We start from the raw sequence: 114662 nt of genomic DNA on the forward strand, positions 1-114662 counted from the left end.
CCGGCCGCGACCCGGCGGGTCATCCCGTCCAGCTGCGCGTAGCTGAGCTCCTTGCCGGTGACGCCGTCGACCATCGCCGGCCGATCGCCGTACTCCTGGGCCCGGCCGAGGACGGCGTCGTGGATGGGTACGTCGAGGACCTCGACGGGTGGGAACTGGCTCGTGATGATCATCGGCGGGGATCCTCTCCTGGCCCGGTGGGTGATCAGACTGTGGCGGACCTCAGTAGGACTTGGGTAGTCCCAGCGAGTGCTGGGCGACGAAGTTCAGGATCATCTCGCGGCTGACCGGCGCGATCCGGGTGGCGCGCGCGGCCGCGACCAGCGAGGCGACGCCGTACTCCACCGTCATGCCGTTTCCGCCGAGCGACTGGACGGCTTGGTCGGTGGCGCGGACCGCGACTTCGCCGGCGGCGTACTTCGCCATGTTCGCGGCCTCGCCTGCGCCCAGGTCATCCCCGGCGTCGTACAGCGCGGCCGCCTTCTGCATCATCAGCCGGGCCAGTTCGAGCTCGATCTTGATCTGCGCGAGCGGATGCGCCAGCCCTTGGTGGGCACCGATCGGGGCCTTCCAGACCTGGCGCTCCTTGACGTACGCGGTCGCCTTGCCGAGCGCGTGCCGAGCGATCCCGACCGCGAACGCGGACGCCATGATGCGCTCCGGATTGAGCCCGGCGAACAGCTGCATCAGGGCCGCGTCCTCGGCGCCGACCAGTGCCTCCCGTGGCAGGTGTACGTCGTCCAGGAACAGTGAGAACTGCTTGTCCGGGCTGATCAGATCCATCTCGATCTGCTGGAACTCCACGCCCGGTGCGTCGACCGGGACGATGAACAGAGCCGGCTTCAGCTTGCCGGTCCGCGCGTCCTCGGTGCGGCCGACCACGAGCACGGCCTGCGCCACGTCCAGGCCGGAGATGAAGACCTTCCGGCCGGACAGCGACCAGCCGTCGTCGGTACGGCGCGCGGTCGTGGTGATCTGGTGCGAGTTCGATCCGGCGTCCGGCTCGGTGATCGCGAACGCCATGATCGTCGTACCGTCGGCCAGGCCGGGCAGCCAGCGCTGCTTCTGCTCGTCGGTGCCGAAGCGGGAGATCACAGTGCCGCAGATCGACGGCGAGACGACCATCATCAGCAGTGGGGACCCGGCCGCGCCGAGTTCCTCCAGCACGATCGACAGGTCGGCCATGCCGCCGCCTCCGCCGCCGTACTCCTCGGGCAGGTTCACCCCGAGGTAGCCGAGTTTGCCGGCCTCAAGCCAGAGCTCGGTCGTGTGGCCGCCGGTCCGTGCCTGCTGGTTGAACCAGGTGTAGCCGTACTTCTTCCCGAGCTCGCCCACCGCCTTGCGCAGCGCCTGGCGTTCCTCGGATTCCACGAAACTCATCGACGTCCTCGCTTCGCTCCGGGCGCCGATGAGGCACCAGACACACTGTGCTTGATGGTGACCTCGCTACGCTCGCTCACTCATCCTCCCCAACGACCGCCAATACGGCGCCGACCTCGACCTGTTGACCTGCTTCGACCCTGAGTTCACTGAGTACGCCGTCGGCCGGCGCGGAGATGGTGTGCTCCATCTTCATCGCCTCCAACCACAGCAGCGGCTGTCCTTGCTTCACCTCGTCACCCACCTGCACGCCGAGGCGGATCACCGTCCCCGGCATCGGCGCCACCAACGACCCCGGTGCCACCTGCTGCGACGGATCCGTGAACCGCTCCACCGGTGTAAGAGCCACCGACCCAAGCGGCGAGTCCACGCACACCAACCCGTCGTACGTGCCTACGTGGAAGACCCGACGTACGCCGTCAACTTCCAGCACCACCCGCTCCGGCGCGGAGTCCACGAGCGCTATGTTGCCGTTGACAACCAACCCGTCCCGGGTCAGCCGATACCCGACCTCAACGGTCGCAGCACCAACGCGATAGGCCTTCCGCTGCGGCTGCGACGGCACATTCCGCCACCCACTCGGCACTCGCACCGGCCCGACCCGCCCGGCGGCCTCCGCCAAAGCAGCAGCCAAGGCCGACGCCTGCAGCACCTCCGCACCGACCGCGACACCAACACCATGCTTCTCGAAGAACGCAGTATCGGTCTCCCCAGCAAGAAACGCCGGGTGCCGCAGAACCCACACCAGCAGATCCCGGTTCGTCTGCACGCCGTGGATCGTGGCCCGGGCCAGCTCCCCCGCCAACCGCCGCGCCACCGTCGTTCGCTCCGGGCCCGATGCAATCACCTTCGCGAGCATCGCGTCGTAGTACGGCGAAACCTCCGAACCGTCCTCAACCCCGGAGTCCACCCGAAGGTCCGGCGACACCTCGAACTTCCGGACCACTCCGGTCTGCGGTTGCCAGTCCTGCGCCGGGTCCTCGGCATACAACCGCACCTCGATCGCATGCCCGACTGTTGGAGGCGGATCCACCGGCAGCCGCTCACCTGACGCGACCGCGAACTGCAGCTCCACCAGGTCCAACCCCGTGGTCTCCTCGGTGACCGGATGTTCGACCTGGAGCCGCGTGTTCATCTCGAGGAAGTAGAACGCGCCACCCTCGTCCGCCAGGAACTCGACGGTCCCCGCGCCGACATACCCGATGGCCGCCGCTGCCTTCCGCGCCGCGTCGAACAGCTCGCCCCGCATCGACGGAATGCTTGAGACCAACGGCGACGGGGCTTCCTCGACGACCTTCTGGTGGCGGCGCTGGATGGAGCATTCGCGTTCGCCGACCGCCCAGATCGTGCCGTGCTGATCGGCCATGATCTGCACCTCGATGTGCCGCCCGGCCGCGAGGTACCGCTCGCAGAACACCGTCCCGTCACCAAACGCAGACAGCGCCTCCGCCGACGCAGCCTCGATCTCAGCCGGCAGATCCGCCAGCCGCGAGACCACCCGCATCCCACGCCCACCACCGCCGGCCGATGCCTTCACCAGCACCGGCAAGTCGCCTTCGGACACCTCGGCCGGGGTCAGCTCGGCGAGCACCGGCACACCGGCGGCCGCCATCAGCTTCTTCGCCTCGATCTTCGAGCCCATCGACGAGATCGCGTCCACCGGCGGCCCGATCCAGGTCAACCCGGCATCGATCACCGCCCGCGCGAACCCGGCGTTCTCCGACAGGAACCCGTACCCCGGATGCACCGCATCCGCCCCCGCCTTCAACGCCGCCTCGATCACCAACTCACCACGGAGGTAGGTGTCAGCAGGCGCGTTCCCCGGCAGATGCACCGCCGCATCCGCCTCACCCACAAACGGCATCCCGGCATCGGCGGTCGAATGCACCGCGACCGTCGACAGACCGAGCGACCGCGCCGTCCGGAAGATCCGCCGCGCGATCTCGCCGCGGTTCGCCACCAGAACACTTGTCAGCATGTGCCCCTCACATCCTGAAGACGCCGAAGGAGGAGGTGCCCTCCACCGGTGCCGAGTGGATCGCGGACAGGCAGATGCCCAGGACTGTTCGGGTGTCGCGCGGGTCGATCACGCCGTCGTCGTACAGCCGGCCGGAGAGGAACATCGGCAGCGACTCCGCCTCGATCTGGCCTTCGACGTAGGCGCGCATCTTGGCGTCGCCGTCCTCGTCGTACGGCTGGTTCTTCGCGGCCGCGGCGGCACGCGCCACGATCGACAGAACACCCGCGAGCTGCTGCGGACCCATCACCGCCGACTTCGCCGACGGCCAGGCGAACAGGAAGCGTGGATCGAAGGCCCGGCCGCACATCCCGTAGTGGCCGGCGCCGTACGACGCGCCCATCAGGATCGAGATGTGCGGGACCTTGGAGTTCGCGACCGCGTTGATCATCTGTGCGCCGTGCTTGATGATCCCGCCCTGCTCGTACTCCTGCCCGACCATGTAGCCGGTGGTGTTGTGCAGGAAGATCAGCGGCGTGTTCGCGCGGTTCGCCAACTGGATGAACTGCGCCGCCTTCTGCGACTCCTCGCTGAACAGTACGCCGCGCGCGTTCGCCAGGATGCCGACCGGATACCCGTGCACCGACGCCCAGCCGGTCGCCAGCGACGACCCGTACAGCGGCTTGAACTCGTCGAACACCGACCCGTCCACCACCCGCGCGATCACGTCCCGCGGATCGAACGGGATCCTCAGATCCCCCGGCACGATCCCGAGCAACTCGTCCTCGTCCAACAGCGGTTCGGCGTACGACGGAGCCGGCGGCGGACCGAGTTTGCGCCAGTTCAACCGGGACACGATCTGGCGGCCGAGCCGGATCGCGTTGTGCTCGTCGACCGCGAAGTAGTCCGCGAGCCCGGACTTCCTGGCGTGCATCGAGGCGCCACCGAGCGACTCGTCGTCGGCGTCCTCGCCGGTCGCCATCTTCACCAGCGGCGGACCGGCCAGGAACACCTTCGCGCCGCCGTCGACCATCACCACGTAGTCGCTCATGCCCGGGATGTACGCGCCGCCGGCGGTCGAGTTGCCGAACACCAGCGCGATCGTCGGAATCCCCTCCGCCGACAACCGAGTCAGATCGCGGAACATCGCGCCGCCCGGGATGAAGATCTCCTTCTGCGTCGGCAGGTCCGCACCACCGGACTCGACCAGGCTGATCACCGGCAACCGGTTCGCCCGCGCGATCTCGTCCGCACGCAGCGCCTTGCGCAGCGTCCACGGGTTGCTGGCACCACCCTTGACCGTCGGATCGTTCGCCGTGATCAAGCACTCGACGCCCTCGACAACTCCGATGCCGGTCACCAGGCTGGCGCCGACGGTGAAGTCCGACCCCCAGCCGGCCAGCGTAGACAACTCGAGGAACGGCGAGTCAGGATCGAGCAGCAACTCGATCCGCTCCCGGGCCAGCAACTTGCCGCGCTTGTGGTGGCGATCGACGTACTTCTCGCCACCTCCCGCCAGCGCCTTGGCGTGCTCGGCCTCCAGCGCCGTCAGCTTCTCCAGCATCGCCTCGCGATTGCTCATGCGGTGAACCCCAGTCGTTTGGAGGCCAGGCCGGTCAGGATCTCGGTGGTGCCGCCGCCGATGGCGAGAATCTTCTGGTCGCGGTACTGGCGTTCGACCTCGGCCTCCCGCATGTAGCCGAGACCGCCGTGCAACTGCAGCGCCTGGTCGCACACCCACTGCCCGGCCTCGACGGCGGTGTTCTTGGCGAAGCACACCTCGGCGATCACGTCCTCACCGGTCTCTGCCCGGCGGGCGACCTCGCGAACGTAGACCCGCGCCACGTCGATCCGGCGAGCCATCTCGGTCAGCGTGTGCTGCACGGTCTGCCGCGAGATCAACGGCCGTCCGAAGGTCTCCCGCACCCGGCACCACTCCACCGTCAGATCGAGCGCCCGCTGCGCTCCGGCGTACGCCTGGGTCGCCAGCGTCAGCCGCTCGGCCACGAAGTTCATCGCGAGCTGGACGAACCCGGTGCCCTGGGCCCCTACCAGGTTGGCCACCGGTACCCGTACTTCGGTGAACGACAACTCGGCCGTGTCCGAGCACAGCCAGCCCAGCTTCTCGAGCTTCCGGGACACCACGAAACCGGGCGTCCCCTTCTCGATCACCAGCAGGCTGATCCCGTGTGCGCCCGGCCCGTCCGTCCGGACCGCAGTGGTCACGAAGTCCGCGCGGCAGCCCGACGTGATGTAGGTCTTCGCACCGTTGACGACAAACTCGTCACCCTCGCGCCGAGCCGTCGTACGGATCGACGCGACATCCGAGCCGCCGTCAGGTTCGGTGATCGCCAACGCGCCGACCAATGCGCCGTCGAGCGTCGGCCGGACCCATCGGTCGATCTGCTCCTGGTTGCCCGCCGCAACGATATGCGGAAGCGCGATCCCGCACGTGAGCAGCGACGCGACCAGTCCGCCGGAGCCGCCGGCGTAGTGCATCTCCTCGACCACCCCGATCGCGTCCAGCAACGACCCGCCACCACCGCCGACCGCCTCCGGGAACCCGACGCCGAGCATCCCGATCTGGCCGGCCTTCTTGTGCAGCTCACGCGGCAACTCGCCGTCCCGCTCCCACCGATCCAGCTGCGGTAGCACCTCGGCGGCCATGAATCGCCGTACGGTCTGCCGGTAGTCGTTCACAGCAGCACCTCCGGTACGTCGATGTATCGCGAGCGCAGCCATTCGCCGACCGCCTTCGCCTGCGGGTCGAACCGTGCCTGCGATGCGACGCCCTCACCGAGCAGTCCCTCGACGACGAAGTTGACCGCCCACAGATTCGGCAGCAGGTACCGCGTCACGGTCAGCGGCTGTGTCTCCGGGAGCAGCTCCTGGAACAACTCGACCGTCAACGTATGTGCGATCCATCGCCACGTCTTCTCGTCCCGCACCCAGACACCGACGTTCGCGTCCCCACCCTTGTCGCCGGACCGCGCGCCGGCGATCCGGCCGAGCGGGACCTCTCGCGTTCGCGGACGCCCACTGGACGCCAGTTGCGGCAACGGGATCGGCAGCTCGATGTCGTCGACCGGGCTCAGGGCCTGCGTCTCCATCGCGGGCTCGACGACCTTCCGCGTCCCGTCCGGCACTACGACGGTGTGCTCGACCTCCTGGATGTCGACGTACCCGGCCCGGAAGACGCCGTACGGCGATCCGTCTCCGGGCGGCGCGGTGACGTGGAAGCCGGGGTAGCTCGCCAGCGCCAGCTCGATCGCGGCGCTGGAGAATGCGCGGCCGACTACCTTCGGATCCGGGTCCTTGACCCCGCACCGGAGGAACACGCTCGCCTCCTCCTCGGACCCCGCGTTCGGCTTCTCCGTCCATGCGAGGGTCCACTTCAGATCAGCCGGGCGTTTGGGCAGCGCCTGCTCGAGCTGCCGCTGAACCAGCTCAGCCTTCTCCTCCAGCTGCAACCCGGTGAGCACGAAGTCCACCTCGTTGCGGAACCCGCCGACGCTGTTCAGCGACACCTTGTACGTCGGAGGCGGCGGCTCACCGTGAATCCCGGAGATCCGGACCCGGTCCGGTCCGTCGGTGTCGAGCTCGATCGTGTCCAGCCGCGTGGTCACGTCCGGACCGGCGTACCGGGCGCCGGTGATCTCGTAGACCAGTTGCGCCTTGACGGTGTCGATCGTGACCGCGCCGCCGGTGTTGTCGTGCTTGGTGATCACGCTGCTGCCGTCGGCGTGGATCTCCGCGATCGGGAACCCGGGCCGGCCGAGGTCGCGGATCTCGCTGAAGAACGAGAAGTTCCCGCCGGTCGCCTGGCAGCCGCACTCGATCACATGGCCGGCGACCACGGCGCCGGCGAGTTCGTCGTACTGCGTCCGCTTCCAGCCGTGGTGGGCGGCGGCGGGGCCGACGATGACCGAAGCATCGGTGACGCGGCCGGTCACGACGACGTCCGCGCCGGCTTGCAGTGCTTCTGCGATGCCCCACGCACCGAGGTAGGCGTTCGCGGTCAGCGGCTCGCCCAGGTCGAGTTCGGCCGCGCGTGACAGGAGGTCGTCGCCTTCGACGTACGCGATCTTGGGGTGCAGACCCAGCCGATCCGCGAGCTCCTGGATCGCTTTGGCGAGACCGGACGGGTTGAGTCCGCCGGCGTTGCTGATGACCTTGACGCCGCGGTCGAGAGCTTCGCCGAGGCCGGTCTCCAGTTGTTTGAGGAACGTGCGCGCGTACCCGAGAGACGGGTCCTTCAGACGGTCCCGCCCGAGGATCAGCATGGTCAGCTCGGCCAGGTAGTCGCCGGTGAGCACGTCGAGCGGTCCGCCGGTGAGCATCTCGTGGACCGCGCTGAAGCGGTCGCCGTAGAACCCGGACGCGTTGCCGATCCTGATGGGTGCGGTCATCCGAACTGCCCTCGCTCGCGGCCCTTCCCCGGCAGCCCCGCGAATGCCTGGATGATGCCGAGCCACTCCTCCGCGTCCGCACCCTCAGCCTGTACGGCGAGGTCGTCGCGATGCCGGCGTTGTGTCGCCAGCAGACAGAAGTCGAGCGCCGGACCGGTCACCCGCTGCGCGGCGTCGTCGGGACCCCAGGTCCAGGTCTGGCCGTCGGGTCCGGTGAGTTCCACGTGGAACGGCTCGGCCGGTGGGGTGCGGTCGTTCAGCAGGTAGGCGAAGTCGCGCGTACGGACGGCGAGGTGCGCGACGTGACGCAGCCGGCTGCTCGGCTGGCGGTGGACACCGAGCGCGTCGACCACGTCCTGGCCGTGCGCCCACGTCTCCATCAACCGTGCCGTCGCCATCGAGGTCGGGCTCATCGGCGGGCCGTACCAGAGCACTCGCTCGCCCGGAGCGACCTTCTTCAGCGCATCAGCGAGCTCGGCGCGGGTCTCTCGCCAGTACGGCAGGAGCTGGTCGGGTGGCAGCGCCGCGGTCTCGGCAGCACCCTCGTCGACGTACCCGGTCGGGTTGGCGGCCGCCTTCTGCAGTGAGGCCCTGAAGCCGTCGGGATCGGTGGCGGCGAGATGTGCGGCCTCGTCGGTCCAGGCGAGGTGGGCGATCTGGTGCGCGATCGTCCAGCCCTCGGCCGGCGTCGGCGTCGCCCATGCCTCGGCGGCGAGTCCACCGACCAGCCGGTCCAGCTCCGCACTCTCGGCCCACAGGTCCGCCAGCACTTCGTCCAGTTGCACGCTGCACTCCCTGGGTGGGGATCGTGCAGCCGAGACTGGCACGCCCCGGAAAAAGAATCAAGTGTGCTTGTTTTCTACTTCGGCAGCTTGGGTGGAGTCCAGTCGGCCCACTTGGCGGTCGCCTCGCGCCACGCCTTCGGTGGGATGAACCGGGCCGCGAGCGTCAGCCCGAAGTGTGCGACCGCGTTCGTGTTGGAGTTCCGCTTGACCGAGTCGCGGGCCTCGGCCGCCATCGGCTGCACCCGCGCGCGACGTTCCCGGTCGTACCGCGGCAGATCGTCGTCGGCCAGCGCCGCGGCGAGCACCACCGCATCCTCGATCGCCTGGCACGCACCCTGCCCGAGATCGGGCGGCATCGCGTGCGCCGCGTCGCCGAGCAGTACGACGCGATCCTTCACGTACGTCGGCACCGGGTCGATGTCGATGATGTCGTTGTGCAGCACCTGGTCCGGTGGCGTCGCCGCGACCAGTGCCGGGATCGGGTCGTGCCAGTCCCCGACCCGATTCAGTACCTCGCGGCGATCGTCGGCGTACAACTGGTTGGGCTGATCGGCGTTCACAGTGACGAACCAGTAGACGCGCTCCCGCGGCAACGGAAGTACGCCGACCTGCACACCACGACCGAGCGTGAGTGACTCCTGGACCGGCCACACCGACTCCGGTGGTGTCACGCCGCGCCAGACCGCCCGGCGCTGGAAGACCGCGTCGCCGGACCACAACGTCCGCCGCGTGATGCTGTTGACGCCGTCGGCGGCGACCACCAGGTCGGCGGTCAACTCCTCGCCCGAGCAGGTCAGCGTGCCGTTGGACGACACCGCGGTCACTTCGGCATCCGTGTGCAACACCGAGTCGGGCAGTTGCTCCCGCAGTACGTCGTGCAGGTCCGCGCGATGGATCGCGAGAACGCCGACGTCCTCCGGGTGGTTGCGCCGTACCCAGCGGCCCTTCGGAGTGAGGATGTTGCCGCGCGAGACGGTCTTGACGGTGCGGTCGGTGACATCCAGCTCGAGTGCTTCGAGCGCACGAACCGCATTCGGCCAGAGCGTCAGGCCGGCGCCCACCTCGGCGATGATCGGCGCCCGCTCCAGGACGCTGACCGACCACCCGATCCGCCGCAACGCCACCGCCGCAGCCAACCCGCCGATCCCCGCCCCGACAACAAGCGCACTCCGCTCACCGATGCCCATGAGCCGGACGTTACTTGCCGCCCAGTCCCCGCACGCACTTGGGCAAGGCACGCTGGTCCACTCGAATGTGGTTCACAGGCCCTTGGCGTTGGCTCGGGGGGTGGGGGTGGTGCGGAGTTCGGTGGTGAAGGCGTAGCGGTCGCCGCGATACATGGCGGAGGTGTACTCGAAGACTCGGTCGCGGCGGTCGAAGCTGACGCCGTGCAGGGCCAAGCACGGCTGGGTGGTGGGGATGCCGAGCCAGGACGCGGTCTTCGCGTCGGGCATGACGGGTTCGAGGCGGGAGGTGCCGCTGACCAGGTCGATGCCGTAGCGGTTGGTGAGCAGGTCGTAGAGGGAGCCGTTCAGGTCCTCGGCTTGGAGACCGGGCACGTATGCCGCGGGCATCGTGGTGCGCTCGACGACCATCGGGAGATCGTCGGCGAGGCGGAGGCGGGTGAACGCGATGATCGGGTCGCCCACCGGGATCCGCAGTCTGCGCGCGGCGGCGCGCTCGGCCTTCTGGTGGCGGAACTCCAGCATCTTGCTGCCCGGGCGCATGCCGCGCCGGCGGATGTCCTCGGAGAAGCCGATCATCCCGAGCCAGCGGGCGACCTTCGGGCGGGTGGTATAGGTGCCGCTACCGTGGCGGCGGACCAGGAGCTCCTCGATCACGAGCTCGTCGACGGCACGGCGCAGCGTCATCCGGGCGACGTTCCAGCGCACCGCCAGTTCGCGCTCCGGCGGAAGTGCGGCACCTTCCGGCAGCGTGTCGATCAGGCTGAGCAGCAACGCCCGGATCTCGGCAGCCTTCCCGGGCAACGAACTGTGCATTGGTCTTGCGTAACACTCCGCAGACCCCACCGTGAACCCTTTCCACCGCCGTCGAAGCCAGATCAACTAGACCAATTACCACCTTCGTCGGGTGGATGTCGCATTCGGCGGCGCGCCGATCGTCATATACATGTGAGCAGACAACCGAGATCGAGAAGCGGAGTGCGCCGTGCCGGATGAGGACAAGAAGCGAGTCGCGCACCTGGCCCTGGTGGATCGCGTGCTGACCGGAGAGGGAACGGCATCGGCCGAGGATCGGGCCCGTGCCTTCGGCAACGCCGACGTACCTGCGCCCTTGCAGGCGCTGATCGGCAAGGTCGCGACGACGCCGTCTCAGGTGACCGACGCGGACTTCGCTGCGGCCAAGGCAGCGGGCTTCAGCGAGGACCAGCTGTTCGAGCTGGTGGTGTGCGCTGCGGTCGGCCAGTCCACCCGGCAGTACGAAGCGGGACTGGCGGCGCTGGCCGAAGGGCAGGTCGGCTGATGCGACTCGAGATCCTGAACAGCGGCTACAAGCCCGGAACCAAGATGCTGTTCGCGATGATCCGGCTGTTCTCGCGTCAGCCGGTGCCGGACGCCGCGAGGCTGGTCTTCTACCGGCCTGACTTCTACGGCAACCCCTCCAAGGCGTTCACTCACGAGGCGATGCGCGGCCCGTCCGAGTGGTCGGTCGGCGACCGGGAGTTGATGGCGGCGTACGTCTCCAAGGTGAACGAGACCGCGTTCTGCATCGGCGCGCACACCGCGACCGCGAGCCAGGCCTATCAGGACGGGCCACGGGTTGCCGCGGTCCTCGACGACCTGGAAACGGCTCCCGTCGAGAGCGGGCTCCGGGCAACGCTGCGGATGCTCGGCAAGCTGACCCGAGAGGGGAAGGTGGGCGCCGAGGACATGCGGGAGGTGCTGGCCGCAGGTGTCTCACCCCAGCAGATCAAGGACGCACTGGCGGTCTGCGCCGCCTTCAACATCACCGACCGCCTCGCCGACGCCTTCGCCTTCCAGCTTTTGAGCTCCGAGGGGTACGACGCAGGAGCCAAGTACCTGCTCAAGCGGGGATACCGATGAGATAGCTGACGGGTCATGGTGATTACTGTCAGTGGGTAGGTGATCACTAGGGTGGGTCGGGTTATGGATCTCAGGACTCCGATCAGCACCGTCGTGCCGTCGCTAGACGGGCCCGTGCTTCAGGTGCTGGCGCGTAGCGACGAGGGGCTGTCGGGACGGCAGATCCAGAAGCTGGCCGGCACGGGCAGTGTGGCGGGCGTGCGGCTCGTGCTGCAGCGGTTGGCGACGACCGGGCTCGTGCATGTGGATGACCTCGGCAACTCGTTGCTCTATCGCCTCAATCGCAGACACCTGGTCGCCCCGGCGGTCGAGTTCCTCGCGGACCTTCGCAGTACGTTGGTCAGCCGGCTCGCGGACGAGATCAGCGCCTGGCGCATCCCGCCGGTGCACGCCAGCCTGTACGGCGCGATCGCCCGCGGCGACGGCGATCTGGACAGCGACGTGGACCTGCTGTTGATCCGCCCGGACCACCTGGACGCCGGCGATGTGCTGTGGGAGGAACAGGCGGGTCGGCTGATGCAGACCGTCGTCGACCTGACCGGCAACCCGGCCCACGTCTTCGAGCTGAGCCGGACCGAGCTGACCGATCACCTCACCACGGAGGAGCCGATCCTCAACGACTGGATGCGTCCCAGCATCCAGCTGACCGGCCGTCCGCTCGCATCCCTGCTCGAAGAAGGCACCACCCAACTGGCGCTCCGTTAGTGCGTGTCTCCCAATCCCACGCCCTAGCGACCGATCAAGGGCGCCATCATACGAGCGATCCGGCTGTCCCGGCCGGTCACGCGTTCCTCGGTGTCGGCGAAGGTCATCGCGCGCAAGCCGGCGTTGATCCCGAGCCAGCGCAGCGGCTCCGGCTCCCACTGCCGCGACCGATGGCCGACCCACGGCAGTCGCACCAGCGCCGTGTCGCGCCCGAGGATCAGATCCGTCAACGTGCGCCCGGCGAGATTGGTCGTACTGACGCCGTCCCCGACGTACCCGCCGGCCCACGCCAGCCTGGACCCGCGATCGAATCCGACCGACGCACACCAGTCCCGGGGGATGCCGAGCGGCCCACCCCAAGCATGCGTGAACCCGACGTCGTCCAGCCCGTCGAACAGATCCCGCAACGTCGCCTGCAACGCCTTGAACACCCGCGGCACCTCGTCGTACGACGCCTTGGTTCGTGAGCGAAAGTGGTACGGCGCCCCGCGACCACCGAACGCGAGTCGCCCGTCGGCCGTGCGCTGCCCGTAGATGATCAGATGCCGGTGATCGCTGAACGTCGGCCGGTCCGCCAGCCCGATCCGCTCCCAGGTCGCGTCGTCGAGCGGCTCGGTTGCAACCATCAACGAGTACACCGGCGCGACCGCGCGCGACTGCCCGTCGAGCCCCGGCGTGAACCCCTCGGTCGCCCGGACCACCACCTCGGCGCGGACAACGCCGTAAGGCGTGATCGCGCGGCCGGACTGGATCGCGGTCACCGGGGTGTTCTCGTGGATCGTCACGCCGAGGCCCTCGACCACGGCGGCCAGTCCACGCACCAGCTTGCCCGGATGGATCGCGGCACAGTGCGGCGTGAAGGTTGCCCCGAGCACCTTTGTGGCCCGAGCGTGTGCCGCAACCTCGTCCGGCTCGAGGAACCGCAGGTCACCAGGCCCCCAGTCGTGCGCCTCGGCCACCTCGGCGCGGGCCCGAGCGAGTTGCGCCTTGGTCCGGGCGAACACGATCGTGCCGCCCTTGTGGTAATCGCAGTTGATGCCCTCGGCAGCGGTCACCAGCCCGACCTCGTTGACCGTCGCCTGCATTGCCCGGTGCAACTCGATCGCCGACTCACGGCTCGCTCCGGGCAGCGCCGCCAGCCGCCGCGACGAGACCGGGAACAACGCGGAACACCAACCCCCGTTGCGACCCGACGCTCCGAACCCAGCAGTCTGAGCCTCGAGTACGACGATGCGCAGTGACGGATCGGCTTTCGCGAGGTAGTACGCGGTCCACAGGCCGGTGTACCCGGCGCCGACGATCGCCACGTCGGCGTGCCGGTCACCCGCGAGCGCCGGGCGTGCGGCCGCGGGCTCGGTCGTTTCGGCCCAGAGGATCAGCGCACACCCCACGAATACGTCTGTTTGACCAGCTTCAGGTAGACGAACGTTTCGGTCGCCTTCACGCCCTCGATCCGCCGGACCCGCTCCGACAGGACCTGCAGCAAGTGCTCGTCGCTCTCGCACAGCACCTCGGCCAAGAGGTCGAACGAGCCGGCCGTGATCACGACGTACTCGACCTCGTCCATCTTCGCGAGTTCGTCGGCGATCGGCTCCAGTGAACCCTCGGCCTTGATCCCGATCATCGCCTGCCGGTCGAAGCCCAGCTCGAGCGGATCGGTGACCGCCACCACCTGCATCACCCCGGCCTCGGTCAGCCGCTGCACCCGCTGTCGCACCGCGGCCTCGGACAGTCCGACCGCCTTGCCGATCGCGGCGTACGAACGGCGCCCGTCCTTCTGGAGTTGCTCGATGATCGCCTTCGAGGTGTCGTCCAGCAGCGCCTGGTTCTTGTCGGAGTTCCCCGTTCGCACAGCCACGCGGAGATCCTTTCAGGGTTACCTGGTGTAAGCAAGTCAGCGCAGCGGAATTCGTTGCAAATCGGGCTATTACCTACGGAATCCCTTGTCTCGATCCATTCTGTTTGACAGTATCGCCCGCGACAGACGCATCCGGGGAGGTGTGCGATGAGTCTTCGTCGACAATCCGTCGTGGGGCGCCGGACGGTTCTTCGCGGAATGTCGCTGTCCGCCCTGGGCGTGGCCGGAGGCTCGCTGCTGACCGGGTGCGGCATCCCGGCCGCGAAACAGAGCGCCGGCGAGTGCGTGAGCACCGACCGGTCCCCGGCGCAGAAGGCACTGATCTTCTCGAACTGGCCGAGCTACATGGACGAGTCCGACGAAAAGGTGAACGGCAAGACCGTCCTGCCGACGCTCGAGGAGTTCCAGACCCAGAGCGGCATCCAGGTCACCTACATCGCCGACGTGAACGACAACGCCGAGTTCTATGCGAAGGTGCGCGACCAACTTGGTAGTTGCCAGCCGTGCGGGCGGGACATCTTCGTGCTGACCGACTGGATGGCGGCGCGGATGGTCTCGCTCGGCTGGATCCAGCAGCTCGACCACAAGGCGATGCCGAACGTCGACGCCCATCTGCTCGCGCAACTGAAGTCGCCGAACTGGGATCCGCATCGCGACTACAGCGTGCCCTGGCAGAGCGGGCTGACCGGGATCGCCTACAACGCGAAGGTCACCAGCGAGGTCGGCAGTTTCGCGGACCTGCTCAGCCGCAGCGACCTCAAGGGCCGGATCACCTTGTTGTCCGAAATGCCCGACACGATGGCGTTCATGCTCAAGCTCGAAGGCGCCGACCCGGGCAAGTTCAACGACGCGGAATGGAGTAGGGCGCTGCAGCACCTCGAGGACGTGGTCGCGTCCGGGCAGGTCCGCCGCTTCACCGGCAACGACTACGTGCAGGACCTCAACGCCGGCAACATCGCCGCCTGCGAGGCCTGGTCCGGCGACGTCCTGGCGATGCAGGCCGACAACGAGGACATCAAGTTCGTCGTCCCCGAGGAGGGCCTCAACCTCTGGTCCGACAACATGCTGGTGCCGAACAAGGCCACCCACAAGGCGAACGCCGAAGCCTTGATGAACTACTACTACGACCCCGAGGTCGCGGCCACGCTGGCGGCCTGGGTGAACTACATCTGCCCGGTCGAGGGCGCCCAGAAGGCGATGGAGGCGATCGATCCCGAGCTGGTCGAGAGTCCGCTGATCTTCCCCGACAAGGACGTGCTCGCCAAGACCACCTCCTTCATGGCGCTGGACACAGCCAAGGCCAAGCTCTACGAAACCGACTTCAATCTCGCGATCGGCGGCTGACCATGACCAGCGATCTCGTCCTCACCGGCATCAGCAAGCGCTTCGGCGCCCAGAACGCGGTCCAGCAGATCGATCTGACCGTGCCGGCCGGCGCCTTCTTCGCGTTGCTCGGCCCGTCCGGCTGCGGCAAGACCACGACCCTGCGGATGATCGCCGGGCTGGAGGAGCCGAGTACCGGCACCATCCGGCTGGGTGAGCAGGAGATCACCGGACTGCGCCCGTACAAGCGGCCGGTCAACACGGTGTTCCAGAACTACGCGCTGTTTCCGCATCTCGACATCTTCGAGAACGTCGCGTTCGGGCTGCGCCGCCGCGGCATCAAGGACTTCAAGCCGAAGGTGACGGAGATGCTCGACCTGGTCGAGCTCGGTGCCTTCGGCAAGCGTCGGCCCTCGCAGCTGTCCGGTGGCCAGCAGCAACGAGTTGCGTTGGCCCGCGCGCTGATCAACCAGCCGCAGGTCCTGCTGCTGGACGAACCGCTCGGCGCGCTCGACCTGAAGCTGCGTCGGCAGATGCAGATCGAGCTGAAGCGGATCCAGACCGAGGTCGGCATCACGTTCGTCCACGTCACCCATGACCAGGAAGAGGCCATGACGATGGCCGACACCATCGCGGTGATGAACGGCGGAGCGATCGAGCAACTGGGTACGCCGGCCGAGTTGTACGACCTGCCCGCGACCACGTTCGTGGCGAACTTCCTCGGCCAGTCGAACTTGCTCCGGGCAACGATCATCGGCCGGGCCGAGCAGAACCTGATCGTCGACGTACAAGGTCGCAAGGTGACTGTGCCGTTGCCTCGCTGCCGGGTCACCGAGGGCGACGTCTGGATGGGGATCAGACCGGAGAAGGTGTTCCTGTCCCGGGCCGGCACCGAGCAGAGCAACGGCGTCAACCAGCTTCGGGGTGCGGTCGTCACCGATGTCAGCTACGTCGGCGTGAGTACGCAGTACCTGGTCAAGCTGCCGTGGGACCAGGAGCTGACGGTGTTCGAGCAGAACACCGGAGCCCGGGGCACGCTCGCCGTCGGGGACCAGGTCGATCTGCACTGGCAGCCCGCGCACACGTTCGTCCTCGATGCCCAGCAGGACGCACTCGCCGGGGTCGAGGACATCGACGACAGCGGTGGTGCCGGATGAGTGCGGTCGGCCAGCTGGGTGCGACCACCGCGACAGCGGCGCCTCCTCCCGAGCCGAAATCCGGCCGGCGGCTGACGGCGTACCTGCTGCTGCTCCCGGGTGGGCTGTTCCTGCTGCTGTTCTTCGTCGTACCGCTGGTGACGCTGCTCGCGGCCAGCCTGTACGACCCGAACGGGTCGATCGAGAACGGCTTCTCGATGACCTGGCACTGGCAGAACTTCATCGACACGATGGCGGACTACGCACGGCCGTTCGGGCGGTCGCTGTGGTACGCGCTGCTCACCACCGCGTTCTGCCTGCTGCTCGGCTACCCGCTCGCCTACGCGATCGCGATCAAATCCGGCCGGTGGAAGAACCTGATGCTGGCGCTGGTGATCGCGCCGTTCTTCACCAGCTTCCTGATCCGGACGCTGTCCTGGAAGCTGCTGCTGAGTGACAACGGGTTTGTGGTCGACGCGCTGAAGTGGCTGCACATCCTCGGGCCGGACGGGCGGCTGCTGGCCACGACGTCCGCGGTCGTCACCGGGCTGACGTACAACTTCCTGCCGTTCATGGTGCTGCCGCTGTACGCCAGTCTGGAGCGGATCGACAAGCGGCTGCTCGAAGCGGGTGGGGACCTGTTCGCGGGGCCTTTCACGACGTTCCGGAAGATCACGCTGCCGCTGTCGATGCCGGGCGTGATCGCGGGCACGCTGCTGACCTTCATCCCGGCGGCCGGCGACTACATCAACGCGCAGCTGCTCGGTACGCCGAAGCAGCGGATGATCGGCAACGACATCCAGCGGCTGTTCGCGGCCGGTGCGTACCCGACGGCAGCGGCGTTGTCGGTGACGCTTATGGCGGCGATCGTCGTACTGGTCCTGATCTACATCCGCCGCGCGGGAACGGAGGACCTGGTATGACCAGGGCCGGGCGGTGGTTCGGGCGGAACCTCGTCATGATGGTCGCGGTCGTCGTGCTGCTGTACCTGTTCGCGCCGATCGTCGTCGTGATGCTGATGTCGTTCAACGCCCCGAAGAGCAAGCTGTCCTACACGTTCGACGGTTTCACCTGGGACAACTGGCAGCATCCGTGCCGGCCGTTCGGGCTGTGCGATGCGGTCAGCACCAGCCTGCGGATCGGCCTGCTCGCGACCGTGATCGCGACCGCGCTCGGCACGCTGATGGCGTTCGCGATGGTGCGGCACCAGTTCCGCGGCCGGTCGGCGACCAACCTGTTCATCTTCCTGCCGATGGCCTCGCCGGAGATCGTGCTCGGCTCCTCACTGCTGGCGCTGTTCGTGTCCGGCGGGTTCGGCGGGCAGCTCGGGTTCTGGACGATCCTGATCGCGCACGTGATGTTCTGCATGTCCTTCGTGGTGGTGACCGTGAAGGCCCGGCTGGCCGGGATGGACACCCGGATCGAACAGGCGGCGATGGACCTGTACGCGAACGAGTGGCAGACGTGGTGGCGAATCACGTTCCCGCTGGTCTTCCCCGGCATCCTGGCCGCCGCGCTGCTGAGCTTCTCGCTGTCGTTCGACGACTTCATCATCACCAACCTGAACGCCGGGACCACCGTGACGTTCCCGATGTACGTCTGGGGCTCGGCCCAGCGCGAGATCCCGCCACAGATCAACGTCGTCGGTACGGCGATGTTCCTGCTGGCCCTCCTGCTCGTCGTGGGTGGCGAGCTCACCCGCCGCCGACGGGCGCGATGAAACTTGCGGCGCTGGCGGATGCAGAACCGCGAGTGTTCTGGCTCGACGACAAGGCCGCGCCGGAACATTCGCCCTCGCTCCTCGGGCCGACCGAGGCCGACCTGGCCGTAGTCGGTGGTGGTTACACCGGCCTGTGGACGGCGTTGCGGGCGAAGGAACGGTACCCGGAGCTGGACGTCGTACTGCTGGAATCGGAGACCTGTGGATCCGCGGCGAGCGGACGGAACGGCGGGTTCTGCGATGCCAGCCTCACTCATGGCTTTGCCAACGGTCTTGCTCGCTGGCCCGAGGAGATCGAGCAGCTCGAGCAGCTCGGCGCGGACAATCTCGCCGCCATCGGTGACACGATCGCCCGCTACGGAATCGATTGCGACTGGCAACGGAGTGGCGGACTCACCGTTGCCACCGAACCGCATCACCTCGACGAACTTGCCGAGGAGGTGGATCAACGTGACGGCGTCACCCTGCTGGACGAGGACGCAGCGCGTGCGGAGGTCAACTCACCGACGTACCTCGGTGCCCTCTCCGACCCCAGTCGCATGGCCCTGGTCGAGCCGGCCCGGCTGGCTTGGGGTCTACGTCATGCCTGTCTGCTGCACGGCGTACGCATCCATGAAATGTCGCAGGTGAACAGGATGCGCGGCAAGACGTTGTCGACAGCAACCGGTTCGGTCCGGGCGGACCGGATCGCCCTCGCCACGAACGCCTTCCCGTCCCTGCTCCGGCGCCTCCGCCGCTACACGGTCCCGGTCTATGACCTGGTCCTCGTCACGGAGCCGTTGTCCGCCGAACAACTCGACTCCATCGGCTGGCGCCACCGCCAAGGTGTCGGCGACGCGTCGAACCTCTTCCACTACTACCGCCTGACCCGGGATGACCGCATCCTGTGGGGCGGCTACCTCCCGCTCTACTACTACGGCAGCCGGATCGATCCGCGGCACGAACTGCGCCACAGCATCCACGAGATGCTCGCCCGCCACTTCTTCACGACGTTTCCCCAACTGGAGGGCCTGCACTTCACCCACCGCTGGGGCGGCGTGATCGACACCAGCACCCGCTTCTGCGCCTTCTTCGGTACGGCGCACGCCGGCCACGTCGGCTACGCCCTCGGCTACACCGGCCTAGGCGTAGGAGCCACCCGCTTCGGCGCCGACGTCATGCTCGACCTCCTGTACGCCGAAGACACCGACCGCACCCGCCTCCGCATGGTCCAAGAACGCCCCGTGCCCTTCCCACCCGAACCCATCCGCTCCGCCGCCATCCACCTGACCCGCTGGTCCATGTCCCGAGCCGACACCCACCAAGGCCACCGAAACCTCTGGCTCCGAACCCTCGACAAACTAGGCCTGGGCTTCGACTTCTGAAGACCTTCCCCAGCGTGCTACGCACGCGCTCCTCCGTCGCAGCCACTACCCGCGCTCCCGCCCACCCGACCTTCCCTGACGGGCTACCGCCCACACCTGCGGCTATCGCCGCCATCCCTGCGCGCTGCCGCGCGCGTCCGCCTGCTCGCGCCGCATGCCAGCGGCCCACCACAGTCGACCGCCGATCGGGGAAATCAGCGAACCTCGTAGATCAACTCGACGGCCTCATGCATGCCGTAGCGATCACGCAGGACTTCGAGAAACGCGTCCACTGACATCGGTGGGTTGTTCAAGCGATGAGTCAGCTCGAGGACTGCCTGCAGAGCCAGTCGGGCGCAACCGAGACTGTATTCGCGGCGAACTCGGCAGGCCCAACGATGTCGATCCCAGGCGGGATCTTGGACAGAGGGAAGTCCTTCGCGTTGCCCGTCACAATGGCCCCAGCGTGACCAGCCACCGCGGCCGCGAGCACGTGCTCATCGTCCAGGTCCGGCAGCCCGAAGGTGCCCTCGTAGGGCTGCCAGTTTCTCCACCTCGGCGTCATCGAAGTGGGTTCGCATCCGTTCGATCAGTCGCGCCGTCCGCGCCTCTGCATCAGCAGCGCCCTGCTTCTTCAGCTTGGCGAGTTCGTGTTCGTGGAGCTCGGCGAGAATCTCGCTGCTCCAGAGCGGTCGGTAGAGATTCTGGACGGCCAGATTGAGCAGGAAGTCCCGCTGCTTGCTTGGCCAGAGGACGCAGGTGTCGAGGAGTGCCGCGAACACTGGTCGATACCGTCAGATGCCCTGGTCCCGGCGCCGCTGCTCGGCGCGCTGCTTTCGGATCTTCTTCAGTTGCTCCTGCACCACGGCCGGGTCCTCTTCTTCATCGACATCCACAGAGGTATCTGCAATCGCTTGGTACTGCCGCTGCCGCCGTGCGTCTCGGTACGCGAGCAGGTCGCTCAGTAGAACCTTCCGGCGATTGCCGATGCGCTCCGAACGAACGACATTGTCGTCCAGGAGCCGGACGACGGTTGGCCTGCTCACGCCGAGCAGATCTGCGGCCTGTTGCGTCGTGAGCTTCTGGCTTGTAGGGGACAGCGTGACCGCTTTGCCGGCCATCAGAGCAGCAACCGCCTGCACGAGGACTCTGTGGATCGCTTCGGGTACCTCAATCTGCTCGTGCTCTTCGGCGCCGATGAGAAAGTAGCGGCGCTCAGGGAGCTCACCACGCTTGCTGTGATGTGCTTCGAGAAAGCTCGCGATGGTAGCCAATTGCTCCTGCTGCTCCGGCAGGTAAGTCTGCGACTCGAGAAGGTCGGCAGTCATGGCATCCTCCATAGACGAAACAAGCGAAATGCATTTCGCAACGTTCGAATAATGGCATGGCTGGATGACCTTCGTCAAGAAACATCACGCCGTCCTACCGGATCACGAGCTGCCGTTCGCTTGAAACGCGGCGCGAGGATGCGGGCACGCGCGCGGCAGCGCGCAGGTGTGGGCGGTCGCCCACCAGGGAACGTCGGGTGGGTGGGAGCGCGCGGAGCGGCTGCGTAGCTCGCGTGGGGCTTTACCCTCAGCCGTCCGGACTACAGCTTGGATTCGGCCTCGGTGAGGACGGAGCGGATGATCTGTTCCATTTCGTCGAAATGCTGCTGGTCGCAGATCAGGGGTGGGGAGAGTTGGATGACGGGGTCTCCTCGGTCGTCGGCTCGGCAGTAGAGGCCGGCGTCGAAGAGGGCTTTGGACAGGAATCCGCGCAGCAGTCGTTCGGATTCGTCGTCGTCGAAGGTCGCCTTGGTCGCCTTGTCTTTGACCAGTTCGATCCCGTAGAAGTACCCCGCACCGCGGACGTCGCCGACCAAGGGCAGATCGAGCAACTTCTCGAGCGACGCCCGGAACTCCCCCTCCCGGGCCCGGACGTGCTCGTTGATTCCTTCGCGCTCGAAGATGTCCAAGTTGGTCAGCGCGACCGCGGCTGATACCGGATGGCCACCGAAGGTGTAGCCATGGGCGAATGTGGTGTCCCCGTGCAGGAACGGCTCGATCAGCCGGTCGGTCGCGATCATCGCGCCGAGCGGTGAGTAGCCGGAGGTGATGCCTTTCGCGCAGGTGATCATGTCGGGCTGGTAGCCGTAGCGTTCGGCGCCGAACATGTGCCCGAGCCGCCCGAACGCACAGATCACCTCGTCGCTGACGAGCAGTACGTCGTACTCGTCGCAGATCTCGCGGACCCGGTCGAAGTAGCCGGGCGGTGGCGGGAAGCAACCGCCGGCGTTCTGCACCGGCTCGAGGAAGACCGCAGCGACCGTCGACGGCCCCTCGTTCTCGATCGCGATCGCGATCTGGTCGGCTGCCCAGCGGCCGAACGCGGCCGGGTCGTGGCCGTGGATCGGGGCGCGGTAGATGTTGGTGTTCGGGACCCGGAACGTCGACGGCACCAGCGGTTCGAACGGCGCCTTGAGATCCGGGAGACCGGTGATGGACAGTGCGCCCTGGGTGGTGCCGTGGTACGCGATCGCACGGCTGATCACCTTGTGCTTGCCGGGTTTGCCGGTGAGCTTGAAGTACTGCTTGGCCAGCTTCCAGGCGGTCTCGACCGCCTCGCCGCCGCCGCTGGTGAAGAAGACCCGGTTCAGGTCGCCCGGTGCGTAGCCGGCGACGCGTTCGGCCAGCTCGATCGACTTGGGATGTGCGTACGACCAGAGCGGGAAGAACGCCAGTTCGGACGCCTGTTTGGCGGCCGCCTCGGCGAGCTCGGTGCGCCCGTGTCCGAGCTGGTTGACAAACAGTCCGGCCAGACCGTCCAGGTACCGCTTGCCGCGGGCGTCGTAGATGTAGGCACCGTCGCCGCGCACGATCACCGGGATGTCGGCCTTCGCGTAGCTGGACATCCGGGTGAAGTGCATCCAGAGGTGGTCGCGCGCCGATTTCTGCAGGGTGGCGAACTCTGCATCGTCGAACGACATGGTCAGATCCTTCGGCTCCGGATGGCTGTGTGTAGTTGGTCATCCTGCCTGGGAAAACGCGTCTAGGCAAGTGATTTCGTGCCCATCCAGCCGATATGGTGTCGATGTCATCGGTTCGCATAGGCTTCTGATGCGAAATCCGTACCACGGGGAGGTTGCCAGGGTGGACACCCTGTTCGTGAACGGATCGATTTTCGACGGCCACCGCCACCGACCGGGCCTGACGGTCGGTGTGCGGGCCGGCCGGATCGCCGTGATCACCGCCGACCCCGCCGGGCTGCGTGGTCCGCACACCGAGGTGGTCGACTTGGAGGGCGGTCTCCTGCTGCCCGGGTTCGTGGACGCCCACATCCACCCGGTGCAGGGCGGCCTCGAACGCGCCCACTGCGACCTCTCACCCGCCCGCGGACTCGCGGCGTACCAGGAGACGATCGCGGTACGTCGCCTCGCACCCGGACGTCCCGTGGATCCTCGGTGCCGGCTGGCACCAGCCCGACTTCCCCGGCGCCGCACCGCTCAAAGCCGACCTCGACGTGGTCACCGGCGACCGTCCGGCGTTCCTGGTGAACGCCGACCACCATGGCGCCTGGGTCAACTCACGAGCACTCACCCAAGCTGGGATCGACGCGACCACACCAGATCCACCGGACGGCCGGATCGAGCGCGCCCGGGACGGTACGCCGACCGGCACCCTGCACGAGGGCGCCATGGATCTCGTCCGCCGCCTGGTCCCACCGACGACCCATGCCGAGATGATCGCCGCCCTCCTCGACGCACAGGCCTACCTCCACTCGCTCGGCGTCACCGGCTGGCAGGACGCCATCCTCGGCGACTACGCGAACATCAGCGACGCGACTGCGGCGTACGCCGAACTCGCGCGCGACGGACGGCTGACCGCACGAGTCGTCGGCGCGCTGTGGTGGCAGCGCGACCGTGGCTCCGAGCAACTCCAGGAACTCATCGAACGTCGGGACGCGGTGAAGTTCGCGCGGTTCCGGGCGGACAGCGTGAAGATCATGCAGGACGGTGTGGCGGAGAACTTCACCGCCGGGATGCTCGAGCCGTACTGTGCACCTTTCGACCCCACCCCACCGCCCCGGTCAGGGGACGGCTGTGGCTGCCGGACCGCCAACGCGGGCCTCTCGTTCGTCGACCCGATCGCGTTGCGGAGCCATGTCACCCAGCTGGACGCCGCCGGATTCCAGGTCCACGTGCATGCCATCGGCGACCGCGCGGTCCGGGAGGCACTGGACGCGTCCAGGCGGCGTTGACGCAGAACGGCGACAGCGACCTGCGGCATCACATCGCGCATCTGCAGGTGATCCACCCTGACGACATCGGCCGGTTCGCTCGTCTCGGCGTCGCCGCGAACCTGCAGGCGTTGTGGGCGGTGTACGAACCACAGATGGTCGAGCTGACCATCCCGTTCCTCGGTCCGGAGCGGACCTCGTGGCAGTACGCCTTCGGCGGCCTCGCCCGCTCAGGTGCCCGGCTCGCGGCCGGTTCCGACTGGCCGGTGTCGAGCCCCGACCCGCTGGCCGCCATCCACGTCGCGGTGAACCGCCGGGCGCCAGGCGATCCCGAAGCCTTCCTTCCCGAACAGGCCCTGGACCTGAGTACTGCGCTGGCGGCGTACACCTCGGGAAGTGCCTGGCTGAACCATGCCGACGACACCGGCCGGATCGAGGGCGGAGCGCTGGCGGATCTCGTCGTACTCGACCGGGACCCGTTCAACGGCCCGACCGACGAGATCGGAGCCGCCCGAGTGCGGGCCACCTATGTCGAGGGCGAGTGCGTCTTCGGCGATCAATCGACGAGATAAGGGACGGACATGGAGCAAACCCTCACCAACCTCGTGGACGGCAAGCCGGTCCCTGCTCAGAGCGGAGCGACGTACGACGTGATCGCGCCGGCCACCGGCGAGACGTACACGCGCGCGCCGCTGTCGGGTCCGGAGGACGTCGATCAGGCGATGACCGCGGCCGCGCGGGCGTTCGAGATCTGGCGCGACACCACGCCGGCCGAGCGGCAGTTGGCCCTGCTCCGGATCGCCGATGCGATGGAGCGGCGCGCTGACGAGTTCATCGCGGTGGAGAGCCGCAACACCGGCAAGCCGCTGGCGATCGCCGCGACCGATGAGGTGCCGCCTTGTGTGGACCAGTTGCGGTTCTTCGCCGGTGCCGCCCGGGTGCTGGAGGGCCGCTCGGCGGGCGAGTACCTGGCCGGCCACACGTCGTGGGTACGCCGCGAACCGATCGGCGTCGTCGGTCAGGTGACGCCGTGGAACTACCCGCTGATGATGGCGGTCTGGAAGATCGCGCCGGCCCTTGCCGCCGGTAACACGATCGTGCTGAAGCCGAGCGACACCACCCCGGCCTCGACCGTGCTGCTCGCCGAACTGTGCAACGAGTTCCTGCCACCGGGTGTCTTCAACGTCGTCTGCGGCGATCGCGACACCGGCCGGGCTCTGGTCGACCACGAGATCCCGCAGTTGGTCGCGATCACCGGCTCGGTCCGGGCCGGGATGGAGGTCGCGTCGTCGGCGGCCCGGCAGCTCAAACGCACCCACCTCGAACTCGGTGGCAAGGCGCCGGTCGTGGTCTTCGACGACGCCGACCTGGAGCAGGCCGCGCAGGCGATCGCCGACGCCGGCTACTACAACGCCGGGCAGGACTGTACCGCCGCGACCCGGGTGCTGGCCGGTCCGCGGATCCACGACGACTTCGTCGACGCGCTGACCGTCCGCGCCAACCGCACCCGTACCGGCCGCCCCGACGACCCTGACGTCGCGTACGGCGCGCTCAACAACGAGGCCCAGTTGCACCGCGTGGACGGCTTCGTCCATCGCCTGCCCGACCACGCGTCGGTGCGAACCGGCGGCGCGGTCGTCGGCGAGCGCGGGTACTTCTACGCGCCGACGGTCGTCTCCGGTCTGCGCCAGGACGACGAGGCGATCCAGCAGGAGATCTTCGGCCCGGTCATCACGGTCCAGCGGTTCACCGACGAGGACGAGGCACTGCGCTGGGCCAACGGCGTCGAGTACGGCCTGGCCTCGTCGGTGTTCACCCGCGACCACGGCCGCGCGATGCGGATGGCCCGCCGCCTCGACTTCGGCTGCGTGTGGATCAACACTCACATCCCGATCGTCGCCGAGATGCCCCACGGCGGCTTCAAGCACTCCGGCCACGGTAAGGACCTGTCCATGTACGGCCTCGAGGACTACACCCGCATCAAGCACGTGATGTCGAACATCGAGGCGTAGGTCCCGTGCAGCTCGACAGGAGGTGTCGCCTCAATTCGTCGACCAGGCAGGCCCGACGAGCGTGATCCGTTCATGCCGCCCGCGACACCTCCTGTTGGCGTGCACCGGCCCACCTAGATCACCTCGAGATAGTCCTTCCCGGGCAACGACGGGAACGGTGCGTGTGGCTCGGTCTGGTACCAGTACGACGTGGACGCCACGTCGTCCTGGAGTTGCAGCAGCCGGCCGTCGCGCCGCCACCCCAGGGCCTGCACGGTGACCCGCAGGTCCTCGGTGAAGCGGATCGTGTCGGCGATGTGCCAGCGGTAGAGCCCGAACCGCTGCTGGTTCTTCATGAACCCGTCCGGCTGCAGAGCCTGCGGCATGCCGAGGTACGGCGTCGTGAACGTCGCGTACTCGCCCTCCGGGTGGATGAACCCCCACGCGCCGCCGAAGTAGTCCTCGGTCCCGGTGCCGCAGATGGTCGGGTACTCGTCGTCGCCGTCGAGGTAGAACTTGACCTCGCCCTCACCCCACCATCCCGAGTTGTTGCAGCCCCACGCGAGGTAGGTGCCGACGTACTGCCCCTGCCCGCGGACGCCGTCCAGCAGCGTGTGCACCTCGCCGTACGGGATCGGGTTGCTGCGCCGCCACTGCGCGTGCAGGTACGCGGTGTCCTCCGGGACCTCGGTCTTGACGAAGTCGACCTGGTAGAAGAGCTCCGGGACCTCTGTCTCCAGGAGGTTCTCGATCGTCAGCTTGGCGCGGCCGCGGAACGGCATCTGCCAGTAGCTGTTGAAACCGCCGGACGGGTTCACCGCGATCGGCACCGAGCTGACCTGGCAGTGCTGACCCCAGCCGTTGCAGAAGAAGTCGCCCAGCGGTACTTCGATCGACGGCGTCGCCTCGTCGTCCCAGTACGCGCGCAGCACCAGTGACCGCCACAGCTTCGAGTCGACCGTGATCCACACGTGCGTGATCGCGCCCGGTCCCTCGATGTCCGCGATCGTCGTGGTCGACCCCGGTGCGAGTGGGATGCACGGCGCCATCTTCCAGCCCGGGCCGAGCTCGCGGGCCTGCCGTGAGTACGCGCCCTCGGTCGCCCGGGCACCGCCCGCCTTCGCGCCGTCCGGATTCTCCGCACTGATCGAGTAGGTCCGTGCCGCCGACAACCGCGCCACGTTGCCGAGATGGACGTCGAGCCCGTTGAAGTCACCCATGGCGAACGACCCTAGAGGTCGCGACCGGTCAGCAGGCGTTCACCGGCGGACTGGGTGAGACCTGAGCGTCCCGGAAGCCCGGAGTGGTCTACTCAAGGTGCTTTACCCGGCCGGGCGGAGTCGGCGACAGTGAACCGGTGACCGCATCAGCGCCCGTCGCCGTCATCGGACCACCCGGCCCGGCGGCCACGCTCACCGCTGCCCTGGATCGGGCCGGGCTCCCGCACGTCCGGTACGACGCCCAGCCCGCCGAGCTCACCGGTCATCGCGCGGTGTTCGTCCTCGCCGGCCGCTATCCGGACCCCGACCACTTCGACACCGGCGCGCTCGCGCAGTACGTCGCCTCAGGCGGATCGGCGTACGTCGAGTTTGCCCTCGACGAGACCGGATTCCTCCCGGCGGGCGACGTACGGGAGGCGCAGATCGAGCGGATCTTCACCACGGCGGCGCTGCCGGGGCTGGAGCCGCTCAGCATCCTGGACGAGCACCTGTCCCGCACTCAGGAAGTAGTTGCCCCGAGCAACGCGGTCGAGTTGCTCAGCTACGGCACGGTCGCCGGCACGCACAAGGCGGTCTTCGGCCCACCCGAACACACCTTCCCAGCCCTGCTCGACATCCCGGTCGGCGACGGCCGGTTGCTCTACGCGACGACCGCACTCACACACCACGTCAAGGGCCGCTACAAGCCGGTACGCCGCTGGCAGCGCCTGATGCAGGTGATCGTCGCCGAGGTCACCGGCACCGAGATCCCACCGGACCTCGAGGTCTTCACCGAGCCACGCGTCTGGGTCGCCTCCGGCGAATCGGTCCGCCTGGTCGCGCGGTCCACGTCCAAGCCGTCGTCCTCCGACCTCGACCTGATCGAGACCGCGACCGGGACGTTCGAGTCCGAGCCGCAGTACCTGGACGACGGCGAACACACCTTCACCGTCGGCGACCAGCAGACGACCGTCACGGTTGGCCCGCGGGCCGAGCGGTATCGCCGGATGGTCGACAAAGGGATCGCGTGGTTCGACCGGGCCGGCATGTTCTACGACCGGCCGGACGGGTCCAAGGGCGTCGCGGAAGGCTTCTCCAACGAGGTCGACCTCGACGGCAGACTCCCGTTCCGAGCGGTACCACGGGGAGACTGCTTCACCCAGACCGCGCACGCGTTCCGGATGTACGCCGACCTGGCGGACTTCCCGCGCGGTCGTACGATTGCCGACAATCTGATGCGCCTGGTTGTCGACGAGGAACAGCTCACCGACCGCAACCACCTGTTCGGCGCCTGGGAGCCACGCGGCGCCCGAACCGATCTGACCGCGACGAACAACCTGTTCGCCGACGACAACGGGTGGATCTCCCTGTTCGCGCTGATCTCCGGTGCGACCGAGGCCGGCCTGCGCGGCGTCGAGTCGCTGATCCGGACCGCGAACGACGAACTCGGCCTGCAGGTCGACCCGTGGCGAACCCCGTCGACGATCCTGGTGAAGGGCTGGGAGGAGATCGCCCGGACCCCGATCGAGGACGGCCTCGACCTGACCTCGCACTGGCAGAGCTCGGCCCAGTGCGCCTACCTGTACGCGTACGGCCTGACCGGCGAGCAGCGGTACCTCGACATCGCCACCCGCGGACTGGACCACATGGCGAGCCACCACCCGCGCGCCCGCCTCGAGACCAGCCGGACCTGTGAGGCCGGCCGCTTCCTCCTGCCGTTGGTCGGCGCCTACCACTACACCCGCAAGCCCCTCTATCTGGAGACGCTCCGCTCGCTGGCGACGTACCTGAAGAGCCGGCAGGGTCCGGACGGCGGATTCGCGGAGTGGGACGGGAAGTGCCCGCCCAGCAACGAGGCGTACGGCGTCGACGAGGCGTCCATCTTCCAGGCCAACGGCGATCCGATCACCGACCAGCTGTACGGCACCCCGTTCGCCGCCTGGGCACTTCCGCTCGCGTACCAGGTCACCGGCGAGAAGGTGTTCGAGGAGCTGGCGCACGGCGTACTCGACTATTTGAGCCGGATCCAGATCGACGACCCGGACGACGAGCAACTCGACGGGACCTGGCAGCGGGCGTTCGACTTCGAGGCATGGGAGTACTTCGGTTCGAACGCCGACATCGGCTGGGGACCGTACTGCGTCGAGACCGGCTGGTCTGTGGCGCCCGCGCTGATCGGAGCGATGCTCTACCTGACCGGCGACCCCTTCTTCCCGCCTGAACCCAGCACCGAGCACAGCGTCACTGTGGCCAAGGTCCAGGGTGCGTTCGACGCGATCCTCGCCGGACAGCCGGCGCCGGTCAGTTTCGTACGGCGTGACGACGGCCGCATCGTCCGTACCCAGGACGGCGTCCAAGCGGTACTCGGCGACCTGATCGCCGCCGGTGAACCGGTCTGGGCGCGCAACGAGCCGGCCCGATCGACCGAGATCTACGTACGCGGCGCGGACGGCCACCTCCACCACACCTACCTCGACGACCGCGTTGGTCAGGGCCGGTGGCAACAGCTCGGCAAGCTGGAGCTCGCCGACGACCCAGTGGTCGCGTTCAACCCCGGCGCCGACGCGGTCGAGGTGTACGTACTCGGCGCGGACCGCCGGATCCACCACTGCTCGATGATCGACGTGCGTGGCGGCCACACCCCGTGGGAACCTGTCGGCACCTTGCACTTCACCGGTTCACCCGCCGTGATGTACGACGAGACGCTCGGAACCGTCCGCCTGGTCGCCAACGACATCGCCGGACAGGACCGCCGGACCCGCAAGGTGAACCGTTGGCACCTGCCGTGGCAGGACTACTCGCACTGGATCACCGCATGACTCACCTCGCCATCGACGGCGGTCAGTCCGCCCTCCGACTCCGAGCCCTCCCGTCCCGGCGGACCGGCACAGGCCCCGGGTACACGCACGGCCCGGACGCGCTCCGACGCATGCTGACCGCTGTCGGCTCGGCCGCGGCCGAGGCGGGTGTGAGCGGACCGGTCGGGGTGGTCGCGCTCGGCCTGACGGGCTACCCGCCCGCGCCGGGAGCGGCAGAAGAGTTCGCGGCGGACGTGGGCGAGTTGCTGGACGCCGACGAGGTGCGGCTGACGCAGGACATGGTGACCGCGCATGCCGGTGCGCTGCCCGACGGGTACGGCGTAGTGGTTGCCGCAGGCACCGGTCTCGTGTGCCTCGCGGTGGACCGCGACGGCAGCTGGCACAAGCTCGACGGGCACGGGTATCTGTTCGGCGACGCGGGCAGTGCCTTCGCGATCGGTCGTGCCGGTCTGGTTGCCGTCCAGCGCGCCCGCGACGGCCGCGGCCCGGTGACCAAACTCGCGGACACCCCGCTCGATCCAGTCACGCTCTATCGGTCGCCGACACTCGTCGACGACGTTGCCCGCTTCGCGCCCGACGTACTGCGTTGTGCCGCTGAAGGCGACCCGGTTGCCGCGGATCTCGTCGTACGGGCGGCCGGTGACATCGGGGAGACGATCAACGCGGCCGTTGCGCAGTTGGCCGGCGAAGGACCGGTGCCGGTCGCGTGTGTCGGTGGGCTGTTCCGCGGTGCCGGCGATCAGTTATTGGAGCCGGTCGGCGCGGCGCTGTCCGCCCGCGCACGGCTGACCCCCGCCGTCGGCAACTCGCTCGACGGTGCCGAGCGGCTGGCGACCGGATCGCTGCAGCCGTACGCAGACCTCACCGTGATCCACCGAAGACGACAAAGCAGGGAATGATGAGAGTTCTTGCCCACGGCACCCTCGTGGTGTCCTGCCAGGCCGGTCCCGGCAACCCGTTCTACTCGCCCGAGGCGATGGCGCTGATGGCCCGCGCGGCCGAGGCGGGAGGCGCCGGGGCGATCCGGGCGAACGGGGCGCTCGACGTGGCCGCGATCCGGGCAGTGACCGACCTGCCGATCATCGGGCTGAACAAACTGGGCGACCCGGCCGGCGTCTTCATCACCCCGACGTACGACTCGGCGGTCGGGGTGGCCCAAGCCGGAGCGGACCTGATCGCGCTGGACGGCACGATGCGGCCGCGACCGGACGGGCAGCGGCTGGACCAGCAGATCGCCCGGATCCACGAGGAGCTCGGCGTACAGGTACTGGCCGATGTGGACAGCGTTGACGCGGGTCTCGCGGCCCGCGCGGCGGGCGCCGACCTGGTCGCGACCACGCTGTCCGGGTATACCAATGGCACGCCGCCGACCGGACCAGACGTCGAGCTGGTCCGGCAGCTGGCGGCGAAGCTGGACTGCCCGATCGTTGCCGAAGGCAGGATTCGTACGCCCGAACACGTCCGCGCTGTGTGCGATGCGGGCGCGTACGCCGTCGTGGTCGGTCACGCGATCACGAATCCGATGGACATCACGGCCCGATTGGTCCAGGCGATCCCGGGTACATAGGCCATCCGAGTGGTCTAGCCCACCTTGTCGACGAGGGTCGAATCCTCTTCCGCGCGAGTGCCGGGCGGCGTATCCATGACGCAACTCAACCCTGGGAGAGGACGCGACACATGAGCACTGCCGGCAAGGTCGACCGCCGTACCCTCCTCCGCGTGGCGCTGGCCGCGCCCGCCGTGGCGGCGCTCGCATCGTGTGCGAAGCCGGTCGCCGACAAGTCCGCCCCGGCCGCGAGCACCGGCGCCTCGGTGGACGGCTCGAAGCCGCTGGAGTTCTTCAACTTCGACGGCGGCTACGGCAAGGAATGGACCACGATGCCGCTGGACCTCTACCGCAAGGAGTTCCCGCAGGCGGAGGTGAAGCTGACCAGCGGTCAGCAGCTCCAGCAGCAGCTCCAGCCCCGGTTCATCCAGGGCAACCCGCCGGACCTGATCGAGAACGTCGGCCTCGACGGCGCCACCCTGGCCAGCAAGAAGCAGGTCATGGACATCGGTGCGCTGCTCGAGATGGACGCGTACGACGAGCCCGGCAAGAAGGTCAAGGACACCCTGCTGCCGGGCGTCGCCGAGGCCGGCCGGTACGACGGCGTGAAGTACGAGATGCCGTACGTGTTCGGCGTCGGCGGGATCTGGTACAGCAGGCCGCTGATGGACAAGCACGGCTGGACCTACCCCAAGCACTGGGACGAGATGCTCGCACTCTGCGAGGAGATCAAGAAGACCGGGATCGCACCGTGGACCTATCAGGGCAAGTTCCCCGGCTACCTGACCAACCCGATGCTGATGACGGCGTACAAGGCCGCCGGTCCCGACCTGAAGAAGAAGGTCGACAACCTGGAGCCGAACGCCTGGCGTGACCCGGCGCTGATCCAGGCCGCCGAGGGCTACCAGGAGCTGGCCGCGAAGGGCTATCTGCTGGAGGGTTCGCAGGCGCTGTCGCACACGCAGTCGCAGACCTACTGGGCGCAGGGCAAGGCCGTGTTCATCCCGTGCGGTGGCTGGCTGGAGAACGAGCTGGGTGCCATCGCACCCAAGGACCTGGGCATGACGATGGTGCCGGTCCCGGGCTGGTCGAAGGACGACAAGGCGCCGTTCGAGACGGTGACCGGCGGCCCGGGTGGTGCGCTGATCGTCCCGGCCAAGGCGAAGAACCCGCAGGGCGGCCTGGAACTGCTGCGGATCATCCTGTCCAAGCAGTGCATGAAGAACTTCACCCAGGTGACCAAGTCACTGACCGTGGTGCAGGGCGCGTCCGACGGCGTCGAGCTGTCGTCCGCGAACAAGTCGATGCAGGACGTGATCACCGCGGCCGGCACAAACATGTTCGCCGACTGGTCGTTCCGGCTCTGGTACAAGAAGCTGCTCGACAACTCGGACAAGGCGATGGCAGCGCTGATGAACCGCGAGGTGACACCGGACGAGTGGAGCAAGCAGATGCAGAAGTACGCCGACGAGACCGCCAAGGACTCGTCGATCAAGAAGTTCCACGTCTGACATGCATCACGGCAAGTACCGGTTCGTTCTCAGCCTGCTACTCGTCCCGCTCGGCTTGTACGCCGTGTTCGTGGTCTCGCCGTACGTGCAGGCCTTCCCGATCGCGTTCACCGATTGGGAGGGTCTGTCGGCGGACTACCGCTACATCGGCTTCGACAACTTCGTCACGCTGTTCCACGACTCGGTGTTCTGGGTCGCGCTGCGGCACAACCTGTTCCTGCTGGTCAGCCTGCCGGTGATCATCGTCACGCTGTCGCTGTTCTTCTCCGCGATGCTGAACTACCGCGGCGGCGTACCGGGTGCGAAGTTCTACAAGGTCGTGTACTTCTTCCCCAGCGTGCTGTCGATCGCCGTCGTCGGTGTGCTGTGGCAGTTCGTCTTCGAGCCGCGCAACGGACTGCTCAACGGGTTCCTGCGGGCGATCGGGCTGGATGGGTTGGCCCAGCTGTGGCTGGGTGACGGGAAGACAGCGCTCGGCTCGATCATGGCCGTAGTCGTCTGGGGTGGCGTCGGCTTCTACGTCGTACTGTTCACCGCGGCGATGGCGGCGATCCCGCGGGAGCTCTACGAGGCGGCGCTGCTCGACGGTGCCGGCGCGTTCCAGTCGTTCTGGCGGCTCACGCTGCCGCTGATCTGGAACACCGTCCAGGTCGCGCTCGCGTTCCAGGTGATCGGCGCGCTGGACCTGTTCGCGCTGGTGAAGATCCTGTCGGTCGGGCCGGGTGGACCGGACGACGCGACCCAGGTGATCTCGCTGTACATGTACACGAACGCCTTCACCTACGGGAAGTTCGGTTACGCCTCGGCGATCGGGGTAACGCTGTTCGCCATCAACATGATCCTGACCCTGCTGACGTTCCGGCTGACCCGCCGCGAACGGGTCGAGTACTGAGGGAGCACAGGTGGCCACTCTGATGGATCCGGCCCGGATCGACGCCGCCCAGGCGCCCGCCGTACCGGACCCGCCGACCGGGCGGACCGTGGGATCACGGGTGCTCGGCGGCACCTCCCAGGGATTCGTGCTCGTCTGGGGCGCGATGGTGGTGTTCCCGTTGCTCTGGGCGGTGCTCAGCTCGTTCAAGTCCGACGCGGACATCTTCAAGAGTCCGTGGAGCCTGCCGTCGGTGTGGCACTGGGACAACTTCTCCCGGGCCTGGAACGAGTCCCACATCGGCACGTACTTCTTCAACAGCCTGATCGTCGTCTGCGGCGGCGTACTGCTGACGCTGCTGCTGTCGTCCGCGGTCGCGTACGTGCTGGCACGCTTCGAGTTCCCGGGCAGCCGGGTGCTGTACTACGTCTTCGTTGGCGGCATGGTGTTCCCTGGGTTCATGGCCCTCGTGCCGTTGTTCTTCGTCGTGCAGAACCTGGATCTGCTCAACACGTACCTCGGCCTGATCCTGGTGTACGCGACCCACGGCATGTCGTTCTCGGTGTTCTTCCTGACCGCGTTCTTCCGGACCCAGTCCAAGGAACTCGCCGAGGCGGCGCTCGTCGACGGCTGCTCACACTGGGGTGTGCTGTTCCGGATCATGCTGCCGCTGGCCCGCCCCGGTCTGGTCAGCATCGGCATCTTCCAGTTCCTCGGGATGTGGAACGAGTACCTGCTCCCGCTGGTGCTGAACACCGACGAGAGCCGCTACCTGGTCACCCAGGGACTGGCCAACATCGCGGTGACCCAGGGGTACCACAGCGACTTCTCCGGCCTGTTCGCCGGACTGACCATTTCGATCCTCCCCGTGCTGGCGGTCTATCTTGCCTTCCATCGACAGATCAGCACGGGTATGACGGCTGGAGCCCTGAAGTGACCGATCTCCTGCTCGCCGCGACGTCGCTCGACGTCACCCCGCCGCCCGGGCACCGCCTGGACGGGTACGCGGCCCGGACCGCTCCCGCGACCGGCGCCGCGGACCCGTTGCGAGCCACCATCATCTGGCTCGGTACGGCGGACGACCCCGGGGTGCTGTGGCTGACCCTGGACGCGATTGCTGTGGGCAAGCAACTGACCACGGAACTGGCCGCGGCCGCCGCCAAGGTGGCCGGGATCCCGCCGGCGAACGTGGTGGTGTCCGCGTCGCACACGCACTCCGCGCCGTCCGGCTGGACCGGCCAGATCCATCCGGTCATCCCGGCCGAGCGTGAGCCGGTCCTGTACGAGGCGCTGAGCGCCTCGATCGCCAATGCAACGTTGGAGCGCCGTCCGGTGACGGCGTCCTGGCGATCGATCGAGGTGGTCGGGGTCGGCACCAACCGGCACCGGCAGAACGGTCCGCACGACAACACCGCCGGCATCCTCGCGCTCCACTCCCTCGACGGCTCGTTGGAGGCGATCCTGCTGGACTTCGCCTGCCACCCGACAACCCACGGCCCGGAGAACCTGCAGTACTCCGCCGACTGGCCAGGCGCCGCCCGTGCCGCCCTGGCACCGGCGGTGGTCGGCTACCTCCAAGGCGCTGCCGGCGACGTCAGTCCACGCTTCACCCGTCAGGGCCGGGGTGCCGTCGAGGTCGCACGCCTGGGCGGTCTGCTCGCGTCCCGGGTCCGCGAGGCCTTGGCCGGCCCGGGCCTCGAGCTACCCCAGTCCGCCCCGGTCATTCGCCGTACGACGATCAGGCTGCCGGTCCGCGATCTCCCGTCGGCCGACGATCGTGCCTCGGCCGTTGCGACAGCGGAGCGATCGTTGCGTGGCGGTGTCGACGACCCGTCGGCCCGGATCGCGCAGACCCGGCTCGATGGCGCCCGCGGGCAGGCGCTGATGGCGGCTGCATCGTTGCCGGAGACACTGGATCTACCTGTCAGCGTGGTGACAATGGGCGACGTGTGCTGGGTCAACCTGCCGGTTGAACTGTTCGCCCTGCACGGCGCCTGCCTGCAGGCGGACAGTACGCACCCGATCACCCGCGTCGTCGGCTACACAGACGGCTACTACGGCTACATCGTCGACCCGTCCGCCGCCGAATCCGGCGCCTACGAAGCCCTCATCACCTTCTTCGACCAACCCACCACCAACCGCCTCCTGTCCGAAACCGCAGCCTTCGTGAACAGCTAGCCCGGACCGGACCTGGGCCTCGGACCGGATCCGGGGCAGGAAAAATACTTCCAGAGATGATGTAACGCTCCGTGTTCCCACACCGATGTCACACCCGGAAGCTCCTCCCGGTCTAGTCCGGCAGGACACCACCACGGGGCGCTGGCGATCGGTTGCCAGGTGCAACGTCCGGGTTTCGATGCCCGGCGTCCCACGATCCGGCCACGGGGCCGGACACCTGGAGGGGGAATCACGATGCACAAGCACACTGGCCGCGCTGCGGTACTGGGGGTGGCGGCGATCGTCGCCACGGTGGGGCTGACTGGGGGTGCGTCCGCGAGTCCTGCAGTACCGCGTGCGGCTACGGCCGTCGTCCCGGGGCCGAACACCGTCGGCACCGCGCAGCTGAAGAACCAGGCGGTGACCGCCGCGAAGATCGGCCCGTCGGCGGTGTGGGGTTCGATGATCCACACCAACACCATCCCGCTGGACCGGATGGGCTGGGACTTCCGGCAGGCCATCGCGGCGGCCGACGTCAGCAAGGCCGACGCAATCAAGAGCAGCACCCAGATCAAGGCAGGCACGATCGCTGAATCGGACCTGGACGCGGCCCTGCGGGCGAAGATCGACGGCCCGGGCGGACCGGCGTACCTGAAGAACTGGGGCGAGATCTTCCGCAACACGATCGGCAACGCGCGGGCCGAGCTGGGTCAGTCCTCGTCCGGCGAGGGCCTGAACTTCAACGTCCCGACCGGCCAGGACGCCGTCATGTGGGGCAACGAGGCCGACTTCGCGGGCAAGCCGGTCGCGCTGAGCGCGGTCAAGTACGAGGTCTTCCAGACCGGTGAGAACTCGGCGATTGCCGGCAACATGCCGTCGATCAAGTTCGAGATCTCGAACCCGGCGACCGGCGCGACCTACACCACGCTGGTGTACTCGCCGGACAACTCCACGTCCAACGCCTGGACGAAGATCGACGCGGCGGCCGACACCGGCAACCACTGGGGTTTCACGGGGACCTACTTCAACTCCGGCACTGACAAGTGCGGGATCAACGGTTCGCGGTGCACCCTGACCGAGGCGCTCAGCAAGCTCGGCGACTCGGCGAAGTTCATCTCCGCCGGCGTCGGCAAGGGCCGGGACAACGCCTGGCACGGCGCGGTCCGGTCGCTCACCATCGGCGGCACCACCTACAACTTCACCGCCAGCGGCGTCGTCGCCACCAACTGACACCCGTCCGCGGCGGTCCGCGCCGGTCCGCGGCGGTCCGCGCCGCACTTTGAGCACCGCTCGGCCGTTTTCGGGCCGCCGAGATGACTGAGCGGTGCTCAAAGTCGGGGGTGGGGTGGCGTTAGAGGGCGAGTTCTGGTTGGAGTTTCTTGGCCGGCCAGACGCGTTGGTTGCGGGCGGCGAGGGTTGAGGCCGCGAGAGCCACGGCGAACCAGGCTGCGAGGGCGAGGAGGTCGCGGCCGAGGGAGGTGCCGGGGCCGCCGTACATGAGGTGACGGACGCCGTCGATCGCGTAGCTCATCGGTAGCGCGTGATGGAAGAAGTACAGCGGGGTTGGGATCGTCTGCCACGGGAAGGTGCCGCCGGCGCTGACCAGCTGGATCACCATCAGCACCAGGCCGAGGAACTTGCCGACGGCACCGAACCAGGCGGACAACGCGTGCAGGATCGCGACGAACGTGAACGACGTCAGGATCAGGAAGCCGGCGGTCAGCCACGGATGGGCGGCGTGGATGCCGAGGCCAAGGGTCACCGCGGTGAACACCAGCGTGGCCTGAATCGCGCCGAAGAGGGCCGGGGGCAACCATCCACCGAGCGCGACCCGGAACGGCGACTGCAAGGCAGCCAACGCTCGCGGTGACAACGGCCGGACCAGCAGGAAGAGAACGTACGCGCCGATCCAGCAGGCGAGGCTAAGGAAGAACGGTGCCAGGCCGGCGCCGTAGCTGTCCGCGGTCGCCTGTGAGACGTTCTGCAGCGTGACGGGTGCGCCGAGGGTCTCGGCGACCGCCTTGCGCTGGTCGGCGGACGGGTTGGGGATCTGCTTGACGCCCTTCGCCAGCCCGGTGTTGAGCTGGGTCGCGCCCGTCTTCAACTGGGTGACTCCACCGGCCAGGCTGTTCACACCGGTGAGCAGTTGGCCCTGGCCGGTCACCGCCTGCTTCTCACCGGCCGCGAGTTGTTGAGCGCCGGTCTGCAGACTCGTCAGTCCGGTCTTGAGTTGGCCCGCCCCGGTGTCGAGTTGCTTGGCGCCGTTGGCCGCCGTACTGATGCCGTTCGTCAGTGCCGGCGTTGCCTTGGAGAGGGCGGCGGCGCCGTTCGAGACCTTGCGGGCGCCGCTCGCGAGTTGGTTGAGCTGCTTGGAGGTCGACTGGATCTTGGTGTTCGCGGTGACGACCGGGCCGCGCAGCTTGGCGGTCTCGGCGAGCACCTGGTTGATCTGCGCCTGGGTGAAGCCACGGGCCTTCAGCCGCTGCGCGAGAGTGCCGTCTACGGTGCTCAGATCCTTGACCAGGGTGCTGGACGCGGTCGCGACCTGGCGTCCGACGGTAGCGACCTTCTCGTTGCCGTCGGCCACTTGATCGGCGCCATTGGCAAGCGTCTTGGTCTGCTTCGGCAGGGTTGCAGTCTTGCGCTTGAGCGTGCCGAGGCCGGAGTCCAGCTTGCTAGCGCCCGATGCGAGCTCGGTCGCGCCTTGCGACGCCTGGGCAGTCCCGGTCGCCAGCTTGGTCGCGCCGGCCGAGAGTTGCTTCTGTGCGGTGTTGAGCTGGGTCGCCCCGGTCTGGAGCTTGGTGACACCGGACGCGGCGCTGGTAAGACCAGTCTGGAGTTGCGCGGCACCGGAGGCTGCCTGGCTGACCTGCGTGTGGATGGTGTTGTAGCCGGCCAGCAGTTTGCTCGTCGCGGTCTCGCTGACCTGCGATGCGACGGTCTTGGTGACCTGCGCGACGACCTGGTTCGCGATCGTGTGGGCGAGGTAGTTGTTGGCGTCGTTGGTGAGCAGCTCGAGATTCGCCTGCCGGGGCGCGAACTCCGCACTCGATGCCAGGTCACCCGAGAACGACTTCGGCAGCACCAGAGCGAACTCGTACTTCCCGTCCGACACCCCGTCCGTGGCGGAGGCCCGGTTCACCTGGTGCCAGTCGAAGCTCTTCGACTTCACCAGTTCGTCCGCGACCTCCGGCCCGACGTTCAGCTTCTCGCCGGTGGACAGCGTTGTACCTGCGTCCTCGACGACGACGGCGGTGGGGATCTTGTCGAGGCGGCTGTACGGATCGTGGTTGGCGTAGAGGTAGAGGCCGCCGTAGAGGACCGGGACGAGCAGCAGCGCGACCACCGCCAGCTTCAGCAATCGTCCCGCGGTCAGCCGCCGCAACTCACTCAACGCCATCCGCAGCGCGGTCACGCCTTCAGCTCCTCATCAATGGCAGTCACGGGTTCCACCGGCGCGACGGGCGCGACCTGGATCGGCTCGGGCTGATCGACAGAACCGAGCTGTGCGGCCGGCACACCCAGGAGTCGTGCCGACGCATCAGCACAGGTGATGACCACGCCGTATCCGCGGGACGCCAGGCGCCGGCCGAGGGCGTACCACTCATGCGGATCGCCACCATGGCGGTCCGGCATCGTCAGAATGACGACCTGTACCTCGAGTCGCGCCACTGTGAGCTCGGCCAGCAACTCGGTCCGCTCGGCGACCGGCAGGTGCTCGAAGCGTTTGCCCGCGTGCTGTGCGGCGCCATGCTCGTCGAGCCACTCCAGCACTGCCTTCCGGCCGGCCCTGCGTCCGGCGATCGCCAGTTCCTCGCCGACCACGGTCTGCACGGGCAGCGCGTCATCCGGCGCGGTGATGCCGGGTGCGTCGACCACAGCGACCCGGCGCCGAAGCAGAGCGGCGTCAGTCGCGCCGTCCAGCCGCACCCGGCCGGTGTCAGGTCGCAAGCGACCGGACAGCCCGAGCGCTGCCGCGACATGTCCCGGGCCTGGGTAGCCCGCCAGCAGCACGACCTGATGGTCGGCGACGTGCACCGATGTCGTGTCGAGCATTGGTGCGTGTGGGCCGCGCACGCTGATCCGGCTGGCCTCGAGCAGCATCCCGTTCCCCGTTCAATACGGTTGTGTATTCAATACAGAACTGTATCCTACTGCTATGGATGCACCCAAACGCCGCCGCTCCGCCACTCGGGCCCGCCTCCTCGACGGTGCCCTCGAGGTGTTCGCCGAGCGCGGGTTCAACGGCGCGTCGGTGGAGGACATCTGCGAGCGGGCCGGGTTCACCCGCGGCGCCTTCTACTCGAACTTCGGGTCGAAGGACGAGCTCGTGCTGGCGTTGTTCCAGGCGACCACCGACCGCCTGCTCGAACAGATCGGCGCGCTGCTGCCGGACCTTGCGAATCAGCCCGGCACGCTGCTGGACGCCGTACTCGGGCTGCTCGACGAGGCGGCGGGGGACCAGCGGCAGTGGCATCTGATCTCCACCGAGTTCACCCTGCACGCGCTGCGGAATCCGGAGGCGGCGCGGGCGCTCAATCGGCAACGGGCGATGTTCCGGTCCAGCCTGACCAAGCTGGTCGAGGAGATCTCCGAGACCAGCGGGATGCGGATGAGTGTCCCGGCGGAGCAGTTCGTCCGGCTCGTCATCGCCGTACACGAAGGTGCGCGGTCACAAAGCCTGCTGGAGCCCCGCAAGGTCCCCGCCGGATCGCTCGAACGCACCTTCCTGCCAATGGTCCTGACCGCGGTGACCGCCTAGTTGACCTTCACGCTCACGGTGTGGAGGCCGGTCGCGCCGTTCGGTGCGGGTGGGGCCGAGGACTCGACCTGGGGGTTGCCCTTGGCATCGAACGCGCGGGACTGCAGCATGTGCATGCCGTGCGGGGCGTTGTCCCACGTCCAGTGCCACTGCCGCCAGGTGTCGATCGACGCGTCCGTCGCCAGCGTCGCCTCGTGCCACGGACCGCCGTCCACCCGGACCTCGACCTTGGACACCCCGACGTGCTGGTCCCACGCGACCCCGGCCACCGTGACCTGACCCGCCGGCACCTCCTTGCCGCCCGGTACGTCGATCCGCGACGACAACTTGATCGGGCCGAGCGCCGACCAGCCGCGCGGCGTCCAGTACGCCTCGAACTGGTCGAACCGGGTCACCTCGATGTCGGTGAGCCACTTCGTCGCGGACACATACCCATACAGCCCGGGTACGACGATCCGCACCGGGAACCCGTGCTCGACCGGCAACGGCTGCCCGTTCATCGCGTACGCCAGCATCGCCTGGCGATCGTCGAGCAGCGTGCTGAGCGGCGTACCCGCGGTGAAGCCGTCCTTCGACGTGGACTGGATCGCGTCGGCGTCCGCGGACGGGCCGGCTTCCTGCAGCAGGTCCTTGAGCAGTACTCCGGACCACATCGCGTTCCCGATCAGGTCGCCACCGACCTCGTTGCTCACGCAGGTCAGCGTCACCCACTTGTGCAGGACCGGGCGCTTCAGCAGGTCGTCGAAGCTCAGCTCGATCTCGCGGTCGACCATGCCGTGGATGCGCAGCTTCCAGTCCGACGGCAGGATCTGCGGCACCGACAGCGCCGTGTCGATCCGGTAGAAGTCGTCGTTCGGGGTGACCCACGGCACCGCGCCCTCGGCCTGCGCACCCGCCGGCGCGTCGAGGCTCGGCGGCTTCGGCAGGTTGAGCGCCTTCCGTGCGTCTGCGACGGCGGCACGGTTCCCTGAGACGACCCGGCCGAGCAGGCCAACGGCCGCTGCGCCGATCGCGACTCCGGCCGACAACTGCAGGAACCCGCGCCGGCCCACACCGTCGTCGAGTCCTTGGAGGAGCGGCTCGAGCCGCCTGCTGAAGAGCCGCAGAATGATCAGGGCCGTGATCCCGGCGACCGCTGACGGCAGGAACCCGGTCTGTCCGGCGTCTGCCCGCGTCGCCGCCGCAATCACGGCTGCCCCAGTCAGTACGACGATGATCAGTGCGCCGGCCCAGTAGCGCCGTACCGCGAGAATGCCGCCGAGCGCGGCCAGGGCGAGCAGGACGATCACGATGCCGACCCGCAGCGCGGTCTTGTCGTTGGTGCCGAACCAGGAGATCGCCAGGTCTTTGAGCCACGGCGGGACCCGGTCGATGAACGCCGACCCGATCGCCACCACGGGTGTCTGTGAGGTGCCCAGGAGGCCGGCGGCCACGCTCCCGGCCGCCAGTCCGGACAGAGCGGCGAGGATGCCACCCAGGGCACCACGCCAGCGGATCCCGTTCCTGCCCTCGGGATGACGTTCGGACGCCCGCGGCTGGTCGACGAGTTGCTGGTTCACCTCTCAACCATTACGCGGCGGGGCGCCCGACACCAGCCGGGCGCCCCATCCGTTAGTCGCGGGTAATACAAATAGCGAGTTTTGTCCCGGATACTGCGTCGGATCCGGGTCAGATTCTCTCGGGAGAGATCGGACCCAAGGCCGGCCGGCCGTTCGGCCAGCGGCGGGCGTTGTCGCGGACCCGGCGCAACTTGCCGAGCACGACCTCCCGCTCGTCGGACAGTTGGGACATCCAGAGGCTGTCGATCTCCAGGAGGTGATCCGGCAGTGCTTCGCGCAACCGCCGCTTCCCCTCCTCGGTGAGAACCGCGAACGAACCGCGGGCATCGTCGGGACAGGGTTCCCGGCGTACCAGACCGAGGTTCTCGGCGCGGTCGACCAGCCGGGTGATGCCGCCGGTGGTGACGGTCAGCTCCCGGGCTAGAGAGGTGAGACGCTGCTTCTCCCCGTGACTGCGGGCCAGCCGCAGCAACAGTTCGAACATTGCCATTTGCAGACCACTGCGCTTGAGGGAGTGACGCATCACATGATCGAGTTCGGCCGCTGCTTCTCGCAGCAGACCGTACGCGGTGAGGACGTCGCTTTCCCATGGTTCCGCGGCGCGGGTGGGTTCTGCATCGGCGAGCGCTAGGGGCGAGCAAAGCGAAGGCGCGATGGTCATGCGCGGACTCTATTAGCTGACTAGGTCACTTCGCTACACGGGGTGACCCTTCGGCTACAGATCGACCCCGAACCGACAAGCTTCTGAGCGTAACCCGGCCACCGCTGAGCGCCATCGGCGGGATCCGGTCTAGCGCGGTGCGGACGGCGTACTGCCACTCGGACCCCTCCTCTCGCGACGTGGTTCGCGGGATCCGCCGGCCGGGGACAGCGGACCGAAGGACGTGGTCGGAGTGGTCGATCCGCCGCCCTGCTCACCGGCCGAGTGCGCCGCGGCACCGGCCACACCGCCGGCCACCTTCCGCGAGCCGTTCACCACCGCGCCGGCCGCGACGACGCCGGGATGCGACCCGACTCCGACCGCGCCCGACGCACCACGGCCCGAGGATCCGCCACCGGACGCGCCCGATCCGCCTCGGCCCGATCCGCCGCCGAACGCCGAGCGGCCGACACCGACGGCGCCGGTCGCCATGCCGCCCGGATCGGCCACTGCGCTGCCCATCCCCGAGCCGCCGCCGGCCACCGCGGCAGTGACCGGGACCAGGAAGCGGAGCAGGGCCGGTAGCGCGAAGATCGCGAGGAACAACATCATCAGGCCGGTGGTGGTCTGCACGAAGCTGTTGCCGGACTGCCCGATGCCGGTCTCGTTCATCTTCAGCGCGGCCGCGTAGATCAGCGCGGCGGCCGGCTTGTAGGCGATGAACGCCAGCGACCAGCCGCAGTACTTGCGGAACCAGGCCCGGCCGATCTCGGTGTTGGTCGCGGCCGCGGCGAGCGGGAACGTGCCCGCCAGCAGGATCAGCATCGCCGACCGGATCACCATCAGCACGACCTGGATCAGGGCCGCCAGAATGACGGCGACGCCGGCGAACATCATGATCAGCGTGGCCGGACTGGTTCCCGTCACCGTGCCCAGGCTGCCTTGCAGCATCACGTTCGCGAGTTCGGTGGCCAGGGTCGTGTCGTCGGGATGGGCGGAGTGGATGATCGCCGCCGCGAGTTTGTCCGACCACTCGGCCAGCAGTTGCAGTGTCGCCGACCCGGCCGCACCGACGGCGACGAACACCATTGTTGCCTTGAGCAACTCTTGGAGCGGCCGGGCGCGTTGCTCCCAGGCCAGCCGCATCCCGGCGACCAGCACCGCGACGGTGAAGACGGCCGCCGACACCCACAGCACATTGCCCTGGAGGAAGTCGACGATCGCGCTGTTGCGCGGAGTCGAGGTCTCCGCGCCGACCGAGAGTGCCGGGCTCGGCTGGTCGATCCAGAAGGTCGCGATCGCCTGGATGCCCTCGTACGCCGCCTGCCCGATGCTCTTCGCGATCTGCTCCAGTGCGTTGCCGGCGATGCCGTACAGACTTCTGGTGATGTGGCACTCGATCTGCGTCGGCCCACACATCAGACACCGCTCCACGGCACGAAGTCGCTCAGGTCCCGGTGCTGGGAGATCGGATCTCCGACCGCCTCACCGGGGGGTGGTGACTGAAGGCGCCAGTCGCCGTCGTACCAGCGCATGGTCAGCGTGATGCTCGCGTACGCCGACTCGACCGGAAGGGCGAGCATGATCGTGGCTCTGTCGCCGCCGGCGTCGAGCACGCGGAAGCCGGCCACCTGCGAGGCCCCCGAGCCGGACGGCTCCGACTCGCTCTGCGCACGCGTCAGGGCGTCGGCGTCCGGGCCCGGGACCACGAGTTTCTTGATCGTGGCGAGCGCCTGCTCCTGGTCGGCGAAGGCGGCGACCACGTTGTAGGCGGCGAACACGGCGCCGGTCGGTGAGTGGGCGAAGCAGTGCCGGAAGCCGTCGGGATCGGTCCGGGCCGGTCCGGCGGCGCTTGACCGCGGGACGACGACGCGACGGCTGACCTCCCAGGAGTCCACGGCCGGCGGCTTCGTCGGGATCGTCTGATCACCCTCGGGCAGACCGCAACGGCCATCGCCGGCTGCGGCAGGCTCGGTGTCGGGGGTCGTGGACGCCGCGGCTGGTGGTGCGGTCTGCGCTGCCGCTTGTTGGTCGTCGTCCGAGGTCAGAGTGCTGACCAGCAGCAGTACGCCGCACAGCAGCACCACGCTGACGACCACGCAGGCGGTGACGAACCCGCGTCCGAACGGTGACTTGTTCTCGTGCTCCGGCCTCATGGATCAAGGCTGGCAAAGATCGGCCGATCGCCGCGGAAGTTATCCACAGGCCTTGGCGGCACCTTGGTCAGCACCGGGAAAACCGGTGTCGGTGCGGTGCGGCAGGCTGGAACCATGACGGACATGGGGCTGGAGCGGATCGCGCTGATCTCGGACGTGCACGGGAACCTGACCGCGTTGGAGGCGGTGCTCGCGGACATCGAGCGGCGGGGGATCAGGCGGATCTTCAACCTCGGTGACTACGTCGGGAAGGGTCCGCGAGGGCAGGCGGTGGTGGACCGGTGCCGGGAGGTCTGCGAGGTGAACATCCTCGGCAACTGGGACGACTCGCTGCCCGACCCGGAGCGGGAGTTCGACAGCGAGGGCATGCGCTGGTGGCAGAAGGAACTGCGCGAGGACCAGGGGACCTGGCTGCGGGGGCTCCCGTTCTGCCACGACTTCCTGCTCAGCGGCCGGCAGATCCGGCTGTTCCACGCGTCCTCGACGAGTGTTCACAAGCGCGTCCGGTTCGACCACGACGAGGCGGAGTACCGGCTGATGTTCGAGAACACCGAGGCCACCGGCGACGGCCCGATCCCGACGATGGTCGGGTACGCCGACACCCACGACCCGTTCTACGAGGTCGACCTCGGCCGGACGCTGTTCAACATCGGCTCGGTCGGCAACAGCCTGGACGATCCGACCCCGGTCTACACGATCCTCGAAGGTGTGCCGGACTCACCCGATCCGGCGACGTTCTCGATCCAGTTCGTCCGCGTCCCGTACGACGCGCACGCCGAGCTCGAGATCGCCCGCGAACTCGGCATGCCCGAACTCGACGGCTACGAGGCGGAGATCATCCGGGGTCTGTACCGCGGCAACTTCTACGCCGGCGAACCGCACACCTACCACCGCCGGATCCGCACTGCCTGAGGACGTTGTCCCCAACGTTGTCCACAGGTGTGGATTAGGTGCCCGGAGCAACGGTCCGACCATCGGATGTTCACCCGGCCGTCACTTGACCAGCAGAGCTTCCGAACCTACAGGCCGGTAGCCGGCCGCGAAGAACGTGCGCATCGATGCGGCATTGCCCGGTGTGACCTGCGCCCAAACGTGTGCATTCGCAGGAATCAAGGCCCGCGCGGCCCGCGCCAGCCGGCGCCCGTGTCTCTTGCCGCGGGCGTCTTCCGGTACTTCGATCGCACACTCGATGCGGTCCGCGAGTCCACGTCCGGTCAGCACGAAACCGCCGTACTCGTCGAGATAGACGCGGACGTCGTCGCGGGTGTGCAAGGCGTTCTCGACCCGGGGGTGCTGGTGGTCGGTCACTTCGCTGAGACCGGCGGTCGCCGCGGCGCGCTCCGCCAGGTCGGTGATTGCTGGTGCGAGCAGCATCGCGTCGAGGGAGGCCACGTGGCGTCCGGTCGCCGCCTCGAGAGCCGACAGGAACGGTGGGTTCGTCGGTGCGCAGAGGTCGCCTGGTGGCAGTCGCTCCGCGACCCAGGCGGCGTCGACATCGGCGGCGATGACGATGTGGGCGGTGAACGCGAGCAGGCACGACGCTCGGTCCGCGGGCGGGGGCACGACAGTGATGCCGAGGTCCGGGGGCGGGAACGCGCCGCGTTCGACGCCACGCAGAATGTCAGCAAGAGTGTTCATCACGACCATTGTCGGCGGTACGGAGGGCAAGAACATGCGGAAGCCGCAGGTGGAGCGGGCCGACGGACTGCCCGGCCGGGTCACGATCTACGAGGTCGGACCGCGCGACGGACTGCAGAACGAGTCGGCGATCGTCGACGTCGCGGTCAAGGCGGAGTTCATCCAGCGGCTGGTGGACGCCGGGCTGACGACCATCGAGACGACCAGCTTCGTGCACCCGAAGTGGGTGCCGCAGCTCGCCGACGCCGCGGAGTTGCTCGAGCGGCTTGAGTTGCCGGAAGGCGTCCGGGCGCCGGTCCTGGTCCCGAACGAGCGCGGCCTCGACCGGGCGCTGGCCGCGAACGTGCGGGAGATCGCGATCTTCGCCAGCGCGACCGAGACCTTCGCCGCGAAGAACCTGAACTCCACGCTGGACGACCAGTTCGCGATGTTCACGCCGACGATCCAGCGCGCGTTGGCCGAAGGGCTGACGGTCCGCGGCTACGTGTCGATGTGTTACGGCGACCCGTGGGAGGGCGACGTACCGATCGACCAGGTCGTGAAGGTCGGCGCGCGGCTGGTCGAGCTCGGGTGCCACGAGCTGTCCCTCGGCGACACGATCGGGGTGGCGACGCCCGGTCAGGTGACCGCGCTGATCGCGGCGTTCGATGCGGCCGGGGTGGGCGTCGACAAGCTGGCTGTGCACTTCCACGACACGTACGGCCAGGCACTCGCCAACACGCTGACCGCGCTCCGCGCCGGCGTCACCACGGTCGACAGCTCGGCGGGTGGCCTTGGTGGATGCCCGTACGCCGAGAGCGCGACCGGCAACCTGGCCACCGAGGATCTGCTCTGGCAGCTCGACGGCCTCGGCATCGAGACCGGTGTCGACCTGGAGAAGCTGGTCGCCACCAGCGTCTGGATGGCCGGTCAGCTGGGGAAGCCGTCCCCGAGCCGGGTGGTGCAGGCGCTCGCCGGATAAATCGTTCGGAAACTGTCGGTGGATGCGGTCAGGATGGGCGGGTGACTGATCGCCGGACCGAGCTCGGGGACTTCCTGAAGGCGCGGCGCGCCCGGGTGTCCCCCGAGGACGTCGGTCTGCCCGCCGGCGGTCGGCGTCGTACGCCCGGACTGCGCCGTGAGGAGCTCGCCCAGCTCGCCGGGGTCGGCGTGACTTGGTACACCTGGCTCGAGCAGGGCCGGCCGATCAACGCCAGCGGGCAGGTCCTCGATGCGGTCGCCGGGACGCTGCGACTGAGCTCGATCGAGCGTGAACACCTCTATCGTCTGGCCGAGGCGACTCCGGCGCGGCCACCGAGCACGAGCCTGTGCGCGGACGAGCAGGTGTTCGTCGAGATCCTCGGCGCGCTCGACCCGTTGCCCGCAGTGATCACCAACACTCGGTTCGACATCGTCCGGACCAACGCGGCGTACGTCGATCTGTTCCACGACTGGCACGCACTGCCCTGCATCCACAAGAACCTGCTCTGGTGCATCCTCACGGAGCCGACCTCGCGGCAGCAGTTGCTCAACTACGACACCGAGGTCCCGTACCTGGTCGGCCGGCTGCGGTCGGCGTACGGCGAACATGTCGGCGATCCCGACTGGGAGACGGACCTGGAGCGGCTGCAGAAGCTGAGCCCGGAGTTCGCTCAGCTCTGGTCCCGGCACGAGGTCGCCGCGTGCAGTCCCCGTCCGCGCCACCTCCTGCACCCGGTGGCCGGCGAGCTGCATTTCACCGTTACCGAGCTGGCCGTGCCCGCGCATCCTGACCTGGTGTTGTTCGTCGAGACTCCGGCCGACGAGGAGACGCGCAGCCGGCTCCCGATGACCCGCCGCTCGGTGGAGTCGGCTGGGGTCTGACGGTCAGCGGGACTTGGCTGGACCGCTCGGCGTACGCCAGGTGGTCAGGCAGAACGGGTGTCCGGCCGGGTCGAGGAAGACCCGGAACACCGATGGCTCAGGCTGGAGCGCGGTCGGGATCGCGCCCGCCTCGACGACGCGAGCCTGCTCCGCGTCCAGGTCCGCCGCCATGAAGTCGAGGTGGCACTGCTGCGGCACGCGCGGATCCGGCCAGGTCGGCGCCCGGTAGTTCAGGTCGCGCTGGAAGCCGATGCTGTACGTCTCGAACCTCAACTCCACGAACGCCTCGTGGACGACGGCGAGGTCGCCACCCGCGACGCGCTGGTAGAACTCGCCCAGCTCCAGCGGATCCGGACAGTCGAGCGTCGGTCCCCAGAACGGCGCGACCACGCTCGTCAGGGCTCGATCGGCCGCCGGATCCGCCGGATCAGGCTCTTGTCGGCGTACTGACCGATCCGGTACGTCGCGAAGCCGTCGACGGTGGCACCGACCGCACCACCGAGCAGCGGGATCCGGCGGGTGACGGTGAGCGCCATCCGCTTGCCGCTGATCCGGGCGATCAGCTCCGCGACGACCTCACCGGACACCAGCCGGTCCAGCTCGGGGTCGAACACGGGTGCGGTCGCGATCCCGAGCGGCGACGTCGGCAGGCTCGACTTCTTCAGCCGGTCGGTGACGCCGTCCTCGCCGAGCATGCAGGTGATGACCGCGGTGCGAACGCGCGGGTCGTCCAGGTCGTAGCCGCGGATGTGGGCGATCGCGGCGATCATCCGGGCCTGGACGATGGCGATGCCGGTCATGTTCGCGGGCAGGGCGACCGGGAACGTGACGAGGCCGCCGATGCTGGTGACGAAGCCCTGGACGCCGGCCAGCCGGATGTGCTGGTCGATCACTGCGTCGATCGCGAGCTGCGGGTCATTCCCGACCCTCGCCAGCTTGGCCTCGGCGACCTGCTCCGCACCGGGGAATCGCTGGTAGCCGTCGATCGCGACCTCGAGAATCTGGCGCAGGACACCCGCCGCGGCCTGCGGTGCGAACCGCTGCGCGGCGGGCGCGAGACTGCTGGCGACGAACTTGGCTACTCCGGCCACGGTGCTCCTTCCGGCCCTCCCCGCGACGGAGTCGGGGCGTGCTTCAACTCTACGTGGCTCCCGGAGCGCCGCCACTCGGGAGAAACCCTTGGTGTCCCCTAGGTGGCCGGCGCCACCGCGCCGCTCGCCGCTTGGTCGCTTGGTGATCGAGCTGCCGGGTGAGCAGGCCGCCGGGTGGCCGGGCGGGGTCGATGCGGCGTGGTCCAGGATGGAGGGGTGCCTGTCGAGCCTGCTGGGTCTGTCTGGGAGTTTCCGCCGGTCGCGGTCGCCGGGGCGAGTGACGTCGTCGCGGGAGGCGCGGATCTGGCTCCGGGGACGGTCCTGGCGGCGTACCGGGCGGGGCTGTTCCCGATGCCCGACCACCGGGGTTCGGTGCTGTGGTGGTCACCGGTCGACCGGGGCGTGATCGAGGTGGCCGGGTACCGGCCGTCGCGGACGGTACGGCGGGCCCGGAGCAAGTTCGAGATCCGGGTGAACACCGCGTTCGACCAGGTCATCCGGGCCTGCGCCGATCCGCGCCGGCCAGGCTCGTGGATCGACCGGGACATCATCGCGTCGTACACCGAATTGCACCGGCTCGGCTGGGTGCACTCGGTCGAGGCCTGGGACGGTGACGAGCTCGCGGGCGGCCTGTACGGCGTCGCGATCGGCGGGCTGTTCGCCGGGGAGTCGATGTTCCACCACAAGACCGACGGGTCGAAAGCGGCGGTGGCCGGGCTGATCGAGCTGCTGGACGACGAGTACGCCGCCGACCGGGTCCTCGACATCCAGTGGGTGACGGACCATCTGGCGACGCTCGGCGCGGTCTCGATCCCGCGGGAGGCTTATGTACGACGGGTCGCGCAGGCCGTCACCTTGCCGCTACCCAAGGCCTTCAGCTGAGGCCGATGAACTTGGCCATCTGCCGGGTGGCCGCGTCGTAGAAGTCATCGGCTGGATCCATCGTCCCGACCAGCTGACCGAACAGCTCGAAGCTGATCATCCCGAACAGCTGCGTCCACGCGATCACCACCCGCAGCAGGATCCGGTGCGGTACGCCGGGAGCGATCTCGGCAATCACGTCGAGCTGTTCGGGCAGCTTGCCGGTGGGCTCTGGCGCGTCATCGAGCAGCTTGAGCCAGCCCTCCGCGTGGGCCCGGCTCACGATGCGCAGCAGGACGATCGGCGTCCGGGCGGCGGGCTCGACCGTCGCCTGCGGTGCCTGGTAGCCGCTGATCGGTGAGCCGTAGATCAGGGCGTACTCGTGCGGGTTGGCCCGCGCCCACTCGCGGAGGGCGGCGCACACCGCGAGCCAGGCCTGGATCGGGTGCTCGTAGTCCTTCGCCGCTGCCGACTCGGCCGCCGTACCGAGAGCGTCGTACGCGTCGATGATCAGGGCGGTGAGTAGGTCGTCGCGGCTCGGGAAGTATCGGTAGAGGGCCGACGACACCATGCCGAGCTCGCGGGAGATCGCGCGCAGCGACAGCGACTCGGCTCCTTCGGTTGCGAGCTGCCGGCGGGCGGCTGCCTTGATCTCCTCGGTCAGCTCGGCGCGGGCTCTCTCACGTGCGGTGCGTCCGGCGTTCATAGAGGCAGTGTGCCACAAAACCGAGAGCAGTGCTCTTGACAGGGAGCGCTGCTCCGGTGTTCACTGATCACAACAGAGAGCACCGCTCTCGCAGACTTGGAGGGGCACCACGATGCCGGAGTACAAGCAGACCTACGACGCCAACCGCGTGATCACCGCTGCCGACGGCAGCATGCGGATCTTCAACCGGATCGTCGCCCGCTTCACCAAGCTCGGGATCAGCCTGATGGGCAGCCGGGTCCTGTCGGTCCGCGGCCGCAAGACCGGCGACTGGAGGAGCACCCCCGTCAACCTCTTGGTCCTCGACGGTCAGCGCTACCTGGTTGCGCCGCGCGGCTACACCCAGTGGGTCAAGAACCTCCGCGCCAGCAACGAGGGCCGGCTCCAACTGGGCCGCAAGATCGAGACCTTCCGCGCCGAGGAGGTCCCCAACGCCGACAAGCTTCCGGTTCTCCGCCTCTACCTGAAGAAGTGGGCCTGGGAGGTCGGGACCTTCTTCTCCGGCGACGTCACCAAGAACTCCCCCGAGGAAACCCTCCTCCACATCGCCCCCGGCGTCCCCGTCTTCAAGATCCACTCCGTCTGAAGGGCATCAGTGGTAGGCGGCGGCCTGGATCCGGTACAGCTCGGCGTAGTGGCCATTGCGCGCCATGAGCTCGTCGTGTGTTCCCGTCTCGACCAGCCGGGCACCGTCCAGGACCACGATCAGATCAGCCATCCGCACCGTCGAGAAGCGGTGTGAGACCAGAATCGTGATCCGTCCGTCCGTGCTGTTCCTGGCCGCTGCCGCATACCGCTCGAACAGCGCATGTTCGGTCTCGGCATCCAGCGCGGCGGTCGGTTCGTCGAGCACCAGAAGCAGCGGCCGGTCCCGCATGAAGCCCCGAGCCAGCGCCAGCTTCTGCCACTGCCCGAAGCTGATCTCCGCTCCACCCGGCCAGGTGGACCCGAGCTGAGTGTTCAGCCCGGCCTCAAGACGCTCCACGACATCCTCGGCACCGGCCCGTCCGACGGCAGAGGTGACGGCCGCTTCGTCGTCCAGCCTCGGCAGATCCCCGAGGCCGACACTGTGGTCGGCCCGGAACTCGAACCGGAAGAAGTCCTGGAAGGCGCCGGCGATCTTCAGCCGCCACGCCTCGGCCGGCATCCGGTCCAGTGGCTGGCCGTCGACCAGGACGCGTCCGTCGGTCGGCTCATACATCTTGCAGATCAGCTTCACCAGGGTCGACTTGCCGGCGCCGTTCTCCCCGACGACGGCGATCACCTTGCCCGCCGGCAGTCGCAGCTCGACGTCGTCCAGTGCAGGTTGGTCGGATCCGGCGTAGGAGAACGAGACGTGCTCCAGCCGGATGCCGTCGGTCAGCTGGTCGGGCGCCGGCAGATCCGCGGTGGTGTCGAACGAGGCCGCGTAGTTCTCCAGCCAGACCAGCCGCCGGGATCCGTCCAGCCAGATCCCGCGCAGGAAGCCGATCTCGCCGACGGTCGCACCGATGTACGACGACAACCGCGCGCCGGCCGCGAGGATCAGCAACACCTGACCGACCGAGCCGTTCAGTCCGGACGCGACGAACAGGACGGCACCGACATACGCCGCACCGAACACGGCCCAGGCGGCGGCATGCCAGGCGGCGCTGGTCCAGCGGGCCGCGGCCATCGGCGCGTACCACCGCTCCCACTCACTACGACGGCCCACCACGAGATCCCGGCCGATGCCGAGAACGCGGACCTCCTTGCCGGGAGCGGGCGTGGTCGCGGTCTTGAACAGGTGCTCGGCCAAGCGGCTGTTGGCGGCGTACCGCTCCTCGACCGCGCGCTCGACGCCCGGCCGCCAGCTCGAGCTGAGGACGGTGGGCAGCGCGAACACCAGCAGGAGCACCAGCGCCGGATGGATCGACATCAGCAGAGCGACAGTCACCCCGAGCCGCAGGATCCAGCCGCAGGTGGAGAACAGCGACATGTACATGTGGTCGAGCACGAATACCTGTTTGCGCAGGACCGACAGGCGGTCCAGGAAGTCGCGGTGCTCGTGGTGCTCGACGGTGGCGACGGACGCCTGCAGGCGGGCCACGTGAGCCTCGAGCATGATCGTGACGCGGTCCCGGAATCGCCGGGAGACTCGGGCCGACAGCGTCCGCAGGAACCAGGTCGCCGTGACCGACAGCGCGAGCCCGCTCACCGCCAGCAGAACGGCCCGCCGGTCGTCCTGCAGAACACCTTCAGCGAGCACCGCGAGCCACAGCGCGAGCAACGCGTCCGGCAGCGCGGCCAGCAGAGTCATCCCGAAGGCGAAGACCAGGAGCCGCGGCTCATGCTGATAGCCCAGTCGGCAGAGCCGCCACATCGCCGGCACGGCTTTGGGCAGATCGTCGATATCAGAGCGTGTCATAGCTCATCCCCTGTTCGTCGACCTCCGCGGTGAAGCGTTGGGCCTGCAGGTCGAACATCGTCCGGTACCGCCGACCGAGGTCCATCAACTCCTCGTGGCTGCCGAGCTCGACGACCCGGCCGGCTTCGAGGACACAGATCCGATCGGCATGCCGGACGGTCGAGAACCGGTGCGAGATCAGGATCGTGGTCACATCGCGCGTCGCCGTCAGAATGCGATCGAAGATCGCCGCCTCGCCCCGGACATCCAGTTGGGCTGTCGGCTCATCGAGCAGCACCAGTCCAGCGCCCTGCCGTACGGCGCACAGCGCCCGCGCCAACGCGATCCGTTGCCACTGACCTCCGGACAGGTCGATGCCGTCGCCGTAGCCCGTGGCCAGCCGGGTGTCGAGGGCGGCCAGGTCACCGGCACCGGCGTCCGCGAGTGCGGCCAGGATGTCCGCCTCCGGTGCACCGGCCGGTGCGACGTTGTCCCGCACCGGGAGCTCGAGCCGCAGGAAGTCCTGGAAGACCGCGGTGACGCGGGTCCGCCAGCCGTCGGTGTCGAGGTCGCGGAGGTCGTCCCCGTCGACCTCGATCGATCCGGCGTCCGGGTCGTACAACCTGCACAGCAGCTTGGCCAGCGTGGTCTTGCCGGCGCCGTTCTGGCCGACGACGGCCAGCGACGAGCCGGCCGGCACGGTCAGATCGAGTCCGTCGAAGACCGGCTGGGCCGCGTGTGGATACCGGAAACTCAGGCCACGGATGTCGATCGCGACCGCACCCCGGCGTACAGGCGCAGCAGCAGCGGCAGGCCGCCGGGTGGGTGCTAGTGCACCGGCCGGCGCCATCGCCGGCTCCAGACGCTGTACGGCGACCACGGGCGCCGCCGCTCCGTCGAGGACCCAGTTCAGCCCACCGAACGCGATCATGCTGACCCCGATCGCGACCTGGGCGAAGACCACCAGCCGGTCGAGGTCCAGCCGGCCGTCGATCGCGGCAACGCCGAGCGCCCAGAAGACGAGGCCGTTGGCCACCGTGACAATCAGCAGACACCAGATCATCGGGCGTTCCCGCAGCCGCGTCGCCGCGTGCTGCAACTCGAACAGCCGCCGGCGCCGATCGGTGAACCGCTGCACGGTCCAGTCGGCCAAGCCGAACAGCCGCACCTCCTTCGCCGCGTCCGGCTCGACGGCCAGCCGATAGGCGTAGTCGGCGTGCCGCTGCGCCGATCGAACCTCGGTCGTGTTCCGGTCCCGCCAGACACCACTCTCCCGGAGCAGCCAGTGCGTCGACGACCAGGCGCCGACGAGCAGCAACGGCGCCCACCAGTTGAACCCGAACAGCACCACCGCGGAGGCGACCCCGCCGGCGAGCTCGACCAGGCCGCCCGCGGCGAAGTCGACGTTCATGTACATCGGTGGACCGGTCTGGCCGCGGTCGAACTCCCGCGCCACGGTCAGGTCCTCGGCGAGCTCCGGGTCTTCGAGGTGGCCGATCCCCGGCGGTCCCACGCAGGCCTCCGCGAGCGCGTCGTTGAGCCAGGCGGCGACCCGGCTGCCGAGATTGGCACTGACGGCCTGGTGTACGGGCGTGAGCACTTGGAGCAGGACGAACGTCGTACCCATGAAGGTCAGTGGAGCGGCCAGAGCAGACCCGTGCTGGACCGCACCGACCATCGACCCCATGGCGATCGCGAATACCGCGGGCAGTGCGCCGCGGGCCAGCAGGAGCACCCACCAGACCGTGGCCAGCACCGGATCAGCCTTGGGCAGGACCGCGAAGAACTGCCATTCCGGGCGGCGACGCAGGCGGCTGATCATTTCCTCACCATGGCACGCCGCACCGACGGAAATCTTGAACATTTGCCGGATGCCCCGCTGCTGGCACCATGGCGGCATGATTACTCCGGAGCAGTTGAGCGCGGCACCGAAGGTTCTTCTGCATGACCACCTGGATGGTGGGTTGCGGCCGGAGACGGTGTTGGAGCTGGCGAACGAGATCGGGCATGTGCTGCCGCGGTCCGATGCCGGGGAGCTCGGGGAGTGGTTCGTCGAGTCGGCGGACTCGGGATCGCTGGAACGGTACCTGGAGACGTTCGACCACACCGTCGCGGTGATGCAGAACGCCGAGGCGATCAAGCGGGTCTCCAGTGAGTGCGTGCAGGATCTCGCGGCCGACGGCGTGGTGTACGCCGAGGTCCGGTACGCGCCGGAGCAGCACCTGAACGGCGGACTCTCGCTGGAGGGGGTGGTCGACGCGGTCCGCGAGGGCTTCGAGCACGGGATGGCGACTGCGGAGCGGCCGATCGTCGCGCGCCAGTTGTTGACCGCGATGCGGCACAAGGCCCGCTCAATGGAGATCGCCCAGCTCGCGGTCGCGTATCGCGATGCGGGCGTGGTCGGGTTCGACATCGCGGGCGCCGAGGCCGGCTACCCGCCCACCCGTCACCTGGATGCGTTCGAGTATCTGCAGCGGGAGAACGCGCACTTCACCATCCACGCCGGCGAGGCGTTCGGCCTGCCGTCGATCTGGCAGGCGATCCAGTGGTGCGGCGCCGACCGGCTCGGCCATGGCGTCCGGATCATCGACGACATCAACTACGACCCGGACACCGGCAAGGCCGACCTCGGCCTGCTGGCGGCGTACGTGCGGGACCGGCGGATCCCGCTGGAGATGTGCCCGAGCTCGAACCTGCAGACCGGTGCGGCCGAGTCGATCGCCGACCACCCGATAGGCCTGCTCGCCAAACTCCGGTTCCGGGTCACGGTCAACACCGACAACCGCCTGATGAGCGGTACGTCGATGAGCCGCGAACTGACCCTGCTCGCGGAGGCGTTCGACTACGGTCTGGCCGACTTCCGCTGGTTCGCCATCAACGCGATGAAGTCCGCGTTCCTCCCCTTCGACGAACGTCTCGCGATCATCGACCAGGTCATCAAGCCCTGGTACGCCGAAGCCCTAGCCGAGGCGAAGTAGGACCTTGCCCGGGGTGGATCCGGCCGCAGGGATCGCCGCGGGAGCGTCGTCCAGGTCGACCGTACCTGCGATGAGCGGTGACAGGTCAATGCCCTTGGCAAGCAACTCGACGGCCTCGGTGATCTCGTCGACGAAGCGGTAGGAGCCGGTCCAGGTGATCTCGCGTGTGACGAGATCGGCCAGCACCGCCGGCGTCGGGACGATCGGGAGATTGCCGACCTGCACGACGGTCCCCCCGCGGGAGGTGGCGTGCAGGACGGCGCCGAGTGCGGCAGGCACCCCGGATGCCTCGACCACCAACTCGACATCCGACGGAAGCGTCTGGTCGGCACCGAGATCTACTACGTCGTCTGCGCCCAGCGAACGCGCCTGGTCCAGTGCCGCCGCGTTCACATCGGCCGCGACCACCCGCCCCGCGCCACGCGCCTTCGCGGCCGCAACCACCAGGCACCCGATGGACCCGGCGCCGTTCACCAGCACCTCACGGTCATCCAACGGACCAAGCCGCCCGACCGCGTGTAACGCGACAGCCAGCGGCTCCGCCAGCGCACCGAGCTGAGTACTGACGCCAGAAGGAAGCGCCCGCAACTGCGAGGCCCGGAACACCTTGTACGTCGAGAACCCGCCATCGACATGCGGATCGAACGCGGCCGACCCCAGGTACCGGACCTCGCGGTGCAAGTTCGTCCGCCCCATCAACCGCGCCGGCAGCGGCTCGTCCGACGGCGTCGCCGGATGCACGGTCACCGCATCACCAACGGCGTACGACGTCACTCCCTCACCCAGTACGGCGACCCGCCCGGCGACCTCATGCCCGAGCACCAATGGATGCCGCAGTACGGCGGTCCCGGACGCACCGTGCAACGCGTACGAGATGTCGCTCCCGCACACCCCGCCCCACTCCATCGCCACCAGGACGTCACCAGGACCGGGCGACGGGTCGGGCCGTTCTTCGACCCGCACGTCACCCGGTCCGTGGACCACGACTGCTCTCATGCACCGATCATGCTCACACCGAGCGCTGGTAGGTGCGGAATGCGCGCGTCGACAGCCAGCCGACGAAGAGCGTGAAAGCGAGCAGCAAACCGGAGTGGCGCAGTACCGACGACCAGTCGGGGTCGGCCGCCAGGGCCTGACGAGCGGCGATCGCAGCCCAGTCCACCGGATTGAAGCGAGCCGCGACGTTCACCCAGTGCGGCGCCACCGACGGGTCGATCATGATCGACGACATGAACGTCAGCGGCAGCGAGACGAACTGCGAGATCCCGATCAGCGCCTCCTGCTGCCGGGTCAGCAGCGCCACCGCGTTGGACAGCGAGCCGAATCCGATCCCGACCAGCATCGACACCCCGATCGTGACCAGATAGCCGGCCGCACCGCCGTCGTACCGGGCGCCAGCGGCCATGCCGATCGCGAACACCAGAATGGTCTGAATCAGAGTCGTCGTCGCGTTGCTGATCAACTGACCGGCCATCAGGCCGCCACGGCTGACCGGAGAGGCCAGCATCCGGTCCATCACACCGCGCTCCATGTCCGCGATGAACGTCGTACCGCTCCAGCCGCTCGTCATCAGCGCGGTCATCATCACGATCCCGGGCGTCAGGAACGCGATGTACGACGAATCGCTGAAGCCCGGGATGTTGACGACACCCTTGAACAGCTGGCCGAACAGCAGCAGCCAGATCGCCGGCTGGACCAGGGTGAACGCGATCAGAGCAGGCTGCCGGTACTGCGCCCGCAGCCAGCGGCCGGTGATGAAGCGAGTGTGTGAGGTGAATCCCGGAGCTGCGGTCGACATCACGCCGCCTCCTCTTCCACCGCACGGAACGAGCGTCCCGTGTACTGGAGGTACACGTCGTCGAGCGACGGCCGGGACACGGTCACCGCGGTGACCGGAATCGCCTTGTCCTCAAGGGCTCCCAGTACGGCGGGAACCGCGGTCGCACCGCGATCGACGCGGGCGCGCAATGCGTTGCCCTCAACAACGATCTCGCCGACACCGGCCAGCCCGCTGAGCAGGGCGCGGACGGTGCCGTCGAGGTCCGGGTCAACCAGCTCGACGTATACGGAGTCTCCGCGCAGCTCCGCCTTCAGCGCCTCCGGGGTGCCCTCGGCAACGATCTTGCCGTGATCGACGATGGCGAGCTGACCGGCCAGCCGGTCCGCCTCTTCCAGGTAGTGCGTGGTGAGCAGCACGGTCAGACCCTCGTCACCAGACAACCGGCCGACCTCGTTCCACAGTTCGGCGCGGGCCTCCGGATCGAGACCGGTGGTCGGCTCGTCCAGGAACAGCACCTGCGGCCTGTGCACCAGCCCGAGCGCGACGTCCAGCTTGCGCTGCATGCCGCCGGAGTACGTCTTGACCTGACGATCGCCGAACTCGGTCAGCCCGAACCGTTCGAGCAGTTCCGCGGCCCGGCGTACGGCGTCCGCGTGGGACAGGCCGTAGATCCGGCCGCTGAGGACGAGGTTCTCGACACCGGTGGCCATCGGGTCCGAGCTGGACTTCTGCGGTACGTACCCGATCGCGTGACGGACCTGGTCCTGCTCGCGGACGACGTCGTACCCGGCGACTCGCGCCGTACCGGAGTCGGCGCGGGACAAGGTGGTGAGGATCTTGACGGTGGTGGACTTGCCGGCGCCGTTCGGCCCGAGGAGGCCGAGGACGACGCCTTCCGGGACGCTGAACGTCAGCCCGTCCAGTGCGCGCAGCGGGGGCTTCTTGCGGCCGGCCGGGTACGTCTTGACCAGGTCGACTGCCTCGAGGGCGTGCGTATCCATGATGTGGTGGCTCCCTTGTGGGTGATGGGAGCCGGTCCGCTGCTGGCTATCCTGATGGTTGCGCCTTGGGTGCCAGGTCTTCGGACCGACTCGAGGAACTGCGGCCCTTGACCCGGGTGTTGCCGCACCGTGGGTCGGGGGCCGTCTCGTACTGTTACTGCGCTTCCGGTGGCATCGCCCGCATCCACTCGAATTCGGTCCCGAAGTACTTGACCGGGTCCTTGAGTTGCTCGGCCGGGGTGATGCCCTTCTCCTCGAAGAGCTTCCAGGCCTTGCGCCAGAAGGAGGAGCCGCCCAGGGTGTCGGCGCGAATCTCCTCGGCGAGTTGGTGCACGTACTCCGACTCGGCCTTGAGCAGGGCGAGCCGGAACTCCGACTCGACCCAGAAGATCCGCGGGAAGTCCATCGACGCCATCTGCTCGTGCAGTGCGGTCGTCTTCTCGATGTCCGCGTCGATCGACTTGGCGCGCTGCTCGAGCAGTTCGGCCGCGCGGTCGGGTCGCAGGGCCGGCAGGTACGCCAGGCCGGCCTCGAGGGGATGGAACTCGCGGGTGGTCGTGCCGACCAGTTCGGTCAGCCAGTCGTCGAACTCGGCCTGCCCGGTGCCGGTGATCTGGTACACCGTGCGCTCCGGGCGATTGCCGTCCCGGACCGTCTCGAGCGCCTCGATGAAGCCGTTCTTCTCCAGCGCCGCGACGACCGAGTAGAGCGAGCCGTAGTTCAGCTTGATGCTCTGGTCCTTGCCACGGGCCCGGAGCAGCGTGGAGATCTCGTACGGGTGCATCGGCCGCTCGCCCAGACTCCCGAGCACGGCGAACGCCAGGGGATTCCCGACCTTCCGCTTGGCCATCAGCCCCTCCTCGATCTCGACTACTCGAAATCGAGTATTAGCTGGAGGGTATCCGATGTCAAGTATTCAGCTGGCGGTCTGGAAGGTGCGCCGGTAGTCCTGCGGAGGTACGCCGACGACGCGGCGGAAGTGGTGGCGGAGTAGGGCTGCTGTGCCGAAGCCCGATTCGGCGGCGATCTGCTCGATCCCCATCCGGGTCTGCTCGAGGAGGGTGCGGGCGCGGAGGACGCGCTGGGTGGTGACCCACTTGAGCGGCGTGGTGCCGGTCTCGGCGACGAAGCGGCGAGCGAAGGTGCGCTCGGACATCTGGGCGCGCCGGGCCAGTGCGGGCACGGTGTGCTCGATGGTCAGGTTGTCGACCATCCAGTCGAGCACCGGCTGCAGGCTCTCACTCGACGACTCCGGGACCGGGACGTCCACGTACTGGCGCTGGCCGCCGTCGCGCTGGGGCGGGACGACCATCCGCCGGGCGATCCGGGTCGCGACCGCACTGCCGAGCTCGCGGCGGACCAGGTGCAGGCAGGCGTCGATCCCGGCCGCGGTGCCGGCGCTGGTGATGATGTTGCCGTCGTCGACGAACAGTACGTCCGCGTCCAGCTTCGCCAGCGGGAACTGCTCCTGGAACTTCTTCTCGTAGCGCCAGTGCGTCGTACATGGACGCCCGTCCAGCAGACCCGCCTTGCCGAGCACGAACGCGCCCGAGCAGACCGTCAGCAGGATCGCCCCACGGGCCTCGGCCCGCCGCAGCGCGTCGAGAATGCGCTCGTCGTACTCCTCCCGCCAGGTCGTCGCCGGCAGCGCGACCAGGTCGGCGTCCTCGAGCTCCTCCAGCCCGTACGGCGCGATCACCGCGGAGTGACTGCTGCTCCGCAGTGGCTGGCCGGGCGTGGTCGAACACACTTTGAAGTCGAACGCGGGCACACCGTCATCGGTCCGGTCGAGGCCGAACACCTCCGACACCACCCCGAACTCGAACATGGCGACGTCCTCCATCAGGACGACCGCGATCTTTTCCAGCATGGAGCCAGTATGGCAGTAATTTGTGGAACTATGTCAATAGTGCCAGTGGTGGCGGGATCTAGTTGGTAGCATGATTACTGCCATGACCGGATACATCGTTTTCGTAGTACTCGTGCTGGCCGTGATCGCGGCTCTGGAGTTCAGCAACAGGCGCCACTCGACCGGTCTGTCCACCGGTCCGGACGGCTCCTGGGTCGCTGACGACCGCGACGTGGCCCGGACCAAGCTCGACCTGCTCGCCCTCGGCGGCAAGGCCGAACCCTTCAACCACAAGCCCGTGACGACCACCGGCTCCGTGCACACGATCCGCCGGGCCCGTCTCACCACGCCTCACGGCCGCCACGCGGCCTGACCGATACACCGGAAAGGCCCGCCAGGGGACTCCCCTGGCGGGCCTTCTGTTTGATCAAACCCCACCTGCTTTGATCAAACCCTGCTGAGCCGGCGCCGCCACGTCGGTGCGGTGGCGTTGGTGATCGCCCGCAGTACGCCTTCCACGGGTCCGTAGCCGAAACGGTTCAGCCAGAGGTGGCTCAGCACCACCTGTCCGGCGAAGATCGCGACCGCGATGCCCAGCGTCGCAAGCGGAGACACCTGCCCGACCAGGCCGAGTCCGACGCCGGTGAAAATCAGCACCATCGCTACCGACTGACCCAGGTAGTTGGACAGTGCCATCCGCCCGGCCGGTGCCAGCACTCGGCGGACGTCCTGGCCGCGGTCGGAGTGCATGACCCTGAGCAGCGTTGCGACGTACGCGGCGGTGAGGAACGGTGCGGTCAGCACGCTGGCCAGTACGGCGCCAGTGTCGCCGTTGCCGCCCGCGGATGCGTAGATGATCCCGCCGGTGATGCCGATCGTGAAGCCGAGCCCTTGGATGAGCCGGAGTACTGCCTCGGTGCCGGTGATGTTCGCGAGCATCCGTCGGCGGCCGAGCACCATGCCGATCAGGAACGCAGCCAGAGTCGTCGGACCTTGCACGGTCAGCAGCGACAGCCCGTACGTCGGCATGGCCCGGACATGTTCGCCGATGACGTCGCCGAATGATCCCGCCAGGTCGGCCGCGGTCTGCTGTGCCGCGGCGACAGCGGTGGTCGGGTCGAGGACTGCCGACGTGTCCATGAACAGCGCCGCCGCACCCAGCGTGATGAACAGGTAGGCATAGATGGAGCCGGCCACGATCAGCGCCGTCCGGTCCGACACCCGCCGCATGCCCAGCAGGACCAGGCCGATCAGCGCGTAGACGCTGAGGATGTCACCGGTGATCAGGAAGATCCCGTGCAGTGCCCCGATCACGAACAGGCCGCCGAGCCGCCGCAGCATCCGCGGCTTGAACGCGGCGCCGGCCTTCTGCGCCGCCTCCATCTGCAACTGGAAGCTGTACCCGAACAGGAACGAGAACAGCAGGTAGAACTTCATGTCCACGAACGTCGCCGACAACCAGTGCACCGTCTGGTCCAGCCACGACTGGTACGCCGGATCCTCGGCCAGGTGGATCGGGAAGCCCGAGGCGGCGAAGGTGATGTTGACGATCAAGATGCCCAGCAGGGCGAAACCACGCAGCGCGTCGATGTCCTGGATCCGCGTCCGATCGAGTCCCTGGCTCATGTGCTCCAGCACACCAACACCAGCGCCTGGACACACTCACCCTGCCCCCTCCCCTAGGGGTGGACTTTCACCTACCTCGCGATAAACCCGTGGGATCGCCTGGCTCGGTTGTGCGACAGTACGGCGCGTGACCGACTACCGGGATGTGAATCGGGCGAACTGGGATGAGCGGGTGCCGGCGCATGTGGCGTCGCCCAGCTACCACGTGGCCGAGTTCGAGAAGGATCCGGCGTACCTCAGTGAGGTGGTGCGGTTCGATCTGCCGCGGCTCGGTGACGTGTCCGGGCTGCGGGCTGTGCACCTGCAGTGTCATATCGGCACCGACACGGTGTCGCTGGCCCGGCTGGGCGCGCGGATGAGCGGGCTGGACTTCTCCCAGCCGGCGATCGAGCAGGCGCAATCGCTGGCCGACCGGCTCGGGCTGCCGGTCGACTTCCATGTGGCTGACGTGTACGACGCGGTCGAGGTGCTGGGCGCGGCGTCGTACGACCTCGTCTTCACCGGGATCGGCGCGCTGGGCTGGCTGCCGGACATCCAGCGCTGGGCCGACACGGTGGCCGGGCTGCTGAAGCCGGGCGGACGGCTGTTCATCCGCGAGGGCCACCCGATGCTGTGGGCGCTGGACTCAGGCCCGGAAGATGCCGTGCTGAAGTGGCCCTACTTCGAGACCACCGAGCCGATCGTGTGGGACGAGGGCGGGACGTACGTCGAGACCGACGTCGAGTTCGCCACCACCGTCACGCACGAGTGGAACCACGGACTGTCCGAAATCATCACGGCGCTTCAGCGGGCCGGGCTGATCTTCGACTCACTCGCCGAGCACGACAGCGCGCCCTGGAACGCCCTCCCCGGCCTGATGACCGAGGACGAGGCCGGAGAGTGGCGCCTGACGGAGAACCCGCACCGGCTCCCCGCCACCTACACCCTCCAGGCCCACCGCGACCGGTGACCGTCAGTGCGCGCGGCGCTGCTGCACCTTCTGGAACGCTTCCTTGATCTTCCGCTGGTTCTCCGGCTTGCTCAGCTCACGCTGCGCGATCTGGGCCAGCTTGGCGACGACGGCACCCTTCACCAACGTCTTCACAAACCCCATGAGGGCCTCCCTATCCTGTTGCCACCGACGGTAGCGGCCCGGAACAACTGTCTCCAATAGGTGATTCACCGGAGAAACCCGGAACCTGACCGGGGCGGCGGGGTGGGAAGAGCGGAGACACTGTCCCTGGCTTCGGGCACACTGGGACGGTGCCAGAGTTGCCGGAGGTGGAGTCGCTGGCGGTGTTCCTGCGGGAGCGAGCCGTCGGCCGGGCGTTCGTGCGTGCGGACATCACCGCGATCAGTGCGTTGAAGACGTACGATCCGCCGATCTCGTCGCTGGTCGGGCTGCTGATCGACGACGTCCAGCGGCACGGGAAGTTCCTGGACATCGAGGCTCAGGGTGTGCACCTGGTGATCCACCTGGCGCGGGCCGGCTGGCTGCGGTGGCGGGAGGAGCAGTCGACCGGGCTGATCCGGCCGGGGAAGGGCCCGATCGCGCTGCGGACCGTGCTGGACGACGGGTCCGGGTTCGACCTGACCGAGGCCGGCACGCAGAAGAAGCTCGCGGTGTACGTCGTCCGCGACCCGGCCGAGGTCCCAGGGATCGCGCGGCTCGGGCCGGATCCGTTCACGCTGTCGCTGGACGACTTCAGCGACATCCTCAAACGCCAGGGCCGGGTCCAGCTGAAGGGCGTCCTGCGGAACCAGTCGGTCATCGCCGGGATCGGCAACGCCTACTCCGACGAGATCCTGCACGTCGCGAAGATGAGCCCGTTCAAGCCCGCCTCGAATCTGTCCGAGGACGAGCTGAAGACCCTGTACGACGCGATGCGCGAAACCCTCCAGGACGCCGTCGACCGGTCCGCCGGGCTCGCCGTCCAGGACCTGAAGTCGGAGAAGAAGTCCGGCCTGCGGGTGCACGGCCGCAAGGGCCAGAAGTGCCCGATCTGCGGTGACATCGTCCGCGAGGTGAGCTTCGCTGACTCCTCGCTGCAGTACTGCGCCACCTGCCAGACAGGCGGCAAGCCGCTCGCCGACCGCCGCCTGTCCAAGCTGCTCAAGTAGCTACGTCGTCATCAGGTCGAACATCGTCTTCACGTCGGCCGAGTTCGGTGTCGACAGCAACGTCGGCGTACCGCTCGTCGTCCGGAGTTCAACCCATCACAGGTGAATCGAATACGGAGACGAGGCCGAGCGGCGCCCGGCGTCCAGCCGGGCTTCGAGGACGTACACGCCCGGCCGTCCGTTGATCGCGGCGGTCCAACCCGTCGACCCGCCGGGCTCCAGCTCTTCGAAGGTCCAGCGGCAGATCCCGGTGGGCAGCGCCAGCTCGACCTCCCCCTGAGCGACCGTGCGGCCGAAGTTGGTGACGCGGACAACCAGTTCGCCGGCCGAACCGCAGGCATGGATCGACGCCAGCACGGTACCGACCGGCGCGACGAGCACCCGCCGTACTCCGGGCGGAAGTGTCAGTGGAACCACGAGGCCGGCCGGCACCTGGAAGGGACCGATGGTGCGCCCGAGGTGATGGATGGGCAGCGATTGGTTAGCGAGTTCGATCTCGCCGGTCGCCTCGCCGAAGACGCGTACGGCGACGTCCGCGGAGCGGCGGGCGACGAGGTGGGCCGTCGTACCGGCCGGCGTGAGGTCCCAGACGCCGTCCGCGTTGGCGGTGACCGTGTCCGGCGGGACGATCCGCAGCTTGCCCTCCAGCGAGACCCGGACGACGGCGCGCTCGGTGGACTCGGGCAGGCGGACGAGCAGGTCGTCGCCGTCGTGCCGCCACGTCAGCGCCCTGCCGGTGCCGTCCTCGACCACGTGCCGCGGCGTGGTCGCCAGGCCCGGTAGCCGGACCTCGTGGTTCGGGGGACGGCGGGTGATCCGGAGCAGCAGGAGCTCGCCGTTCCGCAGGATCGCCTCGCCCCACGGCTGCGGCCCGAACTCGCCGGGGATGCCCTGAATCAGTGCCAACGCCGCCGCCTCCTGCGATCTACGTTCCGCAATCGGGTCTGCCGGTGTCAACGCGATTTCCACCCCTCGACCCGCCATGGCCGGATCGCGTCACCGGCGTCTGGAATGATCGGAGGCATGTTCCAGAATCAGCAGATCCCCTCGGTCGTGGTGGCCGAACTCGACGACACCTTGCTGGCGGAGGCGTTCGTGCTCGACGTCCGCGAGCCGGACGAGTGGGACCGCGGGCACATCGAGGGCGCCGTGCACATCCCGCTCGGCGACCTGCAGCAGCGGGTCGGCGAGGTGCCGGCGGACCAGAAGGTGCTCTGCGTCTGTGCGGTCGGCGGCCGGTCCGGGATGGCCACCCAGTTCCTGAACTCGATCGGCCGCGAGGCGATCAACCTGGACGGTGGCATGCACGCGTGGCAGGTGTCGGGGCGCCCGGTCAGCACCAACTGATCCGATCAGTAGAGAAGAAAACCTTCCGGTCAGCCGCTGGAGACGTTACTTTGTCACCGGTCGGTTGACCGGCGTACACCTGTGCCTCAGGTGGCGGTAGAGCGCACCGCGTCGGATGGCCGCGTCCGTCCACGTTGGGGAGGCTCCCGTGTCGCTCTTCCGTCCCTTGACCACAGCAATCGGCGTGGGTGGCCTGCTGGCCGGTGTCATGGTCAGCCCGTCCCACGCGCAGACAACAGACGGCCCGATCCCGGATGCCGGGATCGCCGGTGACGGCGTACTGACGACGCGGGAGGACAGCCCGGTCGCGCCCGGCGTGAACTACACGTCGTTCGAGCGCCTGGACCCCAAGGGCTGGCAGCGCGGCGACATCCTCACCACCGACCTGGACAAGCACGGGGTGACGGTCGACTACGTCAACACCGGCAAGGTCTCCGGCGGTACGCCGCTCAGCCGGCAACTGGCGAGCCGAGGTGCGATCGCCGGCGTCAACGGCGACTTCTTCGACATCAACGACACCACCGCGCCGCTCGGGGTCGGCATCCAGCGCGACGGCCGGCTGATCAACGCGCCGGCCGCCGGCCACAACGACACCGCGGTGATCGGCAAGGACGGCCTGGGTCAGATCGCACAGCTCTTCCTGCAGGGCAGCGCGACCGACGACGACGCGACCAAGCTCGAGCTGACCAACCTGAACTCGCCGGCCGTCAACTCCGGCGGCATCGGCCTCTACACGCCGGAGTGGGGTGACGCGGCCCGGACCCGGACCGTCGACGGCCTGCCGACCGTACGCGAGGTGATCCTTCGCGACGGCGTGGTCGTCTCCTCAGCCGCCACTCCGGGCACCACCCCGCTGGCCGCGAACGAGCAGGCGCTGATCGGCCGGGAGGCCGGAGCCGACGCCCTGACCGCCTTCGAGGTCGGCGACAAGGTCGACGTCGAGTACGGCCTGCGCCCGGATGCCGCGAACGTTGCGGTTGGCATCAGCGGCAACTACCAGCTGGCTAAGGACGGTGTGGTCCCCGCCGACGTACCGGACGCCGACCTGGCACCGCGGACGGCGGTCGGCTTCGACAAGGACGGCAGCCGGATGTTCCTGCTGACCGTCGACGGCCGGGCGACCGGGTCCCGTGGGCTGTCGCTCAAGGAGATGGGCGTGCTGATGATCGGCCTCGGTGCCGACGACGCGCTCAACCTCGACGGCGGCGGCTCGTCCACGATGCTGGCCCGCTCGCCCGGTGAGGCCGGCCCGCACGTCGTGAACGACCCGTCCGACGGTGGCGAGCGCCTGATCCCGAACGGTCTCGGACTCCTTCCGGTGAAGGGCTCCGGCAAGCTCAAGGGCTATCAGGTCGAGGCTCTGGGTACGGCGGCCGATGGCCCGGACGCCGATCTGTCGCGCAGCTCCCGCGTCCTCACCGGCCTCAGTCGCGTCCTCACCGCCACCGGCCACGACGAGACCTACGCTCCCGCGACAGGTACGCCGTACTGGTTCGCCGGAAGCAATGTCCGCGTCGACCAGCAGGGTGTGGTGACGGGCCGACGGGCAGGCGACGTGGTGGTCACGGCGGCTCGCGGTTCGGCGAACGGGAGGTTCCCCATGACGGTCCTCGGTACGCCGACCCGCCTGGCACCGTCGACGCGGCAGGTGTCGTTGGCGGACTCTGCCGCGAAGGGAATCTTCGAGGTCGACGGGTACGACGCCGACGGGTTCTCCACCTGGATCGAGCCGCGGGACGTCACATTGACCTACGACCCGGCCGTCGTCAAGGTGGTTGCCAAGGGCAATGGGTTCGAAGTCAACGTGCTCAGCGACGATGCGGTCTCGACGGTGGTCACGGCCGAGGTCGGTGACCTGACCACGCAGCTCAGTGTCACCGCCGGTCTGACCAGCACGGTCGTGGACGAGGTCGACGACCTGACCAAGTGGGCCGCGAACGCCGTACCGGTCGGTGCTGCGACGGCCTCGCGGTCGGCGGCTGAGGGCCACGACGGCGGCCAGGCGATCGCGCTCGACTACTCGCTGACGGGCAGTACGGCGACGCGAGCGGCGTACCTCTCGCAGACGCCGCAGCAGACGCTGCCTGGGCAGCCGCAGAAGCTTGGCGCCTGGGTCTACGGCGACGGCAAGGGTGCATGGCTGCGGGCGAACGCGTACGACGCTGCCGGTGGCACCGCGCAGACGCTGAACCTCGCGGCCACCGTGGACTGGACAGGCTGGAAGTACGTCGAGGCGGACATCCCACCCGGTCTCGCCATGCCGCTGCGGTTCTGGCGAATCTACGTCGTGGAGACCGTGCCGACCCGGCAGTACTCGGGCCGGATCATCATCGACGACCTGACCGTGCGCAGCGCGCCTCCGGTGACCGTGCAGCCGCCGGCGAAGGTGATCGACCCGATGGTCGTCACGGACGGCACGGTGACAGGCGCCGGCCGCTGGCGGTTCGCGGTCATGTCGGACGCGCAGTTCACCTCCGACGACCCGAACTCCGACTACGTGAAGCAGGCTCGGCGGACGATCCGCGAGGCACTCGCGCAGCACCCGGACTTCCTGGTGATCAACGGCGACTTCGTCGACCGGGCCTTCCCGAACGACATCGCGCTGGCCAAGCAGATCATCGACGAGGAGGTGGCCGGCACGGTGCCGGTGCACTATGTGCCCGGCAACCACGAGAGTTACGGACCGGGTGACCTGTCCGAGTGGAGCAAGGTGTTCGGGTCGCCGACCAGCACCTTCGACCACAAGGGCACGCGGTTCATCCTGCGCGACTCGTCGCTCGGTTCGCTGCGGGCCGGTGGGTTCGACCAGATCCGCGACCTGCGCGCCCAACTCGACGACGCGGCACGGAACAAGTCGATCCGGAACGTCGTGGTGATGGCGCACCACCCGATCGACGACCCGTCCCCGACGGCCAACTCGCAGCTCGGCGACCGCAAGGAGGCCGCGATGCTGGTGAAGTGGCTGGCCGACTTCCGCGCGCAGACCGGCAAGGGAGCGGCGTACATGGCGGCGCATGCCGGGACGTTCGCCGCGACCCGGACTGACGGCGTACTGCTGCCGCTGACCGGCAACTCGGGCAAGAGCCCGGCCGCTGCGCCGGACGCGGGTGGCTTCACCGGCTGGGCGCTGGTCGGGATCGACCCGAAGGCCACGGCGGCTCCGGCCGGCGAGCGGAAGTGGTCGGCGCCCGAGCGGTCCTGGTTCCAGGTCGAACTGCGGCCGCACGTGGACTCGCTCGAGCTCGCGGCGCCTGCGACGCTGCACCGAGGTGAGACGGGCACGGTGGCCGCGACCGTGGTGCAGGACGAACGCCGGGTGCCGGTCGCGTTCCCGGTGTCGTCCGACTGGTTCGGCTCGGCGCTCCTCCACATCGGTCCGGCCAACACCGCACCGTTCTGGGCTGTCGCGTCGTACGACCCGGCGACCGGCAAGGTGACCGGCATCCGCCCGGGCACGATCCAGCTGGGTGTCACCGTCAACGGCGTCTCCAAGAGCAGCACGATCGAGGTCACTTGGTAGCGTTCCGCGCGTGACTGACGTGAGGGTGCCCGCACAGCTGCAGGCTGGGGACCGGGTGGCTGTGGTTGCGCCATCCGGTCGGGTCGAGGCGGAGCGGCTGGAGATCGGGACCGGGCACCTCAAGGCATGGGGCCTCGAGGTCGAGGTGATGCCGTCGGTGCTGGCCGGGCATGAGCGGCTGACCTACCTGGCCGCCGACGACAAGGCCCGGGCCGAGGACCTGCGGACGGCGTGGCTGGACTCACGCTTCGCCGCCGTGTTCTGCGCCCGCGGTGGGTACGGCGTTCAGCGGATGCTCGAGTACGTCGACTTCGACGAGCTGGTCGCCGTACCGAAGTGGTTCATCGGGTTCAGCGACATCACCGCGTTGCACGAGCCGCTGAACGCGCGCGGACTGGTCACCATCCACGGACCGATGGCAGCGGCCGTCGAGCAGTTGGGCGCAGCGGACGGCCGGGAGCGGCTGCGCGAGCTGCTGTTCGAGCCTGAGAGGGTGACCGACCTCCTGGCGCCCGCAGGCGCCCGGACTGTGGTCGGCGGCGTCGCCGAAGGACTGCTGCGCGGCGGCAACCTGGCGATGCTCGCGGCAAGCATCGGTACGCCGACCTACGCGCCGCCGACCGGGATCGTCGTGCTGGAGGACGTGAGCGAGGACGCCTACCGTGTGGACCGGCTGCTGACCCAGCTGCTCCGCTCGGGTTGGTTCGCGGGCGTCACCGGGCTGGTGATCGGCGACTTCAGCGGGGCGGACGACTCCGACCTGGTGAACGCAGTGATGCGCGATCGGCTGGAGCCGCTCGGTCTGCCGATGGTCGAGGGTGCCGCGATCGGGCATGAGGACCTGAACCTCGCCGTACCGCTCGGACTGGCGGCGCGGCTGGACGCTACCGCCGGGACGCTCGCACCGCTGTTCAGCTGACCAGGTGATCCCGTAGGAACGTCAACGCCTTCGGATACGCGTCGAGCTTGTTCTTTAGCTTCGCCAGGCCGTGGCCCTCGTCGTCGTACACCAGGACCTGACAGGGCACGCCGCGCTTCGTCAGCGCGTCGCTGACCTGCTCGGTCTCCGACAGCGGCACCCGCGGGTCGTTGGCGCCATGGATGACGAACAGCGGCGCCCGGATGTCGTCGACCCGGTTCAACGGGCTCGCGGACTCCAGGAACTCCCGGTCGGTGGCGAGGTAGCCGTACTCGCGCTCACGCATCGCGCGTCGGTAGTCCGAGGTGTTCTCCAGGAACGTGACCAGCGAGGCGATCCCGACGATGTCCACACCGGCGGCCCACAGCTCCGGCTGGAACGCGAGCCCGGCCAGCACCATGTAGCCGCCGTACGAGCCGCCCCACAGCGCGGACCGCTTCGGGTCGGAGCCGATCGTCGGCAGCCACGCGTGGATCGCGGCCAGGTCCTTCACCGAGTCCAGCCGCAGCTCCCGGTCGTCCAGCGAGTACCACCGCTTCCCGTACCCCGCCGACCCGCGCACGTTCGGTACGACGACCGTGTGGCCATCGGCGGCGAGGGCGGAGACGACCGGAACCCAGTTGCGCATCGCCGCGCCCTCCGGACCGCCGTGCACGTGGACGATGGTGGTCCCCAGGTCCGGGCCGGTCGGCCGGAACACGAACACCGGCACTTGCTCACCGTCGAACGACGGCACCAGCAGGCTCTCCGGATGCGTGAGCTGCGCCGGCGGCTCCGGCATCTCCGGTGGCCGCACCGCCAGCAGCTCCCCTGACGCCGGGACGTAGCGGAACACGGTCGGAGGACAGACCGGCGAGCTGTACGTGATCGCCGCGAACGAGCCGTCCGGGGACCAGTGCGGATCAGGCGTCAGCATCAGCAGCCCGGCGCAACCACCCGGGGGCAGACCGACCGGAGCGACCTCGGAGCCGTCGTCGAGCCGATGCAGGGCCAGCGACACCTCGCCGTCGTGCAGTACGCCGACCAGCAGGTCCTCGCCGTTGGGAGAGGCCCAGCCGGCCAGATCGCGGGAGTCGTCCACGAGTACGTCGTTCCACGCCCGGTCACCAAGGTCGTACCGACGCAGGGCCATCCGGTCCCGGTCCGCGTTCGTCGACACCAGGAACCCGGTCGAGTCCGGCAGCCAGGACACCGCCGCCTGGTCGTTGTGCGCGTCGTACGGCGTGAGCTCGGTGACGGACCGGGTGCCGGTGTCGACCAGGAGAAGCTGGATGGAGTTCGCCGGGGCGCTGGCCAGGGACAGCACCACCCACTTGTCGTCCGGGGAGGGCGCCACCCCCATCACCCAGCCGCCACCGTCGTACAGGGCCATGTCCCTGTCGCTGCCCAGGTCGTGGGCGACCAGGTCGAAGTCAGTGCCGTTGCGCCGGTTCGTGGTGAACAGGACGCGGCCGGGCTTGGCATCGACCAGGTGGTGGACGTACTCCGGGTCGTGGACGAGCGGGGTCAGAGTGGGGAGCCCGGGCTCGTCGAGGTCGAGCAGTGAGAGCTGACCGAGCTCACTGCCGCCGTCGTCGTGCTCGACGACGACCTTGCTGCTCTCGGGGACGAACCGTGCACCGCGGACGGTGTCGTCCAGCGCGGTCAACGCCCGCCAGGTCCCGTCCGGTGCCACGTGGTGCACCTGCCGGGTGCCGCTGCCGTCGTACAGCACGAGCAGTGCACCCTCGTCGTTCACATCGAGCGCGGTCGTGGACGGGAGTGAGAACAGCGTTGTCAGCACAGGTTCATCCTCACACGCGACAGGTCCGGGGGCAGGCCCAACGGCCTGCCCCCGGAGCCTGGCCTCAGCGATCGCCGTGCCAGGAGTGCCAGAGCGCCGCATAGGGGCCCTGGGCATCGACCAGTTCGTCGTGGCCGCCGAGCTCGACGATCTTGCCGTCCTCGACGACCGCGATCACGTCCGCGTCGTGCGCGGTGTGCAGCCGGTGCGCGATCGCCACCACGGTCCGGCCTTCCAGTACGCCGGCCAGCGACCGCTCCAGGTGTCGCGCTGCCCGCGGGTCCATCAACGAGGTCGCCTCGTCCAGAACCAGCGTGTGCGGGTCGGCCAGCACCAGCCGGGCCAGTGCGACCTGCTGCGCCTGCGCCGGCGTCAGCGAGATCCCACCGGAACCCACCTCGGTGTCCAGCCCGTTGTCGAACCCGGCGACCCAGCCGTCGGCGTCGACCGAGCGCAGCGCCGCCCAGAGGTCAGCGTCGGACGACTCCGGCCGAGCCAGCCGCAGGTTGTCCCGGACGCTGCCCACGAACACGTGGTGCTCCTGGTTGACCAGCGCCACATGACTCCGAACCTGCTCGGCCGACATCTTGTCGAGAGCAGCACCGCCCAAGGTGATGTCACCGAGCCGCGGCGAGTAGATGCCGGCCAGCAACCGGCCCAAAGTCGACTTCCCTGCACCGGAAGGTCCCACGAGCGCAACCCGAGCGCCTGGCTCGACCGTGAGCGTCACGCCGTGCAGGACGTCGCGACCCTCCAGATAGCCGAACCGCACCTCGTCGGCGAGCACCCGTCGGCCCTCGGGCTCGGCCTGCTCGTCGGCCGCGGCCGCCTCGATCTCACGGACCCCGACCAGCCGGGCCACGGACACCTGCGCGACCTGGAGCTCGTCGTACCAGCGGATCATCATGTTGACCGGCTCGACCAGCATCTGGATGTACAGCGCACCCGTGGTGAGGGCGCCGACGGTGAGCCAGCCCTGGATGGCGAAGCCGCCACCGATCACCAGCACCGCGGCCAGCGCCACCGTGTGGGTCATGTTGATCACCGGGAACAGGATCATCCGCAGGTACAGCGTGTACCGCTCCCACGCCACCCACTGACCGATCCGGGTGTCGCCAAGGTTGATCCGCCGGTCGCCGAGCCGGTGCGACTCGACAGTCCGGCCGGCGTCGACGGTCTCAGCGAGGCCTGAGGCCACCGCGGCGTACCCAGCGGCCTCCGACCGGTACGCCGAAGGCGCACGGCGGAAGTACCAGCGAGCGCCGATGATCAGGATCGGCATCGCGATCACAACGGCGACGGCCAGCGGCGGCGCGGTGATGATCAACGCACCGATCAGCAGCCCCGCCCAGATCACAGCGATGGTCAGCTGCGGTACGGCGTCCCGCATCGCGTGCGAGAGCCGGTCGATGTCCGTGGTGATCCGGGACAGCAGGTCACCGGTCCCGGCCCGCTCCAGGACTCCCGGCGGCAGCCCGACCGCGCGGACCAGGAAGTCCTCGCGCAGGTCGGCGAGCATCTCCTCGCCGAGCACCGCACCACGCAACCGGGTCAGCCTGACGAACACCGTCTGCACCAGCAGCGCGCAGAGGAAGCCGACCACGACGTACGGCAGGTCGACGTCGGTCTTGCCCTGCGACAGCTTCTCCACCACGTTGCCGAGCAGCCAGGGCCCGACCATCCCGCTCAGCGCCGCCACTGTGTTGACCAGCGTCAGCCAGGCGAACGCACGGCGGTGCCGTCGGAACAGGATCTTCAGATAGGCGCGCACCGTCGCGCTGCCTGCCACCGGCAGCCGCGCCGCTTCCTGCGGCTCCGCCGGGTCGTACTCGGGGCGTGTGAACGAGCGAAGCGAGTTCACCATCAGGCTCCTCACGCGGACTCCTCCTCGAAGGTTGGCTCGTCTTCACGGGTGACCACCGCGCGGTAGCGCGGGTTGGTGTGCACCAGCTCGTGGTGCGTCCCGACCGCCTCGACGCGGCCCTCCGGCACGAACACGACGCGCTCTGCGCGGTCCAGCATCAGCGGGCTGGAGGAGAACACCACAGTGGTCCGGCCGCCCCGCAGCAGTCGCAGACCGTCGGCGATCCGGGCCTCGGTGTGCGCGTCCACCGCACTGGTCGGCTCGTCCAGCACCAGCACCTGCGGGTCGACGTACAGCGAACGGGCCAGTGCCACTCGCTGCCGCTGCCCGCCGGACAGGGACCGTCCGCGCTCGGTGAGCACAGCCTGCATTGGGTCCGAGACACCAGCCGGCAGCGTCTGCCGCAGTACGTCGAGAATGTCCTCGCACTGCGCGGCGTCGAGTGCCGTCTCCGGTGAGACATCTCCACTGGACGGTACGTCGAACAGCTCACGCACCGTCCCGGACAGCAACACCGGGTCCTTGTCCTGCACGAGTACGACGGTCCGGGCGGACTCCAACGGGATGTCGTCCAGCGGTACGCCGTCCAGCAGCACGGACGCCTGGATCTCCTCGGCACCCGGGCTGTGACCGCCCAGGCGATCAGCCAGCCGACCGCCCGCGTCCGGGTCACCGCAGACGACCGCGGTGAAGCTCCCGGCCGGCACGTGCAGGCCGGTCACCGGGTCCAGCAGGTCGCCCTCGGGCAGCTGGGCCTCGGCGGTGCCCATGGTCTCGTCGGTCCGCTGCAGCGCCAGCACGCGCGCGGCCCGGCGAGCCGACACCTTCGAGAAGATGAAGGCGCTCGCCGTCTCCTCGAACGTGTGCAGCGGCACCAGCATGAACGTGATGAACCCGTACGTCGTGACGAGCTCGCCGACCGTGATCCGGCCGGACGTCACCAGCCGGACACCCATCCAGACGACCATCACCAGGAACAGTCCGAACAGCAGCACCTGGAAAGCCGCGATCAGCGACCACATCCGGGCACTGCGGACCGCACTGGCGCGGTAGTCCTGCGAGGCGTCGCGGTAGCGATCCAGGAACAGCTGCTCGCCACCGATGCCACGCAGTACGCGCAGACCGGCCACGGTGTCCGCGGCCAGCTCGGTCGCGCGGCCGCCCTTGGCCCGCTGCACGTCGGCGCGACGCTCGGCCGGCCCCATCAGCGGGACGATCGAGAACGCCAGCACCGGAACGGCGATGGCGACCACCAGGCCGAGCTGCGGCTCGTAGAACAGCAGCCCGATCACCACGGCGAAGCACGTCAGCAGTGCGGCCGCGAACTGGCCGAGCACCTCGACGAACCAGCCGATCTTCTCGACGTCGCCGCTGCTCACGGCGACCACCTCACCGGCAGCGATCCGGCGGGTGAGCAGCGAACCCAGCTCCGCGGCCTTGCGGAACAGCAGTTGCTGCAGGCGTGCCGCCGTACTGATCCAGTTGGTCACCACGGCGCGGTGGAAGAACGAGTCGGCGCCGGCCTTGGCCGCACCGAACACGAGCAGCAGTACCCCGGCCAGGATCAGCTTGGGCCAGGACAGGTCGATGACCGCCTGTACGGCGAGACCGACGGCGACCGGAGCGGCGGCGATACCGCCGAAATAGAGCAGCCCCCAGAACACGGCGAGGGCTTGCCCGCGCAGCTGCTGGTGCTCCAGCCAGATGATGAGTCGGAGACCGGACCGGGTGTCCGGCACACCCGGGTCGGCGAACGGAATGAGGCGCAGGGACATGACGTCTCACAAAGAGGCATAGAAGGATGGAGAAGGCACCTGACCAGGCGAATGGATCAAGCCTAGGCGGGGCCGCCGACAGTCCGCCAACCGTTTTCGGCCCGGGCCGATCCCGGGGGCTGAGCCACTGGAAATCGCGGCCGGCCGGGCGGTTGTACAGTCTTCAAGTAGATGGTGTCGGAGGGAGCCGGGTGGAGGAACTGACGCGCAGGCGGCGGTTGCTGATCCTCGGCATCTGCTGCTCCAGCCTCTTCATCGTCGGCCTGGACTCCACCATCGTGAACCTGGCCCTGCCGGCGATCCGGTCCGAGCTGGGCGCCTCGGTGTCCGAGCTGCAGTGGACCATCGACGCGTACACGCTGGTGCTGGCCAGCCTGCTGATGGTCTCCGGCTCGACCGCGGACCGGGTCGGCCGGCGACGGACGTTCCAGGCCGGGCTGGTGGTGTTCGGGCTCGGGTCGCTGCTGTGCGGAATCGCGCCGACCATCGGCTTGCTGATCGGGTTCCGGATGCTGCAGGCGATCGGCGGCTCGATGCTCAACCCGGTGGCGATGTCGATCATCACCAACACCTTCACCGACCCCCGCGAGCGGGCCCAGGCGATCGGGGTCTGGGGTGGCGTGGTCGGGCTCAGCATGGCCGTCGGGCCGGTGGTCGGTGGAGCGCTCGTCGACGCGGCGGGCTGGCGGTTCATCTTCTGGATCAACGTTCCGGTGACGCTGTTCGCCGTACTCATGACGGCGCGGTTCGTGCCGGAGTCGCGGGCCGCGGTGCCGCGGCGGATGGATCCGGTCGGGCAGATTCTGGTGGTGCTGCTGCTCAGCACGCTGACGTACGGGATCATCGAGGGCCGGTCGGCCGGGTGGACCTCGCCGCTGATCATCGGGTGCTTCGTGGTGACGGTCGGGTCCCTGGTGTCCCTGGTGTTCTACGAGCGGCGACGCGAGCAGCCGTTGCTGGAGCCGCGGTTCTTCCGGAGTGCGCCGTTCTCGGGTGCGACGCTGATCGCGGTCGCGGGGTTCTCGGCGCTGTCCGGGTTCCTGTTCCTGAACTCGCTCTATCTGCAGTCGGTGCGCGGGTTCTCGGCGCTGCATGCCGGGTTGCTGACACTGCCGATGGCGGCGATGACTGTGGTGTTCGCGCCGATCTCCGGTTGGCTCGTCGGGCACCGCGGTCCGCGGCTGCCGCTGGTCGTTGCCGGGAGCATGCTTACTGTCTCCGGGCTGGTGCTGTCGCGGTTGAGTCTGACCACGTCGACCGCGATGCTGCTGGTCGGCTACCTGATCTTCGGCTTGGGCTTCGGGATGCTGAACGCCCCGATCACCAACGCCGCGGTGTCCGGGATGCCGCGCTCCCAGGCCGGCGTCGCCGCGGCGATCGCGTCGACCAGCCGCCAGGTCGGCGCCTCGCTGGGCGTGGCGATCGCGGGCACGATCCTCACCGCCAGTCTGGTCGGCACGTTGGAGACCGGCTTCGTCGAGGCGGCCAAGCTCTGCTGGTTCGTCATCGCCGGCTGCGGCGTACTGGTCGTCGTGCTCGGTCTCATCACCACCGGCGCCTGGGCCCGTCGTACCGCCGAGGCCGTCGCGGAGGACCTGGTCAGGACTCGGTGATCCCGGCCCGGGTGAGTGCTTTGAGGCGGCCGCGGAGGATCTTCTGGCGGCGTTCCTCGTCCGGGAACAGGTCGACGTACGCCATGCCTTTCGCGGCCAGCAAGTCGTCGTCGAGTCGGCGGACCGTTCCGGCCGGGAAGCGGTGGGTCATCGCGGCCTGGACCGCGGAGCTGTCGATGCCGGTCAGGAGTTCGGTGAGCTGCTCCTCGGTGGTGACGCCGAGCCGGGCCAGGATGCCGAGGATCCACGTGTAGTGGTTGGTCTTGGCGTGCGGCGCGTCCGGGTAGCGGCGGGTCAGGTACGTCGTCAACGTCGCCGTGGTCAGGTCACGCGGAGTCTTGTCCGGTTCGGCCGCCGCGAGCTCGCGGTAGAGCCGGTCGATCTCGGTGAACTCGTTGTCCACCAGCTCCATCAGTGCCGCCGCCAGCAGGAACCGCCGGTCGAACTCCGGCTTGCGGTCCGGCGGGATGTCCAGCTTGTACCGGATGTCGTGCTCGAACTCGGCCCACGCGTGCTGGACCGCGGTCCGCACCTGGATCTCCATCACCAGGTTCTTCAGTACGGCGTACTCCGGCAGCTCGCGGCGCGTCACGTTCAGCCGGACCAGGTAGTGCTTGCTGGCGTACCCGAACACGCCCTGCGCCCGGGTGTGCGCACCCATGTCGGTGTGCTCGACGATCTCGAACTCGGCCTCGATCACTTCGCAGACCCGGTCCACCGCCTCGGCCAGGAACGTGATCACCCGGGCCGCGACCAGGTCGGTGATCTGGTTCAGCGGGTCGTCGTACTTCGGTCGCGTCGGGTCGTCGGGGCGCGGCTTCGACGCCTTGTCCAGGAACGACTCCGGATCCTTCGCCCGAGCGGTCGCGCTGAGGTAGTTGATGCCCTCCTCGTCACCGATCAGCTCGTCGATGAGCGCCTCGAGCTTGCGGGCACCACCGACGTACTGCTGATGCATCCGCTCGTACAGGGCTCCCGCCTGCCGAGCCCACTCCACCCGCCCAACCATGACAGGACGATAGTGCTCGCGTGGGCCCAGCCGCCTGCAAGACTCCCCACATGCGCGACTTCACCGACTGGGCGCCGTACATCGCCTTCACCACCGGCAGTCCGCCCCGCCCACTGCACCAGGCCGCACTCGCCTGCTTCGCCGAGCCCGGTACGGCGGTCGACCTCGGCTGCGGCGCCGGCAACGAGACCCTCGACCTTCTCGATCGCGGCTGGCAGGTCCACGCCGTCGACTCGAGTGCGGCTGCTCTCGCGGAGGTCTCACGCCGAGCAGGCGACAGGCCAGGTCTGACGCTGGAACGCAGCGACCTGTGGGATGCGCAGCCTCCGGTCGCCGACCTTGTCTATGCGGGCTTCAGTCTGTTCTTCGCACCGCCGGAACACTTTGCGGAGACCTGGGTGGTGGTGACGCGGGCAATGCGGCCGGGTGGGGTGTTCGCCGGGCAGTTGCTCGGGGTGCGGGACGACTGGGCTTCGGATCCGGAGATCTCCGCGCAGGACGACGCGGAGGTCCAGGAGTTGCTGGAGGGGTGGAGTGTGGAGCGGCTCGACGAGGTGGAGTACGACGGGCGCGCGATGAGCGGGCCCAAGCACTGGCACGTGTACGACGTGCTGGCTAGGCGGGTCTAGGAGTTTCTAGCGGAATTGCTAGAAAGCTGTAGACACCGCTCGCGACACGCTCTGGGCGTTGCTAGCGAAATCTAAGGAAAACGCTAGACGCGCTCATACAGTGAAAGCATGGATCCGATCCGGAATCCCTATGCGCCCGGCGCCGGTCAGCGGCCGCCTGAGCTGGCCGGACGCGACATCGAGGTGCGGCAGTTCGAGGTGGTCCTCGAGCGGGTCGCGGCAGGCAGGCCGGAGCGGAGTCTCGTGCTGAGTGGACTCCGTGGCGTCGGTAAGACCGTGTTGCTGAACACCTTGCGCAGCCAGGCGATCAAGCGCGCCTGGGGTACCGGGAAGATCGAGGCCCGGCCGGACCAGAGCATCCGGCTCCCGATCGCGCAGGCGTTGCACACCGCGATGCGCGAGCTGGGACACCGGCACCGTGACGACGAGCGGGTCGACAGTTTCAGCGCCGTACTGAAGGCGTTCGCGCTGCGCACCGCCGCCAACGACCGCAAGGGCATCCGCTGGCATCCGCCGGTCGACGTGGCCGCTGCGAAGGGCCGCGCGGACTCCGGTGACCTCGAGATGGACCTGATCGAGTTGTTCACCGACGCGGCGGACCTGGCCGGCGATCTGTCTGTCGGCGTCGGGCTGTTCATCGACGAGATGCAGGACATCAGTCCCGACGACCTGTCCGCGCTGTGCGCCGCCTGTCACGAGATCTCCCAGCAGAGCGCGCCGCTGGTCGTCGTCGGCGCCGGCCTCCCGCATCTGCCCGCCGTACTGTCCGCCAGCAAGTCGTACTCCGAGCGGCTGTTCCGCTACATCCGCGTCGATCGCCTCGCCCGCGACGCCTGCGACCGCGCGCTGATGATCCCGGCGGAGAGCGAGGGCGTCCAGTACGACGACGAGGCGCTGGACGAGTTGTACGCCCAGACCGACGGCTATCCGTACTTCGTCCAGGCCTTCGCGCACGCCACCTGGGACCACGCACCGACCTCACCGATCACGATCAAGGACGTCGCCGTCGCGGGCCCGGAGGCCTCCGCCGAACTCACCGTCGGCTTCTTCGGCTCCCGCTACGAACGCGCCACCCCGGCCGAACGCGAGTACATGCGCGCGATGGCCGAGCTCGGCATCGGCGTCGACGACGGCTCGGTCCCTACCGCCGAGGTCGCCAGCACCCTCAACCGCAAACCCCAGTCCCTCTCCCCGGCCCGCGACGGCCTGATCAAGAAGGGCCTCGTCTTCTCCGCCGAACGCGGCACCGTAGCCTTCACCGTCCCCCACTTCGGCAAGTTCCTCCGCACGCGTACCGCTTGAGGTACGCCGCACAGTAGTGCGGACGCTACTTGGACGTCTCCGGAGACGCTCGCGCGCACAGCAGCGGGTTACCGACCTGAGACGGGCTGTTCGTCGACCTCTGATCGGCCACCGGGCCTTCGGATCATTGGTGTTGCAAGTCATGAATCTGCCCTTTCGTGGAGTGGTGCTGGCTCTGTAGGGTGAATCGTCATGACCACCGGGCGGACTGGCCAGCAGGCGGACGCGCGCGTCCGCAAGCGCGGTGGCCGTCACACCCGGAAGAAATCGCACAAGGCGCAGTGGTTCTCAGTGACCGCGTTGGCCGTGCTCGGGACCGTGGTGGTCATGCACCCAGACGCCGCCGGTCGGCGGAGCCTCGCGGCCGAGGTCGTTGCCGGCACCAGCGCCCCGGTCGCCTCGACTCCGGTGGCGACTCCCGCACGCGCCCCGATCGCCACACCGACGCAGAAGTTCACCACTCCGTTGCGCCCGGCACCGAGTCTGACCCGGAAGCCGAAGAGCTCGAAGCCGAACGTCACCGTCTCCACCGGCCGGCTCGCGGTCGTGCCCGGGTTCGCCAAGGCCAGCGGCGTGAAGGACAAGCTGACCTATCGCGTCGAGATCGAGCAGGGCGTGACGCTGAACGGCGCCGCGGTCGCCGCGATCATCCACCAGACGCTGACCGATCCGCGCGGCTGGCAGGCGCTCCACCCGGTCAACTTCGAGCGCACCGACAAGGTCGACGCCGACCTCCGGATCATCCTGGCCACGCCGACCCTGACCGACAAGCTGTGCCTGCCGCTCGACACCGGCGGCGAGGTGTCCTGCCGGGTCGACGACCGTGTCGTCCTGAACGCCAAGCGGTGGCTGTACGCAGTCCCGGCGTACGGCGGGAACGTCGCCCTGTACCGGAACTACCTGGTCAACCACGAGGTCGGGCACGCGCTCGGCCACGGCCACTCCACCTGCACCAAGGCGAAGACCCCCGCGCCGGTCATGATGCAGCAGACCAAGGGCCTGGGCGGCTGCCTGCCGAACGCCTGGCCCACGATCAAGGCAACCTGAGCCGTCCGTGAGAAGCTGAGTCGGAGGGGAGGGAGCAGCGATGTCGTCACAGGATTTCCCGACCTACGGCCGGGGCGATGAGCCCGAGCAGTCCGGCGAGGACCACCACTACGCCAAACCTGCCCCGTACGGCGGCGGCACGTTCGGCTCCGGACCGCAGAGCCCTCCCGAGCAGGGCCACTATGCCCCGCCCCAGCCCTACAGCTCCCCACCAGGCCAGTACGGCGCTGGGCCCGACCCCGCCGCTGGTCCGTCGTACAACCAGCCGCCGAGCTACCGCCCCGGTACTCCGTACGGTCCGCCCGCGCATCCGCAGCAGCGTGAGCTGCCGACGTACGGGCGGGACCAACCCGTCGCGCCACGCGATCCCCGCGCGGCCCGGGTCGTCCTGCCCGCCTCGATCATCGCCGGCGTCTACGGGCTGCTGGTGATCTCGATCCAGCGGGTCGCCCTCCGGGAGATCTCCCAAGCTCCGGGCTCACCGCTCAACCACCCGCTACGCACGGACGTGATCGACACGATCGGTCAACTCCTGCTGCTCCTGGTCGGCGCGGTCGCGCTCTGGATGTGGGGCCGCGACGTTCTCGCCCGCCGGAGGGCCGGCCGTCAGCCGGATCCGATGGAGCTCGGCGGGCTGCTGCTCGTCGCCGTCTCGATGGTCCCGATCCTGATCTGGCTGATCATGATCCTGTCGACCGGCATGGGCGCGATCGACGACTCGGTGGACCGGCTGCCCACGGCGTACGGCTGGGGCGGTCTCGGCCTGCTCATCCTCGCGGCCGGCTTCGCCCTCGGCTACCGCGAGCTCAAACCGGAGCTCGGCAACCCGGTCGTCCAGGCCCGCCCGGAACGGCCACCCTGGGAGTGAACGTCCCCGTCGTCCTGGTCCCGGGTCTCGGCCTCGGGCCGGCCTCGTACGACCGCACCGTCGAGCACCTCACCACGCCGTACCACGTGGTCAGCCTGCCCGGGTACGGCGAACCGGCCGGCGCTCGGGAGGACCTGCGGCCGCAGGCTCTCGGAACCGCGCTGGCGGACAAGATCCGGGAGCGGGGGGTCCTGGTCGGCCACTCGGCCAGCTGCCAGATCGTGGTCGAGACCGCGATCGCCTTCCCCGAACTGGTCCACGCCCTGGTCCTGGTCGCACCGACCGGGGACATCCGGGCGTCCAGCTGGGTGGACCTGGCAGCTCGCTGGCTGGGTTCCGCCGTACCGGAGTCGCCGCGGCTGATCCGGGTCGTCACGCCGCAGTACGCCCGTACGACGCTGTCCACGATCGCACGCGCCGGCGAAGCGGCCAGGCACCACGACCTGGCCTCCGTCATCGGCCGGGTGCTCGTGCCGGTGATGATCGTGCGCGGCCGGCACGACCTGGTGTCCACGGCCGAGTGGGTCGGGCGGCTGGCCGAGCTGTGCCACGGTGAGGCCCGGACCCTGCCGACCGGCGCGCACATGCCGGTGGTGACCAACGGTCCGGAGCTGGCCGCTCTCATCCAGCGGGCGGCCGCCGCGCCGGATCCCGTCTGACGCGTTAAGGTTGACGCGGTAGCAATCCTTGCGGGAGCTCGCACCGAACGCGGCTGAGAGGGCGACGAGCTGAGGACAGCCGGGTCGCCGACCGCCTGAACCTGACCGGGTAATGCCGGCGTAGGGAGCGGGTCACCATGACCAGTACTGCTGTTCGTCCTGCCAGTCAGACCGAGGCGCCACTCGTCCTCACCACGGACTCTCCGCGCACGCTCGGGTTCCTGGACCAGTTCACCCTCTGGGGGAACTTCGGCATCTCACTGTTCGGCCCGGTCACCGGTGCCCTGGTGGCGGCGTACACGGGCTCACTCGCGCAGGGTCTGCTCGCGGTCGTCGTCGGCTGCGGGATCGGTGCGCTCGTGCTCGGCGGCGCGGCCGTGTTCGGCTCGCAGACCGGTGCACCGGCGATGGCGAGTCTGCGCGGTCTGTTCGGCCGTCGGGGTTCGATCGCGCCGACCGTACTGAACATCGCCCAGAACGTCGGCTGGGCAACCATGGAGATCATCGTCATCGCGCAGGCCGCGGTCGCGGTCACAAGCGAGCGGTATCGCTGGCTCTTCGTCCTCGTGGCGGGCGTGATCGCCACGGCGATGGCCGTACGACCGCTCGGCAGCGTGAAGTTGCTGCGGAAGTTCATGGTCTGGCTGGTCCTGATCGCGTCGGTCTACTTGTTCGTGCAGGTGCTCAGCAAGCCCGTGCACGGTCTTCCGCAGGACAGCGTGTTCGGCTTCTGGCCGGCCGTCGACCTGGCCGCCGCCGGTGTGGTGTCGTTCGCGCCGCTGGCTGCCGACTACACCCGGCACTCGCGCACGAACAAGGCAGCCTTCGCCGGCTCCGCACTCGGCTACGGCCTGGCTGCGATCGCGTACTACGCCTTGGGCGTCTTCGCAGTCGCCACCTTGCAGACCAACAGCGAGGACGTGATCACCGCGCTGGTCACGCTTCCGGCCGGTGCGATCGCGTTGCTCGTCCTGCTGGTGGACGAGGTCGACGAGGCCTACGCGAACATCTACTCGACCACGATGGCCACGCACAACGTGATCGGTCACGTCGACCGCCGGTGGATCTCAGTCGGCATCGGCGTGATCGCGACGGCCCTCGCGCTATTGGTTGACCTGGGCAACTACACGCAGTTCCTCTATCTGATCGGCTCGGTCTTCATCCCCTTGTTCGCGGTGGCGATCGCCGACTTCTTCGTGGTCAGCAAGATGAACTGGGACGTCTCCGGTACGGCGCGCTTCCGCTGGCAACCGGCCGTCGCCTGGCTGATCGGCTTCGTCTCGTACCAGTTGGTCAACCCCGGCACGGTGTCCGGCTGGTCTCCGTTCTGGACCAAGGTCCAGCAGTGGGTGTTCAACGACCAACCCGTGCCCTCCTGGCTCGGGGCGACGTACACCTCGATCGTGGTCTCGATGCTGGCCGCGGTGGTGCTGGGCAGGATCGGGCGCCGGCCGCTGGACAACTGACCCGGAGTAACCGGGATACTTGCGGTCATGCTGAACTCCGCACTGCGTAGCCGGGCCGAGTACGCGGAACTCGGGGCCGAAGGACTGGCCGCGCGTACCACGCCCGAGCGGGACGCGGCGATCGTCAAGGCCGTCGAGGAGTTGCTCGAGGAGCGCGAGTCGGTGCTCGACCTGTGCTGCGGCTACGGCCGCGTCGCGCTGCCGCTGCGCCGGGCCGGCAAGACCGTCCGCGCGCTCGACATCTCCCCGAACCTGATCGAGGCCGGCCGGGCCGAGGCGGCCAAGGAGGAACTGTCGATCGACTGGGCGATCGGCTCGATGACCGACCTGCCGTACAAGTGGGACTCGTTCGACGCGGTGATCTGCCTGTGGACGGCGTTCCACGAACTGTTCGGCGAGGAGGAGCAACTGTCGACGATCTGTGAGATCTCGCGAGTGCTGAAGCCGGGCGGGATGGCGATCATCGAGGGACCGGCCTGGGGTCCGGCGACCGCGGGCGAGATCGCCAACGGCATGCGCCAGGGCCCCGAGCACCGGATCGTCACCACCGAGCACTTCGGCACCAGCAGCGTGCACTTCATCCACGACGAGATCAGCTACGGCCGGCTCTGTGCGGCCGCCGGAATTGAGAACTACAAGGTCTACAAGCGGGACTGGGGCGGCCGTCGCCGGCTCATCCTGGAGATCCACCAACCGACAACTGATTGACTCGTCAGGTAATCCACATCCCTTGCAGGCAAGGGAAAACAAAGAAGCAGATCCCCACTCCACACTGGGGATCTGCTCCTTTCTGTTTCCGAGTGTAAATCCAGCTCCGGCGATTCCGGAAAACTCAGCTTTTCGATTCAAGATTCAGCAGAAAACGCTTCGCGTCGAGTCCGCCGGCGTATCCGGTGAGGGCACCGCTGGCCCCGATCACCCGGTGGCACGGCAGTACGACGCACACCGGGTTCGCGCCCAGCGCCGTACCGACCGCACGGGCCGCCTTCGGCTTGCGGATCTCCCCCGCGACTTGCCCGTACGTCGTCGTCGCGCCGTAGCTGGTGTGCAGCGGCAGATCAGCCAGCACGAGCCGCTGGAACGGCGTCGCGAGCGCGAGGTCCACCTCCAGCTCGAACTCGTGCCGGCGACCGTTCAGATACTCGTCCAGCTGCCGACGTACGTCGTCCAGTGCGCGGGGCTGGCGAAGGACGCGCGGGGAGACCGCGCGGGCCAGCCGGTTGGTCATCGTCTCCTCGTCGCCGAAGGAGCTGGCCACCACGCGGCCGTTCGCGATCGCGAGCAGCATCGTGCCGATCGGGGTGTCGTGCAGGGTGTAGGCGACGTCGGCGTCCGGAAGGACGGGTGGTTTCAGGTCTGGGATGGCGAACCGGGTCAGCCGGCTCTCGAGGTCGTTCATGCGTTCACTCCGAGTTTGCTGCGCAAGGCCGCGAGCGCGTCACTGACGAGCCGGCGCGATGCGGCGGGCGTGGTGTCGAGGGCGGCGGCCACGCCGTGGTGGTCCAGGTCGCCGACATATTTCAGCGTGATGGCGAAGCGCTGGCGTTCGGGCAGCTCGTTGACCGCCTGCCAGAGGTCCGGGTCCGGCCAGTCGGCGGCGTCCGGGCCTTCGACCGCGACCGGCGGCGCTTCGTCCAAGGGTCGTTGTGGTTTGCGCGCCCGGTGCAGGTCGGTCGCGCACCGGGCGGTGATGGTCAGGAGCCAGCTGCGCAGGTTCTTCGCCGACGACAGGCCGGGGTAGGCGGCGAACGCCTTCTCCCACGCGCGCTGGGCCACGTCGTCGCCGTCCACCGGTCCGGCCAGGGCTCGCGCCAGCCGCGCGACATCCCTCCAGTGCTCGTCGACGAGCGCCTGGAACGGCGGCAGCAGGACCTTCTCCGGAGCCATCACGACAGTAGAACGCATGCCGGCCCGCGGATGTGAGGGAGGCCGGTCCGGATCCCGAGATTGTCGAGTTCTTTGGTAGACATTGATGAGAAGATGACTGACATGACGACGACCTTGCTGACCCGCCGTCGCGTCATCGATCTGCTCCGGACGGCGAGCGCCACCTGTCGGTGACCCCCGCCCCCGTTGTCCCGGCGGTGCTCCCGCCGTACGAGGCCTGCTGATCCGCCTCCCACACTCCGCCCGGCCGGGTCGCTTCGTGCTGCCCGCCGGTCGCCGCTGTCCCGCTTCCGAGGGAGAGACATGTCTGTTCCTGCCTTGAACCGTCCTGCCCTGTCCGTGGTTCCCGACCGTACCGAGGAGCGGATCGTCGACGCCGACGTCTACCGCTCCGTCTTCCGTCGCCACGCCGCCGGTGTCGTTGTGATCACCGCGGACGCCGGCCACGGGCCGGCCGGGTTCACCGCCACCTCACTGGTGTCGGTCAGCTTGCTGCCACCGTTGGTCTCGTTCGCGATCGCGACCACCGCGTCCAGCTGGCCGACCGTCAGCACCGCCGGCAGCGTGGTGATCAACTTCCTGTCCGCCGACCAGCACGCCATCGCCGGCCGGTTCGCCACCAGCGGCATCGACCGCTTCGGCGAGCCGACCCGCTGGTCGCGCATGCACACCGGCGAGCCGGTCCTCGACGAGGCGCCGAGCTACCTGCGCGCCCAGGTCGAGCACCGCTTCGCCGTCGGCGACCACTGCCTGGTCGTCGCCCGTCTCGCGACCCACACCGAACGACGTGAGCACGAGCCGCTGCTCTACCACGACGGCCGCTACGTCACCGCCACGAACCCGAAGGCCCACCATGTTTAGGACCCACAAGTACGCCGTACTCGCCGCAGCCCTCGTCACCTTGCTGGCCGGGTGCGGTGGTGCCGCGAAGGCCGGTGGCGCGGCGCTCTCGCTGGACGCCGCGCTGCCGACGACCGTTCCGGACGGCGCCAAGATCGTCGTCGGCGATCCGGCCACCGAGGTGGCGCTGAAGCTGTCCGGTCAGTTCGACAAGGTGTCGAAGTACGTCCAGTTCGCCAACCTGAGCGGCGGTCCGCAGACCACCGAGGCGTTCCGGGCGCACGCGCTCGACCTCGGCTCGGTGGCGGAGATCCCGCCGATCCACGCGACCTGGACCGGGCTGCACGTGAAGATCGTCGCGTCGAAGTTCCGGCAGGACCCGCTCGATCACCCGATCTACCAGCTGGGCATCGCCCCTGGCGTGACCGTGAAGACGCTCGGCGACCTGCGCGGGAAGAAGGTTGCCTACAGCCCCGGTCAGGCGCAGGGCGCGCTGGTGCTGAAGGTGCTGAAGAAGGCCGGACTCACCAAGGAGGACGTGAAGCTGGTCGAGTTGCCCAGCACGGGTGACGTGTACTCCAACGCCCTGTCCGCGAAGCAGGTCGACGTCGCCCCGATCGGCGGCGTACAGGTCAAGCGGTACCTGGCCAAGTACGGCAAGGACGGCGCGAGCACGATCCCGCACGGGCTGCGCGACGACGCCGGGCACCTGTACGTCCTGACCGAGTCGCTCGAGGACCCGGGCAAGGCAGCCGCGATCCGTGCGTACGTCGCCGCCTGGGGCGTCGCCCAGCAATGGATCGACACGCATCCGAAGGAGTGGATCCAGGGGTACTACGTGAAAGATCAGGGGTTGACCGAGGCCGACGGCCAGTGGCTCGTCGACAACGCCGGCCACCCGGACATCAGTGCCGACTGGAGCGGTGCGATCGAACGGCAGCAGGAGACGATCGACCTGCTTGCCAAGGAGACCGGGAACGACGTGATCCAGGCCAAGGATCTCTACGACCTGCGCTTCCAGACCGTCGCCGCGGACGCGATCAAGGCGGGGGTGGCCAAGTGAGCGCCACCACGCTGCCTGGCCTACGCACGGCCGAGCAGACCGCTCCCGTCGTACGACGCCGGCGGCTTGGACCGGGGAAGCCGATCAGATTCGGCGCCGCACTCGGACCGCTTCTGCTCCTCGTGCTGTGGAGCCTCGGGTCGGCCACCGGCTTGCTCGACCAGCGGGTGCTGTCGGCGCCGTGGACCGTCGTCACCACCGCCGGCGACCTGATCGCCGACGGACGACTGCAGTCGAACCTCTGGACCTCTACCCAGCGAGCCTTCATCGGTCTCGGCCTCGGGATCGTGCTGGGCGTCGCCCTCGCGCTCCTGTCCGGACTGTCGCGCGTCGGCGAGGCACTCCTCGACGGGCCGATCCAGATCAAGCGAGCGATCCCGTCGCTGGCCCTGCTGCCGCTGTTGATCCTGTGGCTCGGCATCGGTGAGTCGATGAAGATCGTCACCATCCTGCTCGGGGTGTTCGTGCCGATCTACATCCACACCCACAACGGGCTGCGCACGATCGACAGCCGGTACGTCGAACTCGCGCAGACCGTCGGCTTGTCGCAGTGGGACTTCGTCCGCCGCGTCGTACTGCCGGGCGCTCTGCCCGGATTCCTGCTCGGCCTGCGGTTCGCCGTGACCGGCGCCTGGCTGTCGCTGGTCGTGGTCGAGCAGATCAACTCCACCAGCGGTATCGGCTACATGATGGAGCTGGCCCGGACGTACGGACAGACCGACATCATCATCGTCGGCCTCGTCCTGTACGGCGTCCTCGGCCTGCTGTCCGACGGCGCCGTCCGCCTGATCCAAAGGAGGGCCCTTTCATGGCGCCGCACGCTGGCCTCCTGACCGCCGCGGTCCAGGTCCGCAGGCTCGTCCGCCGGTACGACGAGCGCGCGGTGCTGGACGGAGTGGACCTGGACATCGCGCCAGGTGAGTTCGTTGCCCTGCTGGGCAAGAGCGGCTCCGGCAAGAGCACGTTGCTGAGGGCACTGGCCGGGCTGGACTCGGATGTCGCCGGCACCGGGGAGCTCGTCGTCCCGGCTCAGGTGTCGGTGGTCTTCCAGGACTCCAGGCTGTTGCCGTGGGCAAGAGTCTTGGACAACGTCCTACTCGGGCTGAACGGTGCCGGTGAACGCGGCCGGCAGAGTCTCGACGAGGTCGGGCTGGCCGGGCGCGAGAACGCCTGGCCGAACGAGTTGTCCGGTGGCGAGCAGCAACGGGTCGCGCTGGCGCGATCGCTGGTACGCGAGCCGGAGTTGTTGCTGGCCGACGAGCCGTTCGGAGCGCTGGATGCGCTGACTCGGCTGAAGATGCACGCGTTGCTGCGCAAGCTGTGCGCGGCACACCAGCCGGCCGTCCTGCTGGTCACGCACGACGTCGACGAGGCGATCGTGCTGGCCGACCGGGTGATCGTGCTCGACCAGGGACGGCTGGTGGCCCAGGAACAGATCGAACTGGCCGCGCCGCGCAGCCCGGCCGATCCAGGATTCGCCGCCGTTCGCGCACGGCTACTCGACGCTTTGGGGGTTTCGTTGTGAGCAGGCAGTTGCATTTGAACGCGTTCCTGATGAGTACCGGGCACCACGAGGCCTCGTGGCGGTTGCCGGAGAGCAATCCGTTCGCGAACACGTCGGTCGAGCACTATCAGGAGCTGGCGCGGATCGCCGAGCGCGGGCGTTTCGACTCGGTGTTCTTCGCGGACTCGCCGGTGCTGATCGGTGATGTCGGCCGGCGGCCGGCCGGTTCGCTGGAGCCGACCGTGTTGCTGACTGCGCTCGCCGCGGTGACGTCTCGGATCGGGTTGATCGCGACGGCGTCGACGACGTACAACGATCCGTTCAACCTCGCGCGGCGGTTCGCCAGCGTGGACCACGTGAGTGGTGGGCGCGCGGGCTGGAACGTGGTGACGACGGCCGGTCCGGAGGCGGCGCTGAACTTCAACCTCGCGGAGCAGCCGGCGCACGCGCAACGGTACGAGCGGGCGGCGGAGTTCCTCGAGGTCGCCTACAAGCTGTGGGACTCGTGGCAGGACGACGCGGCGATCGCGGACAAGGAGGAGGGTGTCTGGGCGGTCAACGACCGGGTGGTGCCGATCGATCACGTCGGGCGGCACTTCCAGGTCCGCGGCCCGCTCAACCTGCCGCGGTCTCCGCAAGGGCGTCCATTGATCGTGCAGGCAGGGTCGTCCGAGGACGGGAGGGGGCTGGCCGCGCAGTACGCCGAGGCGGTGTTCACCGCGCAGCAGACCCTGGAGGACGCGCAGGCGTTCTACAGCGACCTGAAGGCGCGAACGGCGGTGCTGGGGCGTGACCCGGCGACGATCAAGATCCTGCCCGGGATCGTCCCGGTGATCGGCGGCACGGTCGAGGAGGCGCAGCGGCTGGAGCGTCAGCTGGACGAGCTGATCCGGCCGGAGTACGCGCGGGCCCAGTTGGCGAAGACGCTGCGGGTGGCGCCGGAGGACCTGCCACTCGACCGGCAACTCCCGGCCGACCTGCCGGACGAGGACGAGATCGAGGGGGCGAAGAGCCGCTACACGCTGATCGTCACCCTGGCCCGTCGCGAGAAGCTGACCGTTCGCGAACTGATCGGCCGGCTCGGCGGTGGGCGCGGTCACCGGACCTTCACCGGTACGCCGGAGCAGGTCGCGGACGCGATCCAGCACTGGTTCGAGGCGGGGGCCGCCGACGGCTTCAACATCATGCCGCCGGTACTCCCGTCCGGCCTCAGCACATTCGTGGACGAGGTCATCCCGATCCTGCAGGCCCGGGACCTCTTCCGCACCGACTACGCCGGCACGACGTTGCGCGATCACTACGGCCTGACCCGCCCTGCCTTGTTGCAGAAGGCAACGGCCTGAAGCAGGTGCCGGGCCCTCCAGGTGGCGGGCCCGGCGCCGTCAATCGACCCGGACGACAAGCTTCCCGACCGCTTGGCCATCCTGCATGATCCGGTGCGCTGCGCCGATCTCGTCCATCCCGAAGACCCGGTCGATCCGGATCGGGAGCTTGCCCTCGGCCACCAGATCGACGTACCGCTGGAACGTCTCCGCCGGCAGGTCGGTGCTCTCGCCGCCGTACGCGGTCAACCGAACGCCGTTGGGCAGATAGCCGATCGGGTAGAAATCCGGGATCGTCCAGTGGTCGCTGAGCATTCCGGTGAAACAGACCGTGCCGTGGACGGCGGTCGCCTTCAGGGTGTCCGGCAGGACATTCGTGCCGACGAGTTCGAGGGCCGCATTCACGCCGCCCGGCAGGATTTCCCGGACCTTCTCCGCAACGTTGCCGTCATCAACGATCGGGTGGTCCACTCCGAGATCCCGCAGCACGGCGGTCCGCTCCGGACTCCGGGTGGTCGAGAAGACCGTCAGCCCGTGCTCCTTGGCCAGCACGGCCGCGGCCACCCCGACCGACGACGTACCTCCCCTGATGAGCACCGTCTGACCGGGCTCGATCGCGAGGCCGGTGTGCAGCGAGCCGTGCGCGGTCTGCAGCATCTCCGGCAGCGCGCCTAGGGTCGCCCAGTCAAGCCCGGTGCGCACCGGGATGACGCAGGCCGCCGGTACGACGGTGTACTCGGCGTACCCGCCGTCGAACTCGCGGCCCATCCCGCCCATCATCGCGACCACCTGCTGCCCCGGCGCGAACTCACCGCCCGGCGCCGCGTCGACCGTCCCGGTCGCCTCGATGCCCGGGATCACGGGGAACCGGGCGTTCGTCGCCAGCCCGGCCCGCAGGTGGTACTCCGACCGGTTCAGCCCGAACGCCTCGACCTTGATCCGGACCCATCCCGGCTCCGGATCGGGGACCGGCACCCGCCGCACCCGCAGGTCCTCCGGCTCGCCCGGCCCGTCCAGCACGATCGCCCGCATCTCCATGCCGGTCATCCTCTCCCGAGGGTCCGACAGAGCCGTGCCGGTGAATGTAGTGGTTAACAAGAAACCGTTTTCCAACGCACCGGCGAGCCTGCGTGACGTCCTCTCCGGAAGGCGTGACAAAGTTTCTTCCATGGCGAAACGCCCCCTGGTGGTGGCCCACCGTGGCGCGAGTGATGTCAGTCCCGAGCACACGCTGGCGGCGTACCGCCAGGCGGTCGCGGCGGGAGCCGACGGACTCGAGTGCGACGTCCGGCTCACCGCCGACGGACATCTGGTCTGCGTCCACGACCGCCGGATCGAACGCACCTCCAACGGCCGCGGTGTGCTCTCGACGATGAGCCTCGAGGAGCTCGAGTCGTTCGACTGGGGTTCCTGGAAGAACCCGTGGGCGGACCTCGACGAGGACGCCGACCTGCCGGACCCGGATCTGCGCAAGGTCCTCACCCTGGACACGCTGCTGTCCGTTGTCCGGGACGCGGGCCGGCCGCTCGAGCTGGCGATCGAGACCAAGCACCCGACCCGGTACGCCGGCCTGGTCGAACGCCGGCTGATCGAGGCGCTCGACCGCTACGGCTGGGCGCACCCGAAGGTGGGTACCGAGTCTCCCGTCCGCGTGATGAGCTTCTCCTGGCTGTCGCTGCGCCGGATGCGCACGATTGCGCCCGGCCTCCGCACCGTGCTGCTGATGGACCGGGTCCCGCTCCGGTTCCGCGACGGCTCCTTGCCGACCGGAGTCTCGTACGCCGGACCCAGTCTGGAGATCGTCACCGCCCACCCGGAGTACGTCGACCGGGCGCACAAACACGGCCATCAGGTCCACGTCTGGACCGTGAACGCCGACGCGGACGTCCGCCACTGCCGCGATATCGGCGTCGACGCGATCATCACCGACCGCCCCGAAGCCGCCCTCAAGACCCTCGCGGAACCCCCGACCGCACCGGTCCCGACTGTTACATATCCGCCCCGGAGACGCCCCCGCCGTCACACTTAGGACGTCCTGCCACTTCGGATTGAAGAGTGGTGTGGATACGTAGCGGGATGAATGCGGCCCGTTATTGCAACGTTCAATTCTGTCGATTTCGTCTCGGTTTCCTGGCAAAACCTGTGATCTACGCCGGGGGAATGTAACGGAATGCATGCGGGTGTTTTCCGGGGCCGGAAGCTGGGCAGATGTTCGTATGGCTGTTCCGATGAACGAGGAGACCCTGCTTGTCCTCTGCGACCCTGCCTGCCGACGTTAGCGTCGTGGACGTCGTACTGCCGCATGAAGTGTCCGCGGTAGCGGATGCCCGTCGCCGTCTGGCCGCCTATCTGAAGCGGTACCGGATCACCGAGCCCGCGTCCGACGACGCGCAGCTCGTGCTGTCCGAACTGCTCTCCAACGCCATCCGGTACGCGCCTGCGCTGCCGGCCGGTGAGGTGCGCGCGGCGTGGTGGATCGACAGGTCAGGGATCCACGTCGAGGTCACCGACGGTCGCGGCGACACCGAGCCGCAGCGCATCAGCGACACCCATCCGGAATCGATCGGCGGCCGGGGCCTGGCCATCGTCGAGATGCTCACCTCGACCTGGGACGTGCGGACCGCCGCCACCCACCGGACCGTCCACGCCATCATCCCGAACTGAGCCGGCACCCCGGACCTAGTGTCCTGAGTCGGAAGTGCGGCGGCGCTTTCGGCGCCCAGGCACGCACCTCGCGGCACTTGCCCAGCGCCCACGATGCTCCGCATCGAGGCCACTGCTCAAGCACCCCGATGCACGCACCTGAACACCGAAATCACTCGTCGCACCTCCGACTCAGGACACTGAGCTGGTTGGCCGCGGGGTGCGGTGGGCTGCAAGACTGCGCCCATGGGAAAGAAGTCGCGGCAGCGCACGAAGAACACGACGACCGTCACGCTGGACCCGGCCGATCTGGTCGACGTCGGTCCGCGGGAGCCCTGCCCGTGTGGTTCGGGCAAGCGGTTCAAGCAGTGCCACGGCAAGGAGCGGGCTCAGGCCGCTGACACCTTCGTGGTGCGGCCGTTCGAGGGCCTGCCGGCCGAGTGCGACCTGATCGCCTTCCGCGAGATCGTTCCCTCGGGTACGGCGGAGGTCGAGCTGACCGGTGAGCACGCCGGCACGGTGGTCAACCTGGTCACCCTGCTGCCGATGGCGATGCCGGGCCTGGTCCGCGACGACGAGTCGATCTGGATCGGCCTGCAGACGCACGCGTCGTCGGGCGACCCGAGCCGCGACCTCGGCCACGCGATCACCGCCGCACTGACTACCGAACCGGGCAACCCGATCCAGCTCGGCGACCTGATGAAGGACGGTCCCCGGCTGCAGGACCTGATCGACACCTCGAAGCCGATCGAGGTGAAGGTGCACGAGGGCTTCGACTACTGGGTCGGTGAGAACGTCGAGGACCCGACTGGCGAGGTCGCTGCGGGCCTGGAGCGCGCCAACGCGGCCGCAGCCCCGACGGTGCGGTTGGAGTCGGTCGATGCGGCGTACTGGACGCAGATCGGCGACCGCCGCTACCTGCGGTGGGTGATGCCGCACAGCGAGGACACTCTGCTGAACGCGCTGGCTCGGCTGCACGCGGCCGGCTCGTCGGCGCTGATCGAGGGCAGCCGTTTGATCGGCTCGTTCCGGGCTCTGGGCGTGCTGGCGCCGGTCTGGGAGCTCCCGGCGGACGCGGAGGCGGCCGACGTCGAGAAGCCGGCGGCCGAGTTCTCCGCGGCGCTCGAGAAGGCGCTCGCCACCGAGGCTCCGCTCACCACCGAGGAGCGCGCTGCGCGGGCCGGTCTGGCCAGTCGTCAGCTGACCATCCGCTGACATGCGAAACGCCCGGGTGCACCGCACCCGGGCGTTCGGCTGGAGAACGTGGACGGCCCAAGTCCTGCTGACGGGGGAGCAACAGGGCCTGGGCCTAGGCATGAAGAGTACTCAGATCGGTCGTCCGCCACAAGCCCCGATTTCACTGCGCGTGTCGTAGGGCTTACTTGACCGGTGCGCGCAGTACCGGACACGACATACAGCGGGGTCCACCGCGGCCGGAGCCGAGCTCGGACCCGGAGATCCGGATGACGTCGATCCCCGACTCCTCCAGGCGCGCGTTCGTCTCCACCGTCCGTTCGTAGGCGATGCAGACCCGCGGCGCCAGCGCGAGGGTGTTGTTGCCGTCGTCCCACTGCTCGCGTTCGGCAGTCACCGGGTCCAGACCGGTATCGATCCGGCGCAGCGTGTCGATGCCGAGCGCCTTCGCCGCGGCCACCAGGAACGGCTCCGGCTCGGCGACGTGCAGCTGGTCGCCGTCGGTGGTCACCGCGAGCGCACGCATCTCCTCGGCCATGTTCGGATACATCAGTACCGCGTCGACGTCGACCATCGTGCACACGGTGTCGAGGTGCATGGTCGCCCGCTGCTGCGCGATCGGTACGGCGAGCACGGTGTGGGCCAGGCCCTTGGCGAACACCCGCCGGGCCAGCCGCTCGACACCGGCAGGCGTCGTACGCTCGCCGACTCCGACGGCCAGTACGCCGGGGCCGAGCGCCAGGACGTCGCCGCCCTCGACGTGCTCGAGCTGGTGGTCGTACACCTTGTCGGCGCCGGTGAAGCGCGGGTGGAAGCCGTAGATCAGCTCGGTCAGCTGCGTCTCGCGCATCCGGGCCGGCATCGCCAGCGAGGTGACCGCGACCGAGTCCTGGATCCAGACGCTGGAGTCGCGGGTGAAGAGCAGGTTCGGCAGCGGGTCGATCAGGAAGTCCTCGTGCGCCAGCAGGGACGTCACCAGCCCGCCGGCCCGGACCTCGTCGTTCCGTACGCCGGCCATCAGGGCCTCCGCGAGCCGGGCCGGATCGAGGTCGGCGAGTGACGAGCGCAGGTAGTCACGCAGGGTGTCGCCCAGCCGGAGGTCCTCGGTGGTGCCCTTCACCGCACGGGCGCGGGCCTCAGGGTCACCGAGCGCCTCGGTCAGCAGCTCGCCGAGGTACAGCACCTCGACGTTGCGGTCCCGCAGCGCCTGGGCGAAGGCGTCGTGTTCCTCCTGCGCCCGGCCGACCCAGGGGATGCCGTCGAACAGCAGCTTGTCGTTGTTGCGTGGGGTCAGCCGGCGGAGTTCGTTCCCCGGGCGGTGCAGCATCACCGTCCGGAGCGGACCGACCTCACTGTCGACGCCGTACGCCCTGCCGGCTCCCTGCGCCTCGGTCATGGGCCTCCCCTTTCGTCCGGTCGTTCCAACCACGCTACGGCAGCCACGCCCCGAGCGCCTGGGTGTCAGGTGATCTGTCAGATTGTCCGACAATATCCCTCAAATACCAAAACCTGTGGTCGTTCGAAAGAACGAGATATCCACAGCAGCCGGACGCTGACGAGGTCGATCGGCTGTGAAGGAACTAGGCTGCGGTGCTGTGTCCGGTCATGACCTGCCTTCCGAGCCGTTCGAGCGTGCCGTCGCCTGTGTGATCCCGGCGAAGGACGAAGCGGACCGGATCGCGGCCACCGTGGACGCGGTGCACAAGATCATCGGGGTGGACCTGGTCGTGGTCGTGGACGACGGCTCGGCGGACGGTACGGCGGAAGCCGCCGAGCGCGCCGGAGCTGTCGTCGTGCGGCACGACCGGAACCGGGGGAAGGCGGCGGCGATGGAGACGGGTGCGGTGGCGGTTGCGGCGCGTGACGGGGCCCGGCCCCGGCACCTGCTGTTCCTGGACGCCGACCTGACCGACTCCGCGACAGCGGCGGCGCCGCTGATCGAGCCGGTGCAGAACGGTACGGCGGACATGACCATCGGCACCCTGCCGGCGCAGGTCCGGGCCGACGGGTCCAAGGCCGGCGGGCACGGATTCGTCGTACGGCTCGCTCGTGCCGGCGTCGAGGAGGCGACCGGCTGGGCGCCGGAGCAGCCGTTGTCGGGGCAGCGATGCCTGACCCGGGCCGCCTTCGACTCCGCGGTCCCACTGGCCGCCGGGTTCGGCGTCGAGACCGCGCTCAGCATCGACCTCGGCCGCAAGGGGTTCCGCATCCTGGAGGTCCCGATCGAGGTCCGGCACCGGGCCACCGGGACCGATCTGCGCGGCCAGCTGCACCGCGCGAAGCAGTACCTGCACGTCCGTCGCGCCCTGGCCGCGCGCAGCGCCCTGCCCGCCGACGGAGGCGGTCCGTCGCTCCGCAGCCTGTTCCCGCGGAAGTCGGGGCAATGAGCAAGCCAGACGTCACCCCGGACACCGTTGGCGCGACCACCGACCAGAGGCTGGGCAACCGCTACGGCCGCTGGGCCGTCGGCCTGTACCTCGCCTGTACGGCGCTGATCGTCGGCGCCGGCCTGCTCGGCCCGTCCGTGGTCGTGCTGACGCTGACGAACCGCCACGCGTGGCTCCCGTCGTACTGGTGGGACACGAAGCCGAACGACTGGCTCGTCACGATGATGATCTACGTCGCCATCATCCTCGGCGGGTACGGCGTCTTCCTCGCCACCAAGGCCCTGAAGAACGGCTGGGCCCCACGAGTCGACCGATTGATTGCCCTGGGCATCGGTACGACGGCGGCGATCACGCTGGTCCCGCCGATGGCCTCGGGCGACGTGCTGATCTACGCGGCGTACGGGCGGATCATGTCACTCGGCGGCGACCCGTACACGACCGCGCCGGCGGACACGATCCGGCTCGGGTACGACCCGGTGATCGCGGCGACCGAGCGGCCCTGGCAGGGCGCGAAGAGCGTGTACGGCCCGATCGCGACCTGGGTGCAGTGGCTGTCGTCGCTGATCGGTGGCGACTCGATGCAGCTGACGGTGTGGATGCTGCAGTTGTCGGTCGCGATCAGCCTGATCGTCACCGGACTGCTGCTGGTGAAGCTGGTCGGCCCCAACCTGCCGAATCGGCGCCGCGTGATCATGCTCGGCCTGGCCAACCCCCTGATCCTGTGGACCGTCCTGGCCGGTGCGCACAACGACGCGATCGCGGTGATGTTCGCGGTGATCGCGCTGGTGCTGTTCCGGCGGCACATCTTCTGGGCCGGCATCATGATCGGGGTGGCCGGCTGCACCAAGCTGTCCATCGGCCTGGTCGGTGTGGCGATGCTGTGGGCGCTGCACAACGACCGGCGCAAGGCCGCGATCTTCTGTGGTGGTGGCGCTCTGGCGATGGGCGGTCTGTACGCGTTCGTCGGCTTGCAGGCATTCCAGCAGGCGCGCTCGCAGACGTCGTTCATCTCCACCGGTACGCCGCACAAGGTGCTGCTGAGCTTCTTCACCCTGTTCCTGCCGAACGGACTGGTCCGGACGGTCCTGGCGATCCTCGCGTGGGTCGGCCTGATCGTGGTCGCGATCCTGCTGACGCAGGTGTTCCCGAAGTCGCTGGTCCCGCTGACCCACCCGGACGACCCGACGCCGGCCGCCATCCGGTACACGGCGATCTACGCGATCGCCTGGATCCTCACGGCGATGTACTCGCTGCCCTGGTACGACCTGATCGCCTGGGTCGCCCTGGCCGCGATCGCCGCGTCGAAGGTCGACGGGCTGATGGTGGTCCGGACGACCATGCTCGCGATTGCCTACGTGCCCGGACGCGATCCGAACGCGCGTCAGGTGGCCGCGAGCCTGTCCGGCTCGCTCGAGTGGTTCAGCGCAAGGCTTCGGGACACGATCTGCCCGGCCATCGAGCTGGCTGTCCTGGTCGGCCTGATCGTCTGGGCCCGCCGCGGCGGAGCGCAGTGGTGGCCGTACGACTGGCCGCGCCGCAAGTCGAAGTCCGTGCCGCAGCAGACCACTAGTCTCCCCGGATGAAGAAACTGGTGGGGGCGGGTGTCTTCGTACGCCGCGAGCCGAACGACTACGTCGAACAGTTGCGGACCTCGGCCATGTCCGTCGGCACCTACTCGATCCCGGCCGGCGGCGTGGACGACCAGGCGCCGCATCACGAGGACGAGATCTACGTCGTCACGACCGGCCGGGCAAGCATGGTGACGCCGGACGGGACCGAGGCGGTCGGTCCCGGCGACGTGTTGTTCGTGCCGGCCGGGGAGGAGCATCGGTTCACCGACGTGACCGAGGATCTGGCCCTGCTGGTGTTCTTCGCTCCGCCCTACAGCGGTCGTTGAGCCGTCAGCTCCAGAGGTCGTGGCCGGCCGCGATCGCCTTGGCCAGCACGGTTTTGACGGGCTTCTTGAGGTTCGACGCGGCGGCGGCGACATCGTCGTACTCGGGCTGGACGTTGACCACCTGACCGCCGTACCGGGCGATCTTGACGTGGATGCGCTGGCCCTCGACGTCGACGCTGGCGAACTCGCGGTCTGCTGCGTGCTTGCGGATCGCGAACTCGCGCAGTCCGATCGCGGACGTCTCGGCCAGGATCACGGAGCGGACGAGTTCGGCGTTCGCGCTGCCGACCAGGACGGAAAGGGTGTGCGCGGGCCGGCCCTTCTTCATGAGGATCGGGGTCAGCCACGCGTCGGCGGCGCCGGCCTCCATCAGCCGGGCCAGCACCTGTGGCCAAATCCGTGGGTCCAGATCGTCGACGTTGGTCTCGTAGACGAGTTCGGTGGCCGGGCTCACGGTCGCCTCGCCCACGACCACGCGCACGAGGTTCGGCACCTCGACCGGGTCGCGGCCGCCCGCGCCCACGCCGGTCTGCTCGATCCGCATCGCCGGCAGCAGCCCGAATTCGTCCGCCAGTGACGCCAGCAGTGCCGCGCCGGTCGGCGTCGTCATCTCGTACGGCGCTGTGCCGCCGATCACCGGTGCTTCGGCCTCGGACAACAGGTGGAGCACGGCCGGACCCGGAATCGGGATGCCGCCGTGTTGCCCGCGCGCCTGCCGCCCACCTCCGAGCGCGATCGTCGAGACGACGACGCGATCGATCTCGAGGGAGACCGAGGCTGCCGCGACGCCGACGATGTCCGCGATCGCGTCCAACGCTCCGACCTCGTGGAAATGCACTTCATCGGGAGTCACGCCGTGCGCGGCCGCCTCCGCCCGCGCCAGCCGAGCAAACGTGTCCAACGCTCGATCCCGGACCGCCGCGTCCAGCGCAGCCTCCTGAAGCATCCGCCGCACCTCCGCCCAGGGCCGAGTGTGCTGATGCCCCTCACCAGCCGGCTCCTCGTGTCCGTGGCCGTGGCCGTGTCCGTGACCGGCGTCCGGGGTGTTCTCCGGGTGCGGTGTGCCGTCTACGCGGACTGTGGCCTTGGCGGCGGCGATCTGGTGGCGGGCCGTGCGTTCGACCGTCACCGAGAGGGACGGGTCAACCGCGGCCACCGCGGTGTTGACGGTCGCCAGGTCGGCACCGGCGTCCAGGAACGCTCCGAGGAGCATGTCACCAGAGGCGCCGGCCGAGCAGTCGATCCAGGCAATCCTCACGACTGCTCCTTCACTTCCCGCGGAGCAGCACGCCGCGCCACCCGGGCCGCGAACACACCGGCACCGAACCCGTTGTCGATGTTCACCACGGACACACCAGGTGCGCACGAGTTCAGCATCGCCAGCAACGCCGCCACCCCACCGAACGAGGCGCCGTACCCAACCGACGTCGGTACGGCGACCAGCGGCACGCCGACGAGTCCGCCGACCACACTGGCCAGCGCACCCTCCATGCCGGCCACCACCACCAGGCAGTCCGCCGCGTCGAGCCGTTCCCGAACACCCATCACACGGTGCAGCCCCGCCACACCGACGTCGGTGATGAGATCCACCTCAGCGCCAAACACTCGGGCCGTCGTCGCAGCCTCGGCCGCCACTGGGGTATCCGACGTACCCGCCGACACCACCGCCACAGTCCCGCGTAGAACAGGCGGCGTACCGAGGACCGCCGTTCGGCCGACCGGGTCGACCACCGCGGACGGGTGCGCAGCGGCGACCGCCTCCTGGGCCTCCTCGCTCAGCCGGGTCGCGAGTACGGCGTGATCCGGGTGGGTCTCGTGCAGCGTCCGCAGCAGTTCCACTATCTGGGCAGGCGTCTTGCCGGCTCCGTAAACCACCTCGGCGTCGCCGGTGCGCTCCAGCCGGTCGGTGTCGAGCCGTGCGTATCCGAGGTCGTGGACGCCCGGTTGTGGACCTTGATCAGGCAAATGTGTCACGCCGTGAATCTACGTGGCGCCCGGCCGCGGTACCTCGTCCGGTCCACCGATGAACCCACGCCACGTACTCTCCGCAATCGCCTGAGTACTCAGACATACGACCCGATGCTTTAGGCTCTCGTGCGTGTCTTCGACGTTAGCCGGTGCTATTGCGATCGCCGCCCTGTTCGTGGCGGTGCTCGCCCTGGTGTTCGCCATCCAGGCCCTGCGAACGCAGTCCGGTATGTCCAGATCGTCCAAGCTGCCCGCCACCCCGACCCCGGAGGCCGAGCCCCAGCCGCAACAGCCGGAGGCCAAGCAGGGCACGGTCCGGTCCGAGCTGAAGAAGCTGGGCAAGGAGCTCGAGGTGACCCGCGGCGAACTGCGCGAGACGCTGCAGCACCTCGCGGTGGTCCGGTACGACGCGTTCGGCGACACCGGCGGCAAGCTGTCCTGGTCGATGGCGCTGCTCGACGACCAGGGCGACGGCGTTGTACTGACGTCGATCAACAGCCGGGCGGACGCGCGGACGTACGCCAAGGAGATCAAGGCGTTCGCGAGTGAGGCGAAGCTGTCGCCGGAAGAGGAAGAAGCGATCGACACCCTCCGCAAGGAAGCCGGCCCGACCGTCGAGAACTAACGCCGCTTGGGAACCCGGGCGAGCAGTGCACCCGGCTCGATCTCGGCCGTCAGCGACCGTCCAGGCCCGATCGGGTCGCCGTCCAGTTGCCGCTCTACGTCGACCGCCGCGGTGATCTCCACCTTCCTTCCGGTGAACCGCTCGAGGTACATGTCCGTCCGGTTCGTCCGCGTCATCAGCCGCCAGAGCACGATCGGCCATTGCGTCACCCGCCGCGGCGCGATCACCACCACGTCGAGCAGGCCGTCGTCCGGCCTCGCGTCCGGGAGCAGTGGGATGTTCGCCTGCAGCATGCCGACGTTCCCGATCACCACCGTGCGCACCCGCCGCTCGATCGGCTCCTCGTCGTCGAGCGTGAGCTGCACCCGCACCGACGGGTGGTTGATGTTCTTCGCCGCCGACACCAGGTACGCCGTCCAGCCGATCTGCGCCTTCAGATGCGGCGGCGCCCCGGAGATGATCGCCGCGTCCAGCCCCAGCCCGGCCATCACCGCGAACCGGTCGGTGTCGAGTTCATCACCGTGCACCTTGACCAGGTCGATCCGCCGCTCGCGGCCCTCCAGGATCCGCTCCAGCGCGTCGTCCAGGTCGAGCGGGATGTGCAGGTTCCGGGCCAGCAGGTTGCCGGTGCCGGCCGGGATCACCCCGACCGGGATGCCGGTGTACGCCAGCGCGGCGCAGACCACCCGGACCGTCCCGTCGCCGCCGGCCACCAGGACCAGGTCCGACTCGTTCTCGATCGCTCGCTTGGCCATCGCGTTGCCGGCGTCGTCCACCCGCGTCTCCAGCCACAGCGGGTCGTCGAACCCGCGGACCGCCAGCGCCCGGGTCACCTTCCGGCGGAACGCCACCCCGTCGCCGACCTTGATCGGGTTCACGATCACGGCCGCCCGTGGCGGGGTCGTCGTACCGTCGCCGTCGGACGGCGTACGACGCCTGCGTCGCCGGAGTCCTGGTCGCAGCCCGAAGCCGATCGAGGTGGCGGTCAGGATCGCAAGGCCGAGCGCCCAGCCGCCCAGGACGTCCGACACGAACTCCACGTTGAGCGCGATCCGGTCGGCAGACGCGATCCACACCACCGCGACAACCGGCAGCAGGACCAGCAAGCGAAACCGTCGCCGCCACCCGCGCACCGATGGCAGGACGACACCGAGCGCGCCGGCCATCACGAACGCGGCAGTCGCGTGCCCGGACACGTACGAGAAGCCGTCGGCGTCCGCCAGCATCGGTACCGGCCGAGGCCGCTCGACCAGCGCCTTGAACACCTGGACCAGCACCAGCTCGGCCACAGCGGTGGTCAGCAACCAGATCGCGAGCAGGCGCGCCCGGCGATGCCAGAGGTACGCCGCCACGATCACGAGCACCGCCCTCGAGGTCCACGGCAGAACCACGGCACCGACCACCTGCCAGACGTCCACCACGCTCTCGTGGGCGGCGCCGTATGCGGCGGCCCGGGCGGCGGTGGACTCGTCCCAGCGCTGCAGTGGCGGCCAGTGACCGACCACGAGCAGGGTGATCACGGTGAGCGGGAGCGCACCCAGGACGACCGTCAGCGCTCGGCCGACAGTAGTGGGTGGATGGTGGCTCATGACCCGCTCAAATCCCCCTCGATGATCACGTCTTCAGTGTCTCGTCGGGAACCGTTCGGCACGCACAGCGGCGCCCCAGACGCCCGCTGGCGGCGTTGTCGTCGTCGCGAGATGCTCCGCATCGCGCTCCTCCTCCGCCTTGCCAGCGAACGACTGGACCACCGCTGCACGCACCAACGATCCCCGACGAGACACACCACATCATCCCGAATAGACTTCGCCGGTTCTGACACGCCCCGATACCCTCGTCGTGTGATTGACGCGAAACTGCTCCGTGAGAACCCCGATGTCGTGCGCGCGGCCCTGACCAAGCGCGGTGAGAGTACGGACCTGGTCGACCAGATTCTGGTCGCCGACAGTGAGCGTCGATCGTCCATCTCCGCCTTCGAGGCACTCCGGGCCGAGCAGAAGGGCCTCGGCAAGCAGGTCGCCCAGGCCAAGGGCGACGAGCGGGCCGCGCTGCTGGAGCGCACCAAGACGCTGGCCGCCGAGGTGAAGGCGCACGAGGCCGCCGCGAACGAGGCCGGGAACCGCTTCGACGAGCTTGCCCGCGACCTGCCGAACCTGGTCTCCGACGAGGCCCCCGTCGGCGGCGAGGACGACTTCGTCGTGGTCGAGGAGGTCGGCAAGCCGCGCGACTTCGCCGCCGAGGGCTTCGAGCCGCGCGACCACCTCGAGCTGGGCGAGTTGCTCGGCGCGATCGACATGGAACGCGGCGCGAAGATCTCGGGCGCGCGGTTCTACTTCCTCAAGGGCGCCGGCATGCTGCTCCAGCTCGGCATGCTCCAGCTGGCCATCCAGCAGGCGGTCGAGAACGGCTTCACCCCGATGATCACGCCGACGCTGGTCAAGCCCGAGGTGATGGGCGGCACCGGCTACCTGTCGGCGCACGACGACGTCTACCGGCTCGACGACCCCGAGCTCTACCTGACCGGTACGTCGGAGGTCGCGCTGGCCGGGTACCACATGGACGAGATCCTGGACCTGTCCGACGGACCGAAGCGGTACGCCGGCTGGTCGTCGTGCTACCGCAAGGAAGCCGGGTCGCACGGGAAGGACACCCGCGGGATCATCCGTGTCCACCAGTTCGACAAGGTCGAGATGTTCTCCTACTGCAGCCTGGACGAGGCCGCCGACGAGCACCAGCGGCTGCTCGGCTGGGAGAAGGAGATGCTCGACAAGATGGAACTGGCCTACCGGGTGATCGACACCGCGACCGGTGACCTCGGCGTCTCGGCGTACCGCAAGTACGACTGCGAGGCCTGGGTGCCGACGCAGGGCCGGTACCGCGAGGTGACGTCGACGTCGAACTGCACCGACTTCCAGGCGCGCCGGCTGAACATCCGGCACCGCGACGCCGACGGCAAGACGCAGCCGGTCGCGACGCTGAACGGGACGCTGGCCACCACCCGCTGGATCGTCGCCATCCTGGAGACGCACCAGCTGGCCGACGGATCGGTCCGGGTGCCGACCGCCCTGCGCCCGTTCCTCGGCGGCCGCGAAGTCCTCGAACCGGTTGGCAGATGACCAACGGCCCGCGGCCGGTGGCCGCAGCGCCGACAGCAGTTGCCCTGGACATCGATGGAACGTTGATCGACCACGACGAGCAGCTGTCCGAGGCGGTCGTCGACGCGGTCCGGCGTACGGCCGCCAAGGTTCCCGTGATCCTGGCGACCGGCCGGGCCTGGTCGACCACCCGTCCGGTGGCCGAGCGGTTCGGTCTGCCCACCGGTGGATTCGTTGTCTGTAGCAACGGTGCGCGCACGCTCCAGTACCCGGACGGTCGCGTGGTGGACGAGCGGACGTTCGACCCGACGACGGTGATCGCATCGGTGCGCAAGTACGCGCCGAACGCCCGGATGGCGGTCGAGGAACACGACGGCAGCTACCTGGTCACGGCGCCGTTCCCGGACGGCGACCTCGGGGTCGGCGCGAAGATCCGGGTGGTCGGCGCCGACGAACTGGCGCCGGAACCCGTGACCAGGTTGATCATCCGCGACCCGGAGCAGTCCGAGGCGGACTTCGTTCAGTTGGCCGAACGGCTCGGTCTGCACGGTGTCAGTTACTTCGTCGGCTGGACCGCGTGGCTCGACATCGCGCCGGAGGGCGTGGACAAGTCGACCGGGCTGAAGGTGGCGCTGGCGCAGCTCGGCCTGGAGCCGGACGGCCTGCTCGCGATCGGTGACGGACGCAACGACATCGAGATGCTGACATACGCCGGCCGCGGGATCGCGATGGGCTCTTCCCCGGACGAGGTGAAAGTGGCCGCCGACGAGGTGACGAAGTCGGTGCAGGACGACGGCGTCGCCGCGATCCTGAACCGCTGGTTCTGAGGCCTTCGACCAGTATCGAAAGGCTTGACACGCTCAACTTGCCGTGAGCAACCGAAAGGCCCGGAATCCCTGCCTGCACAGGGTTTCCGGGCCTTCGCTGTCAGTGTCCGATGATCCGCTGGCGGGCCGAAGATCGGATCAGGCGACTCGGCTACCGCCGGTCCGGCGCGGCTGGATCTGCTGGTCGACGACCGTGTCGAAGGCATCGAGCACGGCGCTGACTTGCGGACGCGGGCGCGGCGTCTTGGCGGCCGGGCTCTGGCCGCGGCGAGCGCGGCGCAAGTGGCGCTTGACCGTCGACAGCGAGCAGCCCAGCCGCATGGCCAGCGACTCCAGGCTGTCGTTGGGGTACTGCGTACGCAGCCGCAGGACCTCTTCGTGGCTGACCGGCCGGCGGGTGCCACGGGCACCGGCGAGCTGATCGAAGTCGTCGGCCTGCACCTCGACGTCGAGCAGGTTCCGCATCGAACGGCGTTGTGCAGCAGTGGTTCCGGCGACGAAACCGCTCACATCGTGTTCGGCAACGGCGCTGTACAAGCAGTCGGTGAACAGTGGGCACGAGGCGCAGAGGGTCTTGGCCTCGCGGACGAGCTGTTCGTACCGCTCGCGGGTGCGGCGGGTGGCGGATGCGGGCGGCGGCTCTTCCATCAAGCGGTGCTGGAAGATGTCCGACCGAGCGATGCATCCGGTCGTTGCCCCTTCCGTGCTGGAAGATATGTCCACAGCCGCTCGGGCGCTAGTGCCCCCCGGCCCGGCTAGATTGGCGCTGTTGACGGTCATCGTGGCTCCCCAAGTCTTCAGGACCCGAATGAACGAGCGATGAATGCCGCCCGATCACGTGGATCCACTAACTGATGGACCGACGAACTGTTTGCCGATCCACCGTGTCGTCCCGTACAGGACGCACCGATCCATAACTGTTGACGCCGCCGCTGTGGTTTTGGTTGCAGCCAATTCCGCAACGGTTTCACGGCGTTTGTGTGTGCTTCAGGGTCGGTGGGCGGCATCAGTCGCGCTGATCCAGAACAGACGTACGACGCGGCCGAATCGCCCCCGGTTCCCCGCCAGACACCGCATGAAATCACGCGTCCTCGGGGCTGCGCAGGGGAACTTGCTGCCTTTGCAGCATCCTGCCGTAACGGTCTGATGACGTTGTCAAAAGCTCAATCAGATTGCTCAGAAACCTTTGAATCCGGCGTCCATTCGCTTGCGCAGAACGCAGTCGGAGGAGTAATGAGGCCGCCGGATACGGTGGTCGGGTGACGGCATCCCAGTATCTCCGCCTGCCCCGGCTGATCGCCACCGACCTCGACGGAACGTTGGTGCGCAGTGACGGAACGATCTCCGACCGGACCCGATCGGCGGTGCTCGCGGCACAGCATGCCGGAAGTGTTTTCGTGATGGTCACCGCCCGGCCACCTCGCTGGCTGCACGACCTGTCCGACCTGGTCGGCGATCACGGCGTCGCAATAGTTGCCAACGGCGCCATTCTGTACGACGTCGTGCGGCGCAAGGCGATCCGCACCCGGCTGATCGATCCGGCCGTCGCACTCGAGGTGGCGCAGGCGATCCGGGCCGAGATTCCCGAAGTGGAGTTCGCGATTGAGCGATCGGACCGTTACGGACAGGAGCCGAACTACGTGAACCGCTGGCCGGTGCCCGACGGTGCACTCGTGGCCGCAGTCGACGTGTTGCTGTCCGAACCGGCCGCGAAACTGCTCGTCCGTCATCCGAACTGGCACTCCGACGAACTGCTCGCGCGCGTCGTGCCGGTGGTCGGCGCTCGCGTCACCGCCAGCCACAGCGGCGGCACCAACCTGGTGGAGATCTCCGCGAATGGAGTGTCGAAGGCCGCGATGCTCGCCGATTTCGCTGCTGTGCAAGGGATTTCGGCCGCCGAGTCGATCGCTTTCGGCGACTCGCTCAACGATCTACCGATGCTCGCCTGGGCAGGTACGTCGTACGGGGTGGCCAACGCGCATCCCGACGTACTCGCGGTGGTGGACAAGGTGTGCCCTGCAAACGACGAGGACGGCGTTGCCGCCGTCCTCGAAGAATTGTTCCGGTCTTGAGTTGTTTCGCCCCCTGACATCAGGGACTACAGGTACATCCCGCCACTGCCGGGACCGTCGGTCCTGCCTGCCTGCGGCCCGGGGAAGCCGGGCGCCTCGTCGGCGGGAACCTGCTGTCCGCCGGGCAGTGCGCGACGCATGCCCTCCAGCTGCTGCCGGGCTGCCATCTGCTGCGCGAACAACGCGGTCTGGATGCCGTGGAACAGACCCTCGAGCCAGCCGACCAGCTGGGCCTGCGCGATCCGCAGTTCGGCCTCGGTCGGCACGGTGTCGTCGGTGAAGTCGAGGCTGAGTCGCTCCAGCTCGTCGACCAGCTCCGGCGCCAGCCCGCTCTCGAGTTCCTTGATGGAGACCTCGTGGATCGACTTCAGTCGCTGCCGGGAGGCTTCGTCCAGTGGCGCGGACTTCACCTCCTCGAGCAGTTGGCGGATCATGTTCGCGACCCGCATCACCTTGGCCGGCTGCTCGACCAGTTCGGTCACCGACCGCGGTTCGTCGTTCTCGTCGTGGCCGCGCTCGCTGTCGGAGCGTCGCGGCCCCTCGACGGCCATACCGTCTGGCCCGACGATCAGCACCTTGCCGTCTTCGGTCCGTGCCCCGGCCATCGGAACTTCCTGGCCCTCGCTGCTGCTCTCGGTCATCTCCCCATCCTAGATCGGCCGCTGCCGGGCCGAGGGCGCGCCTGACGATTCGGCTGCTGGATGTCAGGACGCGCGGGCGCCAGATGCCTAGGACGCACGGGCGCGGTGCCGGCGGACTGCATCCCGGTTCGCGCAGGCGGGGCTGCAGTAGCGCTGCCGGCCGGTCCGGGACAGGTCGGCGTACACGTTCTGGCAGCCGTCGGTCGCGCAGCGTCCCAGGCGACTGATCCCGCGGCCCGCCAGGTGGAGCGCCGTACCGGTGCTGATCAGGGTCGCGACGAGGCGTCCGACCGGCACCTTGTCGGGCCGGTAGTGCACGTGCCAGCCGTCACCGGCGTGGTTGGTGAGCCGCGGATGCTCGGTGTACTTGGCCAGCATCGCGTTGATCAGAACGACGCGACTCTGCTCGTCCGTCGCGTCCACGACCTCCAGCCACTCGTCCAGGGCGATCCGGACGGCGGCCAGGTCGGCGGGGGTGACGCGGCGTTCGCGAACCAGGCGGCTCTCGACGCCGCTCTCCTCGCAGCGCTCGGCCAGCTCCTCGGGGGTTGTCGCCGGCCGGGTGACGAGGTTGACCGCCAGCAGGACCGCATCGGCGCCGTAAGGGTTGAGATGCATAATGGCATTACATCACGATGGACGCATGACGACCAGAATCGATGTCCATACCCACCGCTGGAGCGTGGTGTCCTCCCATCAGGTCAGCGACGGCCTGGTGGTCTACCAGCGGTGTGCCTGCGGCCGATGGAGGGTCACAAGCACACCGCTGTCCCCTGTTGCGTGCCCCTAGGGCGTGTCTCCCTAGTCGATCCGGCTGACCATGGGGAGGCGTGAGCGCGTCATCAGCCAGGCGAGCAGCCCTGCGAACAGCGGTACGACGATGACGATGCCGCCGAGTTCCACCCACGGCACCATAAAGTGCGGTGAACCGAAGGCAGCGTGGGCCGTGTACCCGTAGAGCGCGCCGACTCCCACACCCAGCACGCAGCCGAGCTGTCCGAGCACCCAGGCCTGCGCCGCCGCCAGGTTCCGCCGCCGGCGCGGCTGTGCACCGATCGCGGCCAGCGTGGCCAGGTCCGCCCGTCCTTCAGCAGCGGACAGTGACACCGAGATCGCTACCCCGAGCAGCGTGACCACAGTCGCCGCCCCGAGGATGCCGAGCAGGAACAGCCGTGCCGGGCTCTGGTAGCCGCGCTCGACCTGCAGCATTTCGTCGCTGCCGAGGAACCGAGCGACTGCGCCCAGTTCGTCCTTGGTGGGCTCCCGGGTCAGCTCGTAGTGGACCTGGTAGACCGTGATCTTGCCCAGCTTGCGCGCCGCGTCCTGGCTGATCAGCGCGCTCTGTTGCAGGTAGCTGACCCTTGGTGGGTTGCCGGCGAAGGCTGCGACGAGGGAGCCGAGGATCCGCTCCTGCCCGGAGTCCCCTTCGGCACTGACCTCGGTCTTCTGTCCGGGAGTCAGTGTGGAGAGCGGGAGGACGACCTTGCCGGCCCGCAGCTCCGCGGCGGCCTTGGCGCCGTACTCGCCGAAACGGGCAATGTACGCCGGGTCGACCGCGAGCAGCCCGTACGACGTGGATCCCTCGGTCTGCCCGCTGGCAGCGAACAGTTGCGGGATGTAGCCGTAAGCGTTGGCCTTTGCCTCGGGCAACGAAACCGTGCCGAGCTCGTACTGGTGCCGGACCGGCAGCAGTGCACTGACGCGGTCGACCGTGCTGCTGGAGTACTGCGCCGAGTCCGGGCCGCCGGTGTCGAAGCGGATCGATGCGTCGCCGTAGTGCGCGTCCGCGGTGTAGTTCTTCGCCTCGGCCGCGATCGCGTTCGACCCTGCGAACGCGACCGCCGCTGTCCCAGCCACGGCCATCATGATCGCGGCCGTCGCCGGACCAGTGCGGTGCCGGTGCCGGGCGGCGTCCCGGACCGCGAGCCGGGCGCTGAGCGGCAGCGCGCGTGCGAGCCGCGAGAACTTCCCGACCAGGCTCGGCAGCATCCAGACCAGTGCGGCGATGGTTGCGGTGATCCCCAGCAGCACCAGAGCGATCGGACCGGCCGGCGTGACAGTTGCCTGGTACGGGTCGTCCTGTGACACGGCTCGCTGCGCTTCCTGCAACGCCGCAGCGATCAGCGCACTGCCGATGAACACGCACGCGATGCCGGCCACCAGCAGCACCACCGCAGGCTTCCTGATCCGCGCTTGCTTCGCGCTTACGGCGAACCGGCCGGCGAGCGCGGAGACCGGCGACTGCCGGCTAGCACTCCGCGCCGGTACGACGGCCGCCGCCAGACCGGCCACCAGACCGAGCAGTGCGATCAGTCCGACGTTCAGCCACGGGACCTGCCAGGCGGTAAACACCGCTCCGGTCAGCTTCTCCCAGAGTGGTTTGCCGGCGAGGACCAGCACGGTCGCGGTGACGAGTCCGCCGACCACACCGACCAGACCGGCGAACAGTCCTTGCATCAGTACGATCCGCCGGACGTCACGCGGCGTACCGCCGGTCGCCATCACCAGTCCGAGTTCCCTCGTCTGCCGACGAGCTCCGACGGCGAACGCCGTACCGGCAAGCAGGACGATCTCGAGTACGCCGAAGCCGATGATCAGGGCCATCGCGGCGTACGGGCCGATGTCGGTGCTGCTGGTGCCGTAGGGGTTCGGCGGCGGGTCGACGATGTTTGCTCTCGGCAACAACAGCATGCCGTGGTCGATCAGCTGTGGCACGAGCATGTCCGGGTCGGCGCCTGCGGGCAATTTGACCAGGTAGTTGACGGAGATGGTCGGATCGGGCGTGCCCAGGCTGGTGTCGGGGGTGGCGAAGATCGTCTCGGCGCCCTGCTGCGACATCCTGCGCGCGATGCCGACCACGGTGTAGCTCTGGCCGCTGCCGCTGGTCACCGTACCGGTCGGGCCGGAGATCCCGAGTCGGTCGGCGAGCGACGGCGAAATCGCGATCTCGTCCTTCGTGGCGGGCAGGCGGCCGTGGTCCACCTTGACTGTGCCCTGGGTCAGCGGGCTCTTGCCGTCTCCCGTGACCAGGCCGACCGAGGTCTTCGCCTCCCGTCCGTGGATCTCCACGGTGCCGCCGTCGGTGAACTGCCGGGCCAGCGTGCTCCCGGGCGGCAGCAGCGGCAGCGGATCGAACTTGCCAGGCGTGCGGACCGGCTCCTCGGCACCGGCGGCCGGCGGCGGCTCGCCCATCTCCAGCCCTGGTGGGCTCGTCTGCTTCGTGAGCTTCGCGTACTGCGTGACCGTGAGTTGCGCATCGGCCTGACCGACAGTGACCTTGGCCAGGTTTTCGCCTTCCGGACTGGACGTCTTGAAGATCACGCCCATCCAGGTCGCCGCGAGCACCGGCAGACCGATCAGCGCCGCGACCAGGAACGTCCGGCCGAGCGACTTCCTGGTGGTACGGCGGGCGATGCGCAGCGGCGGACTCCAGCCGCCCATCAGCGGCTCTCCTGCAGCAGCGCGTCGGCGTCGGACAGCGGACCGGACTGACCTACCAGCACGCCATCGCGCAGGTAAACGACGCGGTCGGCCCAGGCGGCGTGCCGGGCGTCGTGGGTGACCAGGACGCCGGCGATGCCGTGCTGGTCGCAGCGGTCGCGGAGGAGTTGGAGGACCGCTTCGCCGGTGTCGGAGTCCAGAGCGCCGGTGGGTTCGTCGGCGAGCAGGAGGCGGCGTTCGCCGACAATCGCGCGGGCGATCGCGACACGCTGGCGCTGGCCGCCGGACATGTCGTCGGGAAATCGGTCGGCCAGGTCAGCGATGGCCACCTCCGCGAGGGCTGCTTCGGCGTACTTGTGGGCGGTGCGGGAGCGAGTGCCGTCGAGTTCGAGCGGGAGGGCGACGTTCTCGGCGGCGGTGAGTGCAGGGATCAGGTTGAAGTCCTGGAAGACGTAGCCGATCCGGCGGCGGCGGAGTGCCGCGACGGCATTGCGGCTCAGGGTGGCGAGATCGTTGCCATCGACAAGAACTTCGCCGGCGGTGGGTTGGTCCAGGCCGCCGGCGCAGGTGAGCAGCGTCGACTTGCCGGACCCGGACGGACCCATGACCGCAACGAGCTCCCCGGCCGGCACGGCCAGATCAACACCGCGCAGCGCGTGGACGGCCTGCTCGCCCTGGCCGTGAGTCCTGGTGAGATTCCGGATGTCGAGAATGACGTTCATTTCTTGGCCCCCGTCTGGTGTTCCGGCTGATCCGGTACGTCGGCGCTGCCCGGCTCCACGGCCTGCGTCGCACCCCGTAGGTCGCTCGCGGCCCGCGTCGTACCCGCGCCCTGCGTCGCGCCCGCGCCCTGCGTCGCACCTGCGCCCTGCGTCGTGCCTGCGGTCCGTGTCGTGCCGGCGGTCCGCGTCGCACCTGCGCCCTGCGTGGTGCCTGCGGCCCGCGTCGTGCCGGCGGTCCGCGTCGTACCTGCGCCGTGCGTCGTGCCGGCGGTGCGGTGGCGCAACAGCATCGCCTCGCAGTGATCAAGCCAGCGGATCTCCGCCTCGGCGCCGAAGATCATCGACTCCAGCACCAGCAGCCAGGAGATCTCACCACCGCCGCGCTTCAGCCGCGTCAGCTCCTGCAGCGACTGCATGGTCGACATGCGCTGTCGCTGAACGACCGCGCTGACGTCCACGCCCGGCACCGAGAGCGCGAGCGCCAGCTTGATCGCCAACTCGTCCCGCGGCCGCGACTCCCGTGTCACCGGAGTCTCGAACCACTTGGCCAACTCGGCCTGACCAGCGTCGGTGATCTCATACATCGACCGCCCGTCCGCCTCAGCCTCCCCTGACGCGGCCCCGACGAGCCCATCACGCTCCAGCCGGGTGAGCGTCGTGTACACCTGCCCGATGTTCAACGGCCAGGTCGCCCCAGTCGCCGCTTCAAACTCCCCCCGCAACTGATACCCGTACTTCGGCCCCTCCCGAAGCAACGCCAACAAACCATGCTTGATCGACATGAATACCGAGTATGCATACCCAGTATCCCCAGGTCAACCACCAGCTCCCCCAACCGCCCACCGCTGTCCACCAAGTTCGCTCCGCCAACCGCCACCTCCGCAACCGGCCGCTTCCGTCGACCGGCCGCTTCCGTCGACCGGCCGCTTCCGTCGACCGGCCGCTGCCGCCAACCGCCGCCCGGTGTCCCGCCCTCGGTCCGCCAGATGGGCCCGGTGTTGCGCCCTCAGCCCGCGTTGGCCTGAGGTGGCGCCCTTCAGTTCGCGCGGCTGGCGTGGAGTGGCGCCCACGATCCCCGACTGGCTCCTCGGAGTGACGCCCTCATTCCGGTTGGCCCGGACTGGGCGCCATCAGTTCGCTGACTGGGCGGGAGTGGCGCGCCACAGCCCGCCGGCTGACCTGGAGTGGCCGCTCAGCCCGCGCTGGTCGGGACCGGGGACCGCCGACCGGCTGCCTCCTACGAGTGGCCCGGACTAGCGCCCTCGATCCGCTGATTGGGTGGACGTGGCGCCCTCAGCCCGCCCGTTGACCTGGTGTGGCGCGCTCAGTGCGCGTTGGCCTGGAGCGGCGCGTCAGTCCGCCGACTGGCATGGGGTGGCGCCCTCAGTCCACGTTGGCTTGGAGTGGGCCTCGGTTGGGGGTGGCTTGGAGTGGCGCCCTCGGTGCGTCAGGCGGCTAGGCGTGACGCGCAGTTCGCGGGCTGGCTTTGGGGAGTGGCGTCTCAGCGCCCGTTGGCCTGGTGTGGCGGCTTCAGTCTGTGCGGACTAGGCGGCGGACGAGGCGGGTCGTGATGGCGTCGATGTCGTACGGGCGGCCGGTGCCGGGGGTTAGGTGGTCGAGTGCGAGGCCGTCGATGGCGAAGTGGAGTAGGCGGACTTCCTCGGCGCCGCCGGGCAGGCCGGCGTTGACGTGGAACGAGACGTCGGCGTCGAATCCCTGCCTCAGCGTGCGGGACAGGATCTCGTTGAGTCCGGGCCGGCGGGCTGCTTCGAGGCGGAGTTCGAAC

At 68.6% G+C, this 114662-nt stretch carries 106 protein-coding genes, 1 pseudogene and 1 riboswitch (2 of these 108 running past the window's edge); of the genes and pseudogenes, 54 read left to right on the plus strand and 53 right to left on the minus strand.

The window, feature by feature from the left end; all coding sequences use genetic code 11:
- The 9 genes from E0H73_RS31115 to E0H73_RS31155 all read right to left on the minus strand — a co-directional run.
- On the minus strand, positions 1–173 hold the 5' portion of the coding sequence (locus tag E0H73_RS31115; RefSeq protein ID WP_131362294.1) for an AMP-binding protein. It extends 1396 nt beyond the left edge of the window; only the first 173 of its 1569 coding nucleotides appear in the window; the start codon lies at positions 171–173; its stop codon lies beyond the left edge, outside the window.
- Positions 174–222: 49 nt separating this feature from the next.
- Positions 223–1380, minus strand: a complete 1158-nt coding sequence (locus E0H73_RS31120) for an acyl-CoA dehydrogenase family protein (RefSeq protein WP_131362296.1) — start codon at positions 1378–1380, stop codon at positions 223–225.
- A 76-nt stretch (positions 1381–1456) separates the two neighbouring features.
- Positions 1457–3358, minus strand: coding sequence for an acetyl/propionyl/methylcrotonyl-CoA carboxylase subunit alpha (locus E0H73_RS31125; RefSeq protein WP_131362298.1), 1902 nt, complete (start codon positions 3356–3358; stop codon positions 1457–1459).
- Positions 3359–3365: 7 nt separating this feature from the next.
- Positions 3366–4919: an acyl-CoA carboxylase subunit beta gene (locus tag E0H73_RS31130; RefSeq protein ID WP_131362300.1), complete on the minus strand. Its 1554-nt coding sequence runs from the start codon at positions 4917–4919 to the stop codon at positions 3366–3368.
- Positions 4916–6037, minus strand: coding sequence for an acyl-CoA dehydrogenase family protein (locus tag E0H73_RS31135; protein WP_202867642.1), 1122 nt, complete (start codon positions 6035–6037; stop codon positions 4916–4918). Before E0H73_RS31135 ends, E0H73_RS31130 begins: the two co-directional genes overlap by 4 nt.
- A complete protein-coding gene (locus tag E0H73_RS31140) occupies positions 6034–7746 on the minus strand; it encodes an acyclic terpene utilization AtuA family protein (RefSeq protein ID WP_131362303.1) in 1713 nt (570 codons plus the stop codon). Before E0H73_RS31140 ends, E0H73_RS31135 begins: the two co-directional genes overlap by 4 nt.
- Positions 7743–8531 carry a TIGR03084 family metal-binding protein gene (locus E0H73_RS31145; protein ID WP_131362304.1) on the minus strand — a complete coding sequence of 263 codons (789 nt, stop codon included), beginning with the start codon at positions 8529–8531 and terminating at the stop codon, positions 7743–7745. The genes E0H73_RS31140 and E0H73_RS31145 overlap by 4 nt, the downstream gene beginning before the upstream one ends.
- Positions 8532–8605: 74 nt before the next feature.
- The gene (locus E0H73_RS31150; RefSeq protein WP_131362306.1) at positions 8606–9718 is read right to left on the minus strand and encodes an FAD-dependent monooxygenase; all 1113 of its coding nucleotides are present in this window, start codon (positions 9716–9718) and stop codon (positions 8606–8608) included.
- Positions 9719–9790: 72 nt separating this feature from the next.
- Positions 9791–10531 carry a GntR family transcriptional regulator gene (locus tag E0H73_RS31155; protein WP_131362307.1) on the minus strand — a complete coding sequence of 247 codons (741 nt, stop codon included), beginning with the start codon at positions 10529–10531 and terminating at the stop codon, positions 9791–9793.
- Between the two features lie 169 nt (positions 10532–10700).
- Between E0H73_RS31155 and E0H73_RS31160 the strand changes: the two genes are divergently transcribed.
- The 3 genes from E0H73_RS31160 (at position 10701) to E0H73_RS31170 (ending at position 12301) form a co-directional block, all read left to right on the plus strand.
- Positions 10701–11015 carry a hypothetical protein gene (locus E0H73_RS31160; protein ID WP_131362308.1) on the plus strand — a complete coding sequence of 105 codons (315 nt, stop codon included), beginning with the start codon at positions 10701–10703 and terminating at the stop codon, positions 11013–11015.
- A complete protein-coding gene (locus E0H73_RS31165) occupies positions 11015–11596 on the plus strand; it encodes a carboxymuconolactone decarboxylase family protein (RefSeq protein WP_131362310.1) in 582 nt (193 codons plus the stop codon). The genes E0H73_RS31160 and E0H73_RS31165 overlap by 1 nt, the downstream gene beginning before the upstream one ends.
- 63 nt (positions 11597–11659) lie before the next feature.
- Entirely contained in the window at positions 11660–12301 is a 642-nt protein-coding gene (locus tag E0H73_RS31170; protein ID WP_131362312.1) for a hypothetical protein, read from the plus strand.
- A 23-nt stretch (positions 12302–12324) separates the two neighbouring features.
- On the opposite strand, the gene E0H73_RS31175 is transcribed toward E0H73_RS31170, so the two are convergent.
- Positions 12325–13692, minus strand: a complete 1368-nt coding sequence (locus E0H73_RS31175; protein WP_131362313.1) for an NAD(P)/FAD-dependent oxidoreductase — start codon at positions 13690–13692, stop codon at positions 12325–12327.
- Positions 13677–14159 (minus strand): Lrp/AsnC family transcriptional regulator, encoded by a 483-nt coding sequence (locus E0H73_RS31180; RefSeq protein WP_131362315.1) that lies wholly within the window; start codon positions 14157–14159, stop codon positions 13677–13679. The genes E0H73_RS31175 and E0H73_RS31180 overlap by 16 nt, the downstream gene beginning before the upstream one ends.
- Positions 14160–14306: 147 nt before the next feature.
- Between E0H73_RS31180 and E0H73_RS31185 the strand changes: the two genes are divergently transcribed.
- From E0H73_RS31185 to E0H73_RS31205, 5 genes are read left to right on the plus strand one after another with little or no spacing between them, the layout of a single operon-like run.
- Positions 14307–15503, plus strand: coding sequence for a polyamine ABC transporter substrate-binding protein (locus E0H73_RS31185; protein ID WP_202867643.1), 1197 nt, complete (start codon positions 14307–14309; stop codon positions 15501–15503).
- Positions 15504–15505: 2 nt separating this feature from the next.
- Complete coding sequence (locus tag E0H73_RS31190) at positions 15506–16639, plus strand: ABC transporter ATP-binding protein (RefSeq protein WP_131362317.1); 1134 nt, start codon at positions 15506–15508, stop codon at positions 16637–16639.
- Positions 16636–17541 (plus strand): ABC transporter permease, encoded by a 906-nt coding sequence (locus E0H73_RS31195; protein WP_131362319.1) that lies wholly within the window; start codon positions 16636–16638, stop codon positions 17539–17541. The genes E0H73_RS31190 and E0H73_RS31195 overlap by 4 nt, the downstream gene beginning before the upstream one ends.
- Positions 17538–18338 (plus strand): ABC transporter permease, encoded by an 801-nt coding sequence (locus E0H73_RS31200; RefSeq protein WP_131362320.1) that lies wholly within the window; start codon positions 17538–17540, stop codon positions 18336–18338. Before E0H73_RS31195 ends, E0H73_RS31200 begins: the two co-directional genes overlap by 4 nt.
- Positions 18335–19702 carry an NAD(P)/FAD-dependent oxidoreductase gene (locus E0H73_RS31205; protein ID WP_131362322.1) on the plus strand — a complete coding sequence of 456 codons (1368 nt, stop codon included), beginning with the start codon at positions 18335–18337 and terminating at the stop codon, positions 19700–19702. The genes E0H73_RS31200 and E0H73_RS31205 overlap by 4 nt, the downstream gene beginning before the upstream one ends.
- 476 nt (positions 19703–20178) lie before the next feature.
- Here the strand turns inward: E0H73_RS31205 and E0H73_RS46655 are convergent, their stop codons facing one another.
- From E0H73_RS46655 to E0H73_RS31220, 3 genes are all read right to left on the minus strand, one after another.
- Positions 20179–20463, minus strand: coding sequence for a hypothetical protein (locus E0H73_RS46655; RefSeq protein ID WP_202867644.1), 285 nt, complete (start codon positions 20461–20463; stop codon positions 20179–20181).
- A gap of 12 nt (positions 20464–20475) precedes the next feature.
- On the minus strand, positions 20476–21009 hold the full coding sequence (locus E0H73_RS31215; protein WP_131362324.1) for a helix-turn-helix domain-containing protein: 534 nt from the start codon (positions 21007–21009) through the stop codon (positions 20476–20478).
- A gap of 260 nt (positions 21010–21269) precedes the next feature.
- On the minus strand, positions 21270–22649 hold the full coding sequence (locus tag E0H73_RS31220; RefSeq protein ID WP_131362325.1) for an aspartate aminotransferase family protein: 1380 nt from the start codon (positions 22647–22649) through the stop codon (positions 21270–21272).
- A 130-nt stretch (positions 22650–22779) separates the two neighbouring features.
- Here E0H73_RS31220 and E0H73_RS31225 point away from each other — a divergent pair.
- Both E0H73_RS31225 and E0H73_RS31230 read left to right on the plus strand, forming a co-directional pair.
- Positions 22780–24471 (plus strand): annotated as a pseudogene (locus E0H73_RS31225) (amidohydrolase).
- Positions 24472–24480: 9 nt separating this feature from the next.
- Positions 24481–25911 (plus strand): gamma-aminobutyraldehyde dehydrogenase, encoded by a 1431-nt coding sequence (locus E0H73_RS31230; RefSeq protein WP_131362327.1) that lies wholly within the window; start codon positions 24481–24483, stop codon positions 25909–25911.
- 113 nt (positions 25912–26024) lie between these two features.
- Here E0H73_RS31230 and E0H73_RS31235 read toward each other — a convergent pair whose 3' ends face one another.
- A complete protein-coding gene (locus E0H73_RS31235; RefSeq protein ID WP_131362328.1) occupies positions 26025–27110 on the minus strand; it encodes a glycoside hydrolase family 172 protein in 1086 nt (361 codons plus the stop codon).
- Positions 27111–27247: 137 nt separating this feature from the next.
- Here E0H73_RS31235 and E0H73_RS31240 point away from each other — a divergent pair, with 137 nt between their 5' ends.
- From E0H73_RS31240 to E0H73_RS31275, 8 genes are all read left to right on the plus strand, one after another.
- A complete protein-coding gene (locus tag E0H73_RS31240) occupies positions 27248–29908 on the plus strand; it encodes a PLL family lectin (RefSeq protein WP_131362329.1) in 2661 nt (886 codons plus the stop codon).
- Positions 29905–30807 carry an N-acetylglucosamine kinase gene (locus E0H73_RS31245; RefSeq protein ID WP_131362331.1) on the plus strand — a complete coding sequence of 301 codons (903 nt, stop codon included), beginning with the start codon at positions 29905–29907 and terminating at the stop codon, positions 30805–30807. Before E0H73_RS31240 ends, E0H73_RS31245 begins: the two co-directional genes overlap by 4 nt.
- Positions 30804–31475 carry an N-acetylmannosamine-6-phosphate 2-epimerase gene (locus E0H73_RS31250; RefSeq protein ID WP_131362332.1) on the plus strand — a complete coding sequence of 224 codons (672 nt, stop codon included), beginning with the start codon at positions 30804–30806 and terminating at the stop codon, positions 31473–31475. The genes E0H73_RS31245 and E0H73_RS31250 overlap by 4 nt, the downstream gene beginning before the upstream one ends.
- Before the next feature lie 110 nt (positions 31476–31585).
- Positions 31586–32965, plus strand: a complete 1380-nt coding sequence (gene ngcE / locus E0H73_RS31255) for an N-acetylglucosamine/diacetylchitobiose ABC transporter substrate-binding protein (RefSeq protein WP_131362334.1) — start codon at positions 31586–31588, stop codon at positions 32963–32965.
- A gap of 1 nt (position 32966) precedes the next feature.
- Entirely contained in the window at positions 32967–33857 is an 891-nt protein-coding gene (locus tag E0H73_RS31260; RefSeq protein WP_131362335.1) for a carbohydrate ABC transporter permease, read from the plus strand.
- Between the two features lie 10 nt (positions 33858–33867).
- Positions 33868–34773: a carbohydrate ABC transporter permease gene (locus E0H73_RS31265; RefSeq protein WP_238164390.1), complete on the plus strand. Its 906-nt coding sequence runs from the start codon at positions 33868–33870 to the stop codon at positions 34771–34773.
- Positions 34770–36014 carry a hypothetical protein gene (locus tag E0H73_RS31270; protein ID WP_131362337.1) on the plus strand — a complete coding sequence of 415 codons (1245 nt, stop codon included), beginning with the start codon at positions 34770–34772 and terminating at the stop codon, positions 36012–36014. Before E0H73_RS31265 ends, E0H73_RS31270 begins: the two co-directional genes overlap by 4 nt.
- A gap of 234 nt (positions 36015–36248) precedes the next feature.
- Positions 36249–37223: a hypothetical protein gene (locus E0H73_RS31275; protein WP_131362338.1), complete on the plus strand. Its 975-nt coding sequence runs from the start codon at positions 36249–36251 to the stop codon at positions 37221–37223.
- Positions 37224–37344: 121 nt separating this feature from the next.
- Here E0H73_RS31275 and E0H73_RS31280 read toward each other — a convergent pair whose 3' ends face one another.
- Together E0H73_RS31280 and E0H73_RS31285 are read right to left on the minus strand one after the other, a co-directional pair.
- Complete coding sequence (locus E0H73_RS31280; protein WP_131362340.1) at positions 37345–39408, minus strand: YhgE/Pip domain-containing protein; 2064 nt, start codon at positions 39406–39408, stop codon at positions 37345–37347.
- The gene (locus E0H73_RS31285; protein WP_131362342.1) at positions 39405–40097 is read right to left on the minus strand and encodes an ATP-binding cassette domain-containing protein; all 693 of its coding nucleotides are present in this window, start codon (positions 40095–40097) and stop codon (positions 39405–39407) included. Before E0H73_RS31285 ends, E0H73_RS31280 begins: the two co-directional genes overlap by 4 nt.
- A 55-nt stretch (positions 40098–40152) precedes the next feature.
- Between E0H73_RS31285 and E0H73_RS31290 the strand changes: the two genes are divergently transcribed.
- On the plus strand, positions 40153–40755 hold the full coding sequence (locus tag E0H73_RS31290) for a TetR/AcrR family transcriptional regulator (RefSeq protein WP_131362344.1): 603 nt from the start codon (positions 40153–40155) through the stop codon (positions 40753–40755).
- Here the strand turns inward: E0H73_RS31290 and E0H73_RS31295 are convergent.
- The 4 genes from E0H73_RS31295 to E0H73_RS31310 form a co-directional block, all read right to left on the minus strand.
- The gene (locus E0H73_RS31295; RefSeq protein WP_131362345.1) at positions 40752–42314 is read right to left on the minus strand and encodes a molybdopterin-dependent oxidoreductase; all 1563 of its coding nucleotides are present in this window, start codon (positions 42312–42314) and stop codon (positions 40752–40754) included. The genes E0H73_RS31290 and E0H73_RS31295 overlap by 4 nt on opposite strands.
- A 109-nt stretch (positions 42315–42423) precedes the next feature.
- The gene (locus E0H73_RS31300) at positions 42424–42975 is read right to left on the minus strand and encodes a MarR family winged helix-turn-helix transcriptional regulator (protein ID WP_131362347.1); all 552 of its coding nucleotides are present in this window, start codon (positions 42973–42975) and stop codon (positions 42424–42426) included.
- A gap of 129 nt (positions 42976–43104) precedes the next feature.
- On the minus strand, positions 43105–44373 hold the full coding sequence (locus E0H73_RS31305; protein ID WP_131362349.1) for a TrbL/VirB6 family protein: 1269 nt from the start codon (positions 44371–44373) through the stop codon (positions 43105–43107).
- Positions 44373–45110, minus strand: a complete 738-nt coding sequence (locus E0H73_RS31310; protein WP_131362351.1) for a DUF8175 domain-containg protein — start codon at positions 45108–45110, stop codon at positions 44373–44375. Before E0H73_RS31310 ends, E0H73_RS31305 begins: the two co-directional genes overlap by 1 nt.
- Positions 45111–45224: 114 nt before the next feature.
- Here E0H73_RS31310 and E0H73_RS31315 point away from each other — a divergent pair, with 114 nt between their 5' ends.
- Positions 45225–46022: a metallophosphoesterase family protein gene (locus E0H73_RS31315; RefSeq protein ID WP_238164391.1), complete on the plus strand. Its 798-nt coding sequence runs from the start codon at positions 45225–45227 to the stop codon at positions 46020–46022.
- 81 nt (positions 46023–46103) lie between these two features.
- Here E0H73_RS31315 and E0H73_RS31320 read toward each other — a convergent pair whose 3' ends face one another.
- Positions 46104–46748, minus strand: a complete 645-nt coding sequence (locus tag E0H73_RS31320) for a GNAT family N-acetyltransferase (RefSeq protein ID WP_131362353.1) — start codon at positions 46746–46748, stop codon at positions 46104–46106.
- On the opposite strand from E0H73_RS31320, the gene E0H73_RS31325 reads away from it, so the two are divergent.
- Both E0H73_RS31325 and E0H73_RS31330 read left to right on the plus strand, forming a co-directional pair.
- Complete coding sequence (locus tag E0H73_RS31325; protein ID WP_238164392.1) at positions 46741–47709, plus strand: hydroxymethylglutaryl-CoA lyase; 969 nt, start codon at positions 46741–46743, stop codon at positions 47707–47709. The genes E0H73_RS31320 and E0H73_RS31325 overlap by 8 nt on opposite strands.
- A 41-nt stretch (positions 47710–47750) precedes the next feature.
- Positions 47751–48590 carry a helix-turn-helix transcriptional regulator gene (locus tag E0H73_RS31330; protein ID WP_131362355.1) on the plus strand — a complete coding sequence of 280 codons (840 nt, stop codon included), beginning with the start codon at positions 47751–47753 and terminating at the stop codon, positions 48588–48590.
- Between the two features lie 3 nt (positions 48591–48593).
- Here E0H73_RS31330 and E0H73_RS31335 read toward each other — a convergent pair whose 3' ends face one another.
- Positions 48594–48980: a VOC family protein gene (locus E0H73_RS31335; protein WP_131362357.1), complete on the minus strand. Its 387-nt coding sequence runs from the start codon at positions 48978–48980 to the stop codon at positions 48594–48596.
- Positions 48981–48985: 5 nt separating this feature from the next.
- A complete protein-coding gene (locus tag E0H73_RS31340; protein WP_131362359.1) occupies positions 48986–49681 on the minus strand; it encodes an EcsC family protein in 696 nt (231 codons plus the stop codon).
- A gap of 216 nt (positions 49682–49897) precedes the next feature.
- On the opposite strand from E0H73_RS31340, the gene aat reads away from it, so the two are divergent.
- Positions 49898–50563, plus strand: coding sequence for a leucyl/phenylalanyl-tRNA--protein transferase (gene aat, locus E0H73_RS31345; RefSeq protein WP_131362361.1), 666 nt, complete (start codon positions 49898–49900; stop codon positions 50561–50563).
- Here aat and E0H73_RS31350 read toward each other — a convergent pair.
- The gene (locus E0H73_RS31350) at positions 50556–51248 is read right to left on the minus strand and encodes a TetR/AcrR family transcriptional regulator (RefSeq protein WP_131362363.1); all 693 of its coding nucleotides are present in this window, start codon (positions 51246–51248) and stop codon (positions 50556–50558) included. The two genes, aat and E0H73_RS31350, sit on opposite strands and share 8 nt — an antisense overlap.
- A gap of 112 nt (positions 51249–51360) precedes the next feature.
- Between E0H73_RS31350 and E0H73_RS31355 the strand changes: the two genes are divergently transcribed.
- Complete coding sequence (locus tag E0H73_RS31355; RefSeq protein WP_202867645.1) at positions 51361–51834, plus strand: nitroreductase/quinone reductase family protein; 474 nt, start codon at positions 51361–51363, stop codon at positions 51832–51834.
- A gap of 6 nt (positions 51835–51840) precedes the next feature.
- Here the strand turns inward: E0H73_RS31355 and E0H73_RS31360 are convergent, their stop codons facing one another.
- Positions 51841–53634: an ABC transporter ATP-binding protein gene (locus tag E0H73_RS31360; RefSeq protein ID WP_131362365.1), complete on the minus strand. Its 1794-nt coding sequence runs from the start codon at positions 53632–53634 to the stop codon at positions 51841–51843.
- Positions 53621–55435 carry an ABC transporter ATP-binding protein gene (locus E0H73_RS31365; protein ID WP_131362367.1) on the minus strand — a complete coding sequence of 605 codons (1815 nt, stop codon included), beginning with the start codon at positions 55433–55435 and terminating at the stop codon, positions 53621–53623. The genes E0H73_RS31360 and E0H73_RS31365 overlap by 14 nt, the downstream gene beginning before the upstream one ends.
- 76 nt (positions 55436–55511) lie before the next feature.
- On the opposite strand from E0H73_RS31365, the gene E0H73_RS31370 reads away from it, so the two are divergent.
- Complete coding sequence (locus E0H73_RS31370) at positions 55512–56591, plus strand: adenosine deaminase (RefSeq protein ID WP_131362369.1); 1080 nt, start codon at positions 55512–55514, stop codon at positions 56589–56591.
- Here E0H73_RS31370 and E0H73_RS31375 read toward each other — a convergent pair.
- The 5 genes from E0H73_RS31375 to E0H73_RS31395 form a co-directional block, all read right to left on the minus strand.
- On the minus strand, positions 56574–57587 hold the full coding sequence (locus E0H73_RS31375; protein ID WP_131362371.1) for a zinc-binding dehydrogenase: 1014 nt from the start codon (positions 57585–57587) through the stop codon (positions 56574–56576). The genes E0H73_RS31370 and E0H73_RS31375 overlap by 18 nt on opposite strands.
- A gap of 13 nt (positions 57588–57600) precedes the next feature.
- Positions 57601–58389, minus strand: a complete 789-nt coding sequence (locus E0H73_RS31380) for an ABC transporter permease (protein ID WP_131362374.1) — start codon at positions 58387–58389, stop codon at positions 57601–57603.
- Positions 58389–59372, minus strand: a complete 984-nt coding sequence (locus tag E0H73_RS31385) for an ATP-binding cassette domain-containing protein (protein WP_131362376.1) — start codon at positions 59370–59372, stop codon at positions 58389–58391. Before E0H73_RS31385 ends, E0H73_RS31380 begins: the two co-directional genes overlap by 1 nt.
- 154 nt (positions 59373–59526) lie before the next feature.
- On the minus strand, positions 59527–60222 hold the full coding sequence (locus tag E0H73_RS31390) for a PadR family transcriptional regulator (protein ID WP_131362378.1): 696 nt from the start codon (positions 60220–60222) through the stop codon (positions 59527–59529).
- A gap of 66 nt (positions 60223–60288) precedes the next feature.
- The gene (locus E0H73_RS31395; RefSeq protein ID WP_131362380.1) at positions 60289–61242 is read right to left on the minus strand and encodes a GlxA family transcriptional regulator; all 954 of its coding nucleotides are present in this window, start codon (positions 61240–61242) and stop codon (positions 60289–60291) included.
- Positions 61243–61324: 82 nt separating this feature from the next.
- Between E0H73_RS31395 and E0H73_RS31400 the strand changes: the two genes are divergently transcribed.
- On the plus strand, positions 61325–61594 hold the full coding sequence (locus E0H73_RS31400) for a hypothetical protein (RefSeq protein WP_238164393.1): 270 nt from the start codon (positions 61325–61327) through the stop codon (positions 61592–61594).
- Positions 61595–61668: 74 nt separating this feature from the next.
- Here E0H73_RS31400 and E0H73_RS31405 read toward each other — a convergent pair whose 3' ends face one another.
- Complete coding sequence (locus E0H73_RS31405; RefSeq protein WP_131362384.1) at positions 61669–62847, minus strand: DUF418 domain-containing protein; 1179 nt, start codon at positions 62845–62847, stop codon at positions 61669–61671.
- A gap of 127 nt (positions 62848–62974) precedes the next feature.
- Here E0H73_RS31405 and E0H73_RS31410 point away from each other — a divergent pair, with 127 nt between their 5' ends.
- On the plus strand, positions 62975–63796 hold the full coding sequence (locus E0H73_RS31410; protein ID WP_131362386.1) for a class I SAM-dependent methyltransferase: 822 nt from the start codon (positions 62975–62977) through the stop codon (positions 63794–63796).
- A 3-nt stretch (positions 63797–63799) separates the two neighbouring features.
- On the opposite strand, the gene E0H73_RS46090 is transcribed toward E0H73_RS31410, so the two are convergent.
- Entirely contained in the window at positions 63800–63940 is a 141-nt protein-coding gene (locus tag E0H73_RS46090; protein ID WP_165553432.1) for a hypothetical protein, read from the minus strand.
- Between the two features lie 149 nt (positions 63941–64089).
- Here E0H73_RS46090 and E0H73_RS31415 point away from each other — a divergent pair, with 149 nt between their 5' ends.
- Entirely contained in the window at positions 64090–64947 is an 858-nt protein-coding gene (locus E0H73_RS31415; RefSeq protein WP_131362388.1) for an Fpg/Nei family DNA glycosylase, read from the plus strand.
- A gap of 96 nt (positions 64948–65043) precedes the next feature.
- Here the strand turns inward: E0H73_RS31415 and E0H73_RS31420 are convergent, their stop codons facing one another.
- Entirely contained in the window at positions 65044–65853 is an 810-nt protein-coding gene (locus tag E0H73_RS31420; RefSeq protein ID WP_131362390.1) for a hypothetical protein, read from the minus strand.
- Between the two features lie 117 nt (positions 65854–65970).
- On the opposite strand from E0H73_RS31420, the gene E0H73_RS31425 reads away from it, so the two are divergent.
- The 3 genes from E0H73_RS31425 (at position 65971) to E0H73_RS31435 (ending at position 70733) form a co-directional block, all read left to right on the plus strand.
- Positions 65971–66294 carry a rhodanese-like domain-containing protein gene (locus E0H73_RS31425; RefSeq protein WP_131362392.1) on the plus strand — a complete coding sequence of 108 codons (324 nt, stop codon included), beginning with the start codon at positions 65971–65973 and terminating at the stop codon, positions 66292–66294.
- A gap of 148 nt (positions 66295–66442) precedes the next feature.
- Positions 66443–69814, plus strand: coding sequence for a phosphodiester glycosidase family protein (locus tag E0H73_RS31430; RefSeq protein WP_238164394.1), 3372 nt, complete (start codon positions 66443–66445; stop codon positions 69812–69814).
- 10 nt (positions 69815–69824) lie between these two features.
- Positions 69825–70733, plus strand: a complete 909-nt coding sequence (locus E0H73_RS31435; RefSeq protein WP_131362396.1) for a S66 peptidase family protein — start codon at positions 69825–69827, stop codon at positions 70731–70733.
- On the opposite strand, the gene E0H73_RS31440 is transcribed toward E0H73_RS31435, so the two are convergent.
- The 3 genes from E0H73_RS31440 to E0H73_RS31450 all read right to left on the minus strand — a co-directional run bounded on the left by E0H73_RS31440 (position 70726) and on the right by E0H73_RS31450 (position 76155).
- Positions 70726–72516, minus strand: coding sequence for a S9 family peptidase (locus E0H73_RS31440; protein ID WP_202867646.1), 1791 nt, complete (start codon positions 72514–72516; stop codon positions 70726–70728). The genes E0H73_RS31435 and E0H73_RS31440 overlap by 8 nt on opposite strands.
- A 64-nt stretch (positions 72517–72580) precedes the next feature.
- Positions 72581–74392: an ABC transporter ATP-binding protein gene (locus E0H73_RS31445; RefSeq protein WP_238164395.1), complete on the minus strand. Its 1812-nt coding sequence runs from the start codon at positions 74390–74392 to the stop codon at positions 72581–72583.
- A complete protein-coding gene (locus E0H73_RS31450) occupies positions 74389–76155 on the minus strand; it encodes an ABC transporter ATP-binding protein (RefSeq protein ID WP_131362400.1) in 1767 nt (588 codons plus the stop codon). Before E0H73_RS31450 ends, E0H73_RS31445 begins: the two co-directional genes overlap by 4 nt.
- 191 nt (positions 76156–76346) lie before the next feature.
- On the opposite strand from E0H73_RS31450, the gene E0H73_RS31455 reads away from it, so the two are divergent.
- Positions 76347–77768: an MFS transporter gene (locus tag E0H73_RS31455; protein WP_131362402.1), complete on the plus strand. Its 1422-nt coding sequence runs from the start codon at positions 76347–76349 to the stop codon at positions 77766–77768.
- Here the strand turns inward: E0H73_RS31455 and E0H73_RS31460 are convergent.
- Positions 77755–78777, minus strand: coding sequence for a GTP pyrophosphokinase (locus E0H73_RS31460; protein WP_131362404.1), 1023 nt, complete (start codon positions 78775–78777; stop codon positions 77755–77757). The two genes, E0H73_RS31455 and E0H73_RS31460, sit on opposite strands and share 14 nt — an antisense overlap.
- A 50-nt stretch (positions 78778–78827) precedes the next feature.
- Between E0H73_RS31460 and E0H73_RS31465 the strand changes: the two genes are divergently transcribed.
- The 7 genes from E0H73_RS31465 to E0H73_RS31495 all read left to right on the plus strand — a co-directional run bounded on the left by E0H73_RS31465 (position 78828) and on the right by E0H73_RS31495 (position 85456).
- The gene (locus E0H73_RS31465; protein WP_131362406.1) at positions 78828–79406 is read left to right on the plus strand and encodes a class I SAM-dependent methyltransferase; all 579 of its coding nucleotides are present in this window, start codon (positions 78828–78830) and stop codon (positions 79404–79406) included.
- Positions 79407–79514: 108 nt separating this feature from the next.
- Positions 79515–80708 (plus strand): ATP-binding protein, encoded by a 1194-nt coding sequence (locus E0H73_RS31470; RefSeq protein WP_131362408.1) that lies wholly within the window; start codon positions 79515–79517, stop codon positions 80706–80708.
- Between the two features lie 192 nt (positions 80709–80900).
- The gene (locus tag E0H73_RS31475; protein ID WP_131362410.1) at positions 80901–81755 is read left to right on the plus strand and encodes a DUF3152 domain-containing protein; all 855 of its coding nucleotides are present in this window, start codon (positions 80901–80903) and stop codon (positions 81753–81755) included.
- A 40-nt stretch (positions 81756–81795) separates the two neighbouring features.
- Positions 81796–82623, plus strand: a complete 828-nt coding sequence (locus tag E0H73_RS31480; protein WP_131362412.1) for a hypothetical protein — start codon at positions 81796–81798, stop codon at positions 82621–82623.
- On the plus strand, positions 82620–83282 hold the full coding sequence (locus E0H73_RS31485; RefSeq protein WP_131362414.1) for an alpha/beta fold hydrolase: 663 nt from the start codon (positions 82620–82622) through the stop codon (positions 83280–83282). The genes E0H73_RS31480 and E0H73_RS31485 overlap by 4 nt, the downstream gene beginning before the upstream one ends.
- Before the next feature lie 20 nt (positions 83283–83302).
- Positions 83303–83426, plus strand: a riboswitch (TPP riboswitch).
- A complete protein-coding gene (locus E0H73_RS31490) occupies positions 83420–84748 on the plus strand; it encodes a purine-cytosine permease family protein (protein WP_131362416.1) in 1329 nt (442 codons plus the stop codon). It overlaps the preceding riboswitch by 7 nt.
- 27 nt (positions 84749–84775) lie before the next feature.
- Entirely contained in the window at positions 84776–85456 is a 681-nt protein-coding gene (locus tag E0H73_RS31495) for a class I SAM-dependent methyltransferase (RefSeq protein ID WP_131362418.1), read from the plus strand.
- 124 nt (positions 85457–85580) lie between these two features.
- Here E0H73_RS31495 and E0H73_RS31500 read toward each other — a convergent pair whose 3' ends face one another.
- Positions 85581–86147, minus strand: coding sequence for a methylated-DNA--[protein]-cysteine S-methyltransferase (locus E0H73_RS31500; RefSeq protein WP_131362420.1), 567 nt, complete (start codon positions 86145–86147; stop codon positions 85581–85583).
- On the minus strand, positions 86144–86635 hold the full coding sequence (locus E0H73_RS31505; protein WP_131362422.1) for an RNA polymerase sigma factor: 492 nt from the start codon (positions 86633–86635) through the stop codon (positions 86144–86146). Before E0H73_RS31505 ends, E0H73_RS31500 begins: the two co-directional genes overlap by 4 nt.
- A 303-nt stretch (positions 86636–86938) precedes the next feature.
- Here E0H73_RS31505 and E0H73_RS31510 point away from each other — a divergent pair, with 303 nt between their 5' ends.
- From E0H73_RS31510 to E0H73_RS31530, 5 genes are read left to right on the plus strand one after another with little or no spacing between them, the layout of a single operon-like run.
- Positions 86939–87496 carry a flavin reductase family protein gene (locus E0H73_RS31510; RefSeq protein WP_131362424.1) on the plus strand — a complete coding sequence of 186 codons (558 nt, stop codon included), beginning with the start codon at positions 86939–86941 and terminating at the stop codon, positions 87494–87496.
- Positions 87489–88538 (plus strand): ABC transporter substrate-binding protein, encoded by a 1050-nt coding sequence (locus tag E0H73_RS31515; RefSeq protein ID WP_131362426.1) that lies wholly within the window; start codon positions 87489–87491, stop codon positions 88536–88538. Before E0H73_RS31510 ends, E0H73_RS31515 begins: the two co-directional genes overlap by 8 nt.
- Positions 88535–89371: an ABC transporter permease gene (locus E0H73_RS31520; RefSeq protein ID WP_131362428.1), complete on the plus strand. Its 837-nt coding sequence runs from the start codon at positions 88535–88537 to the stop codon at positions 89369–89371. Before E0H73_RS31515 ends, E0H73_RS31520 begins: the two co-directional genes overlap by 4 nt.
- Positions 89347–90063: an ABC transporter ATP-binding protein gene (locus E0H73_RS31525; protein ID WP_131362430.1), complete on the plus strand. Its 717-nt coding sequence runs from the start codon at positions 89347–89349 to the stop codon at positions 90061–90063. The genes E0H73_RS31520 and E0H73_RS31525 overlap by 25 nt, the downstream gene beginning before the upstream one ends.
- Entirely contained in the window at positions 90060–91385 is a 1326-nt protein-coding gene (locus tag E0H73_RS31530; protein WP_238164396.1) for an LLM class flavin-dependent oxidoreductase, read from the plus strand. The genes E0H73_RS31525 and E0H73_RS31530 overlap by 4 nt, the downstream gene beginning before the upstream one ends.
- A 39-nt stretch (positions 91386–91424) precedes the next feature.
- On the opposite strand, the gene E0H73_RS31535 is transcribed toward E0H73_RS31530, so the two are convergent.
- Positions 91425–92402, minus strand: a complete 978-nt coding sequence (locus tag E0H73_RS31535) for a zinc-binding alcohol dehydrogenase family protein (protein ID WP_202867647.1) — start codon at positions 92400–92402, stop codon at positions 91425–91427.
- A gap of 130 nt (positions 92403–92532) precedes the next feature.
- Here E0H73_RS31535 and E0H73_RS31540 point away from each other — a divergent pair, with 130 nt between their 5' ends.
- The 3 genes from E0H73_RS31540 (at position 92533) to E0H73_RS31550 (ending at position 95222) form a co-directional block, all read left to right on the plus strand.
- Positions 92533–93393 (plus strand): glycerophosphodiester phosphodiesterase, encoded by an 861-nt coding sequence (locus E0H73_RS31540; protein WP_131362434.1) that lies wholly within the window; start codon positions 92533–92535, stop codon positions 93391–93393.
- 218 nt (positions 93394–93611) lie between these two features.
- The gene (locus tag E0H73_RS31545; protein ID WP_131362436.1) at positions 93612–94028 is read left to right on the plus strand and encodes an ATP-binding protein; all 417 of its coding nucleotides are present in this window, start codon (positions 93612–93614) and stop codon (positions 94026–94028) included.
- A 225-nt stretch (positions 94029–94253) separates the two neighbouring features.
- Positions 94254–95222 carry a DUF5926 family protein gene (locus E0H73_RS31550; RefSeq protein WP_131362438.1) on the plus strand — a complete coding sequence of 323 codons (969 nt, stop codon included), beginning with the start codon at positions 94254–94256 and terminating at the stop codon, positions 95220–95222.
- A gap of 163 nt (positions 95223–95385) precedes the next feature.
- On the opposite strand, the gene E0H73_RS31555 is transcribed toward E0H73_RS31550, so the two are convergent.
- The gene (locus E0H73_RS31555; protein ID WP_131362440.1) at positions 95386–96597 is read right to left on the minus strand and encodes an arginine deiminase; all 1212 of its coding nucleotides are present in this window, start codon (positions 96595–96597) and stop codon (positions 95386–95388) included.
- 199 nt (positions 96598–96796) lie between these two features.
- On the opposite strand from E0H73_RS31555, the gene E0H73_RS31560 reads away from it, so the two are divergent.
- Genes E0H73_RS31560 through E0H73_RS31570 form a run of 3 tightly spaced genes read left to right on the plus strand, consistent with a single transcriptional unit; the run spans position 96797 to position 99485 of the window.
- Positions 96797–97588 (plus strand): glycosyltransferase family 2 protein, encoded by a 792-nt coding sequence (locus tag E0H73_RS31560; protein WP_131362442.1) that lies wholly within the window; start codon positions 96797–96799, stop codon positions 97586–97588.
- Positions 97585–99171 carry an MptA/MptB family glycosyltransferase gene (locus E0H73_RS31565; RefSeq protein WP_131362444.1) on the plus strand — a complete coding sequence of 529 codons (1587 nt, stop codon included), beginning with the start codon at positions 97585–97587 and terminating at the stop codon, positions 99169–99171. The genes E0H73_RS31560 and E0H73_RS31565 overlap by 4 nt, the downstream gene beginning before the upstream one ends.
- Positions 99168–99485, plus strand: coding sequence for a cupin domain-containing protein (locus E0H73_RS31570; RefSeq protein ID WP_131362446.1), 318 nt, complete (start codon positions 99168–99170; stop codon positions 99483–99485). The genes E0H73_RS31565 and E0H73_RS31570 overlap by 4 nt, the downstream gene beginning before the upstream one ends.
- A gap of 4 nt (positions 99486–99489) precedes the next feature.
- Here the strand turns inward: E0H73_RS31570 and larC are convergent, their stop codons facing one another.
- Both larC and larB read right to left on the minus strand, forming a co-directional pair.
- Complete coding sequence (gene larC / locus E0H73_RS31575) at positions 99490–100743, minus strand: nickel pincer cofactor biosynthesis protein LarC (RefSeq protein WP_131362448.1); 1254 nt, start codon at positions 100741–100743, stop codon at positions 99490–99492.
- On the minus strand, positions 100740–101459 hold the full coding sequence (gene larB / locus E0H73_RS31580) for a nickel pincer cofactor biosynthesis protein LarB (RefSeq protein WP_131362450.1): 720 nt from the start codon (positions 101457–101459) through the stop codon (positions 100740–100742). Before larB ends, larC begins: the two co-directional genes overlap by 4 nt.
- Positions 101460–101583: 124 nt before the next feature.
- Here larB and E0H73_RS31585 point away from each other — a divergent pair, with 124 nt between their 5' ends.
- Positions 101584–102078, plus strand: a complete 495-nt coding sequence (locus tag E0H73_RS31585; RefSeq protein ID WP_131362452.1) for a DUF4446 family protein — start codon at positions 101584–101586, stop codon at positions 102076–102078.
- Here the strand turns inward: E0H73_RS31585 and E0H73_RS31590 are convergent.
- The gene (locus E0H73_RS31590; RefSeq protein ID WP_131362454.1) at positions 102075–103667 is read right to left on the minus strand and encodes a bifunctional phosphatase PAP2/diacylglycerol kinase family protein; all 1593 of its coding nucleotides are present in this window, start codon (positions 103665–103667) and stop codon (positions 102075–102077) included. The two genes, E0H73_RS31585 and E0H73_RS31590, sit on opposite strands and share 4 nt — an antisense overlap.
- 252 nt (positions 103668–103919) lie before the next feature.
- Here E0H73_RS31590 and serS point away from each other — a divergent pair, with 252 nt between their 5' ends.
- Both serS and E0H73_RS31600 read left to right on the plus strand, forming a co-directional pair.
- The gene (gene serS, locus E0H73_RS31595) at positions 103920–105194 is read left to right on the plus strand and encodes a serine--tRNA ligase (protein WP_131362456.1); all 1275 of its coding nucleotides are present in this window, start codon (positions 103920–103922) and stop codon (positions 105192–105194) included.
- A complete protein-coding gene (locus E0H73_RS31600; protein ID WP_131362458.1) occupies positions 105191–106000 on the plus strand; it encodes an HAD family hydrolase in 810 nt (269 codons plus the stop codon). The genes serS and E0H73_RS31600 overlap by 4 nt, the downstream gene beginning before the upstream one ends.
- Before the next feature lie 138 nt (positions 106001–106138).
- Here E0H73_RS31600 and E0H73_RS31605 read toward each other — a convergent pair whose 3' ends face one another.
- Complete coding sequence (locus E0H73_RS31605) at positions 106139–106648, minus strand: WhiB family transcriptional regulator (protein ID WP_238164397.1); 510 nt, start codon at positions 106646–106648, stop codon at positions 106139–106141.
- 611 nt (positions 106649–107259) lie between these two features.
- Between E0H73_RS31605 and E0H73_RS31610 the strand changes: the two genes are divergently transcribed.
- Positions 107260–108072, plus strand: coding sequence for an HAD family hydrolase (locus E0H73_RS31610; protein ID WP_131362462.1), 813 nt, complete (start codon positions 107260–107262; stop codon positions 108070–108072).
- A gap of 26 nt (positions 108073–108098) precedes the next feature.
- Here E0H73_RS31610 and E0H73_RS31615 read toward each other — a convergent pair whose 3' ends face one another.
- From E0H73_RS31615 to E0H73_RS31640, 6 genes are all read right to left on the minus strand, one after another.
- Positions 108099–108713 (minus strand): bacterial proteasome activator family protein, encoded by a 615-nt coding sequence (locus E0H73_RS31615; RefSeq protein WP_131362464.1) that lies wholly within the window; start codon positions 108711–108713, stop codon positions 108099–108101.
- Positions 108714–108800: 87 nt separating this feature from the next.
- The gene (locus tag E0H73_RS31620) at positions 108801–109331 is read right to left on the minus strand and encodes a CGNR zinc finger domain-containing protein (protein WP_131362466.1); all 531 of its coding nucleotides are present in this window, start codon (positions 109329–109331) and stop codon (positions 108801–108803) included.
- Positions 109332–109514: 183 nt separating this feature from the next.
- The gene (locus tag E0H73_RS31625; protein WP_131362468.1) at positions 109515–112154 is read right to left on the minus strand and encodes an ABC transporter permease; all 2640 of its coding nucleotides are present in this window, start codon (positions 112152–112154) and stop codon (positions 109515–109517) included.
- Complete coding sequence (locus E0H73_RS31630) at positions 112154–112876, minus strand: ABC transporter ATP-binding protein (RefSeq protein WP_131362470.1); 723 nt, start codon at positions 112874–112876, stop codon at positions 112154–112156. The genes E0H73_RS31625 and E0H73_RS31630 overlap by 1 nt, the downstream gene beginning before the upstream one ends.
- Positions 112873–113658 carry a PadR family transcriptional regulator gene (locus tag E0H73_RS47455; protein ID WP_238164398.1) on the minus strand — a complete coding sequence of 262 codons (786 nt, stop codon included), beginning with the start codon at positions 113656–113658 and terminating at the stop codon, positions 112873–112875. Before E0H73_RS47455 ends, E0H73_RS31630 begins: the two co-directional genes overlap by 4 nt.
- A 748-nt stretch (positions 113659–114406) precedes the next feature.
- Positions 114407–114662, minus strand: partial view of a TetR/AcrR family transcriptional regulator gene (locus tag E0H73_RS31640; RefSeq protein WP_131362472.1) — the 3' portion only. 317 nt of this gene lie beyond the right edge of the window; only the last 256 of its 573 coding nucleotides appear in the window; its start codon lies beyond the right edge, outside the window; it ends in the stop codon at positions 114407–114409.

The organism is Kribbella pittospori, assembly GCF_004331465.1.
GTDB lineage: Bacteria > Actinomycetota > Actinomycetes > Propionibacteriales > Kribbellaceae > Kribbella > Kribbella pittospori.

Coding starts and splice junctions, on each gene's coding strand:
- E0H73_RS31120 (WP_131362296.1), bottom strand. CDS start 1,380: ATGAGTTTCGTGGAATCCGAGGAACGCCAGGCGCTGCGCAAGGCGGTG.
- E0H73_RS31125 (WP_131362298.1), bottom strand. CDS start 3,358: ATGCTGACAAGTGTTCTGGTGGCGAACCGCGGCGAGATCGCGCGGCGG.
- E0H73_RS31130 (WP_131362300.1), bottom strand. CDS start 4,919: ATGAGCAATCGCGAGGCGATGCTGGAGAAGCTGACGGCGCTGGAGGCC.
- E0H73_RS31140 (WP_131362303.1), bottom strand. CDS start 7,746: ATGACCGCACCCATCAGGATCGGCAACGCGTCCGGGTTCTACGGCGAC.
- E0H73_RS31150 (WP_131362306.1), bottom strand. CDS start 9,718: ATGGGCATCGGTGAGCGGAGTGCGCTTGTTGTCGGGGCGGGGATCGGC.
- E0H73_RS31155 (WP_131362307.1), bottom strand. CDS start 10,531: ATGCACAGTTCGTTGCCCGGGAAGGCTGCCGAGATCCGGGCGTTGCTG.
- E0H73_RS31165 (WP_131362310.1), top strand. CDS start 11,015: ATGCGACTCGAGATCCTGAACAGCGGCTACAAGCCCGGAACCAAGATG.
- E0H73_RS31170 (WP_131362312.1), top strand. CDS start 11,660: ATGGATCTCAGGACTCCGATCAGCACCGTCGTGCCGTCGCTAGACGGG.
- E0H73_RS31185 (WP_202867643.1), top strand. CDS start 14,307: ATGAGTCTTCGTCGACAATCCGTCGTGGGGCGCCGGACGGTTCTTCGC.
- E0H73_RS31190 (WP_131362317.1), top strand. CDS start 15,506: ATGACCAGCGATCTCGTCCTCACCGGCATCAGCAAGCGCTTCGGCGCC.
- E0H73_RS31195 (WP_131362319.1), top strand. CDS start 16,636: ATGAGTGCGGTCGGCCAGCTGGGTGCGACCACCGCGACAGCGGCGCCT.
- E0H73_RS31200 (WP_131362320.1), top strand. CDS start 17,538: ATGACCAGGGCCGGGCGGTGGTTCGGGCGGAACCTCGTCATGATGGTC.
- E0H73_RS31205 (WP_131362322.1), top strand. CDS start 18,335: ATGAAACTTGCGGCGCTGGCGGATGCAGAACCGCGAGTGTTCTGGCTC.
- E0H73_RS31215 (WP_131362324.1), bottom strand. CDS start 21,009: ATGACTGCCGACCTTCTCGAGTCGCAGACTTACCTGCCGGAGCAGCAG.
- E0H73_RS31220 (WP_131362325.1), bottom strand. CDS start 22,649: ATGTCGTTCGACGATGCAGAGTTCGCCACCCTGCAGAAATCGGCGCGC.
- E0H73_RS31230 (WP_131362327.1), top strand. CDS start 24,481: ATGGAGCAAACCCTCACCAACCTCGTGGACGGCAAGCCGGTCCCTGCT.
- E0H73_RS31235 (WP_131362328.1), bottom strand. CDS start 27,110: ATGGGTGACTTCAACGGGCTCGACGTCCATCTCGGCAACGTGGCGCGG.
- E0H73_RS31245 (WP_131362331.1), top strand. CDS start 29,905: ATGACTCACCTCGCCATCGACGGCGGTCAGTCCGCCCTCCGACTCCGA.
- E0H73_RS31250 (WP_131362332.1), top strand. CDS start 30,804: ATGATGAGAGTTCTTGCCCACGGCACCCTCGTGGTGTCCTGCCAGGCC.
- ngcE (WP_131362334.1), top strand. CDS start 31,586: ATGAGCACTGCCGGCAAGGTCGACCGCCGTACCCTCCTCCGCGTGGCG.
- E0H73_RS31260 (WP_131362335.1), top strand. CDS start 32,967: ATGCATCACGGCAAGTACCGGTTCGTTCTCAGCCTGCTACTCGTCCCG.
- E0H73_RS31275 (WP_131362338.1), top strand. CDS start 36,249: ATGCACAAGCACACTGGCCGCGCTGCGGTACTGGGGGTGGCGGCGATC.
- E0H73_RS31285 (WP_131362342.1), bottom strand. CDS start 40,097: ATGCTGCTCGAGGCCAGCCGGATCAGCGTGCGCGGCCCACACGCACCA.
- E0H73_RS31290 (WP_131362344.1), top strand. CDS start 40,153: ATGGATGCACCCAAACGCCGCCGCTCCGCCACTCGGGCCCGCCTCCTC.
- E0H73_RS31300 (WP_131362347.1), bottom strand. CDS start 42,975: ATGACCATCGCGCCTTCGCTTTGCTCGCCCCTAGCGCTCGCCGATGCA.
- E0H73_RS31305 (WP_131362349.1), bottom strand. CDS start 44,373: ATGTGTGGGCCGACGCAGATCGAGTGCCACATCACCAGAAGTCTGTAC.
- E0H73_RS31310 (WP_131362351.1), bottom strand. CDS start 45,110: ATGAGGCCGGAGCACGAGAACAAGTCACCGTTCGGACGCGGGTTCGTC.
- E0H73_RS31315 (WP_238164391.1), top strand. CDS start 45,225: ATGACGGACATGGGGCTGGAGCGGATCGCGCTGATCTCGGACGTGCAC.
- E0H73_RS31320 (WP_131362353.1), bottom strand. CDS start 46,748: ATGAACACTCTTGCTGACATTCTGCGTGGCGTCGAACGCGGCGCGTTC.
- E0H73_RS31350 (WP_131362363.1), bottom strand. CDS start 51,248: ATGAACGCCGGACGCACCGCACGTGAGAGAGCCCGCGCCGAGCTGACC.
- E0H73_RS31355 (WP_202867645.1), top strand. CDS start 51,361: ATGCCGGAGTACAAGCAGACCTACGACGCCAACCGCGTGATCACCGCT.
- E0H73_RS31360 (WP_131362365.1), bottom strand. CDS start 53,634: ATGACACGCTCTGATATCGACGATCTGCCCAAAGCCGTGCCGGCGATG.
- E0H73_RS31365 (WP_131362367.1), bottom strand. CDS start 55,435: ATGATCAGCCGCCTGCGTCGCCGCCCGGAATGGCAGTTCTTCGCGGTC.
- E0H73_RS31370 (WP_131362369.1), top strand. CDS start 55,512: ATGATTACTCCGGAGCAGTTGAGCGCGGCACCGAAGGTTCTTCTGCAT.
- E0H73_RS31375 (WP_131362371.1), bottom strand. CDS start 57,587: ATGAGAGCAGTCGTGGTCCACGGACCGGGTGACGTGCGGGTCGAAGAA.
- E0H73_RS31380 (WP_131362374.1), bottom strand. CDS start 58,389: ATGTCGACCGCAGCTCCGGGATTCACCTCACACACTCGCTTCATCACC.
- E0H73_RS31385 (WP_131362376.1), bottom strand. CDS start 59,372: ATGGATACGCACGCCCTCGAGGCAGTCGACCTGGTCAAGACGTACCCG.
- E0H73_RS31390 (WP_131362378.1), bottom strand. CDS start 60,222: ATGGCCAAGCGGAAGGTCGGGAATCCCCTGGCGTTCGCCGTGCTCGGG.
- E0H73_RS31395 (WP_131362380.1), bottom strand. CDS start 61,242: ATGCTGGAAAAGATCGCGGTCGTCCTGATGGAGGACGTCGCCATGTTC.
- E0H73_RS31400 (WP_238164393.1), top strand. CDS start 61,325: ATGACCGGATACATCGTTTTCGTAGTACTCGTGCTGGCCGTGATCGCG.
- E0H73_RS31405 (WP_131362384.1), bottom strand. CDS start 62,847: ATGAGCCAGGGACTCGATCGGACGCGGATCCAGGACATCGACGCGCTG.
- E0H73_RS46090 (WP_165553432.1), bottom strand. CDS start 63,940: ATGGGGTTTGTGAAGACGTTGGTGAAGGGTGCCGTCGTCGCCAAGCTG.
- E0H73_RS31425 (WP_131362392.1), top strand. CDS start 65,971: ATGTTCCAGAATCAGCAGATCCCCTCGGTCGTGGTGGCCGAACTCGAC.
- E0H73_RS31450 (WP_131362400.1), bottom strand. CDS start 76,155: ATGTCCCTGCGCCTCATTCCGTTCGCCGACCCGGGTGTGCCGGACACC.
- E0H73_RS31460 (WP_131362404.1), bottom strand. CDS start 78,777: ATGGTTGGGCGGGTGGAGTGGGCTCGGCAGGCGGGAGCCCTGTACGAG.
- E0H73_RS31465 (WP_131362406.1), top strand. CDS start 78,828: ATGCGCGACTTCACCGACTGGGCGCCGTACATCGCCTTCACCACCGGC.
- E0H73_RS31470 (WP_131362408.1), top strand. CDS start 79,515: ATGGATCCGATCCGGAATCCCTATGCGCCCGGCGCCGGTCAGCGGCCG.
- E0H73_RS31475 (WP_131362410.1), top strand. CDS start 80,901: ATGACCACCGGGCGGACTGGCCAGCAGGCGGACGCGCGCGTCCGCAAG.
- E0H73_RS31480 (WP_131362412.1), top strand. CDS start 81,796: ATGTCGTCACAGGATTTCCCGACCTACGGCCGGGGCGATGAGCCCGAG.
- E0H73_RS31490 (WP_131362416.1), top strand. CDS start 83,420: ATGACCAGTACTGCTGTTCGTCCTGCCAGTCAGACCGAGGCGCCACTC.
- E0H73_RS31495 (WP_131362418.1), top strand. CDS start 84,776: ATGCTGAACTCCGCACTGCGTAGCCGGGCCGAGTACGCGGAACTCGGG.
- E0H73_RS31500 (WP_131362420.1), bottom strand. CDS start 86,147: ATGAACGACCTCGAGAGCCGGCTGACCCGGTTCGCCATCCCAGACCTG.
- E0H73_RS31505 (WP_131362422.1), bottom strand. CDS start 86,635: ATGGCTCCGGAGAAGGTCCTGCTGCCGCCGTTCCAGGCGCTCGTCGAC.
- E0H73_RS31510 (WP_131362424.1), top strand. CDS start 86,939: ATGTCTGTTCCTGCCTTGAACCGTCCTGCCCTGTCCGTGGTTCCCGAC.
- E0H73_RS31515 (WP_131362426.1), top strand. CDS start 87,489: ATGTTTAGGACCCACAAGTACGCCGTACTCGCCGCAGCCCTCGTCACC.
- E0H73_RS31525 (WP_131362430.1), top strand. CDS start 89,347: ATGGCGCCGCACGCTGGCCTCCTGACCGCCGCGGTCCAGGTCCGCAGG.
- E0H73_RS31535 (WP_202867647.1), bottom strand. CDS start 92,402: ATGGAGATGCGGGCGATCGTGCTGGACGGGCCGGGCGAGCCGGAGGAC.
- E0H73_RS31540 (WP_131362434.1), top strand. CDS start 92,533: ATGGCGAAACGCCCCCTGGTGGTGGCCCACCGTGGCGCGAGTGATGTC.
- E0H73_RS31550 (WP_131362438.1), top strand. CDS start 94,254: ATGGGAAAGAAGTCGCGGCAGCGCACGAAGAACACGACGACCGTCACG.
- E0H73_RS31555 (WP_131362440.1), bottom strand. CDS start 96,597: ATGACCGAGGCGCAGGGAGCCGGCAGGGCGTACGGCGTCGACAGTGAG.
- E0H73_RS31565 (WP_131362444.1), top strand. CDS start 97,585: ATGAGCAAGCCAGACGTCACCCCGGACACCGTTGGCGCGACCACCGAC.
- E0H73_RS31570 (WP_131362446.1), top strand. CDS start 99,168: ATGAAGAAACTGGTGGGGGCGGGTGTCTTCGTACGCCGCGAGCCGAAC.
- E0H73_RS31590 (WP_131362454.1), bottom strand. CDS start 103,667: ATGAGCCACCATCCACCCACTACTGTCGGCCGAGCGCTGACGGTCGTC.
- E0H73_RS31600 (WP_131362458.1), top strand. CDS start 105,191: ATGACCAACGGCCCGCGGCCGGTGGCCGCAGCGCCGACAGCAGTTGCC.
- E0H73_RS31605 (WP_238164397.1), bottom strand. CDS start 106,648: ATGGAAGAGCCGCCGCCCGCATCCGCCACCCGCCGCACCCGCGAGCGG.
- E0H73_RS31615 (WP_131362464.1), bottom strand. CDS start 108,713: ATGACCGAGAGCAGCAGCGAGGGCCAGGAAGTTCCGATGGCCGGGGCA.
- E0H73_RS31620 (WP_131362466.1), bottom strand. CDS start 109,331: ATGCATCTCAACCCTTACGGCGCCGATGCGGTCCTGCTGGCGGTCAAC.
- E0H73_RS31625 (WP_131362468.1), bottom strand. CDS start 112,154: ATGGGCGGCTGGAGTCCGCCGCTGCGCATCGCCCGCCGTACCACCAGG.
- E0H73_RS31630 (WP_131362470.1), bottom strand. CDS start 112,876: ATGAACGTCATTCTCGACATCCGGAATCTCACCAGGACTCACGGCCAG.
- E0H73_RS47455 (WP_238164398.1), bottom strand. CDS start 113,658: ATGTCGATCAAGCATGGTTTGTTGGCGTTGCTTCGGGAGGGGCCGAAG.